The sequence below is a fragment of the Streptomyces sp. NBC_01197 genome (assembly GCF_036010505.1).
In the GTDB taxonomy this organism is placed as follows: Bacteria; Actinomycetota; Actinomycetes; order Streptomycetales; family Streptomycetaceae; genus Streptomyces.
This window is the reverse complement of sequence record NZ_CP108569.1, coordinates 3001798-3114660: the sequence shown is the minus strand read 5'-3', so window position 1 is coordinate 3114660 and position 112863 is coordinate 3001798. Positions and strand designations below refer to the sequence as shown.

Here is a 112863-nt window from a genome sequence, read left to right as displayed (position 1 = left end):
GAATCTTGCATGGCTTGAGGCCGAGAGGGTCCGACTCCGTATGCGGATTGTCAACGTAGGTACGGGGATTGGGAGCTGGCTCAAGGCCGAGGGGGTCCGGTGTCACATATCGAGCAGATTCCGGGTCGTAGTACCGAAAGAGGTTGTAATGGAACCCGGTCTCGGGATCGAAGGGGTCTGTCAAACGAGCGGTGTAACTCGGGTTGTTGAGGGTTACTGGCGTGCTGCGGAGAGTCGGCCGTCGAAGGTGATGTCGAAGGCGTTCAGGGCGGTTTTCCAGCGCATGGTCCAGCGGGCCTGGCCCTTGCCGGTCGGGTCCAGCGACATGATCGCCATGTAGACGCACTTCAGGGCGGCCTGCTCGTTCGGGAAGTGGCCGCGGGCTTTCACTGCCCGTCGGATCCGCGCGTTTACGGACTCGATCGCGTTGGTGGTGCAGACGATGCGGCGGATCTCGGTGTCGAAGCGGAGGAAGGGAGTGAACTCTTCCCAGGCGTTCTCCCAGAGCCGGACGATCGCCGGATACTTCTTGCCCCACGCGTCGGCGAACTCCGCGAACCGCTCGAGTGCGGCTTCCTCGGTCGCCGCGGTGTAGACGGGCTTGAGGACCTTCGCGATCTTGTCCCAGTCCTGGCGGGCGGCATAGCGGAAGGAGTTCCGCAGCAGGTGGACCACGCAGGTCTGCACGACGGTGCGGGGCCAGACGGCCTCGACCGCCTCGGGCAGGCCCTTGAGCCCGTCGCAGACCAGCATGAGGACGTCGTTCACTCCGCGGTTCTTGATCTCGGTGAGAATGTGCATCCAGTGCTTGGCGCCCTCGCCGCCGTCGCCGGCCCACAGCCCCAGGATGTCCCGCCGGCCCTCGGCCGTGACGGCCAGGGCGACGTAGATGGGCCGGTTCGCCACGGCGCCGTCGCGGATCTTCACGTGGATGGCGTCGATGAAGACCACTGGGTAGACCGCGTCCAGGGGCCGGTTCTGCCATTCGGCCATGCCTTCGAGGACCTTGTCGGTGATCGTGGAGATCGTCTGACGGGACACCTCGGCGCCATAGACCTCGGCAAGGTGGGCCTGGACCTCACCGGTCGTCAGCCTCTTCGCGGCGAGAGAGATCACCATCTCGTCGACGCCCGACAGGCGCTTCTGACGCTTCTTGACGATCTTCGGCTCGAAGGAACCCTCGCGGTCCCGGGGCACGGCTATCTCGACCGGGCCAACATCGGTCAGCACGGTTTTGCCACGGGCCCCGTTGCGACTGTTCCCGCCGTTCTTCCCGGCGGGATCGTGCTTGTCATAGCCGAGGTGGTCGGTGATCTCGCCCTCGAGGGCGGACTCCAGGAGCCGCTTGGTCAGCTGCTGCAGCAGCCCGCCCTCGCCGGTCAGCTGAAGGCCCTCGGCCTGAGCCCGGCCCACCAGTTCATCAATCAGGCGATCGTCCACAGACTTCGGTAGCACGGCCTCGGATGGCTCGGCGGTCTCAATCTCGGTCACGTCGTCGCTGGTCATCGATGCATCTTCCATGATCGGGAATTACACCGAACGTTTTACAGTCCCGATCGAAGTACTGACCGGGGAACCGAAGAGGGGTGTACACCGGGGAATCGGCTCGCCAGGTCGCGGCTCCCCAGAGCGTGGACCGAGTGTGCCACACCACTTCCCCTGTTTCGTCGACGAGCTCGGTCGGTGTCCCGACCAGGTCGGTCACGATGGCGAAGAACCGACGGTCGACCTCCTCCTGGGGTGCGTCCACCGAGGTGATCCGTTCCGTCTGCGAGATGGGGTGAAGGCCCTCGTAGTCCCATGTCAGTGTCACGCAGCGGGCGAGATCCGCAGAGTGCGAGGTCTGTTCACACAGCGTGGTCCCATCCCAGGTGAACTCGATCCGTTCGAGAACGTGCTCGCCGCAGCCCGAAAGGCGGGACTTGGAAATCCGCCGGCCCAGGGGATCGTACAGATATCTCCACACCGTTCCGTCCGGTGTAATCACTTCGGAGAGCTGGTCCTCTGCGTTCCAGGCATAGCGCCACGTCTCGGGTTTACGGGAAAGCCTGGTTCTCTGCCGAGAGTGATCCGGCCGGCGGCATCCTATTCGAAACGGACGTTTCCCGCGTGAGTGAGGCGTGTTCCCGAGTAGGACCGCGGGCCGCGCGCCTCACTCCCCGGGTGAGCGTCGGGCCAGTGGGCATCCGCCTGGTTTCCGGCAGCGTCATAGGCGTATGTCTCGGTCCAGTCCCTGGCGTGCACAGCTGTGACTCTGCCTGCCGGGCCGAGATCGAAGCTCCGCTCTCCGCGCAAATAGTCGTCGACGCCCACCACTTCGCCGTGACTGCTGTAGGCGTAGGCCCGACGCTGCACGAGCCCTTTGCCCACCGCAGTCACCTCGAGGGCCCCGAGACGGCCCGCTTCATCGAACTGCTGGGACAGCTTGAGGCCGCTGCCGAATCCCCGTCCGATCTCACGGCCGACAGAGTCGTAGGAAAAGGATATGCCACGGCCCGAGACGGTCAGAACATCGCGTCGGCCGGCGGCGTCGTGGGTCCACTCGCTGGTGGCATGTGTGGTGTGGTGCGGCCGTTGCGGCGTCCGAGCTCGTCGTAGGAGTGAAGCAGGGTGCGGTCGCCGACCGTCTCTGACAGCACTCGGCCACACCGGTCGCGTTGCAGAGAGACGGTCAGCTGGGGGTTGGTCACCTGCACCAGACGGTCGGCCTCGTCGTAGACGTACGACGTGAGGTGACCCGCCGCGTTCTTGTGGGTCACCTGCCCGTTCTCGTTGCGCTGGTAGCTGGTCGTATGACCGAGCGGATTGGTGCGGGACTTCAACTCACCGACAGCATCGTGCTCGTACGTCACCACCCTGCCGTCGAAGTCCGTCTCCGAGACCGGGCGGCCGGCGGCGTCGTAGGCGTAACGCCATTTCTGTCCCAGGGGGTTCGCGACCTCGGTGACGGGCCATGTGTGCCCGAAAGCGTGGTTGACCTTGCTGGTGCAGTAGGGCGGATTGAGATCGGCCACCGCAGTTTGAACGCTTTGCCATACAGATGGATCGGATTCTACTCGGACCAGGTGTGCACTCAGGGACCGGAACCCGGTGCCATCAACTGGGCGGCAGAATGAGTGAGCGAGGCTGATTCGGCTTGGAAAGCAAGGTCACTGGCGTTGCTAAGTTCGCTGGCTTTACTGGTGACGTGCACCGTCAATTCGTCTTCACCGTGTCGAGAAATCTCAACTTCCTTCTCCCCGGGACTCTCCCAGCCGTTGATGCGGATCCGCGAGATGCCAGTGAAGGAAATGAAAAATCTGATTGAATTGAATGGCTTCTTTTTCCATTTCTGGCGGGGGCGTGCCGGAAGTTCCCTTGTCTCGAATCCGAATGTGATGCTTGTATCGCGTTCATCGATATGGACATAGAAGAGATCGCATCGGTTCAGTGCGGGGGGTTGGTCGTAAAGGTCAAGGATCTGGCGGGGGTCGGACAGAAAAGTGGGCCAGGTGGCGTTATCCATAAAAGCTCGCTTCATGGGTTTCGGGTGGTGAAGTGTACATTCGGGCGTCGATTCCTCGCGTGTAGTGATGGCGCCCGCTGTCAGACCCATCACTATTAATTTTGAACGCGCTGAAGTGGTCGATAAGGATGTCGCGGATGCTGCGGAACGAGAGGTGAAGGTTCTCGCCCGTCACTTCGACCTGAATCCTGTAGTCTGGCCGAGGTGCGATGCGGATTGTACAGATTTCCGGACCTTTCCAGTTGGTCAAGGCGATTTCCTCGACGGCCTGAAAGGAGAGCTGGCACTGCAGGGTGTCGAATTCATCACCCTGGGACTCGAGTGATGAATTAGAAAGGGGGAATGATGGAAGGTCGACTCTCAAGGTGAGGGAAGGGCCAATATAGGTAAGATTAATGGATCGAAGTCGAAGTTCTTCGAGTGGTGGTACTGAGTCTGCGAAGAGTGAATCCAGGACTCCGCGATTCCTGACAAAATCAACCCACGTCATAGTAGTAATGCTCCTCGCATCCGGGGATCTGACCGTTACGATCATTGTCGTACGGTCTCACGTGTACGTGCGCCGGCTGGTGTCCCGGAGTCCCTGGTTCCTGATGCCCAAACCAATGGTCCTGGAATACGACGATATCTCCTGACGGTGTCTCGTACCACTCTGTCGTGTAGAAAATGGGTTTACCGTCCGGCCCCAGCAATCGCTTGCTTCCTTGCCAGGCAGGTGTGGTGGCTTCGGTCCACTCGTTCACGTCGAATGGTTTGGTTCCCTCCGGAACTCCGGCATCCCGCAGTGCCTTGGATTTTTGTTCAGCGAAGCACGGCGCCAATCCGAGAGGGTCCGACCATACGTGCGGGTTCCGTACGTACGCAGTGGGATTCGGTGCAGGGGTGAGGCCAAGCGGATCGACCGACAGGTAGCGAGCGGTTTCAGGATCGTAGTGGCGGAAGTAGTTGTAATGGAGCCCGGTTTCAGGGTCGTAGTATTGACCGGGAAATCGGAGCGGTGTGTAGGCTCTGGCGTTGGTGTTCCAGCTGGTGGCGCCCCAGAGAGTGGTCTTTGTGTGCCAGGCTGTGTTGCCTTCTTCGTCTATGAGTTCGCTCGGGGCGCCGACGAGGTCGGTGACAATCGCGAAGAAGCGTTCGTCGACCTCCTCCTGGCAGGCCGATGTGACGCGTTCGGTCTGGGCGAGTGGCAGAAAATTGTTGTGGTCCCAGGTCACCGTGACATGGGTTGACAGCTCCGCGATCGATGTTGTCTGTTCGCAGAGGGTTGAGCCGTCCCACGTGAAGTCGATCTGCTCGACGACAGTTTCGGCGTCTGCGGCCATGCGCTGCTTGGCGATACGACGACCCAGGGGGTCGTACAGGTAACGCCAGACCGTACCGTCCGGGGTGACCACCGATATCAGGCGGTCTTCAGCGTCCCAGGTATAACGCCAGGTATCAGGCTTGCGCGACAAGCGTGTTTTCTGGCGTAGCACGATGCGACCCTGTGCGTCGTGCTCGTATCGCACATTGCCCGCTCGCGTGATACGCGTGCCTGCGTATTCGCGCTCGCCTGTGGCATCGGTGCCGAAGGAGGTGGCAGGCCATGACGCCGAGATTTGGTTGCCCGCCTCGTCATAGGCGTATTTCTCTGTCCAGTTGGTTGCGTGGACCGCGGTGACGCGTCCAGAGATATCGAGATCGAACCGTCGGGTACCCGATCGGAGGTCTTCGATACTGGTCGGGTAGCCGTCTGAGCGATAGGTGAAGCTGCGCAGAAGAGTGTCTCGGCCCGCGCTTGTCACCCGTTGGTTGGTGAGACGGCCCAGTTCGTCGAACGTGTGGGACAGAGTGAGTGCCGTGCCGAGATCGCGGGAGACTTCCTGTCCTGCGGCGTCGTAGGAAAAAGCGAGGCTGTGCCCTGAGGCTGTCAGTCCTGTACGTCGGCTGGCCGCATCGTAAATCCACTCGCTGACCGCACCCCCCGGCGTCGTGCGGTGTGTCCGGCGTCCCAGGTCGTCGTATTCGAAGGACAGCGTCCTGCCATTGACGGTCTCACTCTCAAGGCGTCCCTGCGGCCCGCGCGTGTAGGAGGAGGTGACACCGGGTCCGACTGCCAGCATGAGAGCATCCGAGGAGTCGTACTCGAATGTGGTGACGGCACCGGCGACGTCCTTGAGCGTGGTCTGTCCGAGAGGGTTCCGCTCGTAGCGGATGGTCGCACCCACGCCGTTGGTGCGATGGCTCAGCCGCCCTGCGGCGTCGCTGCGATAGGAGAGTGTGCGGCCGTCGAAGTCTGTCTCGGAAGCTATACGGCCGAGCGCGTCGTAATGGTATTCCCAAGTCAGGGCCTGCGGGTTGGTGACCTTAGTAAGTTGGAGTTCCGTGTCGTGACTGAATTCCTGGCGTATACCGTCGGGACCAGTGCGAGCTGAAAGCAGGTCGAAGTGCGTGTACTCGAAGCGTGAAACCTCACCTCTCACCCCGGTGTGGCTAGTGCAGTTGCCCTCACCGTCGTAGGTCCAGGACTCCCTGGTTCTGTCGCCGCCTATGCGCAGAAGTGGCTTGCCTTCGAGTGTCCACTCGAGACGCGTTGTGTGGCCGAGGGGGTTCGTGAGGGCAGTGGGGCGGCCGAGGGAATCTCGCTCATACCGGGTAGCCGCGTTGAGAGGATCAATGATTTCAACAGGGAGACCGGCTCGGTTCGAGCGTATGCGGGTGGTATTGCCGAGAGCGTCTGTGATCGACGTGAGGTGGCCTGCACCGTTGTGGGTGTAGCGCGTGGTGGCTCCGGTCGGCTCCGTGATCGCTGTGGGATTGCCGCGGGCGTCGTACTCGTGGACCCAGGAGGAGCCGTCGGGTGAGGTGACCGTCGTGGGTCGGCCAATGCCGTTGTAGTCGGTGGTCGCCGTTCGTCCATCCGGTCGGACGACCGATGCCGTACGCCCTTGTTCGTCGTAGGTGTAGCGGGTGGTGTGTCCGAGCGGATCGGTGACGGCAGTGAGTCGGTTCTCGGTGTCCCATTCCTGCTCGGTCAGGTAGCCGAGGGCGTCTGTTGTACGGATGAGGCGGTAGGCGTTGTTGTGTTGGTAGTGGCTGGTGTGGCCGAGGGAGTTGGTGACGGTGGTGGTGTGGGTGGTGTCGTTGTAGGTGAGGGTGCCGTTGAGGTAGCCGCCGCTGCCTTCGGTGCGGGTGACGCGGCCTTGTTGGTCGTAGGTGTAGCGGTAGTGGGTGTTGTTGCTGTCGGTCCAGGAGGTGATGCGGCCTTCGGGGTCGTAGGTGAGCTTGAGGTTGAGTCCGCAGGAGTTCTGTACGTGGGTGAGGTGGCCTTCGTCGTTGTACTGGTAGGAGCGCAGCAGGGTGCCGGAGGGGTCGGGGCTGCTTGGATCGATGAGGCGTAGGGCGGTGATGCGGGGTTGGGTTGGGTGGTGGTCGAGGGTGAGGTGGTAGCCGCCGGTGTGGGTGATGTGGGTGGGGGTGCCGTTGTCGGTGTAGTGGAGGGTGATGCGTTGGTTGTTGCGGTCGGTGATGGTTTGGAGGGGGAGGTCGACGGCTTGTCCGTCGTTGGTGGGTTGGGGGGTGTGGAAGGTGTGGGTGTGGCCGGTGTCGGGGTCAGTGATGGTGAGGGCGCCGTCGGTTTCGGTGTCCCAGGTCAGGGCGAGGCGTGATCCTGTTTCGGGGTAGACGGGGTTGTTGCTGTCGGGGTCTGGGTGGGGGTAGATAAGGCGCGCGCCGTCAGGGGTGGTGTAGATGACACCTTGGTCGTCGATTTGGAGGCGTTGGTCGAGGGTGGAGGCCCAGGAGGGGCCGAACCAGCCGCCCCACCGGTAGGACGAGATATGGGTGCGCTCCAGGATGAGGGGGAGCGTGCCGGGGAGGCTCAGGTCGGTCTGAGGGAGGAGCATGTCGCCGGTGGCGACGTCGATCGGGTCGAGTTTGCATTCCTTGAACATGCCGCGGATCGATGCGGGGAGCTTTTCCCACTCGGAGGGGCGGAGTTTGAGGCGGGAGAGCCCTGACCCGTTGAGTTTCAGCGCTTTCGCGAGGTCGGCTATCTCCCCTGGTTTGAGGGCTTTGAGTCCCTTGCCGAGTGCCTTACCGAGGAAGCCGAGGCCGACGCCCGCGATAGCGCCTTCGGTGAGGAGCTTGGCGAGTTTCCCAGGGTCCTTGAACGCTCCCGGGTCTTCGAGGGCGGTCGTGAACGCGGTGAACTTGGCACCCTCGGAGGCGAGTTTACCGATTTTCGCGATTGTTTTGATCTCTTTGAGAGCCTTCAGGGCCCGTTCGACGTTGCGGATGGCTTCCATCGCGGTCCGCACCGTGGCACCGAGGGCACTTCCGGATTCTTCGATCCTGGTGATCAGCGCCATGACTTTCAGGGCGCGTTCGCCAGCGACGAGGGTGGAGGCGACCTCGGACATGCCGGCGGTCAGGACGGACAGGGCGAGACCGGCGATCTCGAACTCGGCGATCTCCGCGACCATCACCCCGATCTGAGTGATCAGCTCATGGGCCTCGTCGGCGAACTTGTCCAGGGCGGTGGCGCCCTCACGCATCGAGTGCGCGGTGTCGGTGGCGTGCTTGCGCATGGTCCGGGCACGTTTGGAGAACGCCTTGGCCGTCTCGCCCTCCCACGTCACACCGGACATGGCTACTTCGGCGGCATGGGCAGCGTCCTCGAGACCCTTGGCCAGGGAACGCCAGTGCTTGGCTATCTCACGGACCCCATCGGGGTCGACAGCCGGGTCGGTTATCCCGAGGAACTCCAGACCACTGGCCATTGTGTCGCCGAAAGCGTGGTTCGCCTTGCTGATCCAGTGCAACGGGTTGAGATCGACCACCGGGCTCAGCCCTTCTTCGCGCGCGCGGCCGCACTCAGCAGGACATCCAGCAGATCAAACGCATCCGACACCTCACCCAGGAGCTTCGCCTCCTGGCCCCACTCCTCGTTCAGCGACGCTGTCACACCCGACAAGGTGTGCATCCCCTCCCGGATATCACCCGTCGCTTTCAACAAAGACCCCAACGCACCCAACGCCGACAGATCGTGCGACGCCGACGTGAAATCCTGCAACGGCTTCGCCGTGTGATGCCGTGCCCCTCGCAGCCCCGACGCCGCCTTCGCCATCGACACAGCATCCTTCGCCAAATCCGACATGCTGCCCCACCCCGTTCACAACCGCGTACATGTCAGTCGAGAAACGATACCCCGGCCAGGTGTGGCTTATGTCAAGGACAGGCCGAGGTCGTTGGTGCCGCACTCTCGCTCGCTCTGTCAGCGGTTGATCGTCTGGATTTCCTGGACATTCATGTCCAGGGTGGTCTGGAAGGTTCCGTCCGGGAGGGAGTGCGTGCCGTCGTTGTCGGATCCCTGCCAGCTGATCTTCCAGGTGATGGACGCCTTGAGCTGGTACGGGCCTCCGTCGGTGGCGTGCAGGTAGTTGATGCCGCAGGGCGGGTTCTGGCTGGCGTCGCCCGACGTGTAGGGCGTGCCGATGGAGCCGTCCTTGTTGAACGTGCAGGTGCCGGAGGAGGGGAAGGTGTCCGCGTCGTCCGTGCCCGGGTCGAGGTGGAGGCTCACGGGTTTTGCGGTGGTCTCGGCCCAGAGCCCGGTGTTGGGCAGTTCGGCGCGTACGACGACGTCCTTGAAGGTGCCCTTGTCCAGCCAGACCCAGGTGGGCAGGTTCACGGTGGACTTGGTCTGCGGCTTCAGCTCGATCTTGGTCTCGGGGACCTTGACCTGGTTGTACGCGTACTCGGCGAGCATCTTCGGTGTGGGCGCGTGCGGGATCTTCGGCACCTGGCCGGCGGGCTGCCAGAACATGATGCGGCCGCACTGCCAGGAATCGGGATCTGATTCGTCCGGCGCTACGCTCCGCCAGAAGTAGCCGCCCTTGCCGATGTTGTAGTTCTTGTAGCCATCAGCCATGGAGCTGGGGTCGTCGAAGTTGGCTTCGGGTTTGCCGTCCTTGTAGTGGTCGGTCCAGAGGCCAGTGCCGTACCAGGACTCGTGGATACCCACGTCGCCGTCGCCGCCGGACGACTTCACGAAGCTTTTCAAGCCTTCTGGCGTGAAGACTGGCTCGTACCAGCACGCGGGCGGTTTCCAGTTGGGATCGATCGCAGCCAGGTTGCCTTTTCTGCCGCTCCCTCCGCCTCCCTTGGGATAGCTGAGCCGGATTTGGGAGTGGGTCGCGGAGGCGCTGACGCTCCGGCCGTCGGAGCCGCCCTTTGTCCCGCCACCTCCGATGGCGTGGGCCGGGCCGGAGGCGAGAGCGACCGTTGCGAGCGAGGCCGCGGTGAGCGCTGTCATCCTGCGACGTGAGTTCACGACGGGCAGCCACCCCTCTTGGAGGTGGTGGACACGGTCTGCCAGACGCCTTGTGAGCTCTTCTGCAGAGTGGACGTGTAATACACCTTGGGATCCGTACCTGCCGGGTTTCCCTCGACTTTGCCTGTCTTGCGACCCTTTGTGTATGCCTTGCTCTCGTCCATGCAGTAGTTGAGGATCGCTCGTGTCTTATTGCTTCCGAGCATTCTCGCCTTGGCGTCATAGACCGGCGCCTTGCCGATGAGCGTCAGGTTCTTACCTGTGTAGGTCTTTATCCACTCTTGGTCCTGGGAGAGACCGGCCGCCGTGTCGTAGAACGTCAGGTACTCGGCATCGGGAGCGTTGGCCATGATCGCCGCGTACCCGGCACGGACCTGTTCCTTGCCGTCGTTGAGAACGGCCTGCTCGTCGGGGTCGCTGCTGTTCCAACCCTGAAAATTCAGCTGGAAGGAGTGGGGGACCGTGATCTCCGGCCGCGCCGCACCCGGCGCCGCAGAGGTGGAGGCCGACGCAGACGGGCTCTTCGTTCCCTCGTCCGCCCCCTTGATCTTGTCCTTGGAGGCGTCGTTGCTGCTGCCTCCGCAAGCGGTCAGTAGCAGGGCCGCACTGACAGCGAGTGCGGCGGCGATGGCTGGAGTGCGGCGGGCCACGAGTGTTCTCCCCCGGTTGGCGACAGCGGGCCGGCAGGCCGGACTGCAAACGTTCAGGGCATTCGAAGCTACCAGTCGCATGTAAAGGGCATCAGAGGGCGGTCAGGGGATTCCGTGCCATGTGCGGGAGCGGTGACCTGGCCGTGACAAATCAGTCGCGACTGCGCATGTTCCGCGCGTCCCGGGCGGCTGTGTGCACGGGTGATGCGCTGGTGGATTCTCTGACAGCAGACGGGAGACCAGCATGCCCAGTCAGTGCACGGCCAACCGGGCCACCAACGTTCCTGCTCCAGGGACGTCGTCGGACGCGATACTCCGGGTCCGGGTCCAGGGGCCGGTGCCTGCGGCTGTGCGTACGGGCTCAGTGTGCCGCCGCGGAGGCCACAGTGACCGTCTGCGCGAGGCTGTCCGTCAGCGTGCACAGGGCGTCGGTGTGCGCGAGGGCCCGCCACGAAGTGAGCAGTACGAGGCCCCACTTCTCGTCCGGGCAGATGCCGTAGGCGCAGGTCTCCATGACGGTGCCCGCCCCGTCCCGGTCGGCGTCCTGGACGTATGCGTGCCGCACCCGAACCGCGGGCCCGGCGGGGAGTGCCCGCAGCTCGGCCTCGGGTGGTCGGAGCGAGATGTCCGTCGGAGCGGCCAGGTAGCGGTGGAGCAGATCGACGGTCACCGTGGGGTACGTCTCGTCGGCGACCAGCGCCGACAACTCGATGCGGGCCAGCTCCCCCAACTGCGGCGTGGGGACGTACGAGAGCGCGGTGACCGGCCCGCGATCGCGCGAATCCAGGGCAGCCTCGCGCAGTTCGGCGGCGAGCGCCTCGGTCAGCCGTCCGTCGCCTTCGGGGCCCACGCGCAGCCGGGCCGTGTCAGCGGCCCATGCATCCAGGTCGACCAGTTCGCGTACCGGCAGCGAGACGGCGTCGTCCGGCGCCTGCATACGTACCGTGGACGCGGAGTACTCGGGCATCAGGCCATCCATTGCAGAGTGCGGGCGATCGAGTCGAAGAGTGTCACCAGCGCGTCCGCCAGCGGCTCCATCGACGTCGGAGTCGGGGTGGAGAACGAGAGCAGCAGGCGCTGCTCGCTGTTCGGCACGGCGAGGTAGAGGTCCAGGTGTGTGAGGGGCAGCTTGTTGCCGTCCGGGTCGTCGGCCGCGGGGTGTTGACGGTGGAGATGGCGCACGGCCGAGCCCGCGGGCAGGTCGGCCATGGTGACGTCGGCGCCGCGGGCCCCCAGGGACAGAGCGATGTCGGACAGGGCCCCGGCCACGGTGCCCGGCGGCGGCTGCAGGACGGTGACGACCAGGCCGGCGGACACCGGCACCTGGCCGATGATCTGGTTGACGACGTACATCTCCACGCCGCCATTCGCGTGCGCGGCCTCGGCCTGCTCCCGGAGCCGGTCCGCGAGCGCGGCCTTCAACTGCGAGGTGGCCTTCGTCCGGCGCAGCCCGCGGTTGACCAGCTTGTCGATGCGGTGGGTCCAGCGGTCGGGGTCGAGGACTATGCGTTCCCAGCCTTCGGGGACGGCTATGCGGTAGTCGGAGGGGGGTGTGGTGGCCGTGCGGACCATGTCGGGTGTGCTGCCTGATCCGGGAGATGCGGTCACGTCGTTCCCCTCGCTCGATCGGCGCTGTTCCGCCGCGGTCGAACCCGGCCGATGACGGCGGCGCCGGCCGGGGCCAGAAGCAGGACAGCAGCGGCGCCCAGGGACACAGCGGTTTCGGCGGTGTCGCCGATGTCGGACTTCGAGCCGAGGAAGGGACGGTAGTGGCCGGACGGGTCGACCACAGCAGCGCTTTTGGCGCCGACCCGGTCAGCGCAGTCCTCCCTGTTGCGGAACACCTGATGCACGGAACGGTCCTGCAACCTGACTCGGCAGTGGGTCTGGCGAGTCCCGTGGGCCCACTGGTGGCTCGGCGCGGTGATGGTGGCCGTCTGCTCCACTCCGCGCAGCTGCAGATACCACTCCTGGCTGGTGTAGGAAGCGACGAAGATCAGGACGAAGTACGCCGCCACTGTGAGCCACCGCAGGACCAGGCCCCCGTGCGACGCCCGGGTCCCGAGCGCCGCGAGGATGACACCCACTCCGCAGAGGACCCCCACCAGCAGGGAGAGGCCGCTCCCCAGCATGAGGGTGGACAGCAAGCACACGACGCACCCGGCGACGGCGGCGAGGAGCAGTCGCATCCACGGCCACACAGCGGTCCGCCTATCTGGCCCCTCGTCGTCACCGGGACGTCGTGGATCAGCCTTGGCGGTGAACTCGGACAGGACACCGCGCACTCTCCGCATGCCGCCGCCCTCGCCGTCGGCGATACGGCGCAGTTCCGGCAGCCCCATGCCGATCTCTTCCAGCGTCCGCCGCCCGTCCTCCGGCAGCTCCGCGAACAGATCGTCGACGGTTCGCTCGTCCTCACTCGCCACGTGGTCCTTGCTTTCCTTGCTTCTGTGATCCTGCTTTGCGGTGTTCCGCAGCCGGCCGGGTCAGCCGCCGTCCCCGGGTGTGCTCCAGCGCCAGTTGTAGAACGGTATGCCGCCGGCCCCCAGCCCGGGAACCTCCTTCACCCTGCCCAGGCCGTCCGGCCCGGTGATCCACGACTCCCCGTCGCTGATCGGCGCCAGGTTCGACCAGCCGGCCGCGAGCGGTAGGGTCTGACTGCCGATGAAAAGGCTCTTGCCGTAGCCCGCCATGCTCTTGAACGAGGAGCCCGCGATCTGCGCGAGCTTGGGGGCACCCTCGCTGACCAGGCTTTCCTCGCCGGGCAGCTTCCCCGCGGCTATCCTGATGTCGTTGACGTAGGTTTTGGCGTTCAGGGACTCCTTGACCACGGAACGCATCCGCGGCAGGAGTTCGGCGGGCCCCTCGGCGAGCGCCTTGCCGATTTGACCAGGTTTGATCCCGTTGAGTGCCTCGCCGAGTCCACGGGCAGCCGCTGGATTCAGCCCGATGTCCCGTGCCAGCTGCACGTCCTTGACGGCGGCGGACCCCCGTGCGGCCACGGAGGCCTCCTTCGCCGCAGTGCCGAGCAGTCGGCCGGCGCCGAACGACAGCACGCCGATCGCGTCGATGGCGACGTCCAGCCAGGTGCCCTTACCGTCGAGGGCCGATACGGTGTCGCAGACCAGAGCGACCACCGATGCGATCAGAGCCAGCGCCGCGAGAACCTCACCGAGTACCGGCACCCAACTCAGCACGAGGGCCAGCACCCCGAGGATGGCCGCTGCCACGCCCGCCCAGTGCCCGATCTTCGCGACCCAGTCCTCCACGCTGTCCCACCAGTGGTGCTTGGGATCCTTCAGCCCGTCGTGGTCGACGGCGTCGTGGATGGCCGACTTGGCGTAACCGGCCTGGGTGTCCCGGTAGGACAGCGCGTGCCGGAGGTCCGTCTTGGCGTCCTCCAGGTCCGAGTCGGCCGACTCCTTCTGTTTGTGCAGCTTCTGCTTGTCGGGGTGGTGGTCGTGGCCGGGATGCTGATCGATCTGCTTCTGGAAGTGGCTGCCGTCCGCATCGGCGGCCTTGGCCTTCTTGAGTGCCGTACGGACCAGCGTCTGCGCGTGGTTGAGGGCGGTGGCCCAGTTCTCCCGCGCCTCGTCGGAGGCGGGTTCGGGGCCCACCGAGGCGCCGAGGGCGTCGGCGGCGGCCGCGTAGCGCTGGTGCGACTTGGTGAGAAGTCCGACGGTTTCTGCGGTCTTCTTCGTGAACTCACGCCCGGCGTCGGAGTCCCAGCCGTTGCCGTCGACCAGGTTGTGCAGCTTGGTGGCCTGCTCCTGTATCAGGGCGGCCGTGTCGGCGATGCGTTTGCCGAGCCGTGCCACCTCGTAGGGGTCGCCCGGGGTGAATTCCTTGTCGTCGTAGCAAGCCGTCTGCCAGTCGACGCCTGAGAAGTCGTCGCTCACTTGCCCTCGCCGCTCTTCTTCGGCTCGGACTTCAGTAGGGCCTGGGCAAGGTGCTGGTCGAGGCCGTCGTAGGCCTTGGCCGCCGAGCCGGCCGTCTTGCCGAGGAACTCCAGGCCGTCGCAGAGCTGCTTGCGCTTCTTCTTCCAGTCGTCCGCGAAGTCGTCGAGCGCGTCCGCCACGTCGCCCGATCCCATCTCCGCGTCGTAGGAGTCGACCAGGTCCTTGGCGCCCTCGAAGTGCGACTTCAGCTTTGCAACCGACCGGCTGATTTCCCGCAGTTCCGATGTGGACACCGCTATGTGATCCGCCACTTTGACCCCCGTACTCGTGCTACCGACAGGCCGTCCCATCTGCCTCGTCCGGCTCGTCTGCCCAGGAGCGGCCACGCATACTGTCCTCCATCGGTTTTCGCTCCAGCAACCAACGGAAAGCAAAGGCGCCCTCCCGTACTACGCCGCGCGGCACGCGAGCCGGAGTGATGCCGGGGTGTGTTCGGGCAGCAGCGCGCCCCGATGCCCGGACTGGCCGGGCATCGGGGCGCGAGTGCTCAGGGGTCAGTTCCTGGACGCGTACGTCACGAAGTCCGTCCATGCGTCCGGCGTGAAGCCGAGCTGCGGGCCCGGGATGTTCTTCGAGTCGCGGACGTGAATGATGCTCGTCGCCGCTGCGATCTCGACGCATTCGGGGCCGTCGTTGCTGCTGTAGCTGCTCTTGATCCACTCCAGCGCGGAGCCGTCTCCGGCTGACGTCTTGCGGGTCATGTCTCTCCCAGCGCTTTCTCGATGAAGGCCAGAGACTCCCGTGGGGTGAGAGCCTGAGCCCGGATGATTCCGTACCGCAGCTCGATGATCCGGACCTCCTTGGGGTCGGAGATCAGGCGGCTGGACAACTGGCCTTCCCAGTGTCCCACCGCCGTTCCGTCGTCGAACTTCAGCAGTTGGAGCTGGCCACCCATTCCGGCATGGTCCTCGCGCTCCGTCGGCATCACCTGGATCTCGACGTTCCGCAACTGGCCGATCTCCAAGAGATGTTCGAGCTGCCGCCGCGCCACCATTCTGCCCCCGAGCGGGCGCCTGATCGTGACTTCTTCCTGGACGAAGGTCAGCATCGTCACCGGTTGCCGTTCGAAGATCTCCTGGCGGCCCATTCGTCCTGCCACGTGTCGGTTGATCTCGTCCCGCCCGAACGAGGGCCGCCTCATCTCGAAGAGCGCCCGTGCGTACTCCTCGGTCTGCAGCAGACCATGCATGTTGTGGTTGCCGTACGCCCCCAGCTCGACCGCTTCTCTCTCCAGCTTGGCCAGGTCCCGGACCTTCTTCGGGTACCTGGCGTCCGCCACGTCCTTCTTCATCTCGGCGAGCTTCCCGCCCGCGCCCAGCACGTCGTCCGCCCGGTCGAGGAACTCCGGCTTCGGGATGCGTTTTCCGGCCTCGACCTTGTAGACCTGGTTCTCGCCGTACCCGATCGCCGCGCCCAGCTCTGCCGCCCGTAGTCCCGCCGCCTCACGCCACAGGCGGATCTGCCTGCCCACCGCCGCGATCACCGCCCCCGAGTCGTCCTCCAGGTCGACATCCCGGTCCGCGTCGTCCGCGCCGTCCGTCGTGTACTCCCTGCCGTCATCGCCCGGCATGGGCACCCGCCTCCACCCGTACTGGTTCTGTCGCGCACCGGCGGCCGTACCGGCTGGACAGGCCCGGACAACCGCTGGACAGTCACTGTCCGTACACGCGTCGATACTTCTCAGCGTAGCGGCGTCCGGCCACGCTGAGTGACGTGAACCACAAACTCGATCTGCCTCAACACCCCGATCCCGGCCGTACGTTGACCGTTCTGCTTTCCCCTACCCGGCGGGGTGCGCGGCTGGCCCGGCTGCTCACCACCGCGCATCTGGGGCACTGGGGGCTGCCGTCCGAGTCGGCCGCGCACATCGTCGCGGAACTGGCTGCCAATGCCGTGACCCACGGTCGTGTGCAGGGCCGGGACTTCCAGCTGGGACTCGCGGTGCACGGGCGAGCGCTGCTGCGGATCGAGGTGAGTGATGCACGGGGTGAGCGGCTTCCGCCGGGACCCGGTGCCCAGGTCGTTCCCGGTGGTCACGTGGAGTGGGGGCGGGGTCTGCTGATCGTTGAGACGCTCGCGGATCGCTGGGGGGTTACGCCCGGTCCTGTCCCGCGCAAGACGGTCTGGGCCGAACTCGATCTCGTACAGTGACAATCTGGGCTATTTGCGGCGGCACCGTGGCCGTCTTCACCGGGTCGCGGGGATCCGCGACCCGGTGGGCCGTGACGCTGTCTCCCGCGACGTAAGAACTCTCAAGTACTGAGAGAAATAACCTTCCCAACCCCACCCGGCCTCACCCGCGCCCTCCGTCACCCACAAGGGTGAGGTTTGCCAACCGGGGTGGATTTGGGGCGGGTTGGTCGGCATATGCTCGCCACGACCAACAACCCCAGACATGTGACGGCCCCCGGCTAGGACTGCAATCCTGATCCGAGGGCCTGACCACCGAGGAAGAAGAGAGCTTCCCGATGGATACCCAGCAGGTTAGCGCGCCCCCGCGCGCCCCGTCCCGTGATCTCCGGGGCGCAGTGGCCTCCCGTGCCATGTCCTCCAGTGCTATGTCCTCCAGTTCTGCGCCCGCCAGCGCCGGGCCCGACGCCGGGCCCTCCGGAGTCGTGCACATCAACTCCCGGCACACCGCCTGCTTCACGGTCGTCGGCAACCACCTCGCCCAGCACCGCGGGCTGTCCCTCGTCGCGATCGCGCTGGCCGTTCACATCCAGTCCCTGCCCGCCGGAGCCAGGATCGGCGTCAAGGTGCTCGCCGACCGTTTCCCGGAGAGCGAGGCCCGCGTGGCCGCCGCACTGCGCGAGCTGGAGGCTCACGGCTACTTGCGCCGTACCCGGGAACGCCTCCCGAACGGCCGGGTCGTCACCCGCACCGTCTCGTACAACCAGCCGGGCAACCAGCCGGGCGCCGACGTGAGCCCCGGGCATGTCCCGCCGACCTCCGCACGCGCGGCGCAGCGCAAGGCGCCGTTGCCGTCACTATCCCGTACGTTGTCCGCGCCCAGCCGCCCGGTCCCCGCCCCTACTGCGCACGCCTCCGCCACGCACGCCCCCCGCTCCTGCCTGGTTACGGAGTCCCGTGTCTCCGTAACCCCCCGACCCCAGCCACCGCAGCCGTCCCCGTCATCCCCACGCCCTGCGCTTCCACAGCCGCTGGTCCCTGACGCGGAACGCCACCGCGTGGCCGTCGAGTTGCTCTCCGGCCTGCGCCGGGCCGAACCAACGCTGCTCCTGGCCGAGACCGACATCACGCGGCTCGCTCCCGCCGTCGCCGCCTGGCTCGAACGCGATGCGCATCCCGACGCCGTACGGGCCGTCCTCACCACCAATCTGCCGGAGCCTCTGAGACGGCCCGGGGCCCTCCTCGCCCACCGGCTCGCCGCCCTGGTGCCGCCCCGGCTGCCTGCTCTCCGTGGCCGAGAAGGGGCCAGGCGGCCGGCTCCGCTGCAGAACTGCGATATCTGCGACCGCGCATTCCGGTCACCCGAGCCCGGCCGCTGCCGTGGGTGCCGCGACTGTCGGACCGGGCGGCGCGGACCGGACGGCGGCGGTGAGCCTGGGGGAGAATCCCGCGCATGACCAAGATTCTGATCACCGGCGGTGCCGGATTCATCGGTAGTACCGTCGCTTCCGCGCTCATCGATCAGGGGATCACTCCGGTCATCCTCGATGATCTCTCCAAGGGCCGGCGTGAGTTCGTCCACGGCCGTGTCTTCTACCAGGGGGATATCGCCGACCAGGCCCTGCTGGACCAGGTGTTCGCCGAGCACCCCGACATCGTGGCGACCCTGCACTGCGCCGCAAAGATCGTCGTTCCCGAGTCCGTCGAGCGGCCGCTGCACTACTACCGGGAGAACGTCGCCAAGACCGTCGACCTTCTCGAATCCCTCCAGCGCAACGGCTGCGAGCGCGTCGTCTTCAGCAGTTCCGCCTCCATCTACGTACCCACCGCCGACGCCCGGGTGGACGAGACCTCCCCGGTGGCCGGGGCGTGCCCCTACGCCCGTACCAAGCAGATGATGGAGCAGGTTCTCCAGGACTGGACCGTGGCGGCCCCCGTCCGCGTCATCGCGTTGCGGTACTTCAACCCGATCGGGGCCGACCCCCAGTTGCGTACGGGGTTGCAGGACCCGAATCCGACCCACGCTCTGGGCAAGCTCATCGAGGCGTACGCCGAGGGAACGCCCTTCACAATCACCGGAGTTGACTGGGGCACCCGGGACGGCAGCGGTATCCGCGACTACATCCATGTCTGGGATCTGGCCCTTGCGCACGTTGCCGCTCTCACGCGCTTCGACGAGGTGGTCAAACCCGGCGCCGACGACCGGTACCAGGTCATCAATGTCGGTACCGGACAGGGCACCACCGTGCGCGAACTCGTCACGGCCTTCGAGGAGGCGGTCGGGGAGACCCTCGACGTTCGTGAGGCCGGACCGCGTCCCGGTGATGTGATCGGCTGCTACACCACCGGCGACCGTGCGGGCGAACTACTGGACTGGAGCGCCCGGAAGACCACGACGGAAGGCGTACGCGACGCACTGGCCTGGCGTGCGAAGTGGAGCGCCCAGATGACCGGTCAGTCGTCCAGCTGAGGGGAGGCCGGGGTGGTGTGTTCCGGCGTCGATGGACTGATCGACCGAGGCGCCCCAACCGCCCACCGACCGCTCGCCGTTCAGGGTGCTGCTGCCGCTCAGGCGGATTCGAGGAGCGGGCGGATTTCCAGTGCCTCCGGGGTGGGGAAGCTGCGGGCGAGTTCGACCGCTTCGGCGTGGTCGGCCACCTCCAGTACGAACCAGCCGCCGAGGGTCTCCCCGCCACCGTGCACGGGTCCCTCGGTCACGGTCGGGGACCCGTCCGCTGCTTTGCGTACGGTGACGGGGCGCTGGTGCTCGGTCTCCAGCGCATCGCCGCCGACCAGCTTTCCCGCGGCTGCGGTCTCGCCGATCCAGGTCTCGTACGCCTTCCGGTAGGCGGCTCGGTCGGCCTGGATCTGTGCGCGTGACGCATCCGTCTCGAAGATCACGAGTGCGTATTTCATGAGCCGTTCCTCTGATCGTTGGTGTTGGTGTTGGTGCTGGTGCTGTACATGACCGGAATATGGGATGACGGCGGGCAGCTGGTGGTGGCTGTCGGCCGGTCGGTGGCGGTCGGTGGCGGTCGCCAGAGCATGGGGGCTGGGCCGTCTCTGGATCAACCGCCTTTCTGGTGCGGGACGTTGAGCCGACCCAATTGCTCTGCGGCCCGTTTTGGCCGCTTAGTCGTGTATCCACGGTTTCCGGCCGGCCTGCGGTCCTCGGACGTCAGCGGCGTAGCCCGGTCGTGAGGAAGCCGGTGCCGAGTGGTCGTGATGCTCGCGTAATCGGGGCAAGTGTCAACAGGTGTGTCATATCGGACGCGTTGTGTCCGTCGGGACCTGTCTGTCTTTCGAAACCGTCCGTACCATCTCGGTAGGCTCAGTCCACCCCCCGACTTCCGGACCCGACGATCCGGGCAGCCCTTGACGACCCGTGAACACCACCGAAGCCCCCTAAGCCCCCGACAACCCCCGACAACCCCCGACGATCCCGAACCCGCTCCCTCCCCACAGGACACCCGCCATGGCGCGCAATACTCCCGGTTCGACGGGCCCGACCAACCGGACGCCTCAGCCTCTGCCCCGGCAACGGACCGCGGGTGACTTCGCCAAGGCGTTCTTCGCGTTTCTCGCGCTCGCGGGGCTGCTGCTCGCCGTGCCGCTCGCCCTGTCCACGCAGGGCTGGCCGCTGCCGCACGGTATGCCGTCCTTCGACATGGTGCAGCAGCAGATCACCGTCGACACGTTCGTGAACATCCTGATCTGCGTTGTCTGGCTGGCCTGGGCGCAGTTCGCCGCGTGCGTCCTCGTGGAGATCAAGGCCGCGGTCTCCGGAGTCGGAATGCCCTCGCGCATTCCCGGCGCGGGGCCGAGCCAGATGCTGGCCCGGCAGCTGATCGCCGCGCTGCTCCTGGTCAGCGCCACCGCCGCGAGCTTCGCGCCTGGGATCGCGCAGTTCGGGCAGTCCCTGGAGTCGACGCACAAGCCGACGGTCGCCGCCGCGCAGCAGGCCCCGGGGGTCGGTGTCGCGCAGCAGGCGCAGGCCGCCGTGGCCTCGCAGGCCGACGCCCAGTCACACGCCGAGCAGGCGAACGCGAGGGCCGGGACCGAGGGCGCGACGAAGTTCTACCGGATCAGCCCGCCCGAGGGGCGCCACCACGACTCGCTGTGGGAGATAGCCCAGCGCCACCTGGGCGACGGCCGCAGGTACAAGGAGATCTACCAGCTCAACAAGGACCGGATGCAGCCGGACGGCACGAAGCTGTCCGAGGCGAGTCTGATCCGGCCCGGCTGGATCATGGAGATGCCGGCCGACGCCCACGGCGGCGAGGTCGTGGAGATGCCCGACCAGGCGCCGAGCATCTCCGAGCAGGTGCGCCACCAGATCGACGACTACGCCAAGTCCGGGAACCACCAGGAGCAGCCCGCCCAGCAGCACCAGGGCGGCAGCCGTGGTGACAGCCCGACGGCGCAGATCTCCGTACCGGAACAGCGCCTTCCGAACGCGCCGTCCACCGGCTCCGGTGCCGGATCGGGCGCGGTCGCCGAGGCCCCTTCGCAGGGCTCCGACTCCGGGATCGGCCTCTCCGCCGCCCTCATCGGCGCCCCGCTGCTCGCTGCCGGCATCCTCGGCGCGCTGGGCCGCCGCCGCCGGATGGCGCTGTGGCAGTCGGCGATGACGGCAGTGGCCGGCCGACGCGGGATGGAGCCGCCGGTCCCTACCGGCGACGAGGCCGATGTGCACGACGCGCTGCTGGTCGGGGCCGACCCCGACGCCGTCCGCTTCCTCGACCTGGCGCTGCGCGGCCTCTCCACCTCGCTCGGCGGGGAGAGCCGCCCGCTGCCCGTCGTGTACGCGGCCTGGCTCACCGACGACGACCTGCACCTCCAGCTCGCCCAGCCGTCCGGGACACCGCCGGCGCCGTGGGAGCAGGGCCAGGACCAGACGTTCTGGCGGCTTGAGCGGTCGACCGTCGCGGCGTACGAGGGGATCGACCCGGAGAGCGCGGCCGCCCCGTACCCGGGGCTCGTCAGCCTCGGCACCCGCGACGACGCGCGGCTGCTGCTGAACCTGGAGGCCGTGCCCGGTCTCGTCGCGCTCACCGGGGCCGACCCCGACCGCGCCGCCGTCCTCTCGTCCGTCGCCGCCGAACTGGCCACCAACGGCTGGTCGGACCGGATGACCGTCACGGTCGTGGGATTCGGCGCGGAGCTCAGCCCGCTGGCCCCGACGCGGCTGCGCCACCTCGGCTCCGTCGACGAACTCATCGAGACGCTCGGCGCGGAGATCGGGCAGCGCCGCAGCGCGCTCGGCGCTGCCGGTCACGACTCGGTCCTCACCGGGCGTACCGGCCCGGCCCAGCAGACCCGATGGGCCCCGCACCTGGTGCTCGTCGCGGACGAACCCACCGCCGACGAGGCCACCGCGCTCGCCGAACTCACCGCCGACTCGGGGCGGCTGGGCATCGGCTGCCTGATCGGCGCCGGTTCGGCCGGGCAACTGCCGGGCGCCACCTGGGACTTGGAGATCACCGGCGAGGGCAGGCTGCTCGCACCGCTGCTCGGTCTCGAACTCGACGCCCAGCTGCTGCCGCAGGCCCAGCACGAAGCGGTCGTACGGCTCTTCGCCGACGCCACTCCGGAAGGCGACGGGCCAGAACCGGCCCGCCCGTTCCTGGTCGACATCACCGAACAGGGCCGCCCCGCGGTGTACGCGCGGCTGGTCGGCCCGTACGAGATCATCGGCCTCGACACCCCCGACAGCGAACGCAGCGCCCTGCTGCACGAGGCGCTCGCGCTGCTCCTGCTGCACCGCGAGGGCGTCCACCCGCGGGTACTCGCCTCGGCCATGTGGCCGCGCGGAGTCACCCCGGAGGTGTGCGACGCGCTCATCGAGCGGCTGCGGCTGTGGCTCGGCACCGACGAGGACGGCTCGGCCCGGCTCCGTACGGACAGCACCGGGCGGCTCACGCTCGCCCCGTCCGTGGTCTCCGACCTGGACGTGCTCCGTTCGCTCCACCACGAGGCGACCGAGGGCCGGGGCGCGCGGCGCGCCTCGGTGCGGGAGCGGCTGCTCACGGACGCGCTCGGGCTGGTGCGCGGTCCGCTGCTCGCCGACCGTACGGAGGGCCGCTACACCTGGCTGGCCCACGAGATCATCGACACGCAGCTGCCGCTGCTTGTGGCGGATGTGGCGCTGGCCCTGTCGGCGCACCACCTGGAGCAGGAGCAGCCGGAGAAGGCGATCGCCGCGCTGCGGGCCGCCGTCTCCGGATCCTCGGCGGACGAGCGGCTGTGGAACGAGATGCTGCGCGCGACCCACGCGACGGGCGACGAGGCGCGGGTGCGGGAACTCGCGGCGGACCTGGCCGTCCGGAGCGGGGACCGGGGGCTGCCGCCGCGCACGGAAGCGTTGCTGGACGAGCTGCTTCCGGGGTGGCGTGGGGGAGTTGCGGCTGCGGGGTGACGGTACGGGTACGCGGTGGCGGGGTGGTGCCCGTGGCGCGGTGCGGGGTGTGGCGGTGCGGGCCTTTCGGGGCTCCGCCCCGGGCCCCGGCCCTCAAGCTACCCCGGCTACCGCTGGGAGGCCCCATGGGAGGCCCCAGGACGGGCTTGATGGGGCGGCGTTGTCCTCAATCTCCCCCCGCTACCGCTGGGAGGCGCCCCCAGGACGGGCTTGGTGCTGTCGGCGTTGGAAGCCCCGCTGGGAAACCGGGCAAAGGGGGCGCAATCTTTCGCGCTGCCCCCTGGCGTAGGCTGGATCGGTCGTCTGTAGCCCCTTGGGAAGGACCCGCCCGGTGACCGAGAACGCCGACCTTACGTCTGTAAATGTCGCAGCCGTCCTCGACCGTGCCGCCGCAGGCGGGCGCATCACTCCCGAGGAAGCGGTCGTGCTGTACCGCGACGCCCCGCTGCACGCGCTGGGTGCGGCCGCCGATGCCGTGCGCCGGCGGCGGTACGCCGGGACCGAGCACATCGCCACGTACATCATCGAGCGCAACATCAACTACACGAACCTGTGCGTCACGGCGTGCAAGTTCTGTGCCTTCTACGCGGCCCCGAAGGACACCGAGAAGGGCTGGACCCGCGACCTCGACGACATCCTGCGCCGCTGCGCCGAGACCGTCGAGCTCGGTGGTACGCAGATCATGTTCCAGGGCGGGCACCACCCGGACTTCGGGGTGGAGTACTACGAGGAGCACTTCTCGGCCATCAAGAAGGCGTACCCGGAGCTCGTCATCCACTCCCTCGGCGCCTCCGAGATCGAGCACATGGCGCGGATCTCCAAGGTGTCGGCCGAAGAGGCCATCTCGCGGATCCACGCGGCCGGGCTCGACTCCTTCGCCGGTGCGGGCGCCGAGTTGCTGCCCGCGCGGCCGCGCACGGCCATCGCACCCCTCAAGGAGTCCGGCGAGCGCTGGCTGGAGATCATGGAGGCGGCGCACGGCCTCGGTGTCGAGTCCACGTCGACCATGCTCATGGGCACCGGCGAGACCAACGCCGAGCGCATCGAGCACCTGCGGATGATCCGCGACGTACAGGACAGGACCGGCGGTTTCCGCGCCTTCATCCCGTACACGTACCAGCCCGAGAACAACCACCTGAAGGGCCGGACGCAGGCCACCCTCTTCGAGTACCTGCGCATGATCGCCATCGCCCGGCTCTTCCTCGACAACGTCGCCCACATCCAGGGCTCCTGGCTGACGACCGGCAAGGAGGTCGGCCAGCTGTCGCTGCACTACGGCGCCGACGACCTCGGCTCGATCATGCTGGAGGAGAACGTGGTCTCCTCGGCCGGTGCCAGGCACCGGTCGAACCGGATGGAGATCATCGACCTCATCCGCAAGGCCGGCCGCGTTCCCGCGCAGCGTGCGACGACGTACGAGCACCTCGTCGTGCACGACGACCCGGCGAACGACCCGGTCGACGACCGCGTCGTCTCGCACTTCTCGTCCACGGCGATCGAGGGCGGCACGGCCCACCCCGAGCTGAAGCTCCTCGACGCCAACTGAGGCCGCCTTGCTGACCCTTCACCGGGCGCGTGCGGACGCGGTCGTCATCGACGGCGACCGCATCGCGGCGCTCGGCCCGTACGACGAGCTGGACGCGGCGTTCGGCGACCGGGCCCGGCTGCGCAGCTGGGACGGGGTGCTGACCCCCGGCCGCCATGAGCCGGACGCGCCCGCGCTCCTCGGAGCGGCCTACTGGCCCGATCCCCGCGAGGGCCTCGGCTCCGACCCGCTGACCGGCGAGGATCTGGCCGCGCTCGGGATGACCGAGGTCCGCTGGGGCGCGAGCGCCCGGCGCGGGCTGCAACGGCTCCTCGCGACGGGCACGACGTCGCTCGCCGGACCGTTCGAGCGGGCGGCCGTCCGTACGGCCGTGGAGCGGTCGGGCCTGTGCGTGGTCTCAGGAGGCCCGCTCCCGGAGTCGCCCCGCGCCCTCGCCGTGTCCGGGCGGGCCGACTTCGCGGTGTACGGCGACGACGGAAACTGTCTGGTGACGTGTATCGCGGGCCGGATGGTGCACCGAGCGCGCTGACGACCCGCGAGTCAATGGCGCGCCACGGGCTCACGACTTCGAGTGACGGTACCGTCGTACACAGGACCGCACTCCATCTCTCCGTTCACACTCAGGTCCATGGGAGCAGTCATGGCTATCGCAGGCCGGACGGAACAGGCCACCGAGGACAACTGGATGTTCCCGCCCCCCGCGGGCTGGACCATCGAGCAGGTGACGGATCTCGAGCTGCCCTTCGACTGGGAACTCGTGGACGGAGCGATCGTGGCCCGTGGGCAGAGAAAGGTGTGGCACAACCGGGTGCGCGACAGCATCGCGCGCCGACTGGAAGACGCACGGGTCACACCGTACGCAGTGCTCACCGAGCAGTGCGTCCTGGTGGATCCGTACAACGCACCTCGCCCCGACGTGATCGTTTACGACCCCACGGGACTGAACGTCTTCGAGCTGGAATGCATCCCGGTGAGCCGGGTCGCCCTCGCGGTCGAGGTGGTCTCGCCCGGATCCCGGCAGGACGACCGGGTGCGCAAACCCGCCCTCTTCGCGGAGTCCAAGATTCCGTACTACTGGCGGGCCGAGCTCGGCAAGGACGACGGCCTGAGCATCCACGAATACTGGCTGCATCACGAGCGGCATGAGTACATCCCCGCGGTCACCCACCCGGTGCACACCAAGCGGCTGGTCACGGAGCAGCCGTTCGCCGTCGAGTTCGACGTGTCCGCGCTGCTGGAGCTCTGAGCGTCCCGGCGGGCGGCGGTACGCCTTCTTGCCGCGCCGACCTCACCCTGTGGCCGGGCTCCGACGGGCCGCACGTCACAATGGCCGGGTGACCCGAGCATCCCTGGACAAGCAGCCGCACGAAGTCGCCTCGATGTTCGACGACGTGGCGGCGAACTACGACCTCACCAATGACGTGCTCTCCCTCGGGCAGGCGCGGCTGTGGCGCAAGGAGGTGGCCAAGGCTGTGGGCGCCCGCCCCGCGCAGAAGATCCTCGACCTGGCCGCCGGGACCGCGACGTCCTCGCTGCCGTTCGCGCAGACCGGTGCGTACGTCGTGCCCTGTGACTTCTCGATCGGCATGCTCCAAGTCGGCAAGCAGCGCCATCCGTACCTCCCGCTGACGGCCGGCGACGCGACGAAACTGCCCTTCCGCGACGGGGTCTTCGACGCCGTGACGATCTCCTTCGGGCTGCGCAACGTCCAGGAGACGGATGCCGCGCTACGGGAGCTGTACCGGGTCACCAAGCCCGGCGGCCGGGTCGTGATCTGCGAGTTCTCGCAGCCCACCTGGGCCCCGTTCCGCACCGTCTACACCGAGTACCTGATGCGGGCGCTGCCCCCGGTGGCGACCGCCGTCTCGTCCAGCCCGGACGCGTACGTCTATCTCGCCGAGTCGATCCGCGCCTGGCCCGACCAGCCCGCACTCGCCGCCCGCCTCCAGCAGGCCGGCTGGGCGGACGTCGCCTGGCGGAACCTGACCGGCGGCATCGTGGCACTGCACCGGGGCTTCAAGCGGACGGAGTGAACCGAGGCGGGTGGGGACGCGGAGTCGCGCCCCCACGCCCCACCTCCCCCTCAGCCGGTCCCCTCCGGCAGGTCAAGGCGGAAGCAGTGTCCCTTCCGCTTCGACACCGGTGTCATGAAGGTCTCGTGCAGCTCCATCCCGAGCCGCCGCGTCACCGCGACAGACCGCGCGTTCCCGGCGTCGACCATCGCGAACACCTCACCGACACCGGCCGCCCGTACGCGCTCCAGCGTCATGCGGGCGGCGGCGGTCACATACCCGTGGCCCCAGTACTTCCGCCCGAGCCGCCAGCCGATCTCGATCTGGCCGACCGGCCCGAAGTTCTCGTGCGGCCAGGGCTGCGCGCCGGTGAAACCCATCACCTCGCCCTCCCCGTCGAGCACCGTCCAGAGGCAGAAGCCCCGCTCGGCGTCGTGTCTGCGCTGCCGCGCGGTCAACTCCTCGTACACCGACAACTCTTTCGCCGCGCCCCCGTGGAACTCCATGACCTCCGGATCGTCGAACACCCGGTGCCAGGCGAGGGCGTCCTCGTCGGTGGGGACGCGCAGCCGGACGACCGGCGCAGGCTTGTTCACTTCGTTCCAACCCTTCAGCTGATCGATCAAGCGGTCCCCATAGACTGCACCTGTCCAGTGCCGTGCGGCACGCGAAATCGAGTCTTCCGGAGTTCCCGCCGTGACCGAGCCCCTCTCCGAGCACACCGCAGATGTGATCGTCGTCGGGGCAGGCCCTGCCGGCTCCACGACCGCGTACTACCTGGCCAAGGCCGGACTCGACGTCCTGCTCCTGGAGAAGACCGCCTTCCCGCGCGAGAAGGTCTGCGGCGACGGGCTGACCCCGCGCGCCACCAAGCAGCTGGTCTCCATGGGGATCGACATCTCCGAGGAAGCGGGCTGGCTGCGGAACAAGGGCCTGCGGATCATCGGCGGCGGCGTACGCCTCCAGCTGGACTGGCCGGAACTCGCCTCGTACCCGGACTACGGCCTGGTCCGCAAGCGTGACGACTTCGACGAGCAGCTGGCCCGCCAGGCGCAGAAGGCGGGCGCCCGGCTGCACGAGCGCTGCAACGTCGGCGCCCCGATCACCGACCCGCGCACCGGCCGGATCACCGGCGTCAACGCCAAGATGGGCGAGGAGAAGACCCCGGTCACCTTCCACGCCCCACTGGTTGTCGCCGCCGACGGCAACTCCACCCGCCTCTCCATCGGCATGGGCCTGCACCGCCGCGACGACCGGCCGATGGGGATCGCGGTCCGTACGTACTTCACCTCGCCGCGTCACGACGACGACTACCTGGAGTCCTGGCTGGAGCTGTGGGACCGCCGCGGTCCGCAGGACCGGCTGCTCCCCGGGTACGGCTGGATCTTCGGCATGGGTGACGGCACCTCCAACGTCGGCCTCGGCATCCTCGACTCCTCGGCCGCCTTCAGGGAGCTGGACTGGCGTGAGGTGCTGAAGACGTGGTGCGCGTCGATGCCGGAGGACTGGGGTTACGTCCCCGACAACATGACGATGCCGATCCGCGGCGCGGCCCTGCCGATGGCCTTCAACCGCCAGCCGCACTACACCAAGGGCCTGTTGCTCGTCGGTGACGCGGGCGGCATGATCAACCCGTTCAACGGCGAGGGCATCGCGTACGCCATGGAGTCCGGCCAGATCGCGGCCGACGTGATCGTCCAGGCCACCGCGCGGGCGACGCCCGCGCAGCGTGAGATGGCGCTGCACAACTACCCGAAGGTCCTCAAGGAGACGTACGGCGGTTACTACACGCTGGGCCGCGCGTTCGTGAAGCTGATCGGCAACCCGAAGGTGATGAAGCTGATCACCGAGCGCGGCCTGACCCACCCGGTGCTGATGAAGTTCACCCTCAAGATGCTGGCGAACCTGACCGACCCGACCGGCGGGGACGCGATGGACCGGATCATCAACGGGCTGTCGAAGGTGGCACCCAACTCCTGACCGGGACTTGTGCGGGTACGGGCCGGGGCCCTGTCAACGCGGGCTCTGACGTGGCGAGTCGCCTACGCCGCCGTCCTCACGCGGGGCTCCCGGCCGGTTCCGGTTCCGGTTCCGGTTCGGGCCGTGCTGAGGGGTCGCGGCGCGGCAGCAGCAGCGGGGTCGCCAGGAGGAGCAGACCGGTGATCGCGATCGCGGTGCGGGGGCCGGTGGCCGCGGCCAGCAGGCCCCACAGGGCCGTTATGGCCGCAGTGGTGGCTTTACCGGTGACCGACCATGCGGACAGCGTACGGGCGACCCGGCCCGGTTCGGCGTGGTTCAGCCGGTAGGTGGCGAGCACCGGGTTGTACACCCCACAGCAGGCGATCAGGCCCAGCTCGACGCCCATGACGAGCACCAGCCCGGCAACGCCCGGCCGGACGAAGGCCAGCCCGAGCGACCAGCACGCCCGCAGTACCCCGGCGGCGAGCATCACCCTGTGCTGCCCGTACCGCGTGACGAGCCGGCGGGCCGCCCGTGAGCCGATCAGACCGCCGACGCACGGCACCGCGAAGGCGAGACAGTACTGCCAGGGGGCGAACCCGAGTTGGCTGAGCATGAGGACGGAGAGCAGCGGGGAGGCCGCCATGATCAGGCCGTTGAAGAGGATCGAGTTGAGGAACAGCGGACGCAGCGTGGGGTGGCTGAGGATGTACCGCCAGCCGTCGAGCAGGTCGCCCAACCGCTGCCTCGGTACGGCGGCCCGCTCGGGATGCGGCTCCTTGCCGCCGATCGCGCGGATCCCCGCGGCGGAGAGCAGGTAGCTGACCGCGTTGGCGAGTACGGTCAGCGCCGGGCCGAACATCCCGATCGCGGCCCCGCCGAGCGGCGGTCCGAGCATGGTGGCGGTCCAGGTCGTGGACTCGAACCGGCCGTTCGCGATGAGCAGGTCCTCCTGCCGTACGAGCGCCTTCAGACAGGCCCCGCTCGCCGCGGTGAAGGTGATGTCGGCCGCGCCGACGACGACCGACACGACCAGCAGCTGGGCGAAGCTGAGCCCGCCGAGCGCGTACGCGGCGGGGATGGTCATCAGCGCGGCGAACCGGATCAGGTCCATCGCGATCATCACCGGCCGCTTGCGGCGGAAGTCCACCCACGGGCCGAGCGGCATGGCCACCACCGCACCGACCGCCAGCCCGGCTGCGGACAGCAGTGACACCTCGGTCGTTCCGGCGTGCAGTGCGAGGATCGCGATCAGGGAGAACGAGTCGAACGCGAGCCATGTACCGAGCGTGCTGACCCCGTATGCCGCCCAGAGCCACCCGAACTGCCGTCCCAGCGCCTGCCTGGACACCACGCTCAGCGCACCTCCCGCTCACTCTGCTCTCCGGCCCGGTCCCGCCGGATTTCCTACCGGATGTCCCGACGGATGTCCCAGCGGATGTCCCACCGTTTTCCCAGCCCGGACAACCTGGCGTTGCCACCCGAGATCAAAGCGAGCCGTGCACCTGCGGTCAAACAACCGCCGTGTCCGTGGCCACAACAGCACGTTGTACGCCTGGCTGGACCAGGGTGTACGTGGAGCCCCTGGGGTCACTTGCCGGAGCCGGTGTGGTAGCCGATCGGGTCGACGTAGACGTCGGGGGCGTTGCCGGTGGAGGGGGAGACGGTGATGGCCAGCTTGTTGAGGTTCACGATCTCCGAGACCCGCTCGTTGGGCGGGGTGACGTCGAGCCGGGTGTAGGTCTTGCCCGAGCCGCTGGTGTCCGGGATGTAGTGGAGCAGGAAGCGGGTCTCCTCGCCGGGCGCGATGGTCATGGTGGACCCTGAGGCGTCGGTGCGGGCGGCGTTGGGGCCGGTGTCGCCCAGGCCGTCGGAGCCGATGAGCTGGACGCCCGGGAAGCCGTGCATGCTGCACGTGCCGGAACCGGTGTTCTTCATGTTGATCACGATCTGGTTCTTGACGCCCGCCGAGGTGGCGCTGAGGGCGAGGTGGTCGGCGTCGCACCTGGAGCCCGACCCGGCGGACTCGCTCTTGGTGGCGACCTTGCCGGCCGTGCTGGAGCCGGTGGAGGAACCGGACGAGGAGTTGGTGGAGGAGGCGCCGGCGGAGGAGTTGGACGCCGAAGAACCGGACGACGGGGAGCCCGAGGTCGAGCCCTGGCCCCCGGTCGAGCCGCTCGCCGTGCTGGACGCGCTGCTGTTGTTGGCGGCGGAAGCGCTCGATCCGTCGCTGCTGCCGCACGCGGTCAGCGAGAGGCCGGCGGCGGCGGCGACGAGGGCGAGAGCGGAGATCTTCTTGACGCGCATCGGTACTCCAGGGAAGCGGTGTCGTCACGCTCGCTCCGGTTGAGCGGGCGTTGCTGCTTGGTATGTGTCCTCCCACCGGCAGGTTGTTCTGACCGAAGTTCGATCAAGACGCCCCTGTGACATGCGAGTCGACTCGCTGTGACGAGAAAGCGGAGGAAGGGGGACACTCCGGTCCCGTGCTACGCGGCAGCCGTCCGGCGGGGTCCGTTACATCGACCTGACGGAACGACCGCAAGCTGGTGTTCTTGGTAAGAAATACCTATATTGGTGGTATATGGCCAATGTGGCCCCAATGTCTTCCCCGTGGCCCATGGCCTGGCTTCAGTGCCCGCAGGCCGGCGGTACGGCGGGGGGGACGGCGGGGCGGACTGGAGGTTAGTCATGCGTAAGGTCGCCGACTGCCGGGACATGCCCAGCGAATCCGGTTGCACGCTGACCATCAGCGGCGAGGAGGAAGAAGTCGTACGCGCGGCGTCCGAGCACGCCGCTTCGGTACACGGACACACGGACAGCAGTGAGCTGCGCGAGCAGGTCCGCGGGATGCTGAAGGACGAAGCCCCGCAGCACGTGTGACCCCCTTGCGATTCAGGCGGCGGCGTTCGACGCGGAAACGGGCCGCCTGGATGTCGCCGCGACGTGGCCGAAGCGGCCCGTGAGCAGCCCAGTTCTTATGACATCCTCCGCTCACGCCTTCCATTGATCCCGCCCTCCTTTGATGACGCCTCGCTCTGGTCACGCCGTGGGCGGCCCCGCCCGTGCAAGCTCGGCGTTAATCACTGGCACCGCGACCACCCGGCCGGATACCGTCACTTCCATGGCCTGCCCCGAGTCCGACAGACAGAGGCCACCGGTGCTCCGGTGGCCGAGTTCCTGCTGACTGAGGCCAGTTGACCCGACAGGGGTCAGGGGCAGCTCTTCTTGACCCGACAGGGGTCAGGGGCAGCTCTTCGCACGGCTCTGTCGCCGCCGGACCACCGCGGGTACGGGCCGCCACTTCCTCCTCGGCTGCACGCTGAAGCGCTGTTCACCGAGTCATGCCCCGCTGGCTCAGCCGGGAATTCTTCCGCGTCACGGCCTCACGGCGTCACGGCGTCATGGCCTTACGTATGCCGGCTCCCGGCGCGTACGACCGGCGCGGCCCGCATCCCCGCACACCGGCCTGTCCGTCCATGACGGCTCCGTCGACTGTTCCGTACCAAGGGGTGCACCCTCCCATGCCATTTGCTGTCTACGTCCTCGGGCTCGCGGTCTTCGCCCAGGGCACATCGGAGTTCATGCTGTCCGGGCTCCTCTCGGGCATCGCCACCGACCTGAACGTCTCCCTGGCCGCAGCGGGTCTGCTGACCTCGGCCTTCGCCGTCGGGATGGTGATCGGCGCGCCTCTCATGGCGCTGTTCAGCCGCACTTGGCCCCGGCGCCGTGCGCTGCTGCTGTTCCTCGCGGTGTTCGTCGCCGTGCACATCCTCGGTGCGCTCACCCCGAGTTACGGAGTGCTCCTCACGACCCGTTTCGCCGGCGCCGTCGCCAACGCGGGCTTCTGGGCGGTGGCCCTGTCGACGGCGGTCTCCCTGGTTCCCGCGCAGTTGAAGGCGCGCGCCACGGCGGTAGTGGTCGGCGGGGTCACGGTCGCCTGCGTCGTCGGGGTACCGGCCGGGGCGGTACTGGGGGAGTGGCGGGGTTGGCGGTCGGCGTTCTGGGCGGTCGCTCTCATCTCCGTACCGGCGGCCCTGGCGATCGTACGGAGCGTCCCGGCGGGGCGGCCCGACGCCGAACCCGTACCCGTCCGCACCGAACTGCGCGTCCTGACCCGCCCCCGCCTGCGGCTCACCCTGCTCACGATGGCCCTGGTGCAGGGGGCGACCTTCTGCACGTTCTCCTATCTGGAGCCGCTCCTCACCAGGGAGACCGGTCTGGGGGCCGGTTGGGTACCCGCCGCGCTCGCGCTCTTCGGTGTGGGGTCCTTCCTCGGCGTCACCGTGGCGGGCCGGTTCGCAGATCTCCGCCCCACGGCCCTCATCGCCTCCGGCATGGTCGCCCTCGCTCTGGGCTGGAGCGCCCTGGCCCTGACGGCGGGCAGCCCGCCGGTGGCCCTCGCCCTGATCCTGGCCCAGGGGGCGTTCGCGTTCGGTACGGGGACGGCTCTGATCGCCCGCGTCCTCGACCAGGCCCCCGAAGCCCCGAGCCTCGCGGGCGCCTTCTCCACGACCGCCTTCAACCTGGGCGCCACGCTGGGGCCTTGGGCGGGCGGCCTGGCCCTGGACGCCGGATTCGGCTACCGGGCGCCGGTGTGGGTGAGCGGTGCGCTGATGGGGGTCGCCCTGGTGACAGCGGGGGCACGGCGAGTGCGGGCCGCCTAAGTCCAGTACTCGCGCGAGCACTACTGGAACAGGCCGCTGAACAGCAGCCTCGATGATGTCCGGGCTTCTGCCGTCAGTTCTCGGGGAGCCGCGACGGAGCAGGTTTCAGTCCGTCCAGGGTGAGGTCGAGGAGGCGTTCGGCCTGGTCTCGCTGCTCGGGCTTGGCCGAGGTGAGGGCGATACCGGCGAGGGCGGCGAACATGTCGGTCGGGCTGATGTCGGACCGGATCGTTCCGGCAGCGGTATTGGCGTCCATGAGGGAGGAGAGCGCGGCCTGGATCATCTCGTGACTGTCGGCGTAGGGATTGGTTCCCGAGTTGACGACGGCTCGCAGGGCGTCGGCCATGCCGAGTTTGGCGGTGGCGTAGTCGATGAAGCGGCGAGTCCAGGCTCGCAGGGCCTCAGGCGGCGACATCGCCTCAAGGAGGCCGGGGACGGCGTCGCACAGCCGGGCCACTTCGTTACGGTACGCCGCCTCGATCAGAGCCTCCCTGGTCGGGAAGTTGCGGTAGAGGGTGCCGGTTCCCACGCCCGCTTCTCTGGCGATGCGCTCGAAGTGCGCATCCAGTCCCTCCTCAGTGAACACGCGCACCGCGGCGGCCAGGATCTTGTCCCGGTTCCGCTGTGCGTCAGCCCTCAGCGGGCGTCCTGCATCCCGGGCCATCAATGTCTCTCCCCTGTCTCCATTTGCTAAGTGGAGGGGCCGCCACTTAGTGTGGATGAAGTGGCGGGGCCTCCACTTTCACTGTAGGGCATGGCCGCCCCCACTCCTCTACTGGAAGGACCGTCCATCATGTCGGGAATCGAAGGCAAAGTCGTGGCGATCACGGGCGCCAGCAGCGGCATCGGTGAGGCGACCGCGCTCCTGCTCGCCGAGCGCGGCGCGAAGATCGTCCTCGGGGCACGCCGTCCGGAGCGTCTTGAGGCCCTGGCCGCCCGCATCGAAAAGGCCGGCGGTGAAGCCGCCTGGGCCCGCACGGACGTGACGCGACACGAGGACCTTTCCGGCCTCGTCACGCTGGCACGCGATCGATACGGCAAGCTCGACGTCCTCGTCAGCAATGCCGGGATCGGTCTGATCTCCCGTCTGGATGACCTGCGCGTCGAGGACTGGGAGGAGATGATCGACGTCAACCTCAAAGGGGTCCTGTACGGGATCGCCGCAGCCCTTCCCGTCTTCCGGGAGCAGGGCTTCGGGCACTTCGTCAACACCGTGTCCACCGCCGGACTGCGCATCGTGCCGCTCCAATCGGTGTACGCCGGCACGAAGAACGCCGTGCGCACCATCTCCGAGGGCCTGCGCCAGGAGGCCGGCGACAGCCTGCGCGTGACCGTCGTCTCGCCCGGCGCAGTCCGCACGGACTTCGCAGAGCGCATGGATCCGGCTGTGAAGGACCAGATCGACAAGATGATGGAGATCGCTCTTTCGCCGGACGCGGTGGCCCGCGCCATCGCCTTCGCCATCGAACAGCCGGACGGTGTCGATGTAGGCGACATCGTCGTTCGCCCCACCGCCCAGGGATAGGCCTGCGCAGCAACGCCTCACCCCACACATTCCTGTCGAACCCACGGATACCCCGGTGACGCACACGGACCGACCCCCGACTTCCCTCTGAAGAAGCTTCAGTTCAGCTGCACCGACCGGGACGCCGTCCCGCGTCAGTGAGGGTGTCAGCCATGGCTCCGCGCCTCGCCGCGCCCACGACCGGCAGCGGCGAGTTGTGCGGAGTCGGACAACTGGGAGACCGGGCCGCGTGCTTGGCAGATGGCTCAGGTGGTCAGACCGGCGCTGGTCAGCCAGATGTGTTCGCATGTCGCGGACGCCTCTTGGAGCTTCTCGCGGGATTCCTGTGAGGCGTGGTAAAAGGTCCGCTCGATCATCCAGCACAAGGCGCGTGCCATCGCTGAGGCTTGGTCCGGTTCGGCGCCGGCCTGGATGCCGGCCCGTTCCAGGACTGCGGTGATGGCGGCGATGAACAAGTCAGCCGTGTGGCTCCACAGCTCGCCGATCTCCGGCACGGTCAACGACAGGTCGATGGCCGTGCGCATGACCAGGCCGTGCTCGTTCCACAACTCGACCGTGCGCTGCATGGCTGCCGCGATGGCCTGGCGTGGCTCGTCGGTCTGCGCGGTGACCCGGGACCGTTCCCACAGGTGCTCGACGGTCCGGGCCACGAGCGCCGTGACCACTTCTTGCCTGGAGCCGAAGTAGAAGTACAGGGCGCCGCGTGTGATGCCGGCGCCCTGCGCGATGTCGCCGACGGTCATGGCGTCGTAGCCCTTTTGCGCCAGCAGGGCTTCGCAGGTGTCGAGGATGGCCCGCTCCCGGACGTCCCCCTTGCGTTCGGTGGTGCGTCGGCTCCGCGCTGGGTGGTGGCCGGGCATCAGAGCTGAGCACCGTCGGCGAAGTCGGTCGTGCGGGAGAGCGTCTCCCATGCGCGGATGTCCTCGTCCACAGCCGTACGCGCGGCGGTGACCAGTCGCAGCGCGTCCGAGCCCAGGACGAGGTGGGCCGGCGGCTGCTCGACCGAGGTGATGCGCACGACCGCTTCCCCGGCCTTGGCCGGGTTGCCCAGCTGGTTCCCGCTGGCCTTCTGCCGCGCTTCGCGGATGGGGGTGAACATTTCGTCGTAGTCGTCGACGGTCCGCGCGGCACGTGTCATGGACCGTCCGGCCCAGTCGGTGCGGAAGGAGCCGGGCTCGATCGCCGTCACATGGATTCCGAAGTGCGCGACTTCCTTGCCCAGCGCCTCCAGGATGCCTTCCAGGGCGAACTTGCTGCCGCAGTAGGCGGACATGCCGGGCACGGCCATGAGCCCGCCCATGGAGGTGACGGCCATCAGGTGTCCGCGGCGGCGTCGGCGCATGTGGGGCAGTGCTGCCTGCAGGGTGGCCACTGCCCCGAACACGTTGACTTCGAACTGCCGTCGCACGTGGGCCAGCGGGGTTTCCTCGAAGGTTCCCTCCAGGCCGTAGCCGGCGTTGGCGACGACGACGTCCAGAGGGCCGACGCTCCGCTCGACCTCCGCGACGGCGCCGGAGACGGCGTCACCGTCCGTCACGTCCAGGATGCGGCCGTGAGCCTGCCCGGGCCTGAGCTCTTCGAAGGCCCGCAGGTCCTCCTCGGAACGGACGGTGCCGACGAGGGTGTGCCCGGCGGCCAGGGCGGCTTGCGCGAAAGCGCGCCCCAGGCCCGTGCTGACGCCGGTGATGAGCCAGTTCCGCTTCTCCATTGGTCCTCCAGGGAGGTCTCGCGAGGAGCCTGGCCGCTCCCTTCAGTAAAAGTCTACACGATGTCGATTTTTATCGTTACTGCGTCGATTTTCGCAGGCGTGCAGGGGGCGGCGGGGCTGCGGGATCCTGGAGCTGACCGGATCCGATCGGGTCCAAGTCCGTCTGGTTCACGCTCGAAACGGCCCCGTGAACGACGGAAGCGCGCCGTTTGCTGCGCCCCTCGAATGACCTCAGCCAGCTGTGGCGGCGGGGCTGTCGGTGAGGTCGAGGGTGTCTGCGAACCGGCTGGTGTGGGTGGCTACTCGCTGCCCGAGGTGACGGGCGGTGGACAGGTCGGAGCCGTGGACGGCTTCGGGGCCCTGGTCGTTCCAGGTCTGGGCGCCGGCGCCGAGGTAGAACCCGAGTCGGTTGTGGTCGTGTTCGCTGGCGGTGGTGGTGTTCCAGCCAGGGAGCAGGCCGAGGCTGATCCAGTGCATGCCGTGCTGGGCGGCGAGCATCGAGAAGTACTGCAGGGTGTGCAGTTTGTCGCCGCTCATGGAGCCGGAGTTGGTGAATCCGGCGGCTATTTTGTCCTGCCAGGCGCGGGTCATCCACCGTGCGGAGGTGGCTTCGGCGAAGGTGTGGAAGGCGCCGGAGGCGCTGCCCATGTAGGTCGGGCTGCCGAAGATGATCGCGTCGCACCGGTCGAGGGTGCGCCAGTCGTCGTCGGTGATGGTGGCGACGTCGATCATTTCGACGATTGTGCCGGGTACTGATGCGGCTCCCTGGGCGACGGCGTTTGCCAGTTCGCGGGTGTGGCCGTAGCCGGAGGTGTAGGCGATACCGACGGTGATGCTGGTCATGATTGTTGTTCCGTTCCTGGGTCCGTGGTGGTCCATGGTGGTCCGTGGTGGTTCGTGGGTGCGGTCGGCTGGTCAGGTTTCGCGGGCGTTGGCTGTCTCGGTCATGTCGGGGTACCGGTCGCCGGTGACCTGGGCGGCGATGGGTTCGAGTTGCGCTAGTTCGTCGGCGGTGAGGGTGAGTTCGAGTGCGGCGAGGTTTTCTTGCAGGCGGTTCGGGCGCCGGGTGCCGGGGATCGGCACGACGGTGAGGTTGTGGACGGCGCTTTGCTGGTGCAGCCAGGCCAGCGCGACCTGTGCGGGGGCGGCGCCGCGGTCGGCGGCGATCGTGGTGATGGGGTGCAGGAGCGCTGCGTTGCGTTGGGCGTTCTCGCCGGTGAAGCGGGGGAACCGGGAGCGGACGTCGCCGGCGGCGAACTCGCTTGGTAGGGCGCCGGTGAGGAGGCCGCGACCGAGCGGGGAGTAGGCGACCACGCCGACGCCGAGTTCGGCGGCGGTGGGTACGAGGCTGCGTTCGATGTCGCGGGTGAACAGCGACCACTCCGATTGCACGGTGCTGATCGGGTGGTGCGCGTGGGCTTCGCGCAGTTCGTCGCCGGTGACCTCGGACAGGCCGAGATGGCGGACCTTGCCGGCCTGGACGAGCTCGGCCATCGTTCCGACGGAGTCGGCCAGCGCGACGGCCGGGTCGCGGCGGTGCATGTAGTAGAGGTCGATGACCTCGATGCCCAGCCGCGTCAGGCTGGCGTCGACGGCACGGCGGATATAGGCGGGGTCGTTGCTGATCGACATCGATCCGTCATCGGCGCGGACGTTGCCGAACTTGGTCGCGATGACGACGTCGTCCCGGTGGGCGCCGACGAACGGGGCGAGGAAACGCTCATTGTCGCCCTGGCCGTACATGTCGGCGGTGTCGAACAAGGTGACACCGGCGGACAGGGCGGCGTCGAGGGTCCGGCGGGCCGAGTCGTCGTCGGTGTCGCCGTAGAACTCGCTCATCCCCATGCAGCCCAGCCCTTGCGCGCCGACGACGGGGCCGTCGGAGCCGAGCCGGACGGTCGATATGGATTGGTTCGTCATGAGACCTCCTAGTGATCGTAACGAGTCGCTATCCGTGGTGACGCCGTCAACGTTAATCACGTATCGGTGTCAGCGTCAATGTCAACGGAATCTTGTTACCATCGACATATGCGCAGGGACCTTGGCTCGCCCGAGACGGGTGCGGAACGACGTGACCAGCAGGAAGCGATCCTGCAGGCGGCGGCCGAGCTGCTGACCGAGCACGGCCCGGCCGGCATCTCGACGCGGGCGGTCGCGACCGCCGCCGGGGTGCAGACACCTGCCTTGTATCGCTTGTTCGGGGACAAGGACGGCCTGCTCGACGCCCTCGGCAGCTACGTGTTCGAGAGCTATCTGGCCGAAAAGCGGGGACTGGAACCGAGCGAGGATGCGATCGACGACATCCGGCGCGGCTGGAACATCCACGTCGACTTCGGGCTGAGCAATCCCGCTTCCTACGCCCTGATGTACGGCAACCTGCGCCCGGGGCGCCGCCCGGCCGCCGCCCAGGAGAACGCCGAGATCCTGCGCCGTCTGCTCGAACGGGCCCGCGAGCAGGGCCGGCTCCGCGTTCCGGTCGAGACGGCTGCTCGGGCCATCGAGGCGTCGACGACCGGAGCCGTGCTGCTGCTGCTGGCGCAGCCCGAGGGCGACCGCGACCCGGCCCCGCTCACCGGGCTGCGTGACACCGTCATCGACTCGATCGTCAGCACCGAACCGGCGGCCGACGCCCGAACGAGAATCGCCGACCGGGCTCAGGCGCTGCTGGCTGCTGTCGGTGACGGCCGCGGCGCCGACCCCGTCGCGGACGCCGGGTTCAGAACCACCGAAGCAGCGCTGTTGCGTGACTGGCTGACCATCCTGAGCCGATGACAACCCGATGAGCCTTCTGAGGAGACGCCGAAGACGCGGTCTGGAGACGCCGACGAGGTGGTCTTGTGCGTGGAGGGGCTCTCCGCAGGTTCGATAACCATCCGGGACAGGTCCAGGCGCACCTTCCCGGATGCGGACTCGACCTTGAGAACCCCTGTTGTGAAAATGCCGACGGGCCGGACCAGGTGATGCCCAGGTCCGGCCCGTCGTCCGATGGTCTCTACAGGTCGAGTTGGTACTGGAGTGTCGTGTGTGTGGGCACGTAGCCGAGGCTGTCGCTGATGTGCCTCATGTGCGTGTTGCTGTCGGCGGTGTCGGTCAGGAGGCCACCGAGGTCTTGATAGCGTCCGAGGGCTTGTCGGATCGACTCGGCCTTCATCCATCGGCCGAGGCCGTGTCCGCGGTGCTCGGGCAGCACGCCGGTGCCGTAGTGCTGGCCATCACCCGTGCCACTGCCGGAGACGACGAGTTCTGTGAACCCGGCGATCGAGTCGTCGGTCGTGTCGATGGCGACGACCGTGTGCAGCTGGTCGCCGCGGTCCTGCACGGCCTTCGCCGCGGCCCGGACCCGGTCCACGTCCCAGGTCACGGCGCCGTAGTCGGTGTCTTCCATGGGCATGTCGTCCATAGCACGGCGTGAGGCGGCGAACGTCTGGGCGAGATCGTCGGGAACGGTTCCCTGCCATGAAGCCAGGCGGTAGCCGGGATGCGGACGCTCGACGATCTCGGCGAGGGTGGTGGGGTCCACGCCGGCCAGGGGCAAGCGGGCGAACCTCAGAGTGAGCACCTCGCGGAACCCGCGGTCCGACAGGAAGCGGTCGCCGGGCGAGCCGGCCTCGGCCTGCGCGGTGACGCAGGATCGGGCGTTGTCCCGGGCGGCGGCCACAGCTGTGTCGAGGAGTCGGGAGCCGACGCCCTCGCGGCGCTCCGTGGGATGGACGTGGAGGGTCAATTCGGCCAGGTGCGCCTGTCCGCCATCGAAGAGGCGCAGAAAGGCCGTCCCGACGGGGATGGAATCGGCGTCGGACGCCAGCCAGGCAAGGCGTCGGCTGTGCGCCCCATGAGCGGGGTCGGTCAGTGGGGTGATGCGAATCGGCAAGGCGTCTCCGTCGTGAGGAGGTGGCAAAGGTCAGTACGCGGGCACAACTGCTGGGCACTCCTGCGCATGTGCTCCACACCTCCTCGTCGACAGCACCGGTCCGGAACGAGATGGACCGCTGGGTGAACTTAGCTGGCCGATCGGTTCCTCGGCAACGGTCAACGGGTAGGCGCGTTCGGCGAGCAGGGTGCGGTTGAAGCGTTCGCTTCCTGCGGCTCTGCACCAGCAACACCGAACGCCCCGACGCCCTGGCAGACTTCCGCCACACCTACAACAACAACCACCACCGCTGCCACACCGCACTCGCCGGTCGGCCACCCGTCACCCGCGTCAACAAACTCGCGGGGTTACAGGCCAGGGGCGACCTTGATGATGTCCCACTCCCGGTCATCGTTGTTGCTGCACTGGTGCAGGGTGAGCCGGTTCTTGGTGGTGACCGGCTGACCGGGATGGCTGTAACCGTCGACGTTGAGGCAGAGCCCGTCGCTCGCGTAGTTGTGGAACCAGTAGTGGCCGTCGTCCTGCTTCTCCAGCCACCACAGCTGGTTGTCGGGATTGGTGCCGGCGCAGGTGAACTCGGACACCTGGGCCCCGACCGGCTGAGCGCCTCCCTCTGGCAGGTCCATGCAGAGGCTGTCCTTGATGTTGCGGATCTGGAAGAGGCTGTTGTTGTTCGGGCCGCCGTGCGGGCGCTGGACCTCCAGGTCCCAGATCTGGTTGTCCTGGTCCGTGGGGTTGCAGTCGCTCTCCTGGACCGGGCCGCCGATCTGGCCCTTGTCCCTGCCGGGGAGTTCGGCGCACAGGTGGGTGACCGAGTTCTTGATCTCCACGTGTTTGGCGTTCGCCGGATCGGGCTTCTTCTTGGGTGCGCCGCCTCCGCCTCCGCCTCCGCTGCCTCCGTTTCCACCGCCGCTGTTGCCGGCGTCCGGGTTGGGAGCGGACGGGGAGGGCGGTGGGGGCTCGCTGGCCGCGGGTGGCGGCAGACTCGGCGTGGGGGTCGGGGCGGGGATGGCACCTGCCTGCTCGACCTTCGCCACGGCGCGGGTGGCGACGGTGGGTTTGTGGGTGAACCAGTACATGACGAAGACGATGGCGATGGCCATGAAGATCGCGAAGACGGTGGCGAGCCAGCGGGGGAGTACGCCGCGTTGGACGTAGAGGCCGTCGACGTCGTGGGGTTTGGTGCCGGAGCGCTGGATGGCGAGGCGGTAGGGGCGGTCCTGTTTGCGGCCGAACCAGGTGATCTGGCGGGGGCGGAGGGTGGCGCGTACGAAGGCGGCGCGGCCGGGTTCGATCTGGACGTTGGCCGGGAGGATCTCGTACGAGAGCTGGTCGCCGTTCTCGCTGCCGTTGACCGAGGCGGTGAGCTTGGTGTTGCCGAGGTTGTCGATCGCGAGCTTGGGGCGTCCGCGGAATCGGCCCTTGACGGTGTGGGGGACGAGTTCGGCGCGGATTTCGGAGAAGGGGGTGATGGTGACGTTGCCCTCGGGGACGGTGGTCGCCTCGGGGTGTTCGGTGGGGATGACCTGGACGCCGTACGGGTTGGGTCCGGCGATGGCGTCGGGGGTGCGTGGCGGGGCGAACGTGAGGTCCACGGTGCCGGTGGTGCCGGGGAAAAGTCGGATGGTCGGTGGTTCGACGGTCACGTACGGGGCCAGGTCACCGACGGGTACGCACCGGTACTCGTCGACGACGTCGCCCGTGTTGCGCAGCCGTAGCCGCACGGTGGCCGTACTGCCCGGGTCCACCGTGGTGGAAGCAGGCTCCAGAGAAGTCCAGATGCTCACCCCCGGACACTAGTCAAGGCCATGACATGGTGTCATCGGCCTGCGGGGCAGGGCCGATGCCCTGGGCGGCCCTTCCGGCTGCCCTTCGCGTCGCCGTCCGAACCACACCGTTCAGATCCGGCCCCCGCACGCTGACCCGCGCCGGGGGCCGTCCGAACCACACCGTTCAGATCCGGCCCCGCACGCTGACCCGCGCCGGCGCGCTCAGGGCCCGCCGCCCCGCCACCCCGGTCGGCCGGTCAGTACAGCGGGCCGCCGCCGAAGGCCGTTCGGTGTGAGGCGGCCCGTCGGCCGTCGGGTTCGGTCACTCCGTACTCCTCGGCGAGTTCGGCGACGACATACGTGTGCCCGCTGCGCTCCGGCAACCGGTCGTCGTCCGCGAGGCGGGCGATGACGGAGCCGACGAATCCGGGTGACTCGGCGTCCGCCAGCCGGAACCCGGCCACCTCCTTCACACCGGCCTCGACCAGCCCGTCCGTACGCACCAGGCCGGGCCAGAGGGAGAGCGCCGACACCCCCGACGCGCGCAGTTCGTGCGCCATGTCGGCGGCCATCTTGTCCAGGCCCGCCTTGGAGATGCCGTAGAGCACCGAGTGCAGCGGGGCCCGGGCGCCGAACGAGGAGATGTTGACGATCAGACCGCTGCCGCGGGCCACCATGTGACGGGCCGCGTGCACCGATGCGACGTAGTGGGCGCGCAGCCCGATGCCGACCAGCGGCTCCCAGTCGGAGACGGGCCGGGTCCAGAACGGCTCGTCGAATCCGGCCATGCCGTCGGGCGCCACCCATACGTTGTTGACCAGCAGGTCAAGTCGGCCTCGCTCGCCCGTGATCCGCGCGATCACTGCCTCGACCTGTGAGTCGTCGCGGTGGTCGCAGCGCAGGCCGATGCCCTCGCCGCCGGCCTCTGTGACCCGGCGGACGGTCTCCGCCTGCGGGCTGCCCGGATCTGGCTCGCCCCGGCCGGTGACGTAGACGGTCCAGCCGTGCGCGCCGAGCGCGGTGGCGATGCCCCGGCCGACGCCCTTGCCGGTACCGGTGACCAGCGCGACGCGCGTCACGGTCGCCCCGGTCACTGAAACCCTCCCTGGTCGACGGCGTACCCCTGGGGCAGCGGGCGGCTCAGGGACCACAGGGTGCGGAAGTGGTGCCTGGCCAGGCGCCATGCGCCGTCCTCGACGACGTACCGGTCGTCGTACTCACCGCACATCACCCGCTCGGTCTCCTCGGCGAGATTGCGCTGCCGGAAGCGCAGCGTCCAGCGGCCGCTGGCCTCGGTGGGTGAGCGGAAGGTGATCTGCGGGTGCAGGCCGTGGTGCATGTCCAGGACGATGTGGCCCTCGGTGCCGCGGGCCAGCGCGATCCGGCTGAAGAGGGTGACGAGGTCATCGACGGTGGCGAAGGAGCCCAGTTCGCCGTAGTCGATGTCGGCGCCCGCACGGATGAAACAGGCGCGGAACTCCTCGGGGTCCTTGTGGTCGCACGCGCGCAGGTAGCGGTACTTCAGCTCCTCGATCTCCTGGCGCGCCTCCAACCGGGCAACACGCTCGGCAAGATCCGGGCTCGGTGGGGCGGCGGACGGCGACGGCATCGCCGGCTCCTCTCGGCGGACGGATGGGTCGGCCGAGACGGTATGCGGCGGACACGGGCGGGGGCCACGGCGGTTTCCCTGTCAGTGGGAGAAGCGGATACCGGGGCGGGCGACAGGGGCCTGCTGTCGGCGCCTGTACGGACGGTTGCCGCGTCCTGCCCGGGCGGTCGCGGCGTTCCTGCCCGGGCGGCCGTGGCCTTCGCGTCCGGCAGGCCCTAGTAGCGCAGCGCCGCGAACCAGTCCTTCCGCCCCCGGCGGGTGAGGTCGAGAAGGTGCCAAACCGGGCTCAGCAGGTCGATGCCCCGCTGGTCGATGTCGTCGGACATCCGTGGGTGGGCCGAGTAGACGTGGCGTACGGACCCGTCGTCGTCGCGGGTGAACACGGACACCTGCGAGTCCTGGACGCCGTCGGCGTCCTCGCTGCCCAGGTCGGACTTGAAGGTGCTGGAACCGGCGCTGAGCAGACGCAGGTTCGTCCACTTCCGGTTTCGGGCGTGCGCGCGGAGCTCGGGCAGGCCAGCCGCGGCGACGATCGCCAGATCGGCGTTCTGCGCCACGTGGCGGGCCACCCCGTTGAAGCCGTCGATCCACATCGTGCACATGGGGCACGGTTCGGTCTGCTTCTTGCCGTACATGAGGTGGTAGACGATCAGGTCCCGTCCGGGCCGGGTGAAGAGTTCAGCCAGGCGCACGGTCTTCACCGGTCCGTCACCGGCCTGCAGATCGGCCGGGCCCTCCTCGAATACGTAGTCGTCGACGACCGGGCCCAGCGGGAGCCGGCGACGCAGGTCCGCGACGCGTTCGCGGTGGCGCATCAGCTCGATCTCGGCCCGCCCCAGTTCCTCCCGGGCACTGATGTATTCGGCCGATTCCCCGGCGAGACCGGTCTGACGCATCGCTACCTCCGGCTGAGTCGCTGTCTGGTGGCCGTATTCGCTCCGGCGCAGCAGCGTATGCCCACGTAACGGGCGTACCGGGCAGCGAAACGGCCGGGCCACTCCGCCGCCGCCGTACGCCGAAGGGCCGCCACTCCCGAGCGGGGGAAGTGACGGCCCTTCGGCCAGACGCAAACGGTGCTCAGATGCCCGGAGGCTCAGGCGCCGGACTCGGAGGACGCGGACTCGGAGGACGCAGCCTCGGAAGACGCAGACTCAGAGGACGCGGACTCAGAGGACGCGGACCGCGCCGGTCGGCTGGTCGTAGCTCAGGGGGCGCTCGACCACACCGGTGCTCGGGTTCTGCGCGCCGACGAACTGGCCGCCGCCGACGTAGATGGCCACGTGGTACGCGCTGCCGGAGCTGCCCCAGTAGAGGATGTCGCCGGGCTGCAGGTTGCTCAGCGAGACCTGGGTGCCCGCGGTCGACTGGCCCTGGGAGACGCGGGGGAGGTCGACACCCACGTTCTTGTACGCGGCCTGGACCAGACCCGAGCAGTCCCATGAGCTGGAGCCGGTGCCGCCCATGACGTACGCGTCGCCGATGTGGGACTTCACGAAGCTCACGATGGACGCGACGGAGCCGGAGCCCAGCGAGGAGGTGGACGAGCTGGCGGCCGTGGTGACGGCGTGCAGCGCCGTACGGGCGGACGAGCGAGAGGCGCGCGCGGCGGCCTCGGCCTTCGCCTTGGCCTCGGCCTTGGCCTTCGCTTCGGCCTTCTTCTTGGCCTCCGCCTTGTGCACGGCCTCCGTGTGGGCCTTCTTGGCGGCCTTGGCGGCCTCCTGGGCCGCGGTGTCCTGCTGGGCCTGCTGCTGGAGGTCGGAGGCGACCTGCTCCGTGACGTCGGCTACCTGGGCCGCGCTGAGGGTGGGCATCTGGATGGTGCTCTCGTTCACCGGCTCGGCCGCGTTCGCCGAACCAGCGGCACCCGCCACTGCGATGGTGCTGAGAACGCCACCGGCGACTCCGGCACGGAGCGCGGTCCTGGCTGCGCTGCTGCGGCGGGGCTTCCGGTGGCTGGGTATGTGAGCGGTGTGGGACATGAGCACTACCGCTATCAGGCATTCCGGGGTGGCTTCAACAAACGTGTGTTGCGCCACAGTTACGACTGGAACACTCCATTCCGGTTGCCTGCGGCCTTTATTGACGCCGAAACGGGCAATACGGGCGGGCGCGATCAAGGTCGTGATCATGGGCTTTCTGCAATACGCCCGAATTGCCCGACGCCTACCATCCGTTCACGAGGTTGGCCAAGCCCTGCTTCTTCCGCACCCGGGCCGGGTGAGGCAGGTCACATGGCTGCCGCGAACCGGAGGGCGCCGGTGCTGCGTCCGCGACCGAAGCCGCGGATGCCGCTCCTCCGCCTCTCTTCTGCTCACTCTTCCGGATCGCGTCCGGGGTGCTTGTCGGACCGCTTCGGGATCGTGTCCGGGCCGACCCTGCGGTGCCTTCGCGATCGCCTCCGTTGTCGCCCCCGTAGTTACCCCCGGGCCCGCTAGTGAACGCGTGCACGCACCGCCCTGCGGCTGCCGGGCGCCTCCCTCTGCCGAGCCGAAGTTCCGATATCACCCATCCGTGTCCATCGCCAATTTGCATGGAAGAGCCACTACTTGATAGTGACGCACGCTCTCGACCAGCGCTGACGCAGTGAGATGTCACGTCTCGTGACCACTCGGGCGCTTCACGTATGAAGATCACCGGTCATCCGACTTGATGATCCTTCGTCAGGTGGTGGAGATCACAAAGGCGTTGTCGTACCCCGTGTCGCAGATCACAGACCGGCGGGCATAGGATGCGGAGCAGTCGGGCTTGTGACCTGCTTCACATATTCGCGATCTTCGTCAGGACGGCGGGGGAGCGAGGCGGACGAGCCGGCCCGATGCGGTCCAACGGTCAAGGACGACTGGAAGGAGCGAGGAGCGTGAATGCCTACGCGCCCATCCTCGTGCTCGGCGCCCTCGGGGCGGGGTTTGCGATCTTCTCCGTGGTCATGGCCACGCTTATCGGTCCCAAGCGCTACAACCGGGCGAAGCTCGAGGCGTACGAGTGCGGTATCGAACCGACACCCACGCCGGCCGGAGGTGGCCGTTTCCCCATCAAGTACTACCTGACGGCGATGCTGTTCATCGTCTTCGACATCGAGATCGTCTTCCTCTACCCCTGGGCGGTCACCTTCGACTCCCTGGGGCTTTTCGGGCTCGTCGAGATGCTGCTCTTCGTGCTCACCGTCTTCGTCGCCTACGCGTATGTGTGGCGGCGCGGCGGTCTGGAATGGGACTGAGGGGCTGAGGAGCACACCATGGGACTCGAAGAGAAGCTGCCGAGCGGATTTCTGCTGACCACCGTCGAACAGGCCGCCGGCTGGGTGCGGAAGTCCTCCGTCTTCCCGGCCACGTTCGGCCTCGCCTGCTGCGCCATCGAGATGATGACGACGGGTGCGGGCCGCTACGACCTCGCGCGGTTCGGCATGGAGGTCTTCCGCGGTTCGCCGCGGCAGGCGGACCTGATGATCGTGGCCGGGCGGGTGAGCCAGAAGATGGCGCCCGTCCTGCGGCAGGTGTACGACCAGATGCCCAACCCCAAGTGGGTTATCTCCATGGGGGTTTGTGCGTCTTCAGGCGGCATGTTCAATAATTACGCAATTGTTCAGGGTGTAGATCATATCGTCCCGGTTGATATCTATTTGCCCGGTTGCCCGCCGCGTCCCGAGATGCTGATGGACTCCATCCTCAAGCTCCACCAGAAGATCCAGAGCTCCAAGCTCGGGGTCAATCAGGTCGAAGCGGCCCGCGAGGCGGAGGAGGCGGCCCTCAAGGCGCTCCCGACGATCGAGATGAAGGGGCTGCTGCGGTGAGCGGCGACGAAGAGCAGCGCGAAGAGAACGGCGCGGCGCCCGCCCCGCGCGGCGAAGACGGTGAGGTCATCGGCGTACGCAAGGGGATGTTCGGCGCCCGCAACGGCGGGGACACCAGCGGATACGGCGGTCTCGTACGGACCGTGGCCATGCCCGGAGCCACGAACCGCCCCTACGGCGGCTGGTACGACGAGGTCGCCGACGAGCTGGAGGGCGCGCTGGAGGAGCAGGGGCTCGTCCCGGAGAACGCCATCGAGAAGACGGTCGTCGACCGGGACGAACTCACCTTCCACATCGACCGCGAGCACCTGCTGACCGTGGCGAGGACACTGCGCGACGACCCGGCCCTGCGCTTCGAACTCTGCACCGGTGTCAGCGCCGTGCACTTCCCCGGCGACAAGGGCCGCGAACTCCACGCGGTCTACCACCTGCGCTCGATCACCCACGGCCGGCTGATCCGGCTGGAGGTCGGCACGCCGGACGCGGACCCGCACATCCCGTCGCTGGTCACCGTCTACCCGACGAACGACTGGCACGAGCGCGAGGTCTACGACTTCTTCGGCCTGATCTTCGACGGCCACCCCGCCCTCACCCGGATCATGATGCCGGACGACTGGCAGGGCTTCCCGCAGCGCAAGGACTACCCCCTGGGCGGGATCGCCATCGAGTACAAGGGCGCCCAGATCCCTGCTCCGGACCAGCGGAGGTCGTACACCTGATGACCACTTCCAGTGAAGCTCCCCGCGCCTCGGCCGCCTCGGCCCGCGAGACGACCGAGGGGACTGTATATACAGTCACCGGCGGCGACTGGGACGAGGTCGTCCAGTCCGCGGCCAAGGCCGACGACGAGCGCATCGTCGTCAACATGGGGCCGCAGCACCCGTCCACGCACGGTGTGCTCCGGCTCATCCTGGAGATCGACGGCGAGACCGTCACCGAGGCCCGCTGCGGCATCGGCTATCTGCACACCGGCATCGAGAAGAACCTCGAATACCGGACCTGGGTCCAGGGCACCACCTTCGTCACGCGCATGGACTACCTGACGCCGTTCTTCAACGAGACGGCGTACTGCCTGGGCGTCGAGAAGCTGCTCGGCATCGAGGAGCAGATCCCCGACCGCGTCTCGGTGATCCGGGTCATGCTGATGGAGCTCAACCGGCTCGCCTCGCACCTGGTGGCCATCGCCACCGGCGGCATGGAGCTGGGCGCGACGACGATCATGATCTACGGCTTCCGGGACCGTGAACTCATCCTCGACCTCTTCGAGCTGATCACCGGCCTGCGGATGAACCACGCGTTCGTCCGGCCTGGCGGACTGGCCCAGGACCTGCCGCCCGGCGCCGTGGACCAGCTGCGCGAGTTCCTCAGGACGATGCGCAAGAACCTGCCGGAGTACGACAAGCTCGCCACCGGCAACCCGATCTTCAAGGCGCGTATGCAGAACGTCGGCTATCTCGACCTGGCCGGCTGCATGGCGCTCGGCGCGACCGGGCCGATCCTGCGCTCCGCGGGCCTCCCGCACGACCTGCGCAAGACCGACCCGTACTGCGGCTACGAGAACTACGAGTTCGAGGTGCCGACCGCCGACACCTGTGACGCGTACGGCCGTTTCCTGGTCCGCCTCGAAGAGATGCGCCAGTCGCTGCGGATCGTCGAGCAGTGCCTGGACCGGCTGGAGCCGGGCCCGGTCATGGTCGCCGACAAGAAGATCGCCTGGCCCGCGCAGCTCGCGCTCGGCCCGGACGGACTCGGCAACTCGCTGGACCACATCAAGAACATCATGGGCACCTCCATGGAGGCCCTGATCCACCACTTCAAGCTGGTGACCGAGGGCTTCCGGGTCCCGGCCGGACAGGCGTACACCGCCGTCGAGTCGCCCAAGGGCGAACTGGGCGTCCACATGGTCTCGGACGGCGGCACCCGCCCCTACCGCGTCCACTTCCGCGACCCGTCCTTCACCAACCTCCAGGCGATGGCGGCGATGTGCGAGGGCGGCCAGGTCGCCGACGTCATCGTCGCCGTCGCGTCCATCGACCCCGTGATGGGAGGCGTCGACCGATGACGGAAGCTCATTCGGCGGCTCCGGCGACTCCGGCGGCATCGGCCGCCCCGACGAGCCTGGGCATGCCCCAGCTCCCCGCCCCCGATTACCCGGCCGACGTACGCGCCAGGCTCGACGCGGACGCCAAGGAGATCATCGCCCGCTACCCGGACAGCAGGTCCGCGCTGCTCCCGCTGCTGCACCTGGTGCAGGCCGAGGAGGGGTACGTCACCCGGACCGGTGTCCGGTTCTGCGCGGAGTCGCTGGAACTGACCACCGCCGAGGTCACCGCGGTGTCCACCTTCTACTCGATGTACCGGCGCAAGCCGAGCGGCGACTACCAGGTGGGCGTCTGCACCAACACCCTCTGCGCGGTGATGGGCGGCGACGCCATCTACTCCGCGCTGCGCGAGCACCTCGACATCGGCGACGGGGAGACCACCGAGGACGGCAAGGTCACGCTGGAGCACATCGAGTGCAACGCGGCCTGCGACTTCGCGCCGGTCCTGATGGTCAACTGGGAGTTCTTCGACAACCAGACCGTCGAGTCCGCGAAGCAGCTCGTCGACGACCTCCGGGACGGACAGCAGGTCGCCCCGACCCGGGGCGCGCCGCTCTGCACCTACCAGGAGACCTCCCGGATCCTGGCCGGCTTCCCCGACGAGCGGGACGGAGCGGTCGAGTCGACCGGCGGCGCGGGACACGCGTCGCTGGTGGGCCTGCGGCTCGCGAAGGGCGAGGCGCCGCAGGCGCGCGTGGTGTCCCCGCGCGGCGGCTCACCGAAGGCTCCTCCCCAGCCCGGCTCCGAGCACCTCAGCTCGCACGACGCACCGCAGAAGACCTCGGCGTCAGACCCGGAGCACCCGGCAGGCCCCGTGACAGAGGAGGGGGAGTGATGAGCGTGGCAACCGAGCTCAACGGCAGCGGGAACGGCGAGGGCGACGGCGAGACCAGCCCCGAGAAGCTGCTCACCCCCGTACTCTCCGCCTTCTGGGACCAGCCGGAGTGCTGGACCCTGGAGACGTACAAACGGCACGACGGGTACGAGGGGCTGAAGAAGGCCCTCGCCATGGCGCCCGACGACCTCATCGCCTACGTCAAGGACTCGGGCCTGCGCGGCCGCGGCGGCGCAGGCTTCCCCACCGGGATGAAGTGGCAGTTCATCCCGCAGGGTGATGGAAAGCCGCACTACCTCGTCGTCAACGCCGACGAATCGGAGCCGGGAACCTGCAAGGACATCCCTCTCCTCTTCGCCAACCCGCACTCCCTCATCGAGGGCATCGTGATCGCCTGCTACGCGATCAGATCCGCACACGCCTTCATCTATCTGCGCGGCGAAGTCGTCCCCGTACTGCGGCGGATGCACGAAGCGGTCCGCGAGGCGTACGAGGCGGGCTACCTCGGCAAGGACATCCTGGGCAGCGGACTCGACCTCGACATCACCGTGCACGCGGGGGCGGGCGCGTACATCTGTGGTGAGGAGACCGCACTCCTCGACTCCCTGGAAGGCCGCCGCGGCCAGCCCAGGCTCCGGCCTCCTTTCCCCGCTGTCGCCGGCCTCTACGCATGTCCCACTGTGGTGAACAACGTGGAGTCCATCGCGTCGGTTCCCGCGATCCTGAACCGGGGCAAGGACTGGTTCAAGTCGATGGGCACCGAGAAGTCCGCCGGGTTCACGCTGTACTCGCTCAGCGGGCACGTCACCAGCCCCGGCCAGTACGAGGCCCCGCTCGGCATCACCCTGCGCCAGCTGCTCGACATGAGCGGCGGCATGCGGCGCGGCCACCGGCTCAAGTTCTGGACGCCGGGCGGCTCTTCGACCCCGATGTTCACCGACGAGCACCTCGACGTGCCGCTGGACTACGAGGGCGTGGGCGCCGCCGGATCGATGCTCGGCACCAAGGCTCTCCAGTGCTTCGACGAGACGACCTGTGTGGTGCGGGCCGTCACCCGTTGGACCGAGTTCTACGCGCACGAGTCCTGCGGCAAGTGCACGCCCTGCCGCGAAGGGACGTACTGGCTCGTCCAGTTGCTCCGCGACATCGAAGCCGGGAAAGGCGAGATGTCCGACCTCGACAAGATCAACGACATCGCCGACAACGTCAACGGCAAGTCGTTCTGCGCGCTCGGCGACGGCGCCGCTTCGCCGATCTTCTCCTCGCTCAAGTACTTCCGCGAGGAGTACGAGCAGCACATCACCGGCAAGGGCTGCCCGTTCGACCCTGCCCTGTCGACCGTCTGGGCCGACGAGCCCCGGCACATCTCGGAGGTGAACGCATGACAGTGACGACGAACAGCGCTCCCTCCGGGGGCGGTGAGGCAGCAGTGCCGCCCGAGGACCTGGTGTCGCTGACCATCGACGGCATCGCGATCTCCGTCCCGAAGGGGACCCTGGTCATCCGCGCCGCCGAACAGCTCGGCATCGAGATCCCGCGCTTCTGCGACCACCCGCTCCTCGACCCCGCGGGCGCCTGCCGCCAGTGCATCGTCGAAGTCGAGGGCCAGCGCAAGCCGATGGCCTCCTGCACCATCACCTGCACCGACGGCATGGTCGTCAAGTCGCAGCTCACCTCGCCGGTCGCCGAGAAGGCCCAGCACGGTGTGATGGAACTGCTCCTCATCAACCACCCGCTGGACTGCCCGGTCTGCGACAAGGGCGGCGAGTGCCCGCTGCAGAACCAGGCGATGTCGCACGGCAACTCCGACTCCCGCTTCGAGGGCAAGAAGCGGACCTTCGAGAAGCCCGTACCGATCTCGACCCAGGTGCTGCTCGACCGCGAGCGGTGCGTGCTCTGCGCCCGCTGCACCCGCTTCTCCAACCAGATCGCCGGCGACCCGATGATCGAGATGGTCGAACGCGGCGCGCTCCAGCAGGTGGGGATCGGTGAGGGCGACCCGTTCGAGTCGTACTTCTCCGGCAACACCATCCAGATCTGCCCGGTCGGCGCGCTGACCTCGGCGGCCTACCGGTTCCGCTCCCGCCCCTTCGACCTGGTGTCGTCGCCCTCGGTGTGCGAACACTGCGCGGGCGGCTGCGCGACCCGCACCGACCACCGGCGCGGCAAGGTCATGCGGCGGCTCGCCGACAACGACCCCGAGGTCAACGAGGAGTGGCTCTGCGACAAGGGGCGCTTCGCGTTCCGCTACGCCCAGCGCCCGGACCGGCTCACCACCCCGCTCGTACGGAACGAGCACGGCGTACTGGAAGCGGCCAGCTGGCCGGAGGCGCTGGAGCGGGCCGCGAACGGCCTCGCGGCGGTGCGCGGCCGGGCCGGCGTCCTGACCGGCGGCCGCCTCACCGTCGAGGACGCGTACGCCTACGCCAAGTTCGCGCGTGTCGCCCTCGACACCAACGACGTCGACTTCCGCGCCCGGGTGCACTCCGCCGAGGAGGCCGACTTCCTGGCCGCCCGGGTCGCGGGCCGCGGCAGGGACCTAGGGGGAGGGAGCGGCGTCACCCACACCTCGCTGGAACAGGCCCCGGCCGTCCTGCTCGCCGGATTCGAGTCCGAGGAGGAGGCCCCCGGCATCTTCCTGCGGCTGCGCAAGGCGCACCGCGGTCACGGGCAGCGCACCTTCTCCCTCGCCCCCTACGCCACACGCGGCCTGGAGAAGGCGGGCGGCACGCTGCTGCCCGCAGCGCCCGGTACCGAGACCGAGTGGCTGGACGCCATCGCGGGCGGGGTCGGCCTGGACGCCGAAGGCCAGCAGGCCGCCGAAGCCCTCCGTACGGAAGGCGCGGTGATCATCGTCGGCGAACGGCTCGCCGCCGTACCCGGCGCGCTCACCGCCGCCGTACGCACGGCGGCCGCCACCGGCGCCGCCCTGGTCTGGGTGCCCCGCAGGGCCGGGGAGCGCGGCGCCGTCGAGGCGGGCGCGATCCCCGCGCTGCTGCCCGGCGGCCGCCCCGCCACCGATCCGCGGGCCCGCGAGGAGGTGGCCGCGGTCTGGGGCGTACGCGAACTCCCGCACCGCTTCGGCCGGGACACCGGACAGATCCTCGAAGCGGCCGCCACCGGCGAACTGGGCGCGCTGCTCGTCGCGGGTGTCGAGACCGCGGACCTCCCCGACCCGGCGCGGGCCGAGGAGGCGCTCGACAAGGTCGGCTTCCTGGTCTCGCTCGAACTGCGGCCCAGCGCGGTCACCGACCGCGCCGACGTGGTCCTCCCGGTGGCCGCCGTCGCCGAGAAGGCAGGCACCTTCCTCAACTGGGAAGGCAGGGCACGGGTCTTCGAGGCGTCACTCAAGCCCGAGCACATGACACGCACCCTGGCCCCGGCCGACTCGCGGGTGCTGCACATGCTCGCCGACGCGCTCGCCGCCGTCGGAGGCGCTGACCGGCTCAGCCACTTCGCGCTGCCGGACATCGCGTCCGTACGCGACGAGATGGACCGGCTCGGCGCCTGGACCGGGCAGTACGCGGGCGACCCGGCCGGCACAGTCGCTCCGCTGCCCCCGCCCTCCGAGGGGGAGGCGGTACTCGCGGGCCACCGGCTGCTGCTCGACCTGGGGCTGCTCCAGCAGGGCGACGACGCGCTGGCCGGCACCCGGCACGCGGCGGTCGCCCGGCTGTCGGCCGCGACCGCCGACGAGACGGGCGTCAAGGACGGCGACGTCCTCGCCGTCACCGGCCCCGCGGGCGGCGTACAACTGCCGCTCCGGATCACCGAGATGCCCGACCGGGTGGTCTGGCTCCCGCTGAACTCGACGGGCGGCGGCGTCCTGCGCGACACCGGCGCCCGCCCGGGCGAACTGGTGCGGATCTCCGCCGCACCGGCCGCACCAGCCGCACCCGCGGCCACGACGGAGGTGGAGGCGTGACGAACTACTACCTCGCAGCGACCGAGGACCTGTCGATGTTCGGACGGGACCCCTGGTGGCTGGTTGTCCTCAAGGCCGTCTTCTGCTTCGCCTTCCTGATGATCACCGTGCTCTTCTCCATCGTGTGGGAGCGCAAGGTCGTCGCCTGGATGCAGCTGCGCATCGGCCCCAACCGGCACGGCCCCTGGGGCATGCTCCAGTCGCTCGCCGACGGCATCAAGCTGATGCTGAAGGAGGACCTGGTCGTCAAACGGGCGGACAAGCTGGTCTACGTCCTCGCGCCGATCGTCGCCGCGGTACCCGCCTTCATGGCGATCGCGGTGATCCCCTTCGGCCCGTCGGGCAACGAGGTGTCGATCTTCGGCCACCGTACGACGATGCAGCTCACCGACCTGCCGATCGCGATGCTCTACATCCTCGCGGTCGCCTCGGTCGGCATCTACGGCATCGTCCTGGCCGGCTGGTCCTCCGGATCGACGTACCCGCTGCTCGGCGGACTCCGCTCCTGCGCGCAGATGATCAGCTACGAGATCGCGATGGGCGCCGCCTTCGCCTCCGTCTTCCTCTACTCGGGGTCGATGTCGACCTCGGCGATCGTGGACGCGCAGAAGGACCGCTGGTTCATCGTGCTGCTGCCGGTCTCCTTCATCATCTACATCGTCACGATGATCGGTGAGACCAACCGCGCCCCGTTCGACATGCCGGAGTCCGAAGGCGACCTGGTCGGCGGCTTCAACACCGAGTACTCGTCCATCAAGTTCGCGATGTTCATGCTGGCCGAGTACGTCAACATGGTCACCGTGTCGGCGGTCTCCGCGACGCTCTTCCTGGGCGGCTGGCGGGCCCCGTGGCCGATCTCCACCTTCTGGGAGGGCGCGAACCACGGCTGGTGGCCGATGCTCTGGTTCGTCATCAAGGTCCAGCTCCTCCTCTTCTTCTTCATCTGGCTGCGCGGCACGCTTCCACGCGTGCGCTACGACCAGTTGATGAAGCTCGGCTGGAAGGTCCTCATCCCGGTCTCCGTGGTCTGGCTGATGCTGGTGGCGACCGTGCGGGCGCTGCGCAACGACAACTACGACTACTCCCGGATCGTGCTCTACGGAGCCGGGGCCGTCGTGGCGATCCTGCTGCTCTCCTTCGTCTACGACATCTTCCGTGACAAGCAGGAGAAGCAGGGGCGGGCCGCCGAGGAAGCCGCGGGCCCGGGGCCGGCCTTCGACCCGATGGCCGGCGGCTTCCCCGTACCGCCGCTGCCGGGACAGACCCTTCCGCCGGTACCCCGGCGGCGCTCACGCACGGATCGGGAGCTGATTGTCAGTGGCGGCGTGGACACTGTGAGTGACGGAAAGGAGGCTGACGATGCCTGACCGCTCTAATGAGGCTTCTGGGGGCGGGACCCCCCAGGACCCCAAGGCTCCGTGGCAGAACCCGGTGGCCGGCTTCGGCGTGACCTTCAAGGCCATGTTCAGGAAGCGGCTCACCGAGCAGTACCCGGAGCAGGAGAAGACGACGGCGCCCCGCTTCCACGGGCGGCACCAGCTCAACCGGCATCCGGACGGACTGGAGAAGTGCATCGGGTGCGAGCTGTGCGCCTGGGCCTGCCCGGCGGACGCGATCTATGTGGAGGGCGCGGACAACACCGAGGAGGAGCGCTACTCCCCGGGCGAGCGGTACGGCCGCGTCTACCAGATCAACTACGCCCGCTGCATCCTGTGCGGACTCTGCATCGAGGCCTGCCCCACCAGGGCGCTGACGATGACCAACGACTTCGAGCTGGCCGACAGCAGCCGCGCCAATCTGATCTACACCAAGGAGCAGCTGCTCGCCGGTCTGGACGAGGGCATGGTCGACTCCCCGCACTCGATCTTCCCGGGCACCGACGAACAGGACTACTACCGGGGCCTGGTGACCGAGGCCGCCCCCGGTACGGTCCGCCAGACCGCGGTCTCCAAGGGCGAGACGGCCGGGCCGACGGCCGCGGCCGGGGCACCGAACGAGGGGGCGCAGGCGTGAACTCCCTGACCTCCACCGGTGAGGCGTTCCAGTTCTGGGTGCTGGGCACGGTCGCCGTTATCGGCGCGCTCTGCACCGTAATGATGCGGCGGGCTGTGCACAGCGCGCTGAGCCTCGCCGGGACCATGATCATCCTGGCGGTGTTCTACCTCGCCAACGGCGCGTACTTCCTGGGCGTCGTCCAGATCATCGTCTACACCGGCGCGATCATGATGCTCTTCCTCTTCGTGGTCATGCTGGTCGGCGTCACCGCGGCCGACTCGCTCACGGAGACCATCAAGGGCCAGCGCTGGCTGGCCGTGCTCTGCGGGCTCGGCTTCGGGATCCTGCTGATCGCCGGTATCGCCAACGCCTCGCTCAAGACCTTCACGGGCCTGGGCAAGGCCAACGCCAACGGCAATGTGCAGGGTCTCGCGGCCCTCATCTTCACCAAGTACGTCTTCGCCTTCGAGATCACCGGCGCGCTGCTCATCACGGCGGCCGTCGGTGCGATGGTGCTCACCCACCGGGAGCGCACCGAACAGGCCAGGACCCAGCGGCAGATGTCCGAGGACCGCGTACGCAGCAAGCAGCTGCCGCCGCTGCCCGCCCCCGGGGTCTACGCCCGGCACAACGCCGTGGATGTCGCGGGACTGCTCCCGGACGGGACCCCGTCGGAGCTCACCGTCATGCAGACCCTGCGTCAGCGGGGCCAGATCCGCGATGTGTCGAGCCAGGCCATGGCGGACCTCAGGGCGCTGGAGCAGCGCTCCGAGGAGCGGCTCGGCCGTACGTCGGGACACGGCCACGACGCCGGGATCGCCGGGGACCGCAACGGGTCCGAGGGTGACCGGGCCGGTCGGTCCGACCGGCCCGACCGGGAAGAGGAGGAGGCGAAGTGAATCCGGTCAACTATCTCTATCTCGCCTCGCTGTTGTTCACCATCGGCGCGGCCGGGGTGCTGATCAGGCGGAACGCCATCGTGGTCTTCATGTGCGTGGAGCTGATGCTCAACGCCTGCAACCTCGCGTTCGTCGCCTTCTCCCGTATGCACGGAAACCTGGACGGCCAGATCATCGCGTTCTTCACGATGGTCGTTGCCGCCGCGGAGGTCGTGGTCGGGCTCGCGATCATCGTGTCGCTCTTCCGTTCCCGCCACTCGGCCTCGGTCGACGACGCCAGCCTGATGAAGCTGTAAGGGGACGCTGAACAGTGGAGAACCTGATTGCGCTGCTGATCGCAGCGCCTTTGCTCGGAGCGGCGGTACTGCTCTGCGGTGGGCGGCGGTTCGACCGTGCCGGCCACTTGCTGGGCACGCTGTTCGCCGCCGCGTCCTTCGTGCTGGCGGCCGTCCTCTTCGTCAACATGCTGGGGAAGAGCGCGGACCACCGCACCCTGCACCAGCACCTGTTCAGCTGGATCCCGGTGGCCGGCTTCAAGGCCGACGCCGCCTTCCAGCTCGACCAGCTGTCGATGACGTTCGTCCTGCTGATCTCCGGTGTGGGCACACTGATCCACATCTACTCGATCGGCTACATGGAGCACGACGAGCGGCGCCGCCGCTTCTTCGGCTATCTGAACCTCTTCCTCGCGGCGATGCTGCTGCTGGTCCTGGCCGACAACTACCTGCTGCTGTACGTCGGCTGGGAGGGCGTCGGCCTCGCCTCGTACCTGCTGATCGGCTTCTGGCAGCACAAGCCGTCCGCGGCGACGGCGGCCAAGAAGGCCTTCATCGTCAACCGCGTCGGCGATATGGGCCTGTCGATCGCGATCATGCTGATGTTCACCACGTTCGGGACCTTCGCCTTCGGCCCGGTCCTGCACTCCGTGGGGGGCGCGTCGCAGGGCAAGCTCACCGCCATCGGCCTGATGCTGCTGCTCGCCGCGTGCGGCAAGTCGGCGCAGGTGCCGCTGCAGTCCTGGCTCGGTGACGCGATGGAGGGCCCGACCCCGGTCTCGGCCCTGATCCACGCGGCGACGATGGTGACCGCGGGCGTCTACCTCATCACCCGCTCCGGCGCGATCTTCAACGCCGCCCCTACCGCGCAGCTGGCCGTCGTGGTGGTCGGCGCGGTCACGCTGCTCTTCGGGGCGATCGTCGGTTGTGCGAAGGACGACATCAAGAAGGCCCTCGCGGGCTCGACCATGTCGCAGATCGGCTACATGATCATGGCGGCGGGCCTCGGCCCGATCGGCTACGCCTTCGCGATCATGCACCTCGTCACGCACGGCTTCTTCAAGGCCGGACTCTTCCTCGGCGCCGGATCGGTCATGCACGGCATGAACGACGAGGTGGACATGCGGAAGTACGGCGGCCTGCGGAAGTACATGCCGGTGACGTTCGTGACCTTCGGCCTCGGCTACCTGGCGATCATCGGCTTCCCCGGCCTCTCCGGCTTCTTCTCCAAGGACAAGATCATCGAGGCGGCCTTCGCGAAGGGCGGCACCGAGGGCTGGATCCTCGGCGGCGCGGCCCTGCTGGGCGCAGGCATCACCGCGTTCTACATGACACGGGTCATGCTGATGACGTTCTTCGGTGAAGAGCGGTGGCGCCACACACCCACCGCTTCCCCCGCCGAACCGAGTGTCGAGCCCGCCGCTGAGCACCGCGGTGAGCACAGCGAGCCGCACCCGCACGAATCGCCCAGGTCGATGACCATCCCCATGATCATCCTGGCCTTCGGCTCGGTCTTCGCCGGCGCGTTCTTCGGCATCGGCAACCGCTTCCTGCACTGGCTGGAGCCCATCACCGGCCACTCCGAGGGCAATTCACCGGTCAGCGCCGGTGTCGTCACCGCCGGGACGATGGTGACCCTGGTGATCGGCGTCGCCATCGCCTGGCTCGTCTACGGACGCAAGCCCGTGCCAGCGGTGGCCCCCAGGGGCTCGCTGCTCACCCGCGCCGCCCGGCGCGACCTGCTCCAGGACGACTTCAACCATGTGGTCCTGGTCCGCGGCGGTGAACACCTCACCCGCTCGCTGGTCTACCTCGACCACTCCCTGGTGGACGGCGTCGTCAACGGCACGGCCGCCTCGGTCGGCGGGCTCTCGGGCCGGCTGCGCAAACTGCAGAACGGCTACGCCCGCAGTTACGCGGCCTCGATGTTCGGCGGCGCAGTGATCCTCGTCGCCGCGACCCTGCTGATGAGGGCGGTCTGATCACCATGTCCTTTCCTCTCCTGACGGCGACCGCCGCGCTTCCGGCGGTCGGTGCGATCGCCACCGCCGCGGTCCCGGCCGCGCGGCGCACCGCGGCGAAGTGGCTCGCGCTGCTCTTCTCGCTCGGCACGCTCGCCCTGGGCGCCGTCCAGCTCGTCCGCTTCGACCCCGGCGGCGCCCGCTACCAGCTCACCGAATCACACGCCTGGATCAAGGACTTCGGCGTGCGGTACGAGCTGGGGGTGGACGGCATCGGGCTCGCGATGATCGCCCTGACCGCCCTGCTCATCCCGTTCGTCATGCTGGCGGGCTGGCACGATGCCGATCCTTCCCCAAGCTCTCAACTCCGTTCGAGCAGGGGAGACCCCAATGAGACCCGGCCCTATCGGTGGCGGCCGACTCAGGGCTTCTTCGCCCTGATCCTGGCCGTCGAGGCGATGGTGATCCTCTCCTTCGAGGCCACCGACGTATTCCTCTTCTACATCCTCTTCGAAGCCATGCTCATCCCGATGTACTTCCTCATCGGCGGCTTCGGGGACCGGGCGGCTCCCGCCCAATTCGCCGCCAAGGCGTCGGGCGGGGGCGACGAGGCGGCGGCGACCCAACGCTCGTACGCGGCAGTCAAGTTCCTCCTCTACAACCTGGTCGGCGGCCTGCTCATGCTGGCCGCGGTCATCGGCCTCTATGTGGTCGCGGGGAACTTCTCCCTCCAGGAGATCGTCGCCGCGCGGGCCAACGGCTCGCTGCACATGGCGACCAGCACCGAACGCTGGCTCTTCCTCGGCTTCTTCTTCGCCTTCGCGGTGAAGGCGCCGCTCTGGCCGTTGCACACCTGGCTGCCCAACGCGATGGGCGAGGCGACCGCCCCGGTCGCCGTGCTGATCACCGCCGTGGTCGACAAGGTCGGCACGTTCGCGATGCTGCGCTTCTGCCTCCAGCTCTTCCCGGAGGCGAGTAAGTGGGCCACCCCGGTGATCCTGGTGCTCGCGCTGATCAGCATCGTCTACGGCGCGCTGGTCGCGGTCGGCCAGCGTGACATCAAGCGGCTGATCGCGTATGCCTCGGTCTCGCACTTCGGCTTCATCATCCTGGGCATCTTCGCGATGACCACCCAGGGCCAGTCGGGCGCGACGCTCTACATGGTCAACCACGGGATCTCGACAGCCGCCCTGATGCTGGTGGCCGGCTTCCTGATCTCGCGGCGCGGCTCGCGGCTCATCGCCGACTACGGCGGTGTGCAGAAGGTGGCCCCGCTGCTGGCCGGGACCTTCCTGATCGGCGGTCTCGCCACCCTGTCGCTGCCCGGCCTCTCGCCCTTCGTCAGTGAATTCCTGGTCCTGGTCGGCACGTTCAGCGCGTACCCGGCCGCCGGGATCATCGCGACGGTCGGCATCGTGCTGGCCGCGCTCTACGTCCTGGTCCTCTACCAGCGCACAATGACTGGACCGGTCAGGGCGGCGGTGCAGGGCATGGCGGACCTCAAGGTCCGTGAACTGGTCGTCGTGCTGCCGCTGATCGCGCTGCTGGTCTTCCTCGGCGTCTATCCGAAGCCGCTGACGGACATCGTCAACCCGGCCGTGAAGCACACCATGTCCGACGTCCAGAAGAAGGACCCCCAGCCCACAGTGGAGGCCGCGAAGTGAGCGCAACAGCTGTCCACAGCCTGTGGACAACGGGGGCGGCCGGCCCCATCGGCAAGATCCCGACCCCGCACATCGAGTACGCGCAGCTCTCACCCGTGCTGATCATTCTCGGTGCGGCGATGCTCAGCGTCCTCGTCGAGGCCTTCGTACCGCGCAAGAGCCGCTACTACGCCCAGGTGTTCCTGAGCGTCGTGGCGGTCGTCGCCTCCTTCGCGGCGGTCGTCGCGCTGGCGGCGGGCGGTTACGGCTCGACCAAGGCGCACATCGCGGCGATGGGCGCGGTCGCGGTCGACGGGCCCGCGCTCTTCCTGCAGGGCACCATCCTGCTGGCCTCGCTGGTGGCCGTTTTCACCTTCGCCGAGCGCAGGCTCGACCCGGAGGTGCACGGCAACCGTACTGACTCCTTCGCCGCGCAGGCCGCGGCCGTACCAGGCAGCGACGGCGAACAGGCTGCGGTCAAGGCCGGGTTCACCACCACAGAGGTCTTCCCGCTCGCCCTGTTCGCCATCGGTGGCATGCTCGTCTTCCCGGCTGCCAACGATCTGCTGACGCTCTTCATCGCGCTGGAGGTCTTCTCGCTTCCGCTCTACCTGCTCTGCGCCGTCGCCCGCCGCAAGCGGCTGATGTCGCAGGAAGCGGCCGTGAAGTACTTCCTGCTCGGGGCATTCTCCTCGGCCTTCCTGCTCTTCGGGATCGCCCTGCTCTACGGGTACGCGGGCTCCGTCTCGTACGCGCGGATCGCCGACGTGGTCAACGGCACCGTGCAGAACGTCGACCCGGCGCTCGCCGACACCATGGGGAACGACGCGCTGCTGCTCATCGGCGGCGCGATGATCCTGCTCGGGCTGCTCTTCAAGGTGGGCGCCGTGCCGTTCCACATGTGGACCCCGGACGTCTACCAGGGTGCGCCGACGCCGGTCACCGGCTTCATGGCGGCCGCCACCAAGGTCGCCGCGTTCGGTGCGCTGCTGCGGCTGCTGTACGTGGTGCTGCCGGGGATGCGCTGGGACTGGCGGCCCGTGATGTGGGCCGTCGCGATCATCACCATGCTGGGCGGCGCGGTCGTCGCGATCACGCAGACCGACATCAAGCGGATGCTGGCCTACTCGTCCATCGCGCACGCCGGGTTCATCCTGGCCGGTGTCATCGCCACCACACCGGAGGGCGTCAGCTCGGTCCTCTTCTACCTGGTGACGTACTCGTTCGTGACGATCGGCGCCTTCGCCGTGGTCACGCTGGTCCGGGACGCGGGCGGCGAGGCCACCCATCTCTCCAAGTGGGCCGGGCTCGGGCGGCGTTCACCGCTGGTGGCCGCGGTCTTCGCCGTCTTCCTGCTGGCCTTCGCGGGCATCCCGCTGACCAGCGGGTTCAGCGGGAAGTTCGCCGTGTTCAAGGCAGCGGCCGACGGCGGGGCGAGCGGTCTGGTCGTGGTCGGTGTGATCTCGTCCGCCATCGCGGCGTTCTTCTACATCCGGGTCATCGTGCTGATGTTCTTCAGCGAGCCGAAGGCGGACGGCCCGACGGTCGCCGTCCCGTCGCCGCTGACGATGACGACGATCGCCGTGGGTGTCGTGGTCACGCTGGTGCTGGGGCTCGCCCCGCAGTACTTCCTGGACCTGGCGAGCCAGGCGGGGGTCTTCGTCCGGTAGCCGGGCTTGTGATCTCCGCGGCAGGAATTCCGCCGTACGAACTCCGCCGTCGGGCGGGCCGGGCGTCCCCCGGCCCGCCCGACGGCTTTCGTACGTCGCTGACCTGGGGTTTCGCGGCCTGCCTCGGGCTGTCCCGGCGTGCACCGGGGGCGGGTGCCGGCACGGGCGCACCCCAGGATGCGCCGCTGTGTCCGGGGATGTCGGTGCGGGACCCTATCGTGGCAGGAGCGAATGGGAGTGACCGGCAGGACGGGCGAGGGACCAGCGCGACGGGGGACGGAACGATGAAACGCGGGGCGGAACGATGAAGGGCAGTGGCGAGGCAGTGGCTGAGCGTACGGAGCAGGCGGAGCGGACCGCGCACGCGCGGGGCGCGGAGAGCGAGGCGCTCAGCACCCTGCACCGGGTCTTCGGCTACGACGCCTTCCGCGGCGAGCAGGAAGAGATCATCGGGCAGGTGGTGGACGGCGGGGACGCCGTCGTGCTGATGCCGACCGGTGGCGGAAAGTCCCTCTGCTACCAGATCCCCGCCCTGGTCAGGCCAGGTACGGGCGTGGTGATCTCGCCCCTGATCGCCCTGATGCAGGACCAGGTGGACGCGCTGCGCGCTCTCGGTGTGCGCGCGGGCTTCATGAACTCCACGCAGGACTTCGACGAGCGCCGCACCGTAGAGGCCGAGCTGCTCGCCGGAGAGCTCGACCTGCTCTATCTGGCGCCCGAGCGGCTGCGGGTCGAGGCCACGCTCTCCCTGCTGAGCCGCGCGAAGATCTCCGTGTTCGCGATCGACGAAGCGCACTGCGTCGCCAGCTGGGGACACGACTTCCGCCCCGACTACCTGGCGCTCTCGCTGCTCGGCGAGCGCTGGCCCGACGTACCGCGCATCGCCCTGACGGCCACCGCCACCCGCGCCACGCACCAGGAGATCACCGAGCGGCTCGGGATGCCGGCCGCGCGGCACTTCGTCGCGGGCTTCGACCGGCCCAACATCCAGTACCGGATCGTCCCCAAGAACGACCCCAGGAAGCAGCTGCTCGCCTTCCTCAAGGAGGAGCACGCGGGGGACGCCGGAATCGTCTACTGCCTCTCCCGTGCCTCCGTCGAGCGGACCGCCGAGTACCTCTGCAAGAACGGCGTCGAGGCCGTGCCGTACCACGCGGGGCTCGACGCGGGCACCCGCGCCGTCCACCAGTCGCGCTTCCTGCGCGAGGACGGCCTCGTGGTGGTCGCGACGATCGCCTTCGGGATGGGGATCGACAAGCCGGACGTCCGGTTCGTCGCCCACCTCGACCTGCCCAAGTCGGTGGAGGGGTACTACCAGGAGACCGGGCGCGCCGGGCGGGACGGGCTGCCCTCCACGGCGTGGATGACGTACGGGCTCCAGGACGTCGTGCAGCAGCGGAAGATGATCCAGGGCGGCGAGGGCGGCGAGGTGTTCAGGCGCCGGGCCGCGGCCCATCTGGACGCGATGCTGGCGCTCTGCGAGACCGCCGACTGCCGCCGCGCCCAGCTGCTCCAGTACTTCGGCCAGGAGGCGGTGACCCCCGCCTGCGGGAACTGCGACACCTGCCTCACACCGCCCGAGACCTGGGACGGCACGGTGGCTGCGCAGAAGGTGCTGTCCACGGTGGTACGGCTGGAGCGCGAGCGCAGGCAGAAGTTCGGCGCCGGCCAGATCGTGGACATCCTGCTCGGCCGCAGGACGGCCAAGGTCATCCAGTTCGATCACGACCAGCTCTCGGTCTTCGGTATCGGCGAGGACGTGCCGGAGGCCCAGTGGCGTGGAGTGGTGCGGCAGTTGCTGGCGCAGGGGCTGCTGGCGGTCGAGGGGGAGTACGGCACGCTGGTGCTGACCGGCACCAGCGGTTCGGTGCTCTCCGGAGACACCGAGGTCCGGCTCCGCAAGGAGCCGGAGAAGGCCGTGGTGGCCCGGGCGGCCAAGGGTGAGAAGAAGGCCAGGGCCGCTGCGGCGGCGGCCGATCTGCCCGCGGAGGCGGTGCCGGTCTTCGAGGCGCTGCGGACCTGGCGCGGCAAGCAGGCCAAGGAGCAGGGCGTCCCGGCGTATGTGATCTTCCACGACGCGACGCTGCGCGAGATCGCCACCGTGCGGCCCGCCACGCTCGGTGAGCTCGGTGGCATCGGCGGCCTCGGTGAGAAGAAGCTGGCGACGTACGGGGAGGGCGTGCTCGGCGTGCTGGGCGCGCTGACGGGCCCGGGCGATTCCGCACCGGACCAGTCGGCCGACACGGCGGACCAGCCCGTCCGGCCTGCCCAGACTCGCCAGGCCGTCTCGTCGGCCCCGGCCGCCCGGGTGCCCGCGCAGGGTGAGCCGGACGACCCGGGAGCCTGGGACGAGCCGGACTTCTCGGACTACCCCGACGACCCGGAGGCGTAGAGGCGGGGCGACCCGGGCGGTGCCACGCCCTCCCCGGCGCTCCCCCTGTTCACCCCCCGCCGCTCCGGTTCGCCCGGTCGATCTGGACGTTGCGGTGCACCGCGTGGGCGGTCCACTCCTCGTGCATCAGGTGCCGCACCGAGGCGCGGGACTTCCCGCCGTCCCGGGCGACGATCCGGGACAGGCCCACCGCCGTGACGAGCGCCGCGAGCGCCCGGCTGCGCGGGTCCGGGAAGCCTGCCGCCTCCGTCGTCAGGAAGCGGTCCCGGGCCTGAGCGGACCAGCTCCGCGGGCCCGCCGGATGACGGTAATAGGGCAGCAGCCCCGCGAAGCGCCGCGTCTCACGGGTCAGTACGTCCTCGTCCACCAGGTGGTCCAGGTACAGCCCCTCCACCGTGCGGCCGGTCCGGCGGATCCAGTAGCGCGCGCCGACGCCCCCGGCGGACTTCCGCTTGTCCGGGGCCGGCAGCAGCTCCAGCACCCGCGCGAGCACCGGGTCGTGCGGCGGCAGCGGCTGATCCACCGTCACCTTCCCGTGCGATTCGGAGATCCGCCCCTGCAGCTCCAGTTCGGCCAGGGCCGCACCGGCCATGCCGAACTCCAGATAGCGGTTCCGGCAGAACGGTTTGCCCCGGCGCGGGTCCAGCGCGAGCAGCAGCAGTTCCTCGGGGAGCGTCGGCGCTTCCTGGCTCATCGTGCGGGCACGATCCTTCCGGTCACTTCGCCGAGGCCGACCCGGGTCCCGTCGGGCCCCGGCGCCCAGGCGGTCAGCGTCACCTCGTCGCCGTCCTCCAGGAACGTCCGCTTGCCGCCGTCGAGTTCGAGGGGCCGGGTCCCGTTCCAGGTGATCTCGAGGAGCGAGCCGCACTGTTCGGGCGACGGCCCGCTGACCGTGCCCGAGCCGAAGAGGTCCCCGGTGCGGAGCGAGGCGCCGTTGACCGTCGTGTGGGCCAGCATCTGGGCGGCCGTCCAGTACATCCCGGCGAAGGGCGGCTCGGAGACCGACTGCCCGTTGATGGAAACCGCGATCCGCAGGTCAAGGCCGCCCGGTTCCTCGGCCGACGCGTCGTCGAGGTAGGGGAGCAGGGGCAGTTCGCGCGCGGGCGGGGCGGTCCGCGCCGCGTCGAGGGCCTCGAGCGGTGTCACCCAGGCCGAGACCGAGGTGGCGAAGGACTTGCCCAGGAAGGGGCCCAGCGGTACGTACTCCCAGGCCTGGATGTCGCGCGCCGACCAGTCGTTGAGCAGCTGGAGGCCGAAGACGTGGTCCCGGTAGCCGGACAGCGGAACGGTTCCGCCCTGCGCGGACGGGACGCCGACGACGAAGCCGACCTCCGCCTCGATGTCGAGCTTGACCGAAGGCCCGAAGACCGGAGCCGGGTCCGACGGTGCCTTGCGCTGCCCCGAAGGACGTACGACATCGGTGCCCGACACGACGACCGTGCCCGAACGGCCGTGGTAACCGATCGGCAGATGCTTCCAGTTGGGCGTCAGCGCCGCCGAGTCCGGCCGGAAGATGCTGCCGACGTTCGTCGCGTGGTGCTCGCTGGCGTAGAAGTCGACATAGTCGGCGACCTCGTACGGAAGATGCATCGTGACGTCCGCCACCGGACGCAGTAGCGGCTCTATGACCGGACGGTGCGCCGGGACGGTCACCCAGGCGGTCAGCGCGCGCCGCACATCGCGCCACGTCGTACGGCCCGCCGCGAGCAGCGGGTTGAGCGTGGGGCGGTCGAGCAGCTTGCTGTACGGGGAGCCGAGCGCGAGCGCCGCCGCCCCCGCGTCGAGTACATGGCCGCCGATCCGCACGCCCACCCGGCGCCGGTCGGGATCCTCAGGGGTGGAGAAGACTCCGTACGGCAGGTTGTGCGGGCCGAAGGGGTCGCCTTCGGGGAGGTCGAGCGGGCTCTGCTCAGGCATGGGGTGCTGCCTCGCTTTCAGGTCTGTGGACAGACCCACGGTACGGGGGCGGGGCGGGCCGCGTCAGCTGGCGAAACGTTCGCGGTGTCCTGCCCAGGGGGGCGCGTCCTCGAACCCGCACCCGCCGTGCCCGGGCCGAGCTCTCAACAGCGCCGCCGCCGCGCCCCGCGCCCTGCACTTGAGGGCCACCCCGCTGCCCCGCCATTTCAAGCCCGTCCGGCGATTGCGGACACGGGCCCGGCCGCTTGCCCCCGGCTTCGGGAAGGGGCGGGGCGGGGCAAGCCCGCCGCAGGCGCCCACCCCCGCACTATCCCGTCGCACTACCCCGCCGTACGCGGAATGCGCTTCTCCCAGCTCCGCCGGAACACCACCTCTTCGCCCTCCTGGCACACCACTTCGCTCGTCGTGATGAAGTCCTGGTCGTCGCAGGTGATCTCGGAGCGGGTCCGCACCCGGGCGTCCCAGCCCGTCTCGGGGCGGTGCAGGCGGATCGACCAGTCCGAGCGGGTGTGCGCCGACAGCGGGTCCGCCTCATTGATCGTGTACGTCTCCAGTGCGTCCTCGCTGAACTCCAGGCCGTCCGGGTAGATCCGGGTGCCCCCGTACCTGGGGTCCACCTCCAGACGCCAGTCGCCCTTCGCCACATCGCGTACGACCAGCCGCTCCGGGCGCTCGTCCGGGTTCTCCGGGTAGACCACGCCGAGCGGTTCCGACTGCTCCGGCTCATCGAAGGTGATGTCGTCCTCGGTGTGCGCGCGGACCGGGAGTTCCATGGTCGAGGCCGCGGGGTCGAGGATCCAGCCGTGCGCCGAGTCGGGCTGCGGCCAGATCCACGGCCAGTACGCCGACGAGACCGAGAGGCGGATGCGGTGGCCGGGCGGGAAGGTGTGGCCGATGCCGTTCAGCTCGAAGGTGAGCGACTCGGTGGTGCCCGGTTCCCAGGGGTCCGACCGGTCCCGGCCGTGGCGCGCCGAGAAGTTGAGCGCGCCCCGGGTGACCAGGGTGGACGAGCCGTCAGGTGCGACGTCGCAGAGCCGGGCGACGACCTGCCCCGTGGGGACGTCGGAGCGCACCGAGAGGTGCACCTTCGCGCGGCCCAGGATCTCGATGGCAGCCTGGCGGACCGGGAATTCGAAGCAGACGGACTTCGCGTCCTCGTCCCGCTGGTCGGGCGGCAGATCGGATTCGTTGCCGAACGGGAAGAACCGCCCGGCGTCCAGACCGGTCTGCATCGGCGACCTGACCTCCATCGGGTCGCCCTGGAGCGCGTACGACACCGGTGTGACATGCGGTGACGGCCAGGCCGTGTCACCGACCCAGCGGCCGGGCAGCTCCGGGTAGACGGTGGCCGGCGGGTGCGACTCGCTGATCCACGAGCGCAGCAGCGGCTCGTCCATCACCCCGTTGTCCTCGCCCTTCAGATGGTGGTCCCACCAGCGCAGGGTCTCCTGGAGGAAGCCGATCGCCGGTCCCGGCGGCAGCCCCCTGTCCGGGTACTGATGCGACCAAGGGCCGATCAGCCCCCGCACCCGCGACGGATCCAGATTCCCGACAAGACGCAGGGCGGTGTCCCGGTACGGGTCGTGCCAGCCGCCGACGGTCAGGACCGCCGCCTCGATGGCCGGATAGTCCTCGCAGACGCTGCCGTGCTTCCAGTAGTCGTCGCGCGTCTGGTGGGCGAGCCAGGTGTGGATGAACGGCTCCACGGCCTCCAGCCGGCTCAGCCACATGTCCCGCCAGACCGAACCGACCTGCGCCGGGTCCGGCGGCCGCGACACGAAGGCGAGCATGGTGGCCGCCCAGGCGTGCATGTCGACGGCGAGCACCGAGCCGCCCATGTAGTGGACGTCGTTGTCGTAGCGGTCGTCGGCGGAGCAGACCGTGACGATGGCCTTGAGCGGCTCGGGGGCGAGGGCCGCGATCTGGAGCGAGTTGAAGCCGCCCCAGGAGATGCCGAACATCCCGACCTTGCCGGTGCACCAGTCCTGCCCGGCCAGCCAGTTCACCACCTCGACCCCGTCGGCCAGTTCCTGGGCGTCGTACTCGTCACCGGGCATCCCGGTCGAGTTGCCGTGGCCGCGCACATCCACCCGTACGGAGGCGTATCCGTGGCCCGCGTACCAGGGGTGCCGCTGCGAGTCCCGCGGCGCCGTCCAGTCGCTCAGGCGGTACGGAAGGTATTCGAGCAGGGCGGGGACCGGTCCGGCCGCGTTGACCGGACGCCAGATCCTGGCGTACAGCTGCGTGCCGTCCGGGAGCGGGATCCAGACGTCCTCGCGGCGGGTCTCGTACGGGAATTCGGTGCGGATTCGAGCCACGGCAGGCGCTCCTCAGTGGACGGGGTGCATGGTGCGTTTGAGCCAGGGGGCGGCCGCGACGACCGCGAGCCCGGCGACGACGGCGATGGCGCCGTTGACACCGAAGTACGCCGGGTCGGAGACCTCGCCGTACAACTTCACGATCTGCGCCTGGATGCCGTTGGCGAGGGCGAGGGACAGGAACCAGAGCGCCATCGTCTGGCTGGCGAAGGCGGCGGGCGCGAGCTTGGTGGTGGCGGACATGCCGGAGGTCTCGACGAGGATGTCGCCGAGGCCCAGCAGCGCGTACGAGCCGACGATCCACCAGACGGACATCAGCCAGTCGCTGCCGGTGCGGCCGGAGGTGGCCGGAACCATGATCAGGAAGGAGAGGCCGCCGAGGATGGTGCCGATGGCGATCTTGTTGGAGGCGTGCGGCTGGTGCCGGCCCATCCGGACCCAGACGGCCGCGACCACGGGGGCCAGCGCCACTTCGAACGCGCCGAGCGCCGACGCGTACCAGCTGGCGGGGAAGTGGTAGCCGAAGATCTCCGTCTTGGCGTTGGTCGACGCGAGCAGGATCATCGTCGAGTACGCCTGGAAGAGGATGAAGTTGAAGACCACCGAGGCGAGGAACAGCACGATGTAGGGGCGCAGATGACCCCGCTCGGCCCTGGTCACCCGGGGGCTGCGGAACATCACGGTGAAGAAGACGATCGGCGCGAGCACCGAGATGATGGTCAGCGCGTCGACGGTGCGGTCCAGCGTCAGCCAGCCGGAGAGCCCGAGGATCACGGCGACCACGGCGACGGCCAGCGCCCCGCCGACGATCATCCTCACCGCGCGGCGCATCGCGGCGGGCGGCATCGCCTGCTCGGCGGCGTCGGTGCGGCCCGCGATGGTGCGGCGCCCCAGGACGTACTGGATCAGACCCAGCGTCATACCGACGGCGGCGGCCGAGAAGCCCCAGTGCCAGCCCTTGTGGTCACCGAGCCAGCCGGTGATCAGCGGACCGAGGAAGGCGCCGATGTTGATGCACATGTAGTACAGGGCGAAACCGGCGTCGCGGCGCTGGTCCTCGGTGCGGTACAGCTTGCCGACCAGCGTGGCGACGTTCGGCTTCAGCAGCCCCGTACCGAGCGAGATGAGCCCCAGGCCGACCCAGGTCATGGCGGCCGCCGGGACCGCCATCGAGTAGTGGCCGAGTGCGATGAGGATGCCGCCGCCGAGGACCGCGCGGTACGAACCGAGGATGCGGTCGGCCAGCCAGCCGCCCGCCACCGAGACCAGATAGACCAGCGTGCCGTACGCGGCGGAGATGGAAGCCGCCGCTCCCGGCGACATGCCGAGACCGTCCTGGTTGACCGCGGCGGTGAAGTACAGGACGAGGATGGCCTGCATCCCCAGGAACGAGAACCGCTCCCAGATCTCCAGGCTCGAGAGGGTCGCCAGACCGCGTGGCTGGCCGAAGAACGAATGGTCGTGGCCCGGTTCCGGCGGGGGCTGGGACGGTGGTGCGTGTCCCGGCTGCGGCTCTGTTCCGGACAAAGGTACTGCTCCCATTCGAATCGACTTGTTTTGAACATACCGGTCACCTTCGGTATGTGCTCGGGGTGGGCGGGCAGGCGCTCATGGTGATCGAAAGAGGACCGGATACGCTGACTTGAGTGCGGACAGCGACACATCGACAATCCGTGTGATCGTCAGCAGACAGGAGATCCCCTCGTGACCGTCGTCGAGCCATTCGGGCTGAACGTGCGGGACCAGGCACTTGAGGCCGATGTCCAGGCCGGATTGGCGGCTGTCGAGGCCGGGCTGCTCGATGCCACCAAGAGCGAGGTCCCTTTCATCACGGAGGCCGCGCAGCATCTCGTACGGGCCGGGGGTAAGCGCTTTCGTCCGCTTCTTGTGATGCTCGCTGCCCAGTTCGGTGACCCTTATGCGCCTGGGGTCGTGCCTTCTGCCGTTGTGGTCGAATTGACCCACCTGGCCACGCTTTACCACGACGACGTGATGGACGAGGCGGATGTACGCCGGGGGGTGGACAGCGCCAACAAGCGCTGGGACAACTCGGTCGCGGTCCTGACCGGCGACTTTCTCTTCGCGCGCGCTTCGCACATCCTGGCGGACCTGGGCCCGGAGGCCGTACGCATCCAGGCGGAGGCGTTCGAACGCCTTGTCACCGGCCAGATCCTGGAGACCGCGGGCCCGCGCGACGGCCGCGACCCGGTCAGCCACTACCTCGACGTCATCGCGGGCAAGACGGGCTCCCTGATCGCGGTCTCCGGACGGTTCGGCGCGATGATGTCCGGCGCCGACGAGAGCGTGGTGAACATCCTGACGCAGTACGGCGAGCGGCTCGGCACCGCGTTCCAGCTGGCCGACGACGTACTGGACATCGCGAGCGACAGCCACGAGTCCGGCAAGACCCCGGGAACGGACCTGCGCGAGGGCATCCCCACACTGCCGGTGCTGCGGCTGCGCGCCCAGGCCGCCGAGCACGGCCGTCCGGACGATCTCGCCCTGGTCGAGCTGCTGTCGGGCGACCTGACGGACGACGCCCGGCACGCCGAGGCGCTGCGGCTGATGCGGGCGCACCCGGCCCTGGAGCAGGTCCGCCAGGACACCGTGCGGTACGCGGAGGAGGCCCGCGCCTCGCTGGCGCCGCTGCCGGAGTGCTTCGCGAAGACCGCCCTTGAGGAGCTGTGCGGCGCGGTGGTGCACCGCGTGGGGTGAGGCGGTTTGGTGGAGGCGGGGCCGTCGGCTGCTGAGCTGCCGGTCTGCCGGCTGCTGAGCTATTTTCCGGGACCCGTGCCGCGTACCTGCGGACGGGTCCTTCTGCTTGGGCCGGCATGAGGTGGTGGCGCCGGCGGACGCCCGGGCCCGGCCCGCTCGTTGGGCCGGTCGCTCGTTGGTCCGGTCGCGCGGGCCGGGTCCTTCGGACGGGTGGCCCGCCCCGGCCGGCTCCTTCCCCTACGGGGCAGGACCAGTTGCCGGTGCCGCCCGTCATACCGCAGTACTAGGCGGAGTTGCTCCCGGGGGCTGACGCGTACGTCCCGGGAATTTGGTGAGATGGACCGCAACACACCCCACCAATTCGGGTGAGAATGGCGGCGCGGGGTGGACGAGCGCAACCGTACGGATCGCCGCCGATCACGGAGGTAGGGCACACATGGCACCGAACGACAGTGCACAGGGCACCGGGGAGGCCGGGACTTCCGCCGCAGGCCGCCGGAAGGCGGCACGTTATCTCGTCCCGGTCGGAGTGGCGGGGGTAGCGGCGGCGACGATCGGTCTCGTGCCGGCGCTCGCCAGCTCGGGCGACCCCAGCCTGCCGAAGATCTCGGCGCAGCAGCTCATCCAGAAGATGGCCGCATCGGACACCCAGCAGCTGTCCGGCACGGTGAAAGTCAGCTCGGACCTGGGCATCCCGTCACTGGGCGGTCTGGCCGGGTCCCTCGGCGGGGGCGCGCTCAGCGGTGGCAGCGGCAACGGTGGCAAGGGCGGGTCGAGCGCGGCGCCCGACTCCAAGCTGATGGAACTGGCCTCGGGCACGCACACCCTGCGGGTGGCCGCCGACGGCCCCGACAAGCAGCGGGTGTCCATCCTGGACAACGCCGCCGAGTACAGCCTGATCCACAACGACCAGCAGGTCTGGGCGTACGACAGCCAGTCGAACCAGGTCTACCACTCGAAGACCGGCGCCTCCGCGGACGCCCGGAAGGGCCGCACCGACAAGCTCCCGGCCACCCCGAAGGACTTCGCCGAGCAGACGCTGAAGGCCGTCGGCCCGACGACATCGGTGAGTGTCGACGGCACGGCACAGGTGGCGGGCCGCGACGCGTACCAGCTGCTCATCAGGCCGAAGCAGTCCGGCTCCACGATCGGTTCGGTCCGGATCGCGGTGGACTCGAAGACCGGCACCCCGCTGAAGTTCACGCTCACGCCGAGCAGCGGTGGGAAGGCCGCCATCGACGTGGGGTTCACCAAGGTCGACTTCGGCAGGCCCGCGGTTTCCACCTTCTCCTTCACTCCGCCCAAGGGCGCGAAGGTGACGGAGGGCGCCACGCCGAAGGCCGGTACGCACCTGGCCCCGAAGGGTACGCAGCTGGCTCCGAAGGGCGCCCCGAAGGACCTGAAGTCCGCGTCACCCGAGGACTTCAAGGGCCTGAACATCATCGGCAAGGGCTGGACGTCGGTGGCCAGGATCGACACCGGCAGCGGCAAGGGCATCGGCGCGCTGGGCGGCTCCGCGAAGAAGAGCGGCGGCCCGGTGGACGCGCAGAAGTTCCTCAGCTCGCTGGGGGACAGGGTGACGGGCTCGTTCGGCTCGGGCACCGTGTTCCACACCCGGCTGGTGAACGCGCTGATGACGGACGACGGAAGGATCTTCGTCGGAACGGTCGACAAGAGCGCACTGGTCAAGGCGGCCGACGCGGCCGAGTAGGAACGGCGGCGGGTCCGGCCGGCTCCCAGGAGCCCGGCCGGACCCGTCCGGCTGTGCGGGTGTGCTGGTCCCGGCGGACCGGCCGTTTCGGGTGTGCTGTCCGGGCCGGCTGTTCCGGGCCGGCTGAGCTCCGTGCCACCCGCGCCCCGTTAGCCTGGACCGCACGGTGCGCCGAACGACGGGACCATCGCCATGCCTGAAGCCGTCATCGAAACCCATGCCCTGACCAAACGCTTCCGCGGCGGCCAGCTCGCGGTGAACCGCCTGGACCTCACTGTCCCGCGCGGCAGCGTCTTCGGCTTCCTCGGGCCCAACGGCTCCGGCAAGACCACCACCATCCGGATGCTCCTCGGCCTCATCGCCCCGACCTCCGGCACCGCGAGCCTGCTCGGACAGCCGATGCCGCGCGCCGCCCGCAGCGTGCTGCCGAGCGTCGGCGCGCTCATCGAAGGCCCCGCGCTGTACGGGTTCCTCTCCGGCCGCGACAATCTGCTGCGCTACGACTCCGCCGACCCGCAGGCCGACCCCCGCACCCGGCGCGCCCGTGTCGACGCCGCCCTCGGACGGGTGGGGCTCGCCCACGCGTCCGCCAAGAAGGCCAAGGCGTACTCGCTCGGCATGAAGCAGCGGCTCGGCCTCGCCTCGGCCCTGCTCCAGCCGCGCGGACTGCTCGTACTGGACGAGCCGACGAACGGGCTCGACCCGCAAGGGATGCGGGAGATCAGAACCCTGGTCAGGGAGCTGGCGGACGACGGCACCACGGTCTTCCTCTCCTCCCATCTCCTGGACGAGATCGAACAGGTCTGCACCCACGCGGCCGTGATGGCCCGGGGCACGCTGCTCACCCAGGGCCGGGTCGCGGACCTCGCGACCCGCGGCCGCCTCGCCGTCGGCACACCGGACCCGGCCGTGGCCGCCCGCGTGCTCAAGGAGCTGGGCGTCGCCGACGTGGAGGTGAGCGGGGACCGGGTGACCGGTGACATCCCGTCGGCCGGAACCGATATGGCGGACCTCAACACCGCTCTCGTACGGGAAGGCGTCCGGGTCAGGTCCTTCGGCGTCGAACGGGCCTCCTTGGAGGACGCCTTCGTCGCACTCACCGGAGAGGGTTTCGATGTCGCAGGCTGAGACGTCCCGGCAGGAGACGCAGCAGGGTCCGGCGGCACCGCCCGGGGCCGTACCGCAGGAACCGGCACGGCAGGACCCGGCGCCCCGGGGCGCCGGGCCGCGGCAGTCCGGCGGATCCGGCGAGCCGCGCGCCCTGTACCCGCGCCGTCAGCTCGGCCTCTTCCGTTCCGAGCTGACCATCACCTTCCGCCGCTGGCGCACCCTCGCTCTGCTCGCCGTACTGGCCGCGGTCCCGGTCCTCATCGGTATCGCCGTCAAGCTGGAGACGGACCACGGTTCCACGGCCCGCGATCCCAGCGGCAACGGCCCCGCCTTCCTCACCGACATCACCAACAACGGCCTGTTCCTGGTCTTCGCTGCGCTCGCCGCGACCCTCCCGGTCTTCCTCCCGATGGCGATCGGAGTCATCGCGGGGGATTCCGTGGCGGCTGAGGCCAGTGCGGGGACGCTCCGCTATCTGCTGGTCGCCCCGGCCGGGCGGACGCGGCTGCTGCTCGCCAAGTTCGTCTGCGCCGTGGCCTTCTGCCTGGCAGCGACCCTGACCGTGGCGGCCTCCGCGCTGGCGGTGGGGGCGCTGCTCTTCCCGCTCGGCGATGTCACGACGATCTCGGGGACCCAGATCTCCTTCACCGACGGCCTCGGCCGGGCAGCGCTGATCTCGGCCGTCGTCGCCGCATCGCTCATCGGAGTCGCGGCCGTCGGTCTGTTCGTCTCCACCCTCACCAGCAGCGGAATCGCCGCGATGGCGACGACGGTCGGCCTGGTGATCACGGTGCAGATCCTGGACGGGATCCCGCAGCTGCACGCGATCCAGCCGTATCTGTTCCCGCACTACTGGCTGTCCTTCGCGGACCTGCTGCGCGCGCCGGTCTACTGGGACGAGATCGTCAAGAACCTCGGCCTGCAGGGCCTGTATGCCGTGGTGTTCGGCTCGGCGGCCTGGGCGCGGTTCACCACGAAGGACATCGCGGCTTGACCAGAAGCGGACGGGACGAGCGGGGGAAGGAGAAAGGGAGGGCACGTGCCGTACCGAGAAGCCGTCCCCCGACGCGGCTCGACACGACACGTACCGTTTCCCCACCCGTATTCTCGGGTGTCCACCTTCCGCTGTCAAGACGCTACGTATCGTCCCCGGCCGCGACCGGTGCACAGGCTCAGGTGAATAGACTCAAGCGGTGAACCTCACGCCCAATCCCGCGCGCCGGAGCGAGAAATCGCAGCAGGCGATTCTCGCGGCCGCCCTCGCGCTCTGTGTCGAGCGGGGGTACGCCCGCGCCACGATCGAGGCGATCGCCGCCCGTGCCGGTGTGAGCAAGAAGACGATCTACCGCTGGTGGCCGTCCAAGGGCGCCCTGCTGCTCGAAGCACTGGACCACGCGGTCATCCGGACCCGCCCGTTCCCCGACACCGGCGACCTCGCCGCCGATCTCCACTCCCAGATGACCGGAGTGGTGCGGCTCCTCGCGCATCCGCCGCTCGGCCCCGCGTACGCCGGGATCCTCACCGAGATCCAGTACGACGACGAACTCGCCAGGACCGTGCAGGAGCAGTTCATCGACCCGCGGGTCAAGGGCGCGACGGGCCGGCTGCGCAGCGCCCAGGAGCAGGGCGCGCTCCCCGTGGACGCCGACCTCAACCTTGCGGTGGAGCTGCTCTACGGGCCGCTCTACTACCGGCACTGCCTGCGCAGAACCCCGTACGACTCGGAGGAGATCACCCGGCTGATCGCCCATGTCCTGAAGGGGCTGGGCGGCTGAGAGCGGGGTCCAGCCGGGCAGCAGCCCCGGCAGCCAGGTCGGCTGGGTTCGGTACGGGGCCGGTCAGGCGGCGGGACCGGTGGCCGTCGGCTCATTCGACGCCGGACCCGCGGTGTCCGGCCCCGCGGCCTGTCCGCGGTCGTCTCCGGGTTCCTGTCCGCGCAACTGCTCCGGTGCCTGCTCCCGCTCCCGTACCTGCTCCCGCTTCCGTGCTTCGGCTGTCAGCTGCGCCGCACGTGCCCGTGTCCGGTGCGCGTTCCGCAGGGCGTCCCAGGTCAGGAGCGTCAGCGCCAGCCACACCAGCGCGAAGCCCGCCCATCGCTCCGGTGGCATCGCCTCGTGGAAGTACAGGATGCCCAGCCCGAACTGGAAGACCGGCGTCGAGTACTGGAGCAGCCCCAGCGTCGAGAGCGGTACCCGGATCGCCGCCGCGCCGAAGAGGACCAGCGGGACCGCGGTGACCAGGCCGGTCGACGCGAGGAGCGCTCCGTGGGCGGGGGAGCCGAACGTGGACTCGCCACTCGCGGTGAGGAACATCAGATACGCCAGCGCCGGCAGGAACTGCACCGCAGTCTCCGCTGCGAGCGACTCCAGGCCGCCGAGGTTCACCTTCTTCTTGACCAGCCCGTACGTCGCGAAGGAGAAGGCCAGCAGCAGCGAGGTCCACGGGGGCTTGCCGTATCCGACGGCGAGGACCAGCACGGCCACCACGCCCGTGGCGACGGCGGCCCACTGAGCGGGGCGCAGCCGTTCACCGAGCAGCAGGACCCCCATCGCTATGGTGACCAGCGGATTGATGAAGTAACCGAGCGAGGCCTCGACGACCTGACCGCTGTTCACGGCCCAGATGTAGAGGCCCCAGTTGACGCTGATGACGACTGCCGCGATGGCCACGAGTCCCAGTCGGCGGGGCGTACGGACGAGCTCGCCGATCCAGGCCCAGCGCCGCATCAGCAGCAGCGCGACCAGCACGACGCCCAGGGACCACACCATGCGGTGGGCCAGGATCTCCAGGGCGCCGGACGGTTTGAGCAGTGGCCAGAACATCGGGACGAGCCCCCACAGCACGTACGCCGCAGCGCCGTTCAGGAACCCTGCCCGCTGCTCGCTGGTGCCCTTCACGGGCCCTCCCCTGAAATCGTCCGACACCCGTCGAGTGCATGAGGCTTACGGAGTGAAGGTAACGGGAGGAGGGCCCGGCTGTCATGCCCGTGACGGCATACGGTCATGACAGCCGTACGGCCGTGCCGGTTTCATGGCGTGCCGGCTTTCCTCGGTCGCGCCGGCTTCTGTGGTCGTGCCCGCTCTACGGTCGCACCGGCCTTACGGTCACTCCGGCTTTACGCTGACGCCAGCGCGGCTGCGACGGAGGCGGCGATCGGGGTGGTGGGGCGCCCCGTCAGCCGGGCCAGGTCACCGCTCGTGCCGGCCAGCAGGCCGCGCTCGATGGCCGCGTCCACGTCCGCGAGGATCGCCGCGAATTCCTCCGGGAGACCCGCGCCGACCAGGATCTCCTGGTGCGTGGCCGCCGGGACGTTGCGGTACGCGATCTCCTTGCCGGAGGCATTCGCGACCTCGGCCGCGTACTCGGCGAAGGACCAGGCGATGTCGCCGCTCAGCTCGTAGACCTTGCCCAGGTGGCCGTCCGACACGAGGACGGCAGCGGCGGCTGCCGCGTAGTCCGCGCGGGCGGCCGACGCGACCCGGCCGTCGCCCGCGTTGGTGACGACGGCGCCGTGTTCGAGGACCGGCGTGAGGTTCCCGGTGTAGTTCTCGTTGTACCAGCCGTTGCGCAGGAAGGTGTACGGAAGCCCGGAGTCCAGGATCAGCTGCTCGGTCACCTTGTGCTCGGCGGCCAGCTGGAAGTCGGCGTCGGGGCCGCCCAGTATTCCCGTGTACGCGAGCTGTGCGACGCCCGCCGCCTTCGCCGCACCGATGACCGCGGTGTGCTGCGGCACGCGCCGGCCGACCTCGCTGCCGGAGATGAGGAGCACGCGCTCGCCCGCGCGGAACGCCCCGTCGAGGCTCGCCGGGTCGTTGTAGTCGGCGACCCGCAGCTCGACGCCGCGCGCCGCCAGGCCGGCGGCCTTCTCCTTGCTGCGGACGACGGCGGCGACCTGGTCCGCGGGGACCCTGCCGAGCAGCTCATCGATGACGAGGCGGCCGAGGGCCCCGGTGGCTCCGGTGACGACGATGCTCATGAGGTGATGTGCTCCCTGGGATTCGGGTGGTGAGAGTGGTTCGGGTGATGAGAGCGGTTCAGATTCTGTGGGTGGTTTGTGCGGTTCCACGCCCTCTGGAGCTCACCATACGACCGGTACTAACTATCGGAAAGTACCCACTTTGAAGTAAGGTACTGGTATGGGCGTAAGTGAAGTGGTGGGAGGACCGGCGGGTGAGCCGGTGAGTGTGAGTGACGCGGCGGCGGCCCGGTCCGCGCCGGACGTCAACCGGGCGATGTGCCCCTCGCGTCTGATCCTGGAGCACGTCACCAGTCGCTGGGGTGTGCTCGTCCTCGCCGCGCTCCTGGAGCGTTCGTACCGCTTCAGTGAGCTGCGCCGGGAGGTGGGCGGGGTCAGCGAGAAGATGCTCGCCCAGACACTGCAGACACTGGAGCGGGACGGCTTCGTGGACCGCGACGCCAAACCGGTCATCCCGCCGCGCGTGGACTACTCGCTCACGCCCCTCGGCAAGGAGGCCGCCGAGCAGGTGTGGGGGCTCGCCCGGTGGACCGAGCGGCGGATCGACGAGGTGTTCACGGCGCGCGAGGCATACGACAAGGCCCGGTCCTGACGCAGCAGAACCGGGCCCGGCGCGGCGTCCGTCGACGCCTGATCCGTACTTCTCAATCCGTACTCAGCCGGTACTCAGCCCGTACGCATCCGCACTCAACACGCATTCAGCCTGCGACGGTCCAGGTGTCTTTGCCGGCGAGGAGGGCGGCGAGGTCGCCCTTGCCGTGCTGTTCGACGGCCGTTTCGAGCTGGGTGCTCATCAGGGTGTCGTACACGGGCCGTTGGACGTCGCGGAGCACCCCGATGGGGGTGTGGTGGAGGGTGTCGGGGTCGGCGAGGCGGGAGAGGGCGAAGGCGGTGGTCGGCGACGTGGCGTGCGCGTCATGGACCAGGATCCGTGATTCGTTCTCCGGGGTGACGTCCACGACTTCGAGGTCGCCGGTGGTGTGGTCGCGGATGACGCCCTTGGGGGCTTCGGGGGGGCCGAAGCGGATGGGCTGCCCGTGTTCCAGGCGGATGACGGCCTCTTGGGCCTGTTCGCGGTCCTTGAGGGCGTCGAAGGCGCCGTCGTTGAAGATGTTGCAGTTCTGGTAGATCTCGACCAGCGCCGTGCCGGGATGGTCGGCCGCCGCGCGCAGCACGCTCGTGAGGTGTTTGCGGTCGGAGTCCACTGTGCGTGCGACGAAGGACGCTTCGGCGCCGATGGCCAGCGAGACCGGGTTGAACGGCGAGTCGAGGGAGCCCATCGGCGTCGACTTGGTGATCTTCCCGACCTCGGACGTCGGCGAGTACTGGCCCTTGGTCAGCCCATAGATCCGGTTGTTGAAGAGGAGGATCTTGAGGTTGACGTTGCGGCGCAGGGCGTGGATGAGGTGGTTGCCGCCGATGGAGAGGGCATCGCCGTCGCCGGTGACGACCCAGACGGACAGGTCGCGGCGGGAGGTGGCGAGGCCGGTGGCGATCGCGGGCGCGCGGCCGTGGATGGAGTGCATCCCGTAGGTGTTCATGTAGTACGGGAAGCGGGAAGAGCAGCCGATGCCGGAAATGAAGACGATGTTCTCTTTGGCCAGGCCGAGTTCGGGCATGAAGCCCTGTACGGCGGCGAGGACGGCGTAGTCGCCGCAACCCGGGCACCAGCGGACTTCCTGGTCGGACTTGAAGTCCTTCATGGACTGCTTCGCCTCGGCCTTGGGCACCAGGTTCAGGAGTTCGTTGGTGTCAGGCATCGATGGCCTCCTTGAGTGCCGTCGCGAGCTGTTCCGCCTTGAACGGCATGCCGTTGACCTGGTTGTAGGAGACGGCGTCCACGAGGTATTTCGCCCGGATGAGGAGGGCGAGCTGGCCGAGGTTCATCTCCGGGATCACGATTTTCTCGTAACCCTTCAGGATCTCGCCGAGGTTGGCGGGGAAGGGGTTGACGTGGCGCAGATGGGTCTGCGCGATCGGGATGCCGTCCGTGCGCAGCCGGCGTACCGCCGCGGTGATCGGCCCGTACGTCGAACCCCAGCCGAGGACCAGGGTGCGCGCCCCGTCCGGGTCGTCGACGTGCAGGTCCGGGATCTGGATGCCGTCGACCTTGGCCTGGCGGGTGCGGACCATGAAGTCGTGGTTGGCGGGGTCGTAGGAGATGTTCCCGGTGCCGTCCTGCTTCTCGATCCCGCCGATACGGTGTTCGAGCCCGGGTGTGCCGGGCACCGCCCAGGGGCGGGCCAGGGTCTGCGCGTCGCGCTGGTACGGCCAGAACACATCGGTGCCGTCGGCGAGCTGATGGTTGGGCGCCGTCGCGAACTGCACCCGCAGGTCGGGCAGTTCGCCGGCCTCGGGGACGCGCCAGGGCTCGGAGCCGTTGGCGAGGTAGCCGTCGGAGAGCAGGAAGACCGGCGTCCGGTACGTCACGGCGATCCGGGCGGCGTCCAGAGCGGCGTCGAAGCAGTCCGCGGGGGTTTTCGGTGCGATGACCGGGACGGGAGCTTCGCCGTTGCGGCCGAACATGGCCTGCAGGAGGTCGGCCTGTTCGGTCTTGGTGGGCAGGCCGGTGGAGGGGCCGCCGCGCTGGATCGCGATGACCAGCAGGGGCAGTTCCAGTGAGACGGCCAGCCCGATGGTCTCGGACTTGAGCGCCACGCCGGGGCCCGACGTGGTGGTCACCCCGAGGGACCCGCCGAAGGAGGCGCCCAGGGCCGCGCCGATCGCGGCGATCTCGTCCTCGGCCTGGAAGGTCCGCACGCCGAAGTTCTTGTGCTTGGACAGTTCGTGCAGGATGTCGGATGCCGGAGTGATCGGGTACGAGCCGAGATACAGGGGCAGGTCCGCCTGCCGGCCCGCGGCGACCAGCCCATAGGACAGGGCCAGGTTTCCGCTGATGTTGCGGTAGGTCCCGGCCGGGAACGCGGTGGCGGCCGGCTCGACCTCGTACGAGACGGCGAAGTCCTCCGTCGTCTCACCGAAGTTCCAGCCGGCCCGGAACGCGGCGACGTTCGCCTCCGCGATCTGCGGCTTCTTCGCGAACTTCGCCCGCAGGAACTGCTCCGTGTTCTCGGTGGGCCGGTGGTACATCCACGACAGCAGCCCCAGCGCGAACATGTTCTTGCTGCGCTCGGCCTCCTTGCGGGAGAGCCCGAACTCCTTGAGCGCCTCGATCGTCAGCGTCGTCAGCGGCACCGGGTGGACCTGGTAGGCCTCCAGGGACCCGTCGTCAAGGGGCGAGGTCAGGTAGCCGACCTTCGCCATCGGCCGCTTCGTGAACTCGTCGGTGTTCACGATGATGTCCGCACCGCGTGGTACGTCGGCGATGTTCGCCTTGAGCGCGGCGGGGTTCATCGCTACGAGGACGTTGGGCGCGTCCCCGGGGGTGAGGATGTCGTGGTCGGCGAAGTGCAACTGGAACGAGGAGACCCCGGGCAGGGTGCCTGCGGGCGCGCGGATCTCAGCGGGGAAGTTCGGCAGCGTCGAGAGGTCGTTCCCGAAGGACGCGGTCTCCGAAGTGAACCGGTCTCCCGTCAGCTGCATCCCGTCACCCGAATCCCCCGCGAACCGGATGATCACCCGGCTCAGCCGGCGTACCTCCTTGGCGCCGCTGCCCTCTTCGGCGCTGCCTTCTTCGGCGCTGCCCTGTTTGTCCATCAGGCCGGAGGCATCGCTGTCGATCAGAAAGGCGCGTTGTTCCCCGACAACGGCCTCATCGGATCCGTCGGCCTGCTCGGCTGGGCTACTGACCTGGCTGGTCACTGAACTGGACCTCCCTCGGGCGGCTGCTCGGATGCGCCCGGCTGCCCGGGCACACCGGACCCCACCCTACGACGGTAAGGGTGGCCTTCCCTGGAAGGCTCATAGGGTGGACGCCTTTTTGGGACATCGAATTGCCCGGATTTAATGCCATTGGAACCGCCCCTCCGGCCCTTCGGTGTCATCAGACGCTTGCGCTGGGTGCTCATCCTTTGGATCTAGGACCTGCCCGGGGCCGCTCCCGTGATACGGCCCCGACCTCGCTATCTGACAGGGTGTCAGGTAATTACGAGTTCAGATAGGTCAGCACGGCGAGCACCCGACGGTGATCCCCGTCACTCGGGGAGAGCCCGAGCTTCAGGAAGATATTGCTGACGTGCTTCTCCACCGCCCCGTCGCTGACCACCAACTGCCTCGCCACCGCCGAGTTCGTACGGCCCTCGGCCATCAGCCCCAGCACCTCGCGCTCGCGCGGAGTCAGCCCGGCCAGCACGTCCTGCTTGCGGCTGCGGCCCAGCAGCTGCGCCACGACCTCGGGGTCGAGGGCCGTCCCGCCCTGCGCCACCCGCACCACGGCGTCCACGAACTCCCGGACCTCGGCGACCCGGTCCTTCAGCAGGTAGCCGACGCCCCGGCTCGATCCGGCCAGCAGCTCGGTGGCGTACTGCTCCTCCACGTACTGCGACAGGACCAGCACCCCGATTCCCGGGTACTCCTTGCGGAGCCGTACGGCCGCCCGGACCCCCTCGTCGGTGTGGGTGGGCGGCATCCGTACGTCCGCGACCACCACATCCGGCAGCGCCTCCTGCGCCGCCAGGTCCCCGACCGTCTTGATCAGTGCTTCCGCGTCCCCGACACCGGCGACGACGTCGTGACCGAGGTCCGTCAACAACCGGGTCAGGCCCTCCCGCAGCAGCACTGAATCCTCGGCGATGACCACTCGCACTCTGTCCTCCACGACGCTGAAGCCCCCCACTTGGTAAAAGTTCCTGCCTGCGCACACCAGCATCCCAGCATCGGGGGCCGAACGGGCGGGAGCTCGGACTATCGGGCGGGGGCGGGGTCGCGGGCTGTCGGACGCGGCGGTAGCGGGGGAGCGGGTCGGCCGCGTAGGGGTTCAGGCGCGGTGCGTTCAGTAGGGGTGCGTTCAACACGGGTGGGTCAGTCGCGTAGAGGCGGGTTCAGTCGCGCCAGGGCAGTTCGGCGGTGACGGTCGTCGGGCCTCCGGCCGGCGAGTCCACGACCAGCAGCCCGTCGACCGCGTCGAGCCGCTCCGCGAGCCCCGCCAGACCGCCGCCACCCGCACCAGCGGCGAGGTCACCCCCGGGCCCGGCGGCGCCGCCCCGGCCGTTGTCGGTCACCTGGAGCATGATGCGGTTGTCCACCCGCCAGACGTCCACGCTCGCGCGGGTGGCCCGGGAGTGCTTGCTGATGTTCTGGAGGAGCTCCGAGACGGTGAAGTACGCGATGCCCTCGATGGCCGCAGCCGGCCTGGCCGGCAGGTCCACCTCCACCTGCACCGGCACCGTGCACCGCGAGGCGACCGAGGAGAGTGCCGCGTCGAGCCCGCGGTCGGTCAGGACGGCCGGGTGGATACCGCGGGCCAGATCGCGCAGCTCCTGCAGCGCTATCTTGACCTCGCCGTGCGCCTCGTCGACCATCCGGGCCGCCGCCTCCGGGTCCGCCGTCAGCTTCTCCTTCGCCAGACCGAGGTCCATGGCGAGCGCCACCAGCCGGGCCTGTGCCCCGTCGTGCAGATCCCGTTCGATGCGGCGCAGATCCGCCGCGGCAGTGTCCACGACCACCCCGCGGTCCGACTCCAGCTCGGTGACCCGGGTGTCCAGGCGCGACGGGCCGAGCAGCCCGAGCACCATCATCCGGTCGACCCCGGCCAGTCCGCGGATCACCCAGGGGGTGGCGAGGACGAAGGCCAGACCGCTGAGGGCGGTCAGGGTGATCTCGAAGGGGCTGTCGAGGTAGACGCTGTGCGTCGCGTCGCCGTACAGCTGGATGCCGCTCGTGTTCGTGTAGGCCGGGAAGACCCACTGCCACAGCGGGTACGTCAGCATCGACCAGGCGAACGTCCACAGGACCACCGACACCACGAAGGCGAAGACCGCCCACGGGAAGTGCACCAGTGAGTACAGCAGGTGCCGCCAGGACGCCCCGCTCTTCAGGACGGCGCCCGCCCACGACATCATGCCGCCGGTCCTGCCCCGGACCGGCGCGGGGTCCGCGATGTCGACCCGGAGCAGCGCCCGTGCCCTGGCCCGCTCCATCACCCCGAAGCCCCGGCACATGGTCAGACCCACGGCGAGCAGCGGGATGCCGACGAAGGTCACCAGCAGGCCCGCGCTCAGCGAGAACATCGTGATCCCGACGGTGAAGAGCACGATGCTGATAGGCAGTGAGAGCAGCAGATATCCGAACTCACGCCAGGTACGGCCCTCGAACGGCGCACGCAGCACCGCTGGCACGCGGTGGTCCCGGGTGGTGATGCCGTGATCCGTGGCCATGGCGGTGTCCGTTTCTCTTCGTCTTCTCGGTGTTGATGTTGGTGTTGGAGCCGGTGTCTGTGCCGGTGTTGGTGTTGGTATCTGTGCCGGCGTCGGTGATTGGCCGGCTGCCTGTGTCCATGCTCCCGCCCCGGACCGCCGCCGACCATGAGGAGGGGCACCGTCTTCGACCGGGGGTTTTCCCTACCCCCGGGGTGAAGACAGTGCCCCGGTCAAGCCGTACCGCTTCAGGCCGCGCCCCTTCGGACACCGCCCCTCAGGGCCACGCCTTCTCGGCCCATGCCCCGTCGGACAGTGCCCGGTCAGACAGTGCCCCGTCCGGCGGCGCTCCGTCCCCGCGTCAGCCGCGGTCGCGCCAGGGCAGCTCCGCCGTCACCGTGGTCGGTCCGCCGGCCGGTGAGTCCAGTACGAAGAGGCCGTCCACCGCACCCAGCCGGTCGGCGAGCCCCGCCATGCCCGTACCGCCGTCGAGCCGCGCCCCGCCGCGCCCGTTGTCCTCGACCCGGATCAGCAGCCGGTCGGCCGCGCGCCACACCTCCACCGAAGCGGAGCGCGCCTGGGCGTGCTTGCTGACGTTCTGCAGGAGTTCCGAGACCGTGAAGTACGCGATGCCCTCGATCGCCTCGGCCGGCCGCTCCGCCAGATCGACATGCACCCGGACCGGGGCCGTGCACCGCGAGGCGATCGAGGAGAGCGCCGCGTCCAGCCCGCGGTCGGTCAGGACGGCCGGGTGGATACCGCGGGCCAGGTCACGCAGCTCCTGCAGCGCCAGTTTGACCTCGCCGTGCGCCTCGCCGACCATCACGGCCGCCGCGTCCGGGTCCTCCAAAAGCTTCTCCTTGGCCAGGCCGAGCCCCATGGCGAGCGCCACCAGCCGGGCCTGTGCCCCGTCGTGCAGATCCCGTTCGATGCGGCGCAGATCCGCCGCGGCAGTGTCCACGACCACCCCGCGGTCCGTCTCCAGCTCGGCGATCCGGCGCTCCAGCTCGTCGGAGGGGGAGAGGAGCCCGCGGACCATGGCCCGGTCGGCGTTGGCCAGACCGCGCGCGATGAACGGCAGCACCGGCCAGAGCACGAACAGACTGGTCAGGACCAGGGAGAACGTCAGCACGCCCCACGGCAGACGGATGAATCCGTACAGCATCGTCCGCCAGCCCACCGGGTCCTTGAGGCTCATCCACAGCCTGGTGAAGAAGCTGCCACCGCGCTTGACGAACAGCGGGCTCGGCTCCTCCACCCGGACGCCCAGCAGCGCCCGCGTACGGGCCCGCTCCACCCGGCCGAGCTGCCGCGCCCCGAGCAGTCCGAGCGCGAGCAGCGGCAGGCCCACCACGGTGACCGCCAGGCCGCCGCCCAGGGCAATCATGAACAGCACGTAAACAAAGCCGACGATCGCAGCCGGCAGGTTCGTCAGGAGATGGGCGATCTCCTTCCAGGTGAACCGGTCGAACGCGAAGCGCGCGGGCGGTGGCCGGTCGGAGTCGAGCCGACGGGAGTTGATCGCGGTCATGCGCCAAGAGTGCCGGGCCCCCGGGGCGGATGCCATGGGGCGGCTGGGTGGGATGAATGTAGGGATAACCCCACCATGCGGCGGGCCCCGTGCCGGACGCTGTGCCGGATCCGGCTGCTTACCAAGTGTTTATCAGGGCCTAGACTCCCGTGCGTACGGATCGTCGAACGTGGCGAATGTGACGGACGAGGCGACGAAAAGGGCGCAGGGAGCGAGGGCCGGACGTGCCGGGACCGACCGTTGCCGCGGCGGGCCGAGCGGTTCTCGCCGCGAGCCAGACGGGCCACGCGGGCCAGACGGGCCACGCGGATTACGCGGCTCGCGCTGAGAGCTCGGGCCACTCGGGCTACTCGGAGTACTTCCACATGTACTCGGTCGTCGGTGTCATCGCGGTCGTCGGCGTGCTCTTCGTCGCCGTGGCCTTCGGTGCCGGACGGCTGCTGCGGCCCGTGGTGCCGACCCCCGAGAAGCTGCTGACGTACGAGTGCGGCGTCGACCCCGTCGGCGAAGGGTGGGCGCACACCCAGGTCCGCTACTACGTCTACGGCTTCCTCTACGTGATCTTCGCGGTGGACTCGATCTTCCTCTTCCCGTGGGCGACGGTCTTCGCGGCCGACGGATACGGGGCGGCGACGCTGGTGGAGATGTTCATCTTCCTCGGTTTCCTGGCCGTGGGACTGCTCTACGCATGGAAGAAGGGCGTCCTCGAATGGACGTGACGAACCCCGTCGATCTGCCGGACCCGCAGCTGCCGGAAAGCCAGTCACCGGCCGGCCACCCGCAGGCCGGCCAACTGCCCGAAGCCGCCCGCCCGCAGCGGCTCGGAGTGCTCTCCCGGCTGGCCCCCGAACCCATGAAGGTGGTCCTCAACTGGGGCCGCCGCTACAGCCTGTGGGTCTTCAACTTCGGTCTCGCCTGCTGTGCCATCGAGTTCATCGCGGCCTCCATGGCCCGGCACGACTTCATCCGGCTCGGCGTGATCCCGTTCGCTCCGGGGCCACGCCAGGCCGACCTGATGATCGTCTCCGGCACGGTGACGGACAAGATGGCCCCCGCGGTCAAGCGGCTGTACGAGCAGATGCCCGAACCGAAGTACGTCATCTCCTTCGGCGCCTGCTCCAACTGCGGTGGCCCGTACTGGGACTCGTACTCCGTGACCAAGGGCGTCGACCAGATCATCCCCGTCGACGTGTACGTACCCGGCTGCCCGCCCCGCCCCGAGGCGCTCCTCCAGGGCATCCTGAAGCTCCAGGAGAAGATCGCCAGGGAGTCGCTGGGCGAGCGCTACTCCGCGCCCTCCACCGCCCAGTTGACCAGCGGCCTCATCGCCCCGCCGCCGGCACCGGGGGCAGGCCAGTGACGCACCCGTACGACCGGCTCCCCGAAGCCGTCACCGAACTCTTCGGCGAGGAAGCCACCGCCGGGCACAGCTACGACCTGCTCACCGTCGACATACCGGCCGCCTCCTGGCTCGGCGCCCTGGAGACGGCCAGGGACCGGCTCGGCTGCACGTACTTCGACTGGCTGTCCGCCGTCGACGAACCGGACACCGGCTTCCGGGTCTGCGCCCACGTCGTGGCACTCGAAGGCCGTACGGTGCGCCGCCTGCTCGTACGCACCACGGTCCCGCACACCGCACCGGTCCTGCCGTCCGCCGTCGGGATCTACGCGGGCGCGAGCTGGCACGAACGCGAGACGCACGAGATGTTCGGCGTCGCCTTCACCGACCATCCGCACCTGGTGCCGCTCCTGCTGCCCGAGGGCTTCGAAGGCCACCCGCTGCGCAAGGACTTCGTCCTCGCGGCCCGCGTCGTGAAGGCATGGCCGGGCGCGAAGGAGCCGGGAGAGTCCACGGCCGGTCACGGAGCGGGGGCCGGGGGTGCGAAGCGCCGCCAGATGCTGCCGCCCGGCGTCCCCGACCCGAACGAGTGGGGCCCGCAGAAGGGCCAGCTCCCCCCGGCCCCGGCCCGCCCGGCACGCGCCGCACGCGCGGCGGGCGACCGCCCGGCCCGGCGCGCCCGCAGTGTGAACGAGGGCTCCACAAGCCAGTCACCGGCCACGGCGGGGGAGGAGGAGACCCCCCGGACCCGGGGCCAGGCCTCGGCTGCCCAGGCCCAGGCCCCGGCTGAGGGAACGGCCCCCGCTGAGGGAACGGCACCGGCGAGCGCGGAGGCCCCGGCTTCGTCTCCGGGAGCTCCTGCTGGGAGGACGCCCGCCGGGCGCAGACCGGCCGGTCCGCGGCGGAGCCGGAGTGTGTCCGAGGGGTCCACATCCCAGCGGGCGGCGGAGACCACACCCCCGGCGGGCAGCGACGACGCGCCGTGGCGCAACGCCCGCCCGGCCTTCGAGCCGCAGCAGGATCCGCCCACGGAGGACGGGCCCACCGACGACAAGGCACCTGAGCGCGCGCCCGAGCCCGAGCCCGAGCCCCAGCCTGAAACCGCACCCGAGCCCGAGCCCGAGTCCCAGCCCGAAACCGCGCCCGAGTCCGAAACCGGTCCCGGGCGCCGACCCGAAACCGAACCCCACCCCGACACCCCCGCCGGAGGCGATACCGCGTGAACGACGTACTCGACGTCGCCATCCGGCTGGTCGTCGTCTTTGTCGCCTTCCTCGTCCTCCCGCTGCTCGTGGGCCAGGCCGAGCACAAGGTCATGGCCCATATGCAGGGCCGTCTCGGCCCCATGTACGCGGGCGGATTCCACGGCTGGGCCCAGCTCGTCGCGGACGGGGTGAAGTTCGCGCAGAAGGAAGACGTCGTCCCGGCGGATGCCGACCGGCGGATCTTCCAACTCGCCCCCGCCGTCGCCCTGCTCCCGTACCTGCTTGTCCTGCTGGTCATTCCGGTCGGACCGGGCGAAGGCGCGGTCGGCCAGGTCGTCGACGCGGGGATCTTCTTCGTACTTGCCGTCATGGGCGTCGGTGTTCTCGGCTCGCTCATGGCGGGCTGGGCGTCGGCCAACAAGTTCTCGCTCCTCGGCGGAATCCGCACCGCCGCGCAGCTCCTCGCGTACGAACTGCCGATGCTGCTCGCCGCTGCCTCCGTCGCGATGGCGGCCGGAACGGTCTCCCTGCCCGGCATCCTGGACGCGTTCGCCTGGTGGTGGATCCCGTGGCAGATCGTCGGCGGCCTGGTCTTCTTCACGGCGGGGCTGGCCGAACTCCAGCGTCCGCCCTTCGACATGCCCGTCGCCGACTCGGAGATCATCTTCGGCGCCTACACCGAGTACACGGGGCTGCGCTTCGCGCTCTTCCTGCTCTCCGAGTACGCGGGCATCGTCATCCTCTGCGGTCTCACCGCGGTGCTCTTCCTCGGCGGCTGGCACGGCCCCTGGGGCAGCGACGGGCTCGGCTGGGTCTGGATGCTCCTCAAGACGGCCGTCCTGGCCTTCGGCGTGATCTGGCTCCGTGTGACCTATCCGCGGCTCCGGGAGGACCAGCTCCAGAAGCTGGCCTGGACCGTACTCATCCCGCTGGCTCTCGCGCAGATCGCGCTCACCGGCATTGTGAAGGTGGCGATCGGCTGATGCCTCCCGTTCCCGGTTCCGGTCTGGCCAAGGGCCTGGCCGTGACGCTCCGCACGATGACGAAGAAGACGGTCACCGCGCAGTACCCGGACGTCCAGCCCGAACTCCCGCCCCGCTCCCGCGGCGTCATCGGGCTGTTCGAGGAGAACTGCACCGTCTGCATGCTCTGCGCCCGCGAGTGCCCCGACTGGTGCATCTACATCGACTCCCACAAGGAGACGCTCCCGGCGGCCGCGCCGGGCGGACGCGAGCGGAGCCGCAACGTCCTCGACCGTTTCGCGATCGACTTCGCGCTCTGCATGTACTGCGGTATCTGCATCGAGGTGTGCCCTTTCGACGCGCTGTTCTGGTCCCCGGAGTTCGAGTACGCCGAGACGGACATCCACGAACTCACTCACGAGCGCGACAAACTCCGCGACTGGATGTGGACCGTGCCGGCGCCCCCCGCGCTCGACCCGGCGGCCGAAGAGCCCAAGGAGATCGCCGCCGCACGCAAGGCGGCGGACAAACTCGAAGCCGCCCAACAGGCCGGGCAGGAGGGGGAGGCGTGAGTCGCGCAGCAGACGCGGTCGCCGTCGCAGCCGCAGCCCACCCCGGGTTCCTGTCCCCGTCGGGCGTCGAGATCGCGTTCGTCCTCGTCGGCATCGCCACCTTCGGCGCGGCGGTCCTCACCGTCACGACCCGGCAGCTGGTGCATGCTGCGCTCTGGCTTATCGTGGCGCTCGGCGGTCTCGCCGTCGAATACCTGCTGCTGACAGCCGAGTTCATCGCCTGGGTGCAGGTTCTGATCTACGTCGGCTCCGTCGTCGTCCTCCTGCTCTTCGGACTGATGCTCACCAAGGCCCCCATCGGCCGTTCCCCGGACGCCGATTCGGAGAACCGCTGGGTGGCGCTCGCGGTGGCCGGCGCGGCGGCCGCCTCACTCGTCTGGGTGGTCGTCGACGCGTTCCGTACGACCTGGATCAACCTCCACGGACCGGTCCAGGGCTCCACCAAGGCCTCCGGCGAGTCCCTCTTCCGCAACTGGGTCCTGCCCTTCGAAGCGCTCTCCGTGCTCCTCCTCGCCGCCCTGGTCGGTGCGATCGTCCTGTCCCGGAAGAACAGCGCAGCCGGGAAAGACAGCGGAGCAACCCGCAGCAGCGCAACCGGGAGCAGCGCAGCCGAGAACAGCAGGGAGCAGCGCTGATGCATCTCGTCTATCCCGCCGTGCTCGCAGCCCTCCTCTTCTGCACCGGGCTGTACGGAGTCCTCGCCCGCCGCAACGTCATCTTGATCCTGATGTCCGTCGAGCTGATGCTCAACGCCGTCAACCTCAACCTCGTCGCCTTCGACGTCTGGCTGCGCGACAAGCTCCACTCCGGGCAGGCGCTCACCCTCTTCACGATCGCCATCGCCGCCGCCGAGATCGGCATCGGCCTCGCGATCGTCCTGGCGGTCCACCGGAACCGGGGTACGACGGACATCGACAAGCTCCGCGACACCGCCGAATCACCGGACCCGGACGACCCGGAAGAGCCGCAAGGCCCCGATGGCCCGGACGACCACGAAGGACCTCACCGCCCCCACGACCCCGACGGACCTGAAGACCGCGAGGAGAAGGCAGAGGCTGCCCCGTGACCACGACGACCCTCGCCGTCCTCGTTCCCCTCCTCCCTTTCCTGGGAGCCGTGGCGGGACTCCTGTCCGGCCGTGTCGCGCCCGGATTCGTCCGCCCGCTGGCCATCCTCCCGACGCTCGCCGCAGCCGCACTCGCGATCACCGTGGCCGTCCGGCAGGGCGGCGGCCAGGCCATCGACACGGCCACCCGGTTCACCCCCACCGGCTCCGTACCCATCGACCTGTCCCTGCACGTCGACGGCTTCGCCGCCCTCGTCGCCGTCCTGGTCGTGACCGTCGCCGGATGCGTGCAGATCTACTCGACCGCCTATCTTCGCGACGACCCGCGCTACCCCTCGTACGCCGCGATCGTCTCGCTCTTCACCTCCGCGATGCTGCTCGTCGTCTACTCGGGCGACCTGATGGTGCTGCTCGTCGGCTGGGAAGTCATGGGCATCTGCTCGTACTTCCTCGTCGGCCACTACTGGGAGACCGCCGAAGCCCGCTCCGCCTCACTCAAAGCCTTCCTGGTCACCAAACTCGGTGATGTCCCCTTCCTGATCGGCCTGTTCGCGCTCGCCACCGACGCCGGAACGTTCCGCATCACCGGCATCCTGCGGACCGTCTCCGACGGTGGCCTCCACCACCCCACACTGATCGCCCTGCTGCTGCTCGCCGGCGTCGCCGGGAAGTCCGCGCAGTTCCCGCTGCACACCTGGCTGCCCGACGCCATGGCGGGCCCCACCCCCGTCTCGGCCCTGATCCATGCGGCCACCATGGTCGCCGCCGGTATCTACTTCGTCGCCAGGCTGCTGCCCGTGTTCGCGGTATCCACGGCCGCCATGACCGTCCTCGCCGTCATGTCCGCGATCACCATGATCGGATCGGCGCTCGCCGCCCTCGCCCAGGACGACATCAAACGCGTCCTCGCCTACTCGACCATCGGGCAACTCGGCTATATGGCGGGCGCCCTGGCCGTCGGCGACCGCGGCGCCGCCGTCTTCCACCTCCTCTCGCACGGCGCGTTCAAGGCACTTCTCTTCCTCGGCGCCGGCGTTGTCATCCACGCCGCGGGCACCAACTCCCTGGCCGCCATGAGCCGTATGGACAGTCTGCCCAAGCGCATCCCCGACGCCTTCTGGACGATGACCATCGCCCTGCTCGCACTCGCCGCCATCCCGCCCTTCGCCGGATTCTTCTCCAAGGAGTCCGTCCTCGGCGCCGCCGAGAACACCGCGCTCGGCGAGAGCGCCATCGCCCCCGCTGGCGCCGGCTGGACCGTGCTGATCGCAGGACTCGTCACCGCCCTGCTGACCGCCGCCTACGCCACCCGGCTCTGGCTCCTCGCCTTCCGAGGCAAGGGCAGCGAAGCCCCCGACCAGGGCAAGCAGCCCCTCGCCATGAACGCTGTGCTCTGGCTCCTCGCCATCCCCACCATCGGCTTCGGCCTCACCGCCGGCCGCCTCAGCGGCTGGTTCGACGGCCAGAGCCTCGCCCCGACCCTCACCACCTCCGTTCTCGGAACCGGCGTCGCCCTCGTCGGCGGCCTCGTCACCTACGGCACCTGGCGCCACACCACGGCCATGGCCCAACAGCCCCCGATCGGCGCCATTACCGCCCACCCGGAGGCCGACCCCGGAACCGTCGAAGCCGAGGCCATCGCCACGCACCGCTCCGTCTACGGCAGCATCGCCTCGGCCCCCGACCCCCTCGACCCCGGCAGACTGCTCCTCGGCCCGCTCCACCGCCACGCGGCGACCGGCTTCCACCTCGACGCCCTCTACACCGGGGCCTTCGTACGCCCCGTACTCGCCGCGGCCCAACTGGTCCGCTTCCTGGACCGCGAGGTCATCGACACCTACGTACGCGGTGCGAGCGCGGTACCCCGCTGGCTGGGGGCCGCCTTCCGCCGGGCCCAGACCGGCAACCTGCAGACCTACCTCAGCGCCCTGCTCGCCGGATCCGTCGTCCTGGTGATCGCCGCCGTCGCCCTTGCCAACGCCTACGCCGGATCGTGAGCCGTGATCGATATCAGCGCATCCGTGATGCAGTTCCTTCTGGCGTTCATCGTCGCCGCACCGGCCATCGGCGCCGTCGCGGCGCTTCTGCCCGCACCGCCCGGACTGAGGGGCAGGACACCCCAGCAGGCCGTGCTCCGCCACGGTGTGGTCGTCACCGGCGCCGTGCTCATCGCCGCGGTCGTCCTCGCGCTCGGCTTCGACCGCGACCACCCGTCGAAGATGCAGGCCACCACCGACATCAGCTGGATCCCGGCGCTCCACGTCCGGATCCATCTGGGTACAGACGGCATCTCGCTCCCCCTTCTCGTACTGACCGCGCTGCTGACCTTCCTCTGCGCGCTCTACTCCTGCTTCAAGCCCCCCGCGGGCCCGTCCCCCAAGGCGTTCGTCGCTCTCGTCCTCCTCCTCGAATCGGGGACGCTCGCCACCTTCGCCGTCCTCGACCTGGTGCTCTTCTTCCTGGCCTTCGAGATGGTCCTCATCCCGATGTACTTCCTCATCGCCCGCTGGGGCGGCGCCGAACGCGCCGCCGCCGCCTGGAAGTTCATCCTCTACACCGTGCTCGGCTCCGTCGTCATGCTGCTCGGCATCCTCCTCATCGGCGTGAAAAGCGGCACACTCGACATGGTGGCACTCGCCACTGACAACGGCCGCGACCTCACCCACACCACCCAGGTCGTCGCGGTCCTCGCCATCGCCATCGGCCTCGCCGTGAAGACCCCGATGTGGCCGCTGCACAGCTGGCTCCCCGACGCCCACACCGCGGCGCCGACCGCCGGCTCGGTCCTCCTCGCCGGAGTCATGCTCAAGATGGGCACCTACGGATTCGTCCGCATCGCCCTGCCCATCGCGCCCGAAGGCATGCACACCTTCGCCCCCTACCTCGCCGCGTTCGCCGTCGTCGGCATCGTGTACGGATCGCTCGCCTGCCTCTCGCTCGCCCGACGAGGCAACAAGGGCGACCTCAAGCGGCTCATCGCCTACTCCTCCGTCGGACACATGGGCTTCGTACTCCTCGGTATCGCGTCGATGACCCCCACCGGTGTCAACGGCGCGCTCTTCGCCAACATCGCCCACGGCCTCATCACCGGGCTGCTCTTCTTCCTCGTCGGCGCCCTCAAGGACCGGTACGGCACCGCCGACCTCGACACGCTCGCCGGAGCCGCCGGCGCCGCCCTCTACGGCCGGGCGCCCCGGCTCGGCGGCCTCGTCGCCTTCGCCGCCGTCGCCTCGCTCGGACTGCCGGGACTCGCCGGGTTCTGGGGCGAGATGCTCGCCATGTTCGGCGCCTTCGATCCGGCGAGGGGGCTCAGCCGCCCCGCCTTCCTCACCTTCATGTCGCTCGCGGCCCTCGGCACCCTGCTCACCGCCGCGTACCTCCTCCTCGTCGTACGCCGCGTCTGCATGGGAAGCGCACCGCAGCTCACCCACGAAGCACCAGAAGCACCCCACGCATCAGAAGCACCAGAAGCACCCCGCGCATCAGAAGCACACGAAGACCCCGGGGCACGGGAAGCACAGCCCGCCCCCGCCGAGCCCGCCGCCCCCGCGACCGGCGGCAGCCGCCGGCACGCCGAGGGCCACGAGACGCAGGGCATCCGGGATATTCAAGACGCTCAGGACGTCCGTGACATCCAGGACCTCCAGGGCTACGAGCTCGCCACCTGGAGCCCGCTCGTCGCCCTCACCGTCCTCGCCGGCCTGTGGCCCGCGGCCCTCCTCGGCCTCTCCGACCCGGCCGTGCAGAAGCTCCTCGCAGGAGGCAAGGCATGACCTCCCTCGTCCAGTCCGTCGACTGGCTGGCGATCGCCCCGCCCGTCATCGTCGCCGTGACCGCGCTGATCATCCTTGTCGCCGACCTCTTCGTCCCCGACCACCGCAAGCCGCTCCTCGGCTGGACCGCGGTCGCCGGACTCGCCGCCGCCGTCCTCATGCTCCTGCCTCTGCGCCACGGCAACCGCTCCACCTTCTGCCTCACCACCGGTCACGGAGCCTGCAGCTACACCGCCGACCACTTCACCCTCGCCATCCAGCTGCTCGTACTCGGCGGCGCCCTGCTCACCGCACTGCTCTCGATGAGCGAGACCGGCGGCGACCGCCTCCCGGCCGGCGAATTCTGGTTCCTGCTGCTCGCCTCCGCCTCCGGAGCCGCGCTGCTGCCGGCGTCGCGGGACCTCGCCACCCTCGTCGTCGCCCTCGAAGTGGCCTCGCTGCCCGCCTTCGCCCTTGTCGGCCTCAAGCGCGGCGACCGCCTCTCCTCCGAAGCAGCCCTCAAGTTCTTCCTGTCCTCGGTCACCGCGACCGCAGTCACCCTGCTCGGCGTCAGCTTCGTCTACGCGGCCACCGGCACCCTGTACCTCACCCGCATCGCCACCGCCCAGGCCGCCCCGCAGCTCGACACCCTCGCCGAGGCCGGAGTCGTCCTCACCCTGGTCGGCTTCGCCTTCAAGACGGCCGTCGCGCCCTTCCACTTCTGGGCCCCCGACACCTACGTCGGCGCACCCCTGCCCATCGCCGCCTACCTCTCCGTCATCGGGAAGGCCGTCGGCTTCTCCGGGCTCATCCTCGTGACCGTCGTCGCCTTCCCCGGGTACGCCGACATCTGGGGCCCGGCCATCGCCGTCCTGGCGGCCCTCACCATGACCGTCGGCAACGCCGCCGCCCTGCGCCAGCAGGCCACCCGAGCCCACAGCGCCGTCCGGCTCCTCGCCTGGTCCTCCATCGGCCAGGCGGGGTACCTCCTGGTACCGATCGCCGCCGCCGGATACACCTCGGACCGCGAGACCGGCTCCACCGTGGCGTACGCCCTCATGTACGCCGTCGTGAACCTCGGCGCTTTCGCCACCGTGGCCCTCGTCGCCCGCTCCCGCCCCGGCAGACGCCTGAGCGACTACCACGGCCTCTACGCCACGCGGCCCTTCACCGCCCTGGCGCTCGCCTTCTTCCTGCTCTGCCTGGCCGGGCTTCCCCCCGGGATCATCGGCCTCTTCGCCAAGGTCACCGTCTTCCAGAGCGCGGTCGACGCGGGCCTCGGCTGGCTCGCCGCCGTCATGGCCGTCAACGTGGCCATCGCCCTGTACTACTACCTCCGCTGGACCGCTGTGCTGTTCCGCACACCCCCGGTCGCCGCGGTTCCGACCGGTTCCGCGACCGGCGACACCGCCCCCGGCCTGCGTGTCCCCGTGCCGCTCACCCTCACCGTCGCTCTCGCGGCCGCCGCCGGGGCCGTACTCTCGGTAGCCCCCCAGCTGGTCCTGCACTTCGCGTCCGGCAGCCTCTTCTGAGTTTTGCTACGGTCTTCCGCCGGGCTCACACCACGAACGGCGCTCCGGCGCACGCCCCGGGGCAGAGGCAGTACGACGCGGGAGAGCGGCACCGAGGGGCGCACCGGAGAGCGGCGCGCCGGGCTTCCGCAGTCACCGAAGCCACCGAGACCACCGAATCAAGGAGCAACCAGTGCTGAGCGGGTTCAAAGACTTCATCCTCCGCGGGAACGTCATCTCCCTGGCCATCGGTCTCGCCGTCGGATCCGCCTTCACGGCAGTCGTCACCGCACTCAGCACCGCCTTCATCACCCCCCTCATCGGCCTCGCCACCAGCTCCGCCATGGGCGACTTCAGCAAGGCCGAGTTCACCGTCGACGGCGCCCACTTCCGCTACGGCCTCCTCATCAACGCCGGAGTCGCCTTCCTCGTGACCGCCGCAGTCCTCTACTTCTGCGTCGTCGTCCCGCTGGCCAAGATCCAGTCCCGCTTCACCGCCGACAAGCCCGTGGACATCAAGGCGGCCCTCCGTGACTGCCCGTACTGCTACACCGAGATCCCGGCCGTCGCCTCCCGCTGCGCCCACTGCACCAGCCAGGTCGAGCCCGTGCCCGAGGCCCTGGCGCTGGTGAAGGTCCCCGCCCAGGGCTGACCCACCCGTACGGCGCACACCACGGGCCGCGCGCACAAGGGAACTAGCGTCCCTCGCCTGGCGTTGACCAGTGAGGGAGGGTCCACTGGACAGTGGACAGTGAACTGGGCCACTGAGCGAAGGTTCCCCGCCGCACGACTTGGAGGGCGTACCGTGCACCGCCGGCACAACGGGCTGAGGACCGCTGTCCTCCTCGGGGGGCTGTCCGCCCTCCTCATCGTCATCGGCAGCTTCTTCGGCCGTACGGGCCTGATCGTCGCGCTCGTCGTCGCGCTCGGCACCAACGCGTACGCCTACTGGAACAGCGACAAGCTGGCCCTGCGCGCCATGCGGGCCCGGCCCGTCAGCGAATTCGAGGCCCCGGCGCTCTACCGCATAGTCCGCGAGCTCTCCACCGCGGCCCGCCAGCCCATGCCCCGGCTCTACATCTCGCCGACCCAGGCACCCAACGCCTTCGCCACCGGGCGCAACCCGCGCAACGCCGCCGTCTGCTGCACCGAGGGCATCCTGCAGATCCTCGACGAACGCGAACTGCGCGGAGTCCTGGGCCACGAGCTCAGCCACGTCTACAACCGCGACATCCTGATCTCGTCCGTCGCCGGCGCCCTGGCCTCCGTCGTCATGTTCCTGGTCAACTTCGCCTGGCTCATCCCCGTCGGCCGCTCCGACGACGACGAGGGCCCGGGCCTGATCGGTATGCTGCTGATCATGATCCTGGGCCCGCTGGCCGCATCCCTCATCCAACTGGCCGTCAGCCGCTCACGCGAGTACGAGGCCGACGCGTCGGGTGCCCAGCTCACCGGCGACCCGCTCGCTCTCGCAGGCGCGCTGCGCAAGCTCGACGCCGGTACGAAACAGTTGCCGCTGCCCCCCGAGCCCCGGATCGAGACCGCGAGTCACATGATGATCGCGAACCCTTTCCGCCCCGGTCAGGGACTGTCCAAGGTGTTCTCCACACACCCGCCCATGGCGGAGCGCATCTCCCGACTCGAACAGATGGCAGGTCCCCGGACATGAAGACCATCCTCAACATCATCTGGCTCGTCCTGTGCGGCTTCTGGATGTTCCTCAGCTACTTCCTCGCGGGCGCGCTGCTCTGCATCACCATCATCGGCATCCCGTTCGGGATCGCCGCGTTCCGCATCGGTGTCTACGCGCTCTGGCCCTTCGGCTACATTGCGGTTGACCGCACTGACGCCGGAGCCCCGTCCTGCGTGGGCAACGTTCTGTGGCTGGTCCTCGCGGGCTGGTGGCTCGCACTCGGCCACATCTTCACCGGCATCGCCCTGTGCATCACCATCATCGGCATCCCCCTGGGCATCGCGAACTTCAAGCTGATCCCCGTCTCCCTGATGCCGCTGGGCAAGGAGATCGTCCCCACGGACCAGCCCTTCACCGCCCGCTGAGCAGCACCGGCCGGCGGCTCACCACGCCCACACCACCGATTCCTGTCACGACACGTCCGCGACCAGCCACGCAACCAGCAGTGCCGCCTCGACGTCCCTGTTTAAGACACCGAACGTTAGGCAGGCTCTGTTCATGGGAATCATCAGTTGGATCATCCTCGGACTGCTCGCAGGGGCCATCGCCAAGTTCCTGCTCCCCGGCCGTGACCCGGGCGGTCTCGTCGGCACCACCCTCATAGGCATCGTGGGGGCCTTCGTCGGCGGATGGGGCGCCTCGCATTTCTTCAACCACCCGGTGGCGAAGCACTTCTACGACGGCGCGACGTGGATCTCCGCCATCGTGGGCGCACTTGTCCTGCTGATCGTCTACCGGCTGCTCTTCGGTAACTCCCGCTCACACCGCTGACCGGCACCCTGCGCTGACCGCGCACCCGGATACCCGGGCGGCCCGGGACACCACTGATCGCCCGTGGCCGTCGCTGATCACCGGTGGTCGGAACTGATCATCCGAGCGGTCGGCACTGATCACCCGCGGTCGGCAGGGCCACCGAGCCCCGTCTCTCGCAGTGTGATGTTCAGCCGCCCGCCCAGCAGCCCCACCGCCGGATCAGCCGTCTCCGGAAGGACCTTCGGGACACCGTGGTACGCGAACCGCGAAGGTCCTCCGAAGACAAACAGATCCCCGGACGCCAACCGCACATCCGTACAGGGCCGCCCCCGCCCCTCCGGGTTCCCGAAACGGAAGACGCACGTGTCGCCCAGACTCAGTGACACCACCGGAGCAGCGCACCGCTCCTCCTTGTCCTGGTGCATGCCCATCCGCGCGTCACCGTCGTAGAAGTTCACAAGCGCCGCATCGGGCGCGTACACGGCCCCGGCACCACCGGCGCCACTGTCGTCCCCGTACGCCTCCGCCACCGCGGACCGCCCCAACTCCGCCAGCCATTCCGGGAGTTCCGCCACCCGCGCTCCGTTCACATCGTCGGCGGTACGCGCGTACCGGTACGGCTGCCAGTGCCACCCCAGGCACACCGTCCGTACGGACATCACACCCCCGCCCGGCAGCCGCGTATACCGCAGCGGCACAGGCCCCCGCGCCCACTCGCGGCACGCGGCGACCAGCACCCGCTGGCGTTCCACCGACAGCCACTCCGGAACATGCACCGCACCGCGCGCGACCTCCACCCGCTCCCGCGGGAACAGCCCGGTCATACGGCCGCACCCACCCCGCAGCCCCGGCCGGCCCGCCACTCCGTCACGACGCGGGAACCCCTTCGAGTCCCAGCAGCCACTGCTTGCGCTCCAGCCCGCCCGCGTACCCGCGCAGCGCCCCGTCGGCCCCGATCACCCGGTGGCACGGCCGTACGACCAGCAAGGGGTTGCGCCCGATCGCGGTGCCCACAGCGCGCACTCCGGTGCCCGAGAGCCCAATGCGCCCCGCGATCTCCCCGTACGACACCGTGGCGCCGTACGGGAGACCGTCCAGCGCGGCCCACACCCGCCGCTGGAAGTCGGTTCCGCCCCCCGCGTAGTCGATCTCGAACCGGGTCGAGGCACCGGCGAAATAGGCCCGCAGCTGGTCGGTGATCCAGGTGAACACAGCCGGATCCCGCCGCCACCCCCCGGCCGCGGCATCCTCGGCGGACACCCCGCCCTTCTGCCCCGGCACCGACAGCGAGACCAGCGCCACCCCGCCCCGCGCCTCCGCCGATTCCTCGCCCACCAGCAGCAGCTCACCGAGCGGGCTGCCGACCGTCGTCCAGATCGCTGTGCGGACTGCCATCGGTCGCTCCCTTCCTCGCAGCGTCCCGGCGGCCGTTCCACCGGGGACACCTACGAGTCTGCGGCACACGGACCAGCCGGACCGGCGGATTTCGGACGTCATATGTCACGCCACCCGCGGCGGCCCAAGCCTTGACCGACGACGAGGGCACAACGCGGCCCGCCGCCGAGGCGGGTCCTCGGCGATGTGCCCCCGTCGTGCCCCGTGAAGTCTGTCCAGCGGCGTCCGCGCAGGTCAGGTCGGCTGATCAGCGGTAGTTCACAAACTGCAGCGCGAAGTCGAAGTCCTTGCCCTTCACCAGCGCCTGCACGGCCTGCAGGTCATCCCTGCTCTTGGAGCTGACCCGCAGTTCCTCGCCCTGGACCTGCGCCTTGACGCCCTTGGGGCCCTCGTCGCGGATGACCTTCGCGACCTTCTTGGCGTTGTCCTGCGAGATGCCCTCCTCGATGGAGGCGAAGATCTTGTACTCCTTGCCGGACAGCTGCGGCTCGCCCGCGTCCAGCGCCTTGAGCGAGATCCCGCGCTTGATCAGCTTGGTCTGGAAGACGTCGAGGATCGCGGTGACCCGCTCCTCGGTGTTCGCCTGCATCAGGATCTTCTCGCCCGACCAGTCGATGGAGGCGCCGACGTTCTTGAAGTCGTAACGCTGTGAGATCTCCTTGGCGGCCTGGTTGAGGGCGTTGTCGACCTCTTGCCGCTCGACCTTCGAGACGATATCGAAACTGGAGTCGGCCATGTCCTGTGGCTCCTTGTATCGGGTGTGTTGAGGGGCACGAACGGTGTCCCGGCCTGTCGCGCGCAAGCCTAAGGGCTGCGCCGCGGCCGACCCTGTCCGTCCCTGATCAATCGGGTGGCGAAGCACCCCGTGTCATCAGGTATCGTTTACGTCGTTGCCACGGACTCCCGCAGCACGCGGTTCCGCAGCGACAAACCCCGGCGGTGTGCCCGAGTGGCCAAAGGGAGCAGACTGTAAATCTGCCGGCTCAGCCTACCCAGGTTCGAACCCTGGCGCCGCCACTGGAATCAGCCTCTGACCAGCATTTCTGGTCAGAGGCTTTCTGGTTTTTCCGGCCGGTTTTCCAGCTCCAGGCAGGCGGCCCTTGCAGTTACGGCTCCGGCTACCGCTACCTCTGCGAACCCGGGTCCGCGAGCCGGAACGCCAGTTCCGTCTCCCACTTGGACATGTCCGGCTCCTCCCGTGGATCCGTCTTGTAGATCTCCAGCCGGCAGCCCCACTCCTCGACGACGTCGGTCTTCGCCATGTCCCACTCCATGCCGCGCGCCGCCGCGTACTCCAGCAGGCCCGCGGTGACCCCCAACAGCTCGTCGGGGTGGCCGATGTGGGTGACCGTCAGGTACCGGCCGGCCGGCAGCGTGCCGGTGAAGACCTCACCCGCGTCGGCGTCGGCCTCGTTGACGTCCCAGCCCGCGGCCTCCAGCGGCTGAGCCACCGGTACGCCCGCCTCGACCTCCATGCCGCGTTCCACGTCGATGACGTCGTACCGGAAGAAGGGCGCCCCGGCCGGCTCGATCCCGCGATCGGCGAGCCGGCCGAACACCTCCACCAACCGGTCGGCGATCACCGGGAACGTGTCCATGGTGACGGTCTCCCGGATCGCCGCGTACGGCTGCGCCGCCCGCTCGACGGCCACTGGTGGGTTCTGCATCAGTTTCCCGCCACGTCCTTCACGGCGACCGACACCGGCACCGATCCGCCGATCAGCTCCAGGGTGAGACCAGCGGTCGCCGGGGTCTCGACCAGCTCGGCGAGCACCGCCGCCACGTCGTCGCGCGGGATCTGGCCCCGGCCCGTCCCGGCCTCCAGACGTACGTGGCCGGTGCCCGCGTCGTCGGTCAGCATCCCGGGGCGCAGCACCGTCCAGTCCAGGGTGCGGCGGGCCCGCACGGCGTCGTCCGCCGCGCCCTTGGCCCGGAGGTAGGCGTCGAAGACTCCGTCGCCCTGGTGGGTGGAGTCGGCACCCATGGCCGAGATCATCAGGTAACGGCGTACACCGGCCTGTTCGGCGGCGTCGGCGAGTTTGACCGCCGCGTCGCGGTCGACGCTGTCCTTGCGTTCGATGGTGCTGCCGGGGCCCGCACCCGCCGCGAAGACCACCGCGTCGGCGCCGGAAAGGGCCTGGGCCACCTGGTCCACGGTGGCCGACTCCAGGTCGAGTACGACCGGTTCGGCGCCCGCGGATCTCAGGTCGTCGGCCTGCCCCGCGGAGCGGATGATGCCCGCGACTTCGTCGCCGCGCGCGGCGAGCAGCCGCTCCAGCCGCAGCGCGATCTGACCGTGTCCACCTGCGATGACAATGCGCATGTTTCCGACGGTACGCTCCGTCGGCGTCGCGCGCTCAGGAATGCCCGCGCGGGTGGCGGGACGGCCCGCGCGGAGGTTCCCGGCCGGGCGCCGGTCCGGTGAACGCAGGGCACGGGCCCGGTCGGCTGTGCGTTCAACAGACGGTTCGGCAGCCCTCGGGGCCGGCGCTCAGGGCCCGGTGCCGGCCCGTCCCTGACGCGGCAGTTCGAGAGCGCTGGGGGCGGTCGAGTCGCAGTACTCGCGGACCGCGTTGGTCCGCGCGACCACCCGCCCGCGGTGGATGACGATCCTGCTGTACGCGAGGGAGAGCGCGGCGGAGAGCTGGTCCCCGCGTACGGCGAGCAGCTCGGCGGGGAAGCCCGCCTCCACCCGTACCTCGGGGAGCCCCATCGCCTCGCGCGGCGCCGAACTGACCGCGCCGTACGCGTCGTCGGGCCGCAGGCCGCTCTGGGACGCGAGCAGGTACGCGGCCTCCAGGGGGTCGCCGCGGCCGACCGGGTTGGCCAGGTCGCGCAGTGCGCCGCTGCCCGCGGCGACGCGTACGCCGGCTGTGCGGAGCAGCCGTACGGGCGCGGTCCCGCGGCTCTCGACCCCGCCGCAGCCGCCCTGGGGCTGGCAGATCACGGTGACGCCCGCGGCGGCGAGCCGGCCGGCGGCGCGGACCGCCGCGTCGTGCGGGAGCCGGGAGAGCCCGCCGCAGGGGCCGATGGCGACGCCGGGGCGCAGCCCGCCGGACATGGCGGCCAGCCGGGCGAGCCGGGCCGGGTCGTCACCCTCGGTGTGCAGATCGACTGCGCAGCCGTGTTCGGCGGCGACTTCGAGGACGGCCTGGGTGTAACCGGTCGGGTCCGGGTCGAGGTCCGGGCAGCCGCCGACGACGGTGGCGCCCATTTTCACGGCGTCGCGCAGCATGGCGAGGCCATCGGCGCCGGCGACGCCGGTGAGCAGGCGGGGCACGGCGACGGTGGTGAGGTCGGTGAGTCCGCGCAGCGACCGCCGGGCCTGGAGCACGGCCTCCATGGCGCCGAGGCCCTGGACGTCGCCGATGCGGATGTGCGAGCGCAGGGCGGTGGCGCCGTGCCCGAGCTGGAGGAGGGCGGCTTCGGTGGCGCGGCGCTGGATGTCGGGGACGGAACCGGTGGTGTCGGGGCCCGGCCCGGGCCCGGCGTCGGCGGTCAGCGCGGTGTCGCTGTGGGCGTGGGGTTCGGCGGGTGCGGGGAGCAGCAGGTAGCCGTCGAGCTCGACGCGCGGGGCGGAGGCGCGGGCGCCGGGTGCGGTGAGGCTGCCGGCCGTGCCGACGGCTTCGATGAGCCCGTCGCTGATGCTGACGTCCACGGTGCGGCCGTCGGCCAGGCGGGCCCCGCGGAGGAGGAGCGCGGTGGTGTCTGCGGTGGCTCCTTCGGGAGGCCGCGGCTGGCTGTCGGGCATCGCGCTCCTGGGTGCTGGGCCGGGCGTGACGTGCGAGGTCACACAGCGTGAAGCGAGCCTATGGGGGAGGGCGGTCCTGCTTCGAGGAGGGGCGGATTAGTCGTACCGGGAGTGACTCCTGTGGCCGATGGGTCCCGTGGGCCGAACGGCGGCAGGAGGGGCTGGTGGAAGCCGGGAGGAAGGCGGGACGCCGTGGTGGAGAAGGGAGCGGGGAGAGGGCCGGGGATAGGGGCGGAGAGGGGCCTTCATAAGGATTTGGGAGACGGCGAAGGACCGTGTAATGTCTTCATCGCTCGCCCCAATAGCTCAGTCGGTAGAGCGTCTCCATGGTAAGGAGAAGGTCTACGGTTCGATTCCGTATTGGGGCTCTGGTGCGGGAGCCCTCACCTTCGGGTGAGGGATTCCGTAGCAAAGCGGTGTAGCTCAGTCGGTAGAGCAAGCGGCTCATAATCGCTGTGTCACCGGTTCAAGTCCGGTCACCGCTACACACGGTAGCCGATGGTGGGCTCGGTCCTTCGATCGGCTACTCTTTTATGCGTTCATCCGTCCATCCGTCCAAGGAGCACTCACGTGGCTGCCACCGACGTCCGCCCGAAGATCACGCTGGCCTGCGTGGAGTGCAAGGAGCGGAACTACATCACCAAGAAGAACCGGCGTAACGACCCGGACCGTCTTGAGATGAAGAAGCACTGCCCGCGCTGCAACTCGCACACCGCGCACCGCGAAACGCGCTGATCCAGGCTGTTCTTTCCACAAGAACAGATCTCCACAGGCACAGACACGAGGTCGTCCCCTTACCGGGGGCGGCCTCGCGTCATTTCTGCGGTTACTCGCGGTTATTGTGATTCTTTCCGATTCCCGGCACTCCACCAGGAGGTAGTGAGCCATGGCGCTCGACCAGTCCTTCGTGGGGCGGACCTATCCGCCCTCCGCGCCGTACGAGGTGGGCCGGGAGAAGATCCGCGAGTTCGCCGACGCGGTGGGTGACGCGAACCCCGCGTACACCGATGTGGACGTGGCGAAGGCGCTCGGGCATGCCGACGTCATCGCTCCGCCGACGTTCGTCTTCTCGATCACCTTCAAGGCCGCGGGCGTCGTCGTTGAGGATCCGCAGCTGGGTCTCGACTACACGCGGGTGGTACATGGCGATCAGAAGTTCGCCTACCGGCGCCCGGTCCGCGCGGGGGACCGGCTCACGGTCACCTCGACCATCGAGGCGGTCAAGTCCCTTGCCGGGAACGACATCATCGATATTCGCGGCGAGGTCCACGACGAGTCCGGCGAGCACGTCGTGACGGCCTGGACGAAGCTGGTCGCGCGCGCGGCCGGGGAGGCGTGACGGTGACAGCGAAGATCTCCTACGGGAGCGTCGAGGTCGGCACGGAGCTGCCGGCGCGGTCCTTCCCGGTGTCGCGGGCGACGCTGGTGCAGTACGCGGGTGCGTCCGGCGACTTCAACCCGATCCACTGGAACGAGAAGTTCGCGCTGGAGGTCGGGCTGCCCGACGTCATCGCGCACGGGATGTTCACCATGGCCGAGGCGATCCGGGTGGTGACCGACTGGGTCGGGGACCCGGGTGCGGTCGTGGAGTACGGCGTCCGGTTCACCAAGCCGGTGGTCGTTCCGAACGACGCCGACGGGGCGCTGATCGAGGTCAGCGCCAAGGTCGGAGCTGTCGTCGGAGAACCCGAGGACAAGACGGTGCGGGTCGATCTCACGGCGATGAGTGACGGCAAGAAGGTGCTGGGCATGTCCCGCGCGGTGGTCCGCCTCGCCTGAGGCGGCGCCGTAGTCCGCCTCCGCACCTCACCTCCGCACCTCATTTCCGCACCCCTGACCTCCGTACGAGAACGGCCCTGCCCGACCGGCGGGGCCGTTCTCGTACGCTTGGCCCGTGCAGGAACTCCTTGAAGCCCCACTCGCCCCCCTGACCACCTTCCGCCTCGGCGGCCCCGCGGCCCGGCTGGTCACGGCGGAGACCGACGCCGAAGTGACCGCGGCCGTCCGGGAGGCGGACGCGAGCGGCACCCCGCTGCTCGTCATCGGCGGCGGCTCCAATCTGGTCATCGGCGACAAGGGGTTCGCCGGCACCGCCCTGCGGATCGCGACACGCGGGTTCTCGCTCTCCGGCACCGCGCTCGAACTCGCGGCCGGCGAGGTGTGGAGCGACGCGGTGGCCCGTACCGTCGAGGCCGGGCTCGCGGGCATCGAGTGCCTCGCCGGGATCCCCGGCTCCGCCGGCGCCACCCCGATCCAGAACGTGGGGGCGTACGGCCAGGAGGTCTCATCGACCCTCACCGAGGTCGTCGCGTACGACCGGACCACAGGGGAGACGGTCACCCTCTCGAACGCCGAGTGCCGGTTCTCGTACCGGCACAGTCGCTTCAAGTCCGAACCCGACCGCTATGTGGTGCTGCGGGTGCGTTTCCAGCTCGAAGACGCGGGCGGCCTCTCGGCCCCGGTCAAGTATCCGGAGACGGCCCGTGTCCTCGGTGTCGAAGCGGGCGACCGGGTGCCCGCTTCGACGGTCCGCGAGACCGTACTGAAGCTGCGCGCCGGCAAGGGCATGGTGCTGGACGCCGAGGACCACGACACCTGGTCGGCCGGCTCCTTCTTCACCAATCCGATCCTCGACGAGGCACAGTTCGCCGCCTTTGTGGCCCGGGTACGGGAGCGGCTGGGCGCGGACACCGCGCCTCCCGCATTCCCGGCGGGGGAGGGGCTGACCAAGACGTCGGCGGCCTGGCTGATCGACCGCGCGGGCTTCACCAAGGGTTACGGAACGGGACCGGCCCGCATCTCCACCAAGCACACGCTGGCCCTGACCAACCGGGGCCTGGCCACCACCGATGACCTGCTCGCGCTCGCCCGCGAGGTCGTCGCGGGCGTGCACGAGGCGTTCGGCGTGACGCTGGTCAACGAGCCGGTGACGGTCGGCGTCAGCCTGTAACGAGCGCAGGCGCCGCCCCCTCAGTACGCGACCCCGACCCCCTGCTTCACCGTCGCGGGGTCGTCGATCATGGTCAGCATCGCGTGCGCCACATCGGCGCGCGAGATGCTCCGGCCGCCGCGCGGACTGCCCCCGATGACCGTCCGGTACCTGCCGGTCAGCGGCTTGTCCGTCAGCTTCGGCGGCCGGACCGACGTCCAGTCCGTCGCACTGCGCGCGACCTCGGCCTCCATCACCCGCAGGTCCTCGTAGACCGCTTTCAGGATCACGCCGATCAATCCGAGCGCGGCCCGGTCGGCGAACGACTGGTCCCCGGGCGGTGCCAGCGGCGCCGCGCTCACCACCAGCAGCCGCCGTACGCCCTCCGCCTCCATGGCCGCGAGCACCGGCCGGGTCAGCACCTGGGTGATACCCGCGTCCTTGCGGCCGCGCGCCCCCAGACCGGAGAGCACCGCGTCCCGCCCGGCCACCGCCGCCCGCAGCGGCTCCGGGTCGCGGAGGTCCGAGCGGACCACATCGAGACCCGCCCCGGCCGCCGTGAGCCGAGCCGGATCGCGTACCACCGCCGTGACCTGGTGGCCCCCGGCCAGCGCCTGCTGGACGATCTCTCCGCCGATACCGCCGGTCGCGCCGAACACTGTGAGCCTCATCGCGCACCCTCCCAAGATGGGGGTGAATACAAGGTGGGTAAGTATTCACTCACCCCTAGAGTGGGCAGTCACTCACCTCTCCGTCAAGCCTGGTAGGAGCGCCCGTGCAGCCACCCGCGCAGCAGAAGCCCGCCCGCGGCCGGATCGTCGACGCCGCGCACAGCCTCATGCTGACCATCGGCCTGGCCCGGACCACCACCAAGGAGATCGCCAGGACGGCCGGCTGTTCGGAAGCGGCGCTCTACAAGCACTTCGCGAGCAAGGAAGAGCTGTTTGTGACCGTTCTCAGGGAGCGGCTGCCCAGGCTGACCCCGCTCCTTGACGAACTGGCCGTCCAGCCGCAGCTGCACAGTGTCGAGGAGAACCTCACCGAGATCGCCCGCAGGGCCGCCCTCTTCTACGAGCAGAGCTTCCCGATCGCCGCCTCGCTCTACGCCGACCCCCAGCTCAAGCGGCGCCACGAAGCGGCCATGCGTGAACTCGGCACCGGCCCCCACATGCCCATTCGCGGCGTCGACAGCTATCTGCGCGCCGAGCGGGACGCGGGCCGGATCGACAGCGGCGCCGACACCTACGCCGCCGCCTCACTGCTGCTCGGCGCCTGCGCCCAGCGCGCCTTCGCGTACGACATGACCGAGGAGGGCGGGCCCCCGCAGCCGCTCGACGTGTTCGCCGCCGGGCTCGCCCGCACGCTCCTGCGGGGGGTCGTACGAGAGGTCAGTCGGTGAGCCAGTCGTCGACGCCGGCGAGCAGCTTCCGCCGGACGTCCGCCGGCGCCGCCGAGCCGCGCACCGACTGCCGTGCCAGCTCGGCCAGTTCGGGGTCGCTGAACCCCTGCGCGCGCGCCAGCTCGTACTGGGCCGCGAGCCGCGACCCGAACAGCAGCGGGTCGTCCGCGCCGAGCGCCGTCGGCACCCCGGCGTCGAACAGTTTTCGCAGGGGTACGTCCTCGGCCTTCTCGTAGACGCCGAGCGCCACATTCGACGCCGGGCAGACCTCACAGGTCACCCCGCGCTCGGCCAGCCGCTTCAGCAGCAGGGGGTCCTCGGCGGCCCGTACCCCGTGCCCGATCCGCGCGGCGTGCAGATCGTCCAGGCAGTCCCGCACCGAGGAGGGCCCGCTGAGCTCCCCGCCGTGCGGCGCGGCCAGCAGACCGCCCTCCCTGGCGATGGCGAACGCGCGGTCGAAGTCCCGCGCCATGCCCCGGCGCTCGTCGTTGGAGAGCCCGAAACCGATCACACCGCGGTCCGCGTAGCGCACCGCGAGGCGCGCGAGGGTCCGTGCGTCCAGCGGGTGCTTCATCCGGTTCGCCGCGACCACCACGCGTATGCCGAGCCCGGTGTCGCGCGAGGCGGCGTCCACCGCGTCCAGGATGACTTCGAGCGCCGGGATCAGCCCGCCGAGGAACGGGGCGTACGAGGTCGGGTCGACCTGGATCTCCAGCCACTGCGAGCCGTCCGCTACATCCTCCTCGGCGGCCTCGCGCACCAGTCGCTGGATGTCCTCCGGGGTGCGCAGACAGGACCGCGCGATGTCGTACAGCCGCTGGAACCGGAACCAGCCGCGCTCGTCGGTGGCCCGCAGCTTCGGGGGCTCACCGCCGGTCAGTGCCTCAGGCAGGTGCACGCCGTATCTGCCGGCCAGTTCCAGCAGGGTCGTGGGCCGCATCGACCCGGTGAAATGCAGGTGCAGATGGGCCTTGGGCAGCAGCCGGATGTCACGTACTCGCTCCATCCAAGGATCCTGCCGCACGGACCCGCCGCACCGGTAGCCGCTTTCCCCCAACGAGGAGGCGACCGAACGAAGAAACGGGCCTCCGGTGGAGAACCGGAGACCCATTCCTTGTGTGCTGTACGTGCCGTAGCTGTCGGACGGGCGCGTGCGGCCCGTCCGGTCAGTCGGTCGCCTCGGCCAGCAGCTTCTGGACCCGGGAGACGCCCTCGACCAGGTCCTCATCACCGAGCGCGTACGACAGACGCAGGTAACCGGGGGTGCCGAACGCCTCACCGGGCACCACGGCGACCTCGACCTCGTCCAGGATCAGCGCGGCCAGCTCCACCGAGCTCTGCGGGCGCTTGCCGCGGATCTCCTTGCCGATGAGCCCCTTGACCGACGGGTACGCGTAGAACGCGCCCTCCGGCTCCGGGCAGAGCACGCCGTCGATCTCGTTGAGCATCCGCACGATGGTCCTGCGGCGCCGGTCGAAGGCGGTGCGCATCTCGTCGACCGCGTCCAGGTTCCCCGACACCGCGGCGAGCGCGGCCATCTGCGAGACGTTGGAGACGTTGGAGGTGGCGTGCGACTGGAGGTTGGTCGCGGCCTTCACGACGTCCTTCGGGCCGATGATCCACCCCACGCGCCAGCCGGTCATGGCGTACGTCTTGGCCACGCCGTTGACCACGATGCACTTGTCGCGCAGCTCGGGCACGACGGCGGGCAGCGAGGTGAACTCGGCGTCGCCGTAGACCAAGTGCTCGTAGATCTCGTCCGTCATCATCCACAGGCCGTGCTCGACGGCCCAGCGGCCGATGGCCTCGGTGTCGGCGGGGCTGTAGACGGCGCCCGTCGGGTTGGAGGGCGAGACGAAGAGGACGACCTTGGTCCGCTCCGTACGGGCGGCCTCCAGCTGCTCGACGGAGACCCGGTAGCCGGTGGTCTCGTCGGCGACGACCTCGACCGGGACACCGCCCGCGAGGCGGATCGACTCCGGGTACGTGGTCCAGTACGGAGCCGGGACGATGACCTCGTCGCCCGGGTCGAGGATCGCGGCGAACGCCTGGTAGATGGCCTGCTTGCCGCCGTTGGTGACGAGCACCTGGGAGGCCTCGACCTCGTAACCGGAGTCGCGCAGGGTCTTCGCGGCGATGGCGGCCTTGAGCTCGGGGAGCCCGCCGGCCGGAGTGTAGCGGTGGTACTTCGGGTTGCGGCAGGCCTCGATCGCGGCCTCGACGATGTAGCCGGGCGTGGGGAAGTCGGGCTCACCGGCACCGAAGCCGATCACCGGACGCCCGGCGGCCTTCAGGGCCTTCGCCTTGGCGTCGACGGCCAGGGTGGCGGACTCGGAGATGGCACCGATGCGGGCGGACACCCTGCGCTCGGTCGGAGGAGTTGCGGCGCTCATGGGGCCCATGGTCCCAGACCGCAAACGGACTCGGCACACAGGTTTCGATGGGCGGACACCGCTGGACACCGGTCCGGACACCCGGCCGGGCAACGGCCGTACACCGAGCGGGAACCGGGCCGGAACCGGAAGACACAGGCCGGCCGTGGACCGCCCCGGCCGAAGCTGTTCGACGTCAGGCCCCCGACCACGTACACTCACTCGTCGTTGGCCTCCACCAACCGTCCCGCCGAGCGCACTCCGTGCACCCGGTCGGATGCGGTAGGTTGGGGGAACCACAAAGGGTCGTAGCTCAATTGGTAGAGCACTGGTCTCCAAAACCAGCGGTTGGGGGTTCAAGTCCCTCCGGCCCTGCTACACACACCTTCGCCAGGCTGTGTGCGCATGTACGTACATCTATGCACCGCCGTGCGGCTCCACCGGGCGCGGCACGGCCACGACCCGGAATCAGGTGAGAGATCGTGACGGACGCCGTCGGCTCCATCGACGTGCCTGATGCGCAGGATGAAGCGCCGGAGTCGAAGAAGGCACGCAAGGGCGGGAAGCGCGGCAAGAAGGGTCCCTTCGGCCGCCTCGCGCTCTTCTACCGCCAGATCGTCGCGGAACTGCGCAAGGTCGTCTGGCCGACTCGTAGCCAGCTCTCGACCTACACCTCCGTAGTGATCGTTTTCGTCGTCATCATGATCGGCATCGTGACCGTGATTGACTATGGGTTCAACCAGGCCGCCAAGTACGTCTTTGGCTGATCCGCGAAAGGCGCCGGGAGCGGCGTCTTTTTCGCATGTTCCACCCGATTTGTATCCAGGAAGAAGCAGCCACCGTGTCTGACCCGAACCTGAACGAGGCCGTCGAGCCGGGCGAAAGCTTCGAGTCCGCAGAGGACGAGCTCGACATCGTCGAGGCGGCAGACGCTGTGGAGCCGGACCAGGCCGAAGCTGCCGATGCCGTCGCCGGTCAGCCCGCCGAAGAGTCCGCTGTGCACACCGAGGACGAGGCCGTGGCCGTGGCGGAGTCCGCCGAGGACGCCGAAGCCGCCGCCGAGGTCGAGGACGCCGCTGAAGAGGCCGAGGACGAGGAGGCTGCCGAAGAGGCCGCCGACGTTCCCCCGGTCGACCCGGTCGAGGCCCTGCGCCAGGAGCTCCGAGGTCTGCCCGGCGAGTGGTACGTCATCCACACGTACGCCGGTTACGAGAAGCGTGTGAAGGCCAACCTGGAGCAGCGCGCCGTCTCGCTGAACGTCGAGGAGTTCATCTACCAGGCCGAAGTGCCCGAGGAAGAGATCGTCCAGATCAAGAACGGCGAGCGCAAGAACGTCCGCCAGAACAAGCTTCCCGGTTACGTCCTGGTCCGCATGGACCTCACCAACGAGTCCTGGGGCGTCGTCCGCAACACCCCCGGAGTCACCGGCTTCGTCGGCAACGCCTACGACCCGTACCCGCTGACCCTGGACGAGATCGTCAAGATGCTCGCCCCGGAGGCCGAGGAGAAG

General features: G+C 69.1%; 105 protein-coding genes, 4 tRNA genes and 3 pseudogenes (1 of these 112 only partly in view). 60 read left to right on the top strand and 52 right to left on the bottom strand.

All coding sequences use genetic code 11. The features are described from left to right. Positions 1-7: 7 nt before the first annotated feature. The 17 genes and pseudogenes from OG452_RS14105 to OG452_RS14020 all read right to left on the bottom strand — a co-directional run. A pseudogene (locus OG452_RS14105) lies at positions 8-172 on the bottom strand (RHS repeat-associated core domain-containing protein); the annotation flags it as partial. Between the two features lie 41 nt (positions 173-213). Then, complete coding sequence (locus OG452_RS14100; RefSeq protein ID WP_442810007.1) at positions 214-1506, bottom strand: IS256 family transposase; 1293 nt, start codon at positions 1504-1506, stop codon at positions 214-216. Positions 1507-1555: 49 nt separating this feature from the next. Then, positions 1556-2355, bottom strand: a pseudogene (locus OG452_RS35430) (RHS domain-containing protein); the annotation flags it as partial. 149 nt (positions 2356-2504) lie between these two features. Then, positions 2505-3014, bottom strand: a complete 510-nt coding sequence (locus OG452_RS14085; RefSeq protein WP_327295957.1) for a hypothetical protein — start codon at positions 3012-3014, stop codon at positions 2505-2507. A gap of 59 nt (positions 3015-3073) precedes the next feature. Further along, positions 3074-3505, bottom strand: coding sequence for an Imm50 family immunity protein (locus OG452_RS14080; protein ID WP_327295956.1), 432 nt, complete (start codon positions 3503-3505; stop codon positions 3074-3076). Beyond that, positions 3498-3995 (bottom strand): Imm50 family immunity protein, encoded by a 498-nt coding sequence (locus OG452_RS35425; RefSeq protein ID WP_442810006.1) that lies wholly within the window; start codon positions 3993-3995, stop codon positions 3498-3500. Before OG452_RS35425 ends, OG452_RS14080 begins: the two co-directional genes overlap by 8 nt. Further along, positions 3982-8325: a DUF6531 domain-containing protein gene (locus tag OG452_RS14070; RefSeq protein ID WP_327295954.1), complete on the bottom strand. Its 4344-nt coding sequence runs from the start codon at positions 8323-8325 to the stop codon at positions 3982-3984. The genes OG452_RS35425 and OG452_RS14070 overlap by 14 nt, the downstream gene beginning before the upstream one ends. A gap of 5 nt (positions 8326-8330) precedes the next feature. After that, entirely contained in the window at positions 8331-8642 is a 312-nt protein-coding gene (locus tag OG452_RS14065) for a hypothetical protein (RefSeq protein ID WP_327295953.1), read from the bottom strand. 117 nt (positions 8643-8759) lie between these two features. Then, on the bottom strand, positions 8760-9797 hold the full coding sequence (locus OG452_RS14060; protein ID WP_327295952.1) for a hypothetical protein: 1038 nt from the start codon (positions 9795-9797) through the stop codon (positions 8760-8762). Between the two features lie 14 nt (positions 9798-9811). Continuing rightward, positions 9812-10465 (bottom strand): hypothetical protein, encoded by a 654-nt coding sequence (locus tag OG452_RS14055; protein ID WP_327295951.1) that lies wholly within the window; start codon positions 10463-10465, stop codon positions 9812-9814. A gap of 361 nt (positions 10466-10826) precedes the next feature. Continuing rightward, positions 10827-11432: a hypothetical protein gene (locus OG452_RS14050; protein ID WP_327295950.1), complete on the bottom strand. Its 606-nt coding sequence runs from the start codon at positions 11430-11432 to the stop codon at positions 10827-10829. Then, positions 11432-12073, bottom strand: a complete 642-nt coding sequence (locus tag OG452_RS14045; RefSeq protein WP_327295949.1) for a hypothetical protein — start codon at positions 12071-12073, stop codon at positions 11432-11434. The genes OG452_RS14050 and OG452_RS14045 overlap by 1 nt, the downstream gene beginning before the upstream one ends. Continuing rightward, the gene (locus OG452_RS14040) at positions 12070-12891 is read right to left on the bottom strand and encodes a hypothetical protein (RefSeq protein ID WP_327295948.1); all 822 of its coding nucleotides are present in this window, start codon (positions 12889-12891) and stop codon (positions 12070-12072) included. Before OG452_RS14040 ends, OG452_RS14045 begins: the two co-directional genes overlap by 4 nt. Positions 12892-12951: 60 nt before the next feature. Then, complete coding sequence (locus OG452_RS14035) at positions 12952-14364, bottom strand: hypothetical protein (RefSeq protein WP_327295947.1); 1413 nt, start codon at positions 14362-14364, stop codon at positions 12952-12954. Then, positions 14361-14675 (bottom strand): hypothetical protein, encoded by a 315-nt coding sequence (locus OG452_RS14030; RefSeq protein ID WP_327295946.1) that lies wholly within the window; start codon positions 14673-14675, stop codon positions 14361-14363. Before OG452_RS14030 ends, OG452_RS14035 begins: the two co-directional genes overlap by 4 nt. 243 nt (positions 14676-14918) lie before the next feature. Next, positions 14919-15125: a DUF397 domain-containing protein gene (locus OG452_RS14025; protein WP_327295945.1), complete on the bottom strand. Its 207-nt coding sequence runs from the start codon at positions 15123-15125 to the stop codon at positions 14919-14921. Then, positions 15122-15994 (bottom strand): helix-turn-helix domain-containing protein, encoded by an 873-nt coding sequence (locus tag OG452_RS14020; RefSeq protein WP_327295944.1) that lies wholly within the window; start codon positions 15992-15994, stop codon positions 15122-15124. The genes OG452_RS14025 and OG452_RS14020 overlap by 4 nt, the downstream gene beginning before the upstream one ends. 143 nt (positions 15995-16137) lie before the next feature. Here OG452_RS14020 and OG452_RS14015 point away from each other — a divergent pair, with 143 nt between their 5' ends. The 3 genes from OG452_RS14015 (at position 16138) to galE (ending at position 19024) form a co-directional block, all read left to right on the top strand. After that, on the top strand, positions 16138-16575 hold the full coding sequence (locus OG452_RS14015) for an ATP-binding protein (RefSeq protein ID WP_327295943.1): 438 nt from the start codon (positions 16138-16140) through the stop codon (positions 16573-16575). 407 nt (positions 16576-16982) lie between these two features. After that, positions 16983-18011 (top strand): helix-turn-helix domain-containing protein, encoded by a 1029-nt coding sequence (locus OG452_RS14010; protein ID WP_327295942.1) that lies wholly within the window; start codon positions 16983-16985, stop codon positions 18009-18011. Continuing rightward, positions 18008-19024, top strand: a complete 1017-nt coding sequence (galE, locus tag OG452_RS14005) for a UDP-glucose 4-epimerase GalE (protein WP_327295941.1) — start codon at positions 18008-18010, stop codon at positions 19022-19024. The genes OG452_RS14010 and galE overlap by 4 nt, the downstream gene beginning before the upstream one ends. 98 nt (positions 19025-19122) lie before the next feature. On the opposite strand, the gene OG452_RS14000 is transcribed toward galE, so the two are convergent. Then, positions 19123-19470: a YciI family protein gene (locus tag OG452_RS14000; protein ID WP_327295940.1), complete on the bottom strand. Its 348-nt coding sequence runs from the start codon at positions 19468-19470 to the stop codon at positions 19123-19125. A gap of 559 nt (positions 19471-20029) precedes the next feature. On the opposite strand from OG452_RS14000, the gene OG452_RS13995 reads away from it, so the two are divergent. The 5 genes from OG452_RS13995 to OG452_RS13975 all read left to right on the top strand — a co-directional run bounded on the left by OG452_RS13995 (position 20030) and on the right by OG452_RS13975 (position 26551). Continuing rightward, complete coding sequence (locus OG452_RS13995; protein WP_327295939.1) at positions 20030-22972, top strand: BTAD domain-containing putative transcriptional regulator; 2943 nt, start codon at positions 20030-20032, stop codon at positions 22970-22972. A gap of 331 nt (positions 22973-23303) precedes the next feature. Next, complete coding sequence (mqnC, locus tag OG452_RS13990) at positions 23304-24518, top strand: cyclic dehypoxanthinyl futalosine synthase (protein WP_327295938.1); 1215 nt, start codon at positions 23304-23306, stop codon at positions 24516-24518. Between the two features lie 7 nt (positions 24519-24525). Beyond that, entirely contained in the window at positions 24526-25047 is a 522-nt protein-coding gene (locus OG452_RS13985) for an imidazolonepropionase-like domain-containing protein (protein ID WP_327295937.1), read from the top strand. A gap of 111 nt (positions 25048-25158) precedes the next feature. Beyond that, complete coding sequence (locus tag OG452_RS13980) at positions 25159-25764, top strand: Uma2 family endonuclease (RefSeq protein WP_327295936.1); 606 nt, start codon at positions 25159-25161, stop codon at positions 25762-25764. Positions 25765-25852: 88 nt separating this feature from the next. Beyond that, positions 25853-26551, top strand: coding sequence for a demethylmenaquinone methyltransferase (locus OG452_RS13975; protein ID WP_327295935.1), 699 nt, complete (start codon positions 25853-25855; stop codon positions 26549-26551). A 50-nt stretch (positions 26552-26601) separates the two neighbouring features. Here OG452_RS13975 and OG452_RS13970 read toward each other — a convergent pair whose 3' ends face one another. After that, entirely contained in the window at positions 26602-27126 is a 525-nt protein-coding gene (locus tag OG452_RS13970; protein WP_327295934.1) for a GNAT family N-acetyltransferase, read from the bottom strand. A 100-nt stretch (positions 27127-27226) separates the two neighbouring features. Here OG452_RS13970 and OG452_RS13965 point away from each other — a divergent pair, with 100 nt between their 5' ends. Then, entirely contained in the window at positions 27227-28510 is a 1284-nt protein-coding gene (locus tag OG452_RS13965; RefSeq protein ID WP_327295933.1) for a geranylgeranyl reductase family protein, read from the top strand. Between the two features lie 76 nt (positions 28511-28586). Here OG452_RS13965 and OG452_RS13960 read toward each other — a convergent pair whose 3' ends face one another. Together OG452_RS13960 and OG452_RS13955 are read right to left on the bottom strand one after the other, a co-directional pair. Further along, positions 28587-29843, bottom strand: a complete 1257-nt coding sequence (locus tag OG452_RS13960; protein WP_327295932.1) for an MFS transporter — start codon at positions 29841-29843, stop codon at positions 28587-28589. Between the two features lie 236 nt (positions 29844-30079). Continuing rightward, positions 30080-30796: a DUF4232 domain-containing protein gene (locus OG452_RS13955; protein WP_327295931.1), complete on the bottom strand. Its 717-nt coding sequence runs from the start codon at positions 30794-30796 to the stop codon at positions 30080-30082. Between the two features lie 381 nt (positions 30797-31177). On the opposite strand from OG452_RS13955, the gene OG452_RS13950 reads away from it, so the two are divergent. Together OG452_RS13950 and OG452_RS13945 are read left to right on the top strand one after the other, a co-directional pair. Continuing rightward, the gene (locus tag OG452_RS13950; RefSeq protein WP_266854418.1) at positions 31178-31369 is read left to right on the top strand and encodes a DUF1059 domain-containing protein; all 192 of its coding nucleotides are present in this window, start codon (positions 31178-31180) and stop codon (positions 31367-31369) included. A gap of 641 nt (positions 31370-32010) precedes the next feature. Next, on the top strand, positions 32011-33153 hold the full coding sequence (locus tag OG452_RS13945) for a Cmx/CmrA family chloramphenicol efflux MFS transporter (protein ID WP_327295930.1): 1143 nt from the start codon (positions 32011-32013) through the stop codon (positions 33151-33153). 73 nt (positions 33154-33226) lie between these two features. Here the strand turns inward: OG452_RS13945 and OG452_RS13940 are convergent, their stop codons facing one another. Then, positions 33227-33817: a TetR/AcrR family transcriptional regulator gene (locus tag OG452_RS13940; protein WP_327295929.1), complete on the bottom strand. Its 591-nt coding sequence runs from the start codon at positions 33815-33817 to the stop codon at positions 33227-33229. A 129-nt stretch (positions 33818-33946) separates the two neighbouring features. On the opposite strand from OG452_RS13940, the gene OG452_RS13935 reads away from it, so the two are divergent. Continuing rightward, positions 33947-34678: an SDR family oxidoreductase gene (locus tag OG452_RS13935; protein WP_327295928.1), complete on the top strand. Its 732-nt coding sequence runs from the start codon at positions 33947-33949 to the stop codon at positions 34676-34678. A gap of 245 nt (positions 34679-34923) precedes the next feature. Here OG452_RS13935 and OG452_RS13930 read toward each other — a convergent pair whose 3' ends face one another. The 4 genes from OG452_RS13930 to OG452_RS13915 form a co-directional block, all read right to left on the bottom strand. After that, positions 34924-35538 carry a TetR/AcrR family transcriptional regulator gene (locus OG452_RS13930; RefSeq protein ID WP_327295927.1) on the bottom strand — a complete coding sequence of 205 codons (615 nt, stop codon included), beginning with the start codon at positions 35536-35538 and terminating at the stop codon, positions 34924-34926. Continuing rightward, positions 35538-36386, bottom strand: coding sequence for an oxidoreductase (locus tag OG452_RS13925; RefSeq protein WP_327295926.1), 849 nt, complete (start codon positions 36384-36386; stop codon positions 35538-35540). Before OG452_RS13925 ends, OG452_RS13930 begins: the two co-directional genes overlap by 1 nt. A gap of 231 nt (positions 36387-36617) precedes the next feature. Further along, positions 36618-37229: a flavodoxin family protein gene (locus OG452_RS13920; protein ID WP_327295925.1), complete on the bottom strand. Its 612-nt coding sequence runs from the start codon at positions 37227-37229 to the stop codon at positions 36618-36620. A gap of 72 nt (positions 37230-37301) precedes the next feature. Continuing rightward, positions 37302-38306, bottom strand: coding sequence for an aldo/keto reductase (locus tag OG452_RS13915; RefSeq protein WP_327295924.1), 1005 nt, complete (start codon positions 38304-38306; stop codon positions 37302-37304). A gap of 108 nt (positions 38307-38414) precedes the next feature. On the opposite strand from OG452_RS13915, the gene OG452_RS13910 reads away from it, so the two are divergent. Next, positions 38415-39158, top strand: coding sequence for a TetR/AcrR family transcriptional regulator (locus OG452_RS13910; protein WP_327295923.1), 744 nt, complete (start codon positions 38415-38417; stop codon positions 39156-39158). 220 nt (positions 39159-39378) lie between these two features. Here the strand turns inward: OG452_RS13910 and OG452_RS13905 are convergent, their stop codons facing one another. Beyond that, positions 39379-40257 (bottom strand): GNAT family N-acetyltransferase, encoded by an 879-nt coding sequence (locus OG452_RS13905; RefSeq protein WP_327295922.1) that lies wholly within the window; start codon positions 40255-40257, stop codon positions 39379-39381. A gap of 206 nt (positions 40258-40463) precedes the next feature. Here OG452_RS13905 and OG452_RS13900 point away from each other — a divergent pair. Further along, positions 40464-40613, top strand: a pseudogene (locus OG452_RS13900) (IS481 family transposase); the annotation flags it as partial. On the opposite strand, the gene OG452_RS13895 reads toward OG452_RS13900, so the two are convergent. The 5 genes from OG452_RS13895 to OG452_RS13875 form a co-directional block, all read right to left on the bottom strand. Beyond that, positions 40605-42044, bottom strand: a complete 1440-nt coding sequence (locus OG452_RS13895; protein WP_327295921.1) for an RICIN domain-containing protein — start codon at positions 42042-42044, stop codon at positions 40605-40607. The pseudogene OG452_RS13900 and the gene OG452_RS13895 overlap by 9 nt on opposite strands. A 239-nt stretch (positions 42045-42283) precedes the next feature. Next, positions 42284-43120, bottom strand: coding sequence for an SDR family NAD(P)-dependent oxidoreductase (locus OG452_RS13890; RefSeq protein WP_327295920.1), 837 nt, complete (start codon positions 43118-43120; stop codon positions 42284-42286). Beyond that, complete coding sequence (locus OG452_RS13885; protein WP_327295919.1) at positions 43117-43635, bottom strand: nuclear transport factor 2 family protein; 519 nt, start codon at positions 43633-43635, stop codon at positions 43117-43119. The genes OG452_RS13890 and OG452_RS13885 overlap by 4 nt, the downstream gene beginning before the upstream one ends. A gap of 215 nt (positions 43636-43850) precedes the next feature. After that, a complete protein-coding gene (locus OG452_RS13880; RefSeq protein WP_327295918.1) occupies positions 43851-44531 on the bottom strand; it encodes a DUF899 family protein in 681 nt (226 codons plus the stop codon). 270 nt (positions 44532-44801) lie between these two features. Continuing rightward, positions 44802-45614 (bottom strand): C40 family peptidase, encoded by an 813-nt coding sequence (locus OG452_RS13875; RefSeq protein WP_327295917.1) that lies wholly within the window; start codon positions 45612-45614, stop codon positions 44802-44804. Between the two features lie 878 nt (positions 45615-46492). Between OG452_RS13875 and OG452_RS13870 the strand changes: the two genes are divergently transcribed. From OG452_RS13870 to recQ, 15 genes are all read left to right on the top strand, one after another. Further along, positions 46493-46852 carry an NADH-quinone oxidoreductase subunit A gene (locus OG452_RS13870; protein WP_250299117.1) on the top strand — a complete coding sequence of 120 codons (360 nt, stop codon included), beginning with the start codon at positions 46493-46495 and terminating at the stop codon, positions 46850-46852. Between the two features lie 18 nt (positions 46853-46870). Continuing rightward, positions 46871-47425 (top strand): NuoB/complex I 20 kDa subunit family protein, encoded by a 555-nt coding sequence (locus tag OG452_RS13865; protein WP_327295916.1) that lies wholly within the window; start codon positions 46871-46873, stop codon positions 47423-47425. Beyond that, positions 47422-48144 (top strand): NADH-quinone oxidoreductase subunit C, encoded by a 723-nt coding sequence (locus OG452_RS13860; RefSeq protein ID WP_327295915.1) that lies wholly within the window; start codon positions 47422-47424, stop codon positions 48142-48144. The genes OG452_RS13865 and OG452_RS13860 overlap by 4 nt, the downstream gene beginning before the upstream one ends. Next, positions 48144-49487 (top strand): NADH-quinone oxidoreductase subunit D, encoded by a 1344-nt coding sequence (locus tag OG452_RS13855; RefSeq protein WP_327295914.1) that lies wholly within the window; start codon positions 48144-48146, stop codon positions 49485-49487. Before OG452_RS13860 ends, OG452_RS13855 begins: the two co-directional genes overlap by 1 nt. 62 nt (positions 49488-49549) lie before the next feature. Continuing rightward, complete coding sequence (gene nuoE, locus OG452_RS13850) at positions 49550-50362, top strand: NADH-quinone oxidoreductase subunit NuoE (RefSeq protein ID WP_327299619.1); 813 nt, start codon at positions 49550-49552, stop codon at positions 50360-50362. Beyond that, positions 50362-51747: an NADH-quinone oxidoreductase subunit NuoF gene (nuoF, locus tag OG452_RS13845; protein WP_327295913.1), complete on the top strand. Its 1386-nt coding sequence runs from the start codon at positions 50362-50364 to the stop codon at positions 51745-51747. Before nuoE ends, nuoF begins: the two co-directional genes overlap by 1 nt. Next, positions 51744-54287: an NADH-quinone oxidoreductase subunit G gene (locus OG452_RS13840; protein ID WP_327295912.1), complete on the top strand. Its 2544-nt coding sequence runs from the start codon at positions 51744-51746 to the stop codon at positions 54285-54287. The genes nuoF and OG452_RS13840 overlap by 4 nt, the downstream gene beginning before the upstream one ends. Positions 54288-54322: 35 nt before the next feature. Then, complete coding sequence (gene nuoH / locus OG452_RS13835) at positions 54323-55654, top strand: NADH-quinone oxidoreductase subunit NuoH (protein ID WP_327299618.1); 1332 nt, start codon at positions 54323-54325, stop codon at positions 55652-55654. After that, positions 55647-56300: an NADH-quinone oxidoreductase subunit NuoI gene (gene nuoI / locus OG452_RS13830; protein ID WP_327295911.1), complete on the top strand. Its 654-nt coding sequence runs from the start codon at positions 55647-55649 to the stop codon at positions 56298-56300. The genes nuoH and nuoI overlap by 8 nt, the downstream gene beginning before the upstream one ends. Continuing rightward, positions 56297-57181: an NADH-quinone oxidoreductase subunit J gene (locus tag OG452_RS13825; protein WP_327295910.1), complete on the top strand. Its 885-nt coding sequence runs from the start codon at positions 56297-56299 to the stop codon at positions 57179-57181. The genes nuoI and OG452_RS13825 overlap by 4 nt, the downstream gene beginning before the upstream one ends. Further along, positions 57178-57477: an NADH-quinone oxidoreductase subunit NuoK gene (gene nuoK, locus OG452_RS13820; protein WP_129773108.1), complete on the top strand. Its 300-nt coding sequence runs from the start codon at positions 57178-57180 to the stop codon at positions 57475-57477. The genes OG452_RS13825 and nuoK (OG452_RS13820) overlap by 4 nt, the downstream gene beginning before the upstream one ends. A 14-nt stretch (positions 57478-57491) precedes the next feature. Then, positions 57492-59438, top strand: a complete 1947-nt coding sequence (gene nuoL / locus OG452_RS13815; RefSeq protein ID WP_327295909.1) for an NADH-quinone oxidoreductase subunit L — start codon at positions 57492-57494, stop codon at positions 59436-59438. A 5-nt stretch (positions 59439-59443) separates the two neighbouring features. Then, positions 59444-61081, top strand: a complete 1638-nt coding sequence (locus tag OG452_RS13810; protein ID WP_327295908.1) for an NADH-quinone oxidoreductase subunit M — start codon at positions 59444-59446, stop codon at positions 61079-61081. Further along, a complete protein-coding gene (nuoN, locus tag OG452_RS13805; protein ID WP_327295907.1) occupies positions 61078-62730 on the top strand; it encodes an NADH-quinone oxidoreductase subunit NuoN in 1653 nt (550 codons plus the stop codon). Before OG452_RS13810 ends, nuoN begins: the two co-directional genes overlap by 4 nt. A 304-nt stretch (positions 62731-63034) precedes the next feature. After that, positions 63035-65122, top strand: a complete 2088-nt coding sequence (recQ, locus tag OG452_RS13800) for a DNA helicase RecQ (protein ID WP_327295906.1) — start codon at positions 63035-63037, stop codon at positions 65120-65122. A 49-nt stretch (positions 65123-65171) separates the two neighbouring features. On the opposite strand, the gene OG452_RS13795 is transcribed toward recQ, so the two are convergent. The 4 genes from OG452_RS13795 to OG452_RS13780 all read right to left on the bottom strand — a co-directional run bounded on the left by OG452_RS13795 (position 65172) and on the right by OG452_RS13780 (position 70899). Continuing rightward, on the bottom strand, positions 65172-65816 hold the full coding sequence (locus OG452_RS13795; protein ID WP_327295905.1) for a GOLPH3/VPS74 family protein: 645 nt from the start codon (positions 65814-65816) through the stop codon (positions 65172-65174). Then, positions 65813-67039 carry a fumarylacetoacetase gene (fahA, locus tag OG452_RS13790; RefSeq protein ID WP_327295904.1) on the bottom strand — a complete coding sequence of 409 codons (1227 nt, stop codon included), beginning with the start codon at positions 67037-67039 and terminating at the stop codon, positions 65813-65815. Before fahA ends, OG452_RS13795 begins: the two co-directional genes overlap by 4 nt. 320 nt (positions 67040-67359) lie before the next feature. Next, positions 67360-69357: a CocE/NonD family hydrolase gene (locus OG452_RS13785; protein WP_327295903.1), complete on the bottom strand. Its 1998-nt coding sequence runs from the start codon at positions 69355-69357 to the stop codon at positions 67360-67362. A gap of 12 nt (positions 69358-69369) precedes the next feature. Continuing rightward, a complete protein-coding gene (locus OG452_RS13780; protein WP_442810003.1) occupies positions 69370-70899 on the bottom strand; it encodes a peptide MFS transporter in 1530 nt (509 codons plus the stop codon). 162 nt (positions 70900-71061) lie between these two features. Between OG452_RS13780 and OG452_RS13775 the strand changes: the two genes are divergently transcribed. From OG452_RS13775 to OG452_RS13755, 5 genes are all read left to right on the top strand, one after another. Further along, positions 71062-72072 (top strand): polyprenyl synthetase family protein, encoded by a 1011-nt coding sequence (locus OG452_RS13775; RefSeq protein WP_327295901.1) that lies wholly within the window; start codon positions 71062-71064, stop codon positions 72070-72072. A 436-nt stretch (positions 72073-72508) separates the two neighbouring features. Then, positions 72509-73783, top strand: coding sequence for a LolA family protein (locus OG452_RS13770; RefSeq protein ID WP_327295900.1), 1275 nt, complete (start codon positions 72509-72511; stop codon positions 73781-73783). Between the two features lie 192 nt (positions 73784-73975). Beyond that, positions 73976-74911: an ABC transporter ATP-binding protein gene (locus OG452_RS13765; RefSeq protein WP_327295899.1), complete on the top strand. Its 936-nt coding sequence runs from the start codon at positions 73976-73978 to the stop codon at positions 74909-74911. After that, positions 74898-75887, top strand: coding sequence for an ABC transporter permease (locus OG452_RS13760; RefSeq protein ID WP_327295898.1), 990 nt, complete (start codon positions 74898-74900; stop codon positions 75885-75887). Before OG452_RS13765 ends, OG452_RS13760 begins: the two co-directional genes overlap by 14 nt. Positions 75888-76086: 199 nt before the next feature. After that, entirely contained in the window at positions 76087-76668 is a 582-nt protein-coding gene (locus OG452_RS13755) for a TetR/AcrR family transcriptional regulator (RefSeq protein ID WP_327295897.1), read from the top strand. Positions 76669-76731: 63 nt separating this feature from the next. Here OG452_RS13755 and rarD read toward each other — a convergent pair whose 3' ends face one another. After that, entirely contained in the window at positions 76732-77790 is a 1059-nt protein-coding gene (gene rarD, locus OG452_RS13750; protein ID WP_327295896.1) for an EamA family transporter RarD, read from the bottom strand. Positions 77791-78008: 218 nt separating this feature from the next. Beyond that, a complete protein-coding gene (locus OG452_RS13745) occupies positions 78009-78869 on the bottom strand; it encodes an SDR family oxidoreductase (RefSeq protein ID WP_327295895.1) in 861 nt (286 codons plus the stop codon). A gap of 160 nt (positions 78870-79029) precedes the next feature. Here OG452_RS13745 and OG452_RS13740 point away from each other — a divergent pair, with 160 nt between their 5' ends. Beyond that, positions 79030-79461 (top strand): winged helix-turn-helix transcriptional regulator, encoded by a 432-nt coding sequence (locus OG452_RS13740; RefSeq protein ID WP_405562298.1) that lies wholly within the window; start codon positions 79030-79032, stop codon positions 79459-79461. Between the two features lie 106 nt (positions 79462-79567). On the opposite strand, the gene OG452_RS13735 is transcribed toward OG452_RS13740, so the two are convergent. From OG452_RS13735 to OG452_RS13715, 5 genes are all read right to left on the bottom strand, one after another. Continuing rightward, positions 79568-80629 carry a 2-oxoacid:ferredoxin oxidoreductase subunit beta gene (locus OG452_RS13735; RefSeq protein WP_327295894.1) on the bottom strand — a complete coding sequence of 354 codons (1062 nt, stop codon included), beginning with the start codon at positions 80627-80629 and terminating at the stop codon, positions 79568-79570. After that, positions 80622-82631 carry a 2-oxoacid:acceptor oxidoreductase subunit alpha gene (locus OG452_RS13730; RefSeq protein ID WP_327295893.1) on the bottom strand — a complete coding sequence of 670 codons (2010 nt, stop codon included), beginning with the start codon at positions 82629-82631 and terminating at the stop codon, positions 80622-80624. Before OG452_RS13730 ends, OG452_RS13735 begins: the two co-directional genes overlap by 8 nt. Before the next feature lie 283 nt (positions 82632-82914). Then, complete coding sequence (locus tag OG452_RS13725) at positions 82915-83574, bottom strand: response regulator transcription factor (RefSeq protein ID WP_327295892.1); 660 nt, start codon at positions 83572-83574, stop codon at positions 82915-82917. 235 nt (positions 83575-83809) lie between these two features. Next, a complete protein-coding gene (locus tag OG452_RS13720) occupies positions 83810-85144 on the bottom strand; it encodes a sensor histidine kinase (protein ID WP_327295891.1) in 1335 nt (444 codons plus the stop codon). A 340-nt stretch (positions 85145-85484) separates the two neighbouring features. Beyond that, a complete protein-coding gene (locus tag OG452_RS13715; RefSeq protein ID WP_327295890.1) occupies positions 85485-86654 on the bottom strand; it encodes a sensor histidine kinase in 1170 nt (389 codons plus the stop codon). 224 nt (positions 86655-86878) lie between these two features. On the opposite strand from OG452_RS13715, the gene OG452_RS13710 reads away from it, so the two are divergent. The 14 genes from OG452_RS13710 (at position 86879) to OG452_RS13645 (ending at position 99525) form a co-directional block, all read left to right on the top strand. Next, the gene (locus OG452_RS13710; protein WP_405562301.1) at positions 86879-87373 is read left to right on the top strand and encodes an NADH-quinone oxidoreductase subunit A; all 495 of its coding nucleotides are present in this window, start codon (positions 86879-86881) and stop codon (positions 87371-87373) included. Next, entirely contained in the window at positions 87364-88014 is a 651-nt protein-coding gene (locus OG452_RS13705) for an NADH-quinone oxidoreductase subunit B (protein WP_327295889.1), read from the top strand. The genes OG452_RS13710 and OG452_RS13705 overlap by 10 nt, the downstream gene beginning before the upstream one ends. Next, a complete protein-coding gene (locus OG452_RS13700; RefSeq protein ID WP_327295888.1) occupies positions 88011-89216 on the top strand; it encodes an NADH-quinone oxidoreductase subunit C in 1206 nt (401 codons plus the stop codon). The genes OG452_RS13705 and OG452_RS13700 overlap by 4 nt, the downstream gene beginning before the upstream one ends. Further along, entirely contained in the window at positions 89213-90181 is a 969-nt protein-coding gene (locus tag OG452_RS13695) for a complex I subunit 1/NuoH family protein (RefSeq protein WP_327295887.1), read from the top strand. Before OG452_RS13700 ends, OG452_RS13695 begins: the two co-directional genes overlap by 4 nt. Beyond that, entirely contained in the window at positions 90181-90732 is a 552-nt protein-coding gene (locus OG452_RS13690; RefSeq protein WP_327295886.1) for a NuoI/complex I 23 kDa subunit family protein, read from the top strand. Before OG452_RS13695 ends, OG452_RS13690 begins: the two co-directional genes overlap by 1 nt. After that, entirely contained in the window at positions 90729-91367 is a 639-nt protein-coding gene (locus OG452_RS13685; protein ID WP_327295885.1) for an NADH-quinone oxidoreductase subunit J family protein, read from the top strand. The genes OG452_RS13690 and OG452_RS13685 overlap by 4 nt, the downstream gene beginning before the upstream one ends. After that, a complete protein-coding gene (gene nuoK, locus OG452_RS13680; RefSeq protein ID WP_327295884.1) occupies positions 91367-91798 on the top strand; it encodes an NADH-quinone oxidoreductase subunit NuoK in 432 nt (143 codons plus the stop codon). Before OG452_RS13685 ends, nuoK (OG452_RS13680) begins: the two co-directional genes overlap by 1 nt. Next, a complete protein-coding gene (locus OG452_RS13675) occupies positions 91795-93795 on the top strand; it encodes an NADH-quinone oxidoreductase subunit 5 family protein (RefSeq protein WP_327295883.1) in 2001 nt (666 codons plus the stop codon). The genes nuoK (OG452_RS13680) and OG452_RS13675 overlap by 4 nt, the downstream gene beginning before the upstream one ends. Before the next feature lie 27 nt (positions 93796-93822). Beyond that, positions 93823-95571 (top strand): complex I subunit 4 family protein, encoded by a 1749-nt coding sequence (locus OG452_RS13670; protein WP_327299615.1) that lies wholly within the window; start codon positions 93823-93825, stop codon positions 95569-95571. Further along, a complete protein-coding gene (locus tag OG452_RS13665) occupies positions 95568-97082 on the top strand; it encodes an NADH-quinone oxidoreductase subunit N (RefSeq protein WP_327295882.1) in 1515 nt (504 codons plus the stop codon). Before OG452_RS13670 ends, OG452_RS13665 begins: the two co-directional genes overlap by 4 nt. 172 nt (positions 97083-97254) lie before the next feature. After that, on the top strand, positions 97255-97713 hold the full coding sequence (locus tag OG452_RS13660) for an MscL family protein (RefSeq protein WP_266854331.1): 459 nt from the start codon (positions 97255-97257) through the stop codon (positions 97711-97713). A gap of 153 nt (positions 97714-97866) precedes the next feature. After that, a complete protein-coding gene (gene htpX / locus OG452_RS13655) occupies positions 97867-98730 on the top strand; it encodes a zinc metalloprotease HtpX (RefSeq protein ID WP_327295881.1) in 864 nt (287 codons plus the stop codon). Then, positions 98727-99119, top strand: coding sequence for a YccF domain-containing protein (locus OG452_RS13650; RefSeq protein WP_327295880.1), 393 nt, complete (start codon positions 98727-98729; stop codon positions 99117-99119). The genes htpX and OG452_RS13650 overlap by 4 nt, the downstream gene beginning before the upstream one ends. 133 nt (positions 99120-99252) lie before the next feature. Next, positions 99253-99525: a GlsB/YeaQ/YmgE family stress response membrane protein gene (locus tag OG452_RS13645; protein WP_327295879.1), complete on the top strand. Its 273-nt coding sequence runs from the start codon at positions 99253-99255 to the stop codon at positions 99523-99525. A 119-nt stretch (positions 99526-99644) separates the two neighbouring features. On the opposite strand, the gene OG452_RS13640 is transcribed toward OG452_RS13645, so the two are convergent. From OG452_RS13640 to OG452_RS13630, 3 genes are all read right to left on the bottom strand, one after another. After that, on the bottom strand, positions 99645-100331 hold the full coding sequence (locus OG452_RS13640; protein WP_327295878.1) for an alpha-ketoglutarate-dependent dioxygenase AlkB family protein: 687 nt from the start codon (positions 100329-100331) through the stop codon (positions 99645-99647). Between the two features lie 43 nt (positions 100332-100374). After that, a complete protein-coding gene (locus OG452_RS13635; RefSeq protein WP_327295877.1) occupies positions 100375-100902 on the bottom strand; it encodes a methylated-DNA--[protein]-cysteine S-methyltransferase in 528 nt (175 codons plus the stop codon). Between the two features lie 247 nt (positions 100903-101149). Then, entirely contained in the window at positions 101150-101638 is a 489-nt protein-coding gene (locus OG452_RS13630; protein WP_266854321.1) for a YajQ family cyclic di-GMP-binding protein, read from the bottom strand. A 199-nt stretch (positions 101639-101837) separates the two neighbouring features. Here OG452_RS13630 and OG452_RS13625 point away from each other — a divergent pair. Beyond that, positions 101838-101919, top strand: a tRNA-Tyr gene (locus tag OG452_RS13625). A gap of 107 nt (positions 101920-102026) precedes the next feature. On the opposite strand, the gene OG452_RS13620 is transcribed toward OG452_RS13625, so the two are convergent. The 3 genes from OG452_RS13620 to OG452_RS13610 all read right to left on the bottom strand — a co-directional run bounded on the left by OG452_RS13620 (position 102027) and on the right by OG452_RS13610 (position 104653). Beyond that, positions 102027-102569: a GyrI-like domain-containing protein gene (locus tag OG452_RS13620; RefSeq protein WP_327295876.1), complete on the bottom strand. Its 543-nt coding sequence runs from the start codon at positions 102567-102569 to the stop codon at positions 102027-102029. Further along, a complete protein-coding gene (locus tag OG452_RS13615) occupies positions 102569-103225 on the bottom strand; it encodes an SDR family oxidoreductase (RefSeq protein ID WP_327295875.1) in 657 nt (218 codons plus the stop codon). Before OG452_RS13615 ends, OG452_RS13620 begins: the two co-directional genes overlap by 1 nt. Positions 103226-103393: 168 nt before the next feature. Then, the gene (locus OG452_RS13610; RefSeq protein ID WP_327295874.1) at positions 103394-104653 is read right to left on the bottom strand and encodes a hydrolase; all 1260 of its coding nucleotides are present in this window, start codon (positions 104651-104653) and stop codon (positions 103394-103396) included. Positions 104654-104948: 295 nt separating this feature from the next. Here OG452_RS13610 and OG452_RS13605 point away from each other — a divergent pair. The 6 genes from OG452_RS13605 (at position 104949) to OG452_RS13580 (ending at position 107603) form a co-directional block, all read left to right on the top strand. Then, positions 104949-105021, top strand: a tRNA-Thr gene (locus OG452_RS13605). 44 nt (positions 105022-105065) lie between these two features. Beyond that, positions 105066-105138, top strand: a tRNA-Met gene (locus OG452_RS13600). A gap of 85 nt (positions 105139-105223) precedes the next feature. Then, positions 105224-105388 (top strand): 50S ribosomal protein L33, encoded by a 165-nt coding sequence (rpmG, locus tag OG452_RS13595; RefSeq protein WP_006604855.1) that lies wholly within the window; start codon positions 105224-105226, stop codon positions 105386-105388. Between the two features lie 151 nt (positions 105389-105539). Beyond that, positions 105540-105992 carry a MaoC family dehydratase N-terminal domain-containing protein gene (locus OG452_RS13590; RefSeq protein ID WP_327295873.1) on the top strand — a complete coding sequence of 151 codons (453 nt, stop codon included), beginning with the start codon at positions 105540-105542 and terminating at the stop codon, positions 105990-105992. A 2-nt stretch (positions 105993-105994) separates the two neighbouring features. Next, on the top strand, positions 105995-106432 hold the full coding sequence (locus OG452_RS13585) for a MaoC family dehydratase (RefSeq protein WP_327295872.1): 438 nt from the start codon (positions 105995-105997) through the stop codon (positions 106430-106432). Positions 106433-106547: 115 nt separating this feature from the next. Further along, a complete protein-coding gene (locus tag OG452_RS13580) occupies positions 106548-107603 on the top strand; it encodes a UDP-N-acetylmuramate dehydrogenase (protein ID WP_327295871.1) in 1056 nt (351 codons plus the stop codon). A 20-nt stretch (positions 107604-107623) separates the two neighbouring features. Here the strand turns inward: OG452_RS13580 and OG452_RS13575 are convergent, their stop codons facing one another. Next, positions 107624-108253 carry an NAD(P)-dependent oxidoreductase gene (locus OG452_RS13575; RefSeq protein ID WP_327295870.1) on the bottom strand — a complete coding sequence of 210 codons (630 nt, stop codon included), beginning with the start codon at positions 108251-108253 and terminating at the stop codon, positions 107624-107626. A 104-nt stretch (positions 108254-108357) separates the two neighbouring features. On the opposite strand from OG452_RS13575, the gene OG452_RS13570 reads away from it, so the two are divergent. Beyond that, entirely contained in the window at positions 108358-108981 is a 624-nt protein-coding gene (locus OG452_RS13570; RefSeq protein ID WP_327295869.1) for a TetR/AcrR family transcriptional regulator, read from the top strand. Here the strand turns inward: OG452_RS13570 and OG452_RS13565 are convergent. Together OG452_RS13565 and OG452_RS13560 are read right to left on the bottom strand one after the other, a co-directional pair. Next, positions 108971-109987, bottom strand: coding sequence for an adenosine deaminase (locus OG452_RS13565; protein WP_327295868.1), 1017 nt, complete (start codon positions 109985-109987; stop codon positions 108971-108973). The genes OG452_RS13570 and OG452_RS13565 overlap by 11 nt on opposite strands. A 160-nt stretch (positions 109988-110147) precedes the next feature. After that, the gene (locus OG452_RS13560; protein WP_327295867.1) at positions 110148-111374 is read right to left on the bottom strand and encodes a pyridoxal phosphate-dependent aminotransferase; all 1227 of its coding nucleotides are present in this window, start codon (positions 111372-111374) and stop codon (positions 110148-110150) included. A gap of 281 nt (positions 111375-111655) precedes the next feature. Here OG452_RS13560 and OG452_RS13555 point away from each other — a divergent pair. From OG452_RS13555 to nusG, 3 genes are all read left to right on the top strand, one after another. Continuing rightward, positions 111656-111728 (top strand) — tRNA-Trp (locus tag OG452_RS13555). 107 nt (positions 111729-111835) lie between these two features. Further along, positions 111836-112120: a preprotein translocase subunit SecE gene (gene secE / locus OG452_RS13550; RefSeq protein ID WP_266854299.1), complete on the top strand. Its 285-nt coding sequence runs from the start codon at positions 111836-111838 to the stop codon at positions 112118-112120. 74 nt (positions 112121-112194) lie between these two features. Continuing rightward, a protein-coding gene (nusG, locus tag OG452_RS13545; RefSeq protein ID WP_327295866.1) for a transcription termination/antitermination protein NusG crosses the window boundary here: on the top strand, positions 112195-112863 show its 5' portion. 237 nt of this gene lie beyond the right edge of the window; the window shows 669 of its 906 coding nt (coding positions 1-669); the start codon lies at positions 112195-112197; its stop codon lies off the right edge, out of view.

What these genes read in the sequence shown, in the direction of transcription:
- OG452_RS14100 (WP_442810007.1), bottom strand. Translation starts at nt 1,506, where the DNA reads ATGACCAGCGACGACGTGACCGAGATTGAGACCGCCGAGCCATCCGAG.
- OG452_RS14080 (WP_327295956.1), bottom strand. Translation starts at nt 3,505, where the DNA reads ATGGATAACGCCACCTGGCCCACTTTTCTGTCCGACCCCCGCCAGATC.
- OG452_RS35425 (WP_442810006.1), bottom strand. Translation starts at nt 3,995, where the DNA reads ATGACGTGGGTTGATTTTGTCAGGAATCGCGGAGTCCTGGATTCACTC.
- OG452_RS14065 (WP_327295953.1), bottom strand. Translation starts at nt 8,642, where the DNA reads ATGTCGGATTTGGCGAAGGATGCTGTGTCGATGGCGAAGGCGGCGTCG.
- OG452_RS14060 (WP_327295952.1), bottom strand. Translation starts at nt 9,797, where the DNA reads ATGACAGCGCTCACCGCGGCCTCGCTCGCAACGGTCGCTCTCGCCTCC.
- OG452_RS14050 (WP_327295950.1), bottom strand. Translation starts at nt 11,432, where the DNA reads ATGCCCGAGTACTCCGCGTCCACGGTACGTATGCAGGCGCCGGACGAC.
- OG452_RS14025 (WP_327295945.1), bottom strand. Translation starts at nt 15,125, where the DNA reads ATGACCCGCAAGACGTCAGCCGGAGACGGCTCCGCGCTGGAGTGGATC.
- OG452_RS14020 (WP_327295944.1), bottom strand. Translation starts at nt 15,994, where the DNA reads ATGCCGGGCGATGACGGCAGGGAGTACACGACGGACGGCGCGGACGAC.
- OG452_RS14010 (WP_327295942.1), top strand. Translation starts at nt 16,983, where the DNA reads ATGTCCTCCAGTTCTGCGCCCGCCAGCGCCGGGCCCGACGCCGGGCCC.
- galE (WP_327295941.1), top strand. Translation starts at nt 18,008, where the DNA reads ATGACCAAGATTCTGATCACCGGCGGTGCCGGATTCATCGGTAGTACC.
- OG452_RS14000 (WP_327295940.1), bottom strand. Translation starts at nt 19,470, where the DNA reads ATGAAATACGCACTCGTGATCTTCGAGACGGATGCGTCACGCGCACAG.
- OG452_RS13995 (WP_327295939.1), top strand. Translation starts at nt 20,030, where the DNA reads ATGGCGCGCAATACTCCCGGTTCGACGGGCCCGACCAACCGGACGCCT.
- OG452_RS13980 (WP_327295936.1), top strand. Translation starts at nt 25,159, where the DNA reads ATGGCTATCGCAGGCCGGACGGAACAGGCCACCGAGGACAACTGGATG.
- OG452_RS13955 (WP_327295931.1), bottom strand. Translation starts at nt 30,796, where the DNA reads ATGCGCGTCAAGAAGATCTCCGCTCTCGCCCTCGTCGCCGCCGCCGCC.
- OG452_RS13950 (WP_266854418.1), top strand. Translation starts at nt 31,178, where the DNA reads ATGCGTAAGGTCGCCGACTGCCGGGACATGCCCAGCGAATCCGGTTGC.
- OG452_RS13945 (WP_327295930.1), top strand. Translation starts at nt 32,011, where the DNA reads ATGCCATTTGCTGTCTACGTCCTCGGGCTCGCGGTCTTCGCCCAGGGC.
- OG452_RS13940 (WP_327295929.1), bottom strand. Translation starts at nt 33,817, where the DNA reads ATGGCCCGGGATGCAGGACGCCCGCTGAGGGCTGACGCACAGCGGAAC.
- OG452_RS13935 (WP_327295928.1), top strand. Translation starts at nt 33,947, where the DNA reads ATGTCGGGAATCGAAGGCAAAGTCGTGGCGATCACGGGCGCCAGCAGC.
- OG452_RS13930 (WP_327295927.1), bottom strand. Translation starts at nt 35,538, where the DNA reads ATGCCCGGCCACCACCCAGCGCGGAGCCGACGCACCACCGAACGCAAG.
- OG452_RS13925 (WP_327295926.1), bottom strand. Translation starts at nt 36,386, where the DNA reads ATGGAGAAGCGGAACTGGCTCATCACCGGCGTCAGCACGGGCCTGGGG.
- OG452_RS13920 (WP_327295925.1), bottom strand. Translation starts at nt 37,229, where the DNA reads ATGACCAGCATCACCGTCGGTATCGCCTACACCTCCGGCTACGGCCAC.
- OG452_RS13915 (WP_327295924.1), bottom strand. Translation starts at nt 38,306, where the DNA reads ATGACGAACCAATCCATATCGACCGTCCGGCTCGGCTCCGACGGCCCC.
- OG452_RS13910 (WP_327295923.1), top strand. Translation starts at nt 38,415, where the DNA reads ATGCGCAGGGACCTTGGCTCGCCCGAGACGGGTGCGGAACGACGTGAC.
- OG452_RS13885 (WP_327295919.1), bottom strand. Translation starts at nt 43,635, where the DNA reads ATGCCGTCGCCGTCCGCCGCCCCACCGAGCCCGGATCTTGCCGAGCGT.
- OG452_RS13880 (WP_327295918.1), bottom strand. Translation starts at nt 44,531, where the DNA reads ATGCGTCAGACCGGTCTCGCCGGGGAATCGGCCGAATACATCAGTGCC.
- OG452_RS13875 (WP_327295917.1), bottom strand. Translation starts at nt 45,614, where the DNA reads ATGTCCCACACCGCTCACATACCCAGCCACCGGAAGCCCCGCCGCAGC.
- OG452_RS13865 (WP_327295916.1), top strand. Translation starts at nt 46,871, where the DNA reads ATGGGACTCGAAGAGAAGCTGCCGAGCGGATTTCTGCTGACCACCGTC.
- OG452_RS13855 (WP_327295914.1), top strand. Translation starts at nt 48,144, where the DNA reads ATGACCACTTCCAGTGAAGCTCCCCGCGCCTCGGCCGCCTCGGCCCGC.
- nuoE (WP_327299619.1), top strand. Translation starts at nt 49,550, where the DNA reads ATGCCCCAGCTCCCCGCCCCCGATTACCCGGCCGACGTACGCGCCAGG.
- nuoF (WP_327295913.1), top strand. Translation starts at nt 50,362, where the DNA reads ATGAGCGTGGCAACCGAGCTCAACGGCAGCGGGAACGGCGAGGGCGAC.
- OG452_RS13840 (WP_327295912.1), top strand. Translation starts at nt 51,744, where the DNA reads ATGACAGTGACGACGAACAGCGCTCCCTCCGGGGGCGGTGAGGCAGCA.
- nuoH (WP_327299618.1), top strand. Translation starts at nt 54,323, where the DNA reads ATGTTCGGACGGGACCCCTGGTGGCTGGTTGTCCTCAAGGCCGTCTTC.
- nuoI (WP_327295911.1), top strand. Translation starts at nt 55,647, where the DNA reads ATGCCTGACCGCTCTAATGAGGCTTCTGGGGGCGGGACCCCCCAGGAC.
- OG452_RS13810 (WP_327295908.1), top strand. Translation starts at nt 59,444, where the DNA reads ATGTCCTTTCCTCTCCTGACGGCGACCGCCGCGCTTCCGGCGGTCGGT.
- recQ (WP_327295906.1), top strand. Translation starts at nt 63,035, where the DNA reads ATGAAGGGCAGTGGCGAGGCAGTGGCTGAGCGTACGGAGCAGGCGGAG.
- OG452_RS13795 (WP_327295905.1), bottom strand. Translation starts at nt 65,816, where the DNA reads ATGAGCCAGGAAGCGCCGACGCTCCCCGAGGAACTGCTGCTGCTCGCG.
- fahA (WP_327295904.1), bottom strand. Translation starts at nt 67,039, where the DNA reads ATGCCTGAGCAGAGCCCGCTCGACCTCCCCGAAGGCGACCCCTTCGGC.
- OG452_RS13780 (WP_442810003.1), bottom strand. Translation starts at nt 70,899, where the DNA reads ATGGGAGCAGTACCTTTGTCCGGAACAGAGCCGCAGCCGGGACACGCA.
- OG452_RS13770 (WP_327295900.1), top strand. Translation starts at nt 72,509, where the DNA reads ATGGCACCGAACGACAGTGCACAGGGCACCGGGGAGGCCGGGACTTCC.
- OG452_RS13765 (WP_327295899.1), top strand. Translation starts at nt 73,976, where the DNA reads ATGCCTGAAGCCGTCATCGAAACCCATGCCCTGACCAAACGCTTCCGC.
- OG452_RS13760 (WP_327295898.1), top strand. Translation starts at nt 74,898, where the DNA reads ATGTCGCAGGCTGAGACGTCCCGGCAGGAGACGCAGCAGGGTCCGGCG.
- OG452_RS13745 (WP_327295895.1), bottom strand. Translation starts at nt 78,869, where the DNA reads ATGAGCATCGTCGTCACCGGAGCCACCGGGGCCCTCGGCCGCCTCGTC.
- OG452_RS13740 (WP_405562298.1), top strand. Translation starts at nt 79,030, where the DNA reads ATGGGCGTAAGTGAAGTGGTGGGAGGACCGGCGGGTGAGCCGGTGAGT.
- OG452_RS13735 (WP_327295894.1), bottom strand. Translation starts at nt 80,629, where the DNA reads ATGCCTGACACCAACGAACTCCTGAACCTGGTGCCCAAGGCCGAGGCG.
- OG452_RS13720 (WP_327295891.1), bottom strand. Translation starts at nt 85,144, where the DNA reads ATGGCCACGGATCACGGCATCACCACCCGGGACCACCGCGTGCCAGCG.
- OG452_RS13715 (WP_327295890.1), bottom strand. Translation starts at nt 86,654, where the DNA reads ATGACCGCGATCAACTCCCGTCGGCTCGACTCCGACCGGCCACCGCCC.
- OG452_RS13705 (WP_327295889.1), top strand. Translation starts at nt 87,364, where the DNA reads ATGGACGTGACGAACCCCGTCGATCTGCCGGACCCGCAGCTGCCGGAA.
- OG452_RS13690 (WP_327295886.1), top strand. Translation starts at nt 90,181, where the DNA reads ATGCCTCCCGTTCCCGGTTCCGGTCTGGCCAAGGGCCTGGCCGTGACG.
- nuoK (WP_327295884.1), top strand. Translation starts at nt 91,367, where the DNA reads ATGCATCTCGTCTATCCCGCCGTGCTCGCAGCCCTCCTCTTCTGCACC.
- OG452_RS13670 (WP_327299615.1), top strand. Translation starts at nt 93,823, where the DNA reads ATGCAGTTCCTTCTGGCGTTCATCGTCGCCGCACCGGCCATCGGCGCC.
- OG452_RS13665 (WP_327295882.1), top strand. Translation starts at nt 95,568, where the DNA reads ATGACCTCCCTCGTCCAGTCCGTCGACTGGCTGGCGATCGCCCCGCCC.
- OG452_RS13650 (WP_327295880.1), top strand. Translation starts at nt 98,727, where the DNA reads ATGAAGACCATCCTCAACATCATCTGGCTCGTCCTGTGCGGCTTCTGG.
- OG452_RS13645 (WP_327295879.1), top strand. Translation starts at nt 99,253, where the DNA reads ATGGGAATCATCAGTTGGATCATCCTCGGACTGCTCGCAGGGGCCATC.
- OG452_RS13640 (WP_327295878.1), bottom strand. Translation starts at nt 100,331, where the DNA reads ATGACCGGGCTGTTCCCGCGGGAGCGGGTGGAGGTCGCGCGCGGTGCG.
- OG452_RS13635 (WP_327295877.1), bottom strand. Translation starts at nt 100,902, where the DNA reads ATGGCAGTCCGCACAGCGATCTGGACGACGGTCGGCAGCCCGCTCGGT.
- OG452_RS13630 (WP_266854321.1), bottom strand. Translation starts at nt 101,638, where the DNA reads ATGGCCGACTCCAGTTTCGATATCGTCTCGAAGGTCGAGCGGCAAGAG.
- OG452_RS13620 (WP_327295876.1), bottom strand. Translation starts at nt 102,569, where the DNA reads ATGCAGAACCCACCAGTGGCCGTCGAGCGGGCGGCGCAGCCGTACGCG.
- OG452_RS13615 (WP_327295875.1), bottom strand. Translation starts at nt 103,225, where the DNA reads ATGCGCATTGTCATCGCAGGTGGACACGGTCAGATCGCGCTGCGGCTG.
- OG452_RS13610 (WP_327295874.1), bottom strand. Translation starts at nt 104,653, where the DNA reads ATGCCCGACAGCCAGCCGCGGCCTCCCGAAGGAGCCACCGCAGACACC.
- OG452_RS13590 (WP_327295873.1), top strand. Translation starts at nt 105,540, where the DNA reads ATGGCGCTCGACCAGTCCTTCGTGGGGCGGACCTATCCGCCCTCCGCG.
- OG452_RS13575 (WP_327295870.1), bottom strand. Translation starts at nt 108,253, where the DNA reads ATGAGGCTCACAGTGTTCGGCGCGACCGGCGGTATCGGCGGAGAGATC.
- OG452_RS13565 (WP_327295868.1), bottom strand. Translation starts at nt 109,987, where the DNA reads ATGGAGCGAGTACGTGACATCCGGCTGCTGCCCAAGGCCCATCTGCAC.
- OG452_RS13560 (WP_327295867.1), bottom strand. Translation starts at nt 111,374, where the DNA reads ATGAGCGCCGCAACTCCTCCGACCGAGCGCAGGGTGTCCGCCCGCATC.